The sequence below is a fragment of the Oceanobacter sp. 5_MG-2023 genome, from assembly GCF_030548165.1.
GTDB lineage: Bacteria > Pseudomonadota > Gammaproteobacteria > Pseudomonadales > Oceanobacteraceae > Oceanobacter.
Genome location: NZ_JAUORS010000009.1, coordinates 1 through 115,343, shown reverse-complemented (window position 1 = coordinate 115,343; position 115,343 = coordinate 1). Strand labels below are relative to the sequence as shown.

Here is a 115,343-nt window from a genome sequence, read left to right as displayed (position 1 = left end):
ATCAGGCTGTTTTCTGGACGGAGTGGGTAATTACAGCGGCCTGTTATCTGAGAACTTTTACCTCAAATCCGGCTTCGCTGAGAATATAGGCGGCGGCTTCGGCCCGGTTGTCTCCCTGTACCACGTAGATAAAATCGCGATTCAATGTGTCCAAATGGCTACGCAGGTGGGTCAGGGGGACGTTGCGAGCGCGGGAAGTGGTTTCTTTTATCAGCTCCTGGGTGGGGCGCACATCAAGCTGGATAATGCCGGTATCACTGTCTTCGATCAGTTCATTGAGTTGTTCGTTGTCGACATATTCCAGCACCGGTATTTTCAGTAAGGTATCAAAGTCAGTTTTACTGAGTACCATCACCGTGCCATTGCTGCTCATGGTAATGGTGGCACTGCGCGGCAGGTTACTGATCAGTGCATCTTCGCCGAAAAGTGTACCCGGGCCGAGTGCCGCCAGTGTTTCTTCTTGCTTGCCATTGCTTCTGGTGACAACGGCCTTGCCGTGTTTGATAACGTAACATTCATGGCCTTCATCTCCTTCCTGGATAAGTACATCCCCCAGTGTTACTGGACGTTCGTCGAAACGGGCTAATAATGTCTGGATATTGCCGGGTGGAATACGGCTGAACAGGTCGGACGTCAGCAAGGCCTCGAGCCAGTCGGTTTCTTCATCGGATGCTGCAGCCAGCGCGACGTCAATCCAGGTGTTGATTAATTGCAGGGAGCGCCTGGGCAAGCGGGCAATCAGGCAATCGTCAACAACGACCGCTGAGTATTTATGAATGGAATGGTCGGCGTCGATTGCGAGGACGTTACCTTCATCCTCGCTGTGCTGGCGGGTGACATCAAAATGATCGTCGATCAGGTCGATGGAGCCCTGTAGCAAATAATGACAGTAGTCGGCTTGCTGACCGCGTTTGAACAACAAGCTGCGTGACGTCAGCCGGATCAGCTCGAAATGGGGCAGCAACTCTTCCAATGCATGTTCGGAGAGATCACCAAAAGGGATAAACCGCTGTAATTGCTCTGCACTGATCATAACCTTCCGTCCTGGGTGGGAGAGTGCCGGGTGAGCGGAGTACAGAATGTCATGAATACAGGTGTGCCCGTCAAGATAAAAAACCGCCAGTAATAAAATACAAAGGTGTTCGAGGATACCTCAAGTACGTCAGCCCCTGATTTGCGCTGTATCACAGCTCCGGTGAAGTTTTGTCGTTCACTGGTTGTTTGGGGTGTGACTGGCTTTGGGATACTCCGGCAGTGATCGCAAAGCGCATGGCATCTTCAAAGGACCAGTCAACCTGGGTCAACTCTGACTTGGGCAGAAACAGGGTGTAGCCACCAACCATATAACTCATTGGCAGATAAACCGCGACGAGGGGCTGGTCAGGGCGTGTTTGTTGTACCACCGGGGGTACCTTTTGGTTGGTGATAAAACCGACGGCAATACCTGGCCCGGGCATATCAACCAGTACGACCGGCTGTGACTGTTTTTTCTGGCCGTCAAACATACCGGCAAAGTCCTTTACTGCACCGTACAGGGTCTTGACGACAGGGAAGCGTAACAGGGTGTCTTCGAGGTATGAGTGTAACCAGCTGATCGGGTTGAACTGGATCAGTAAACCCACCACAAACAGGCTGACCAGCATCACGATCAGGCCAAAGCCGGGAATATCTGAGTTGGCATCGCTCAATACCAGGCCGGTCAGGGATAACAGTTCAAGACCGATATTGTCGAGCCATAGCAGCGTTGACCACAGCAACCAGGCAGTGATCACCAGTGGTAATACGACGACAGATCCCTTTAATAGCACTCGAGCCAGGTATGGCATGGACGTTCCTTGATAATGGAGCCGGCTCAGAGGTCCGGTTTCCGGTGATTGAGTTTGTGTCGTAGCGCTTGGCGCTTGCGCCGGATTTTACGCTGTGTTGCCTGGGTATTGTTACTGCTCGGTACATTGACCACGAGACCAGCCACCACGTTCAACAATACGCAGCTGGCCAGAAAGATAAAGCGGGAGTCCAGGATTCACAACCGTGGACAGCCCGTAATGCGTGTACTCGTGATATGGCGTCAATCCTGCCGGTTATTTCCCCGCTGATGGGCCCCGGGAGTCCGGCGAACAGTGATCCCCCGTGCTTGTGTGAACAAAAGTCATGCTTTGGAGCAATGACTGGTTTGTGACTTCGAGAGTGGATATCAACAGGTGACAGGAGTGCCGGGTGATGACGTTTCTGGCTCTGCTTGGCCGATGATTATTCCTGCTGGCAAGCGTGCTGGATTGTATCTGAATGTAACAGAACGTGAGGAATCGCCTTGAGTCATGACGCCAGGCTTCAAAGCCGCTGGAATATTTTGTTTGTGAGTTTTTTTTGCATCGCCAGAAAGCTTGCTAACTGATTGTTCTTTAAAAGAAATTTCAAATTTCAGGTGGATTCATCAGCTTGCAATGAGAGTAGCCTATTCCTATAGTGTCACAAAGTGTCGAATTGTGGCGTATTTGAGACAAAAGTGGGAGATAGTGGGGAGTAACCGGATGGAATAAAGGCTAATATCCACTGCCCTGAATTGAGCTTTGACCAAGACATACACGAGGGTCTGTAATGACCAAAACGCCTGAAATCTGCACCGTGATGATCTGATTTTTTATGTTTCGCGGCATGCACCATATAAATCTGGATGCCAAAGGTCGTCTGGCAATCCCGGCAAAAGTACGGGAAGCCCTGGAGGAGCAGGAAGTGTCTGTTTTGGTGGTAACGGTGGACAGTCAGGATTCCTGTCTGCTGGTTTACCCGCTCGCGGAATGGGTCAAGATTGAAGCCAAGCTGGATCAACTGCCCACGTTAAACCCCGCGACCAAAAAGCTGAAACGCTTGCTGCAAGGCCACGCGACAGAATGCAGCGCCGACGGCAGCGGTCGGATCCTGATCAGCCCAGCCTGTCGTCAATACGCCGGGCTGATCAAGGAATGTGTATTGATGGGGCAAGGCAACAAGCTGGAACTCTGGGACAAGGCCCGTTGGGAGACTCAGCTGAACGATTATCTGGAACAACCCATGTCGCTGGACACCCTTCCCGACGAACTCAAGAGTCTGTCTATATGAATTTGCAAGAGCTGGCCCACGCTACCGTGTTGCTGGAACCAACCGTTGACGGTTGTTTGAACGATCCGTCCGGGGTTTATATCGATGGTACCTTTGGTCGTGGTGGGCACAGCCGGCTGTTGTTATCGAAACTGGCAGCCGATGGCCGACTGTTCGGGTTTGATAAAGACCCGCGGGCCATCGAAACCGGTGAGCAGCTGCATCAGGAAGACGAGCGTTTCAATATCGTACAAGCCTCGTTTGCGGATATGAAACAGGAGATGGCGGCTCGGGGAATCGAGCGTATCAACGGCATTTTGCTGGATTTGGGTGTTTCTTCCCCCCAGCTGGATGATCCGGAACGTGGCTTCAGCTTTATGCGTGATGGCCCGCTGGATATGCGTATGAATCCGGATGCGGGCATGTCTGCCGCGGAATGGGTGGCCACCACGGACGAAAATGAAATTATCCGGGTCTTGAGAGAATACGGTGAAGAGCGTTTTGCCCGGCGTATGGCACGCGCCATTCTGGCTGCCCGGGCGACGGCACCAATTACCCGTACCCTGCAACTGGCGGAACTGATCAAGGAAGCCAACCCGGCCTGGGAACGTCACAAGCATCCAGCCACCCGTGCCTTTCAGGCGATCCGTATTGCCGTGAATAATGAACTGGGAGATCTGGAGCGGGTACTGGACGAAAGCGTCGACTTCTTGTTACCCGGTGGCCGCCTGGCGGTAATCAGCTTTCATTCGCTGGAAGACCGCATGGTGAAACGCTTTATCCGGGCACAGGAAAAAGGACGCGATGTACCTCCCGGCTTCCCGATACTGGAAGCAGACCTGGGTAAAACCATGAAACGTATTGGGAAAGCCATCATGCCCGATGATGACGAAGTGCGCAGTAATGCCCGTGCCCGCAGTGCGGTATTACGCATTGCCGAACGGTTGTCATGAACCTGGCAGTGGTCCTGGTCTGGTTGGTGGTTGTGGCTTCTGCGCTGGTACAGATCGGCGTCAGCCATGGTCATCGCCAGCTGGTACAGCAATGGCAGACTCTGGATAGTCGCAGCGACGCCTTGCAGCAGGAACAGACCCGGTTGGTTCTGGAGCTGGCGGCATTGACCAGTTATGCCCGTATCGATCAGCGCGCACGACGTGAACTCAATATGATTGAACCGCAACAGGTCAGGATTCTTCCTCAATGACAGGCTTGGCGAATGATCATACTGCTCCGGGCATTATCCGCTGGCGCTTTGTATTAGTGCTGCTGGTGATGGCTGCGCTGCTGGTGATGATTCTGGTGCGGCTGATCTCGTTACATACGGTAGATCAGCCGTTTCTGTTTGAAGAAGGCGAAAAACGGATTGTCCGTGCCCAACTGCAACCTGCCCGGCGCGGCATGATTACCGACCGTTTTGGCAAGCCATTGGCGGTCAGTACTGCGGTGGTGGATATCAGCCTGAATCCACAGGTTTTTGATGTAAAACAGGCCGGTGCACTGGCTGACGTGCTGGATATGCCCGCCGCGACACTGGCAAAGGAAATTACCGAAGCCCGCCAGCGTGGGCGTGGCTTTTATTACGTTGACCGTCAGGTACAACCGGCCCAGGCCGATCGGGTTGCCGCTTTGGGGCTGGACGGGCTGCAATTTGACAGTCGGTTCCGGCGTTATTATCCCGCCGCAGAGGTGACATCGCATCTGGTGGGGATTGTTGATATCGATGGTAACGGCCAGGAAGGAATGGAGCTGGCTTATAACGATTACCTGACCGGTACTGGCGGGCGGCGTACCGTGATTCGTGACCGATACGGTCGGGTGGTAAAACAACTCGTGGTGGAGTCCGTGGCACAGCCGGGCCATGACCTGCGCTTGACCATCGACCTGCGGCTGCAATATCTGGCCTATCGTGAACTGATGGCTGCGGTGCGTCAGCACCAGGCGACGTCGGGCAGTGCGGTGTTACTGGATGCTCATAATGGCGAGGTACTGGCGCTGGTGAATCAGCCATCGTACAACCCCAATAACCGGGCCGGGCTAAAACCGGAGTTTATGCGTAACCGGGCACTGGCGGATGTGCTGGAGCCAGGTTCAACCATGAAGCCGTTTACGGTCGCGGCGGCGCTGGATTCCGGCCGCTATGCTCCGGATACCCCGATTGATACCAGTCCGGGTTATTTACGTATCAAAAACAAGACCATTCGGGATCATCGCAACTATGGCGTACTGGATGTCACCGGTGTGATTACCAAGTCCAGTAACGTTGGCGTGAGCCTGATTTCAGCCGATCTTGGGGCTGACGTGCTGTTCAATATCATGCGAGCGGCCGGTCTGGGTCAAGCCAGTGGTTTGGGCTTTCCGGGTGAAAGTGTGGGCATCTTGCCTTATCCCGAACAGATGGACGACTTGCGTCTGGCCACGGTGTCGTACGGTTACGGCATGGCGGTTTCGCCGTTACAGCTGGCGCAATCCTATACCAGTTTTACCCAGCATGGCTGTCGTTTCAACGCGACCTTGCTACTGGACAATGAAGCGCGGCCTGGTTGCAAGCAGGTAATGTCGGCGGATACCGCTCGCAAGGTACTGGATATTCTCGAAACCGTGACTTCCGATATCGGCACCGGTCGACGTGCTCGTGTTGCTGGCTATCGGGTCGGCGGCAAAACAGGCACAGCCCACAAGGTTGGTGATAGTGGTTACGAGGATTCGACCTATAACGCCGTGTTTGCCGGTATTGCACCGCTGACCGACCCTGACCTGGTGCTGGTTGTTGCGATTGATGAACCCCAGGGGCGTGAATATTACGGCGGCGAAGTGGCTGCTCCGGTTTTTTCTCGCATCATGGAACAAGCGTTACGTTTGCGCCAGATTGCACCGGACGATTCGAGTGCCGCCGCCCTGATTGTTGCCGGAGACCCGAGATGAAGCTTTCCCAATTATTGCAGGACGATCTGTTTATTCCACCGGAATGGGATCGTGAATTTGCCGATATGGTTACCGATAGCCGAGATGTTCAGGCCGGTGACTTGTTTGTTGCCCGCTCTGGAGCGGTGAGCCACGGGGCTGATTATATCAATGCTGCGATTCAGCAGGGTGCGGTTGCGGTTCTACAAGAGGCGGACGTCGGTTTTCGCTGTGATTTTGGCCAGACCGCGGTGCCGGTTTTTTCGACACCAGAAGTGTCTGCGCAACTGGCAAGCTGGTTGTATCGGCGGTATCCGGATGCGGGCCAGTTACCGGTTCTGGCGGTCACCGGCACCAACGGCAAAAGCTCATGCGTGGCGTATATGGCCCAGCTTTCCCGGGCGCAGGGCAAGCCTTGCGGGGTGCTGGGCACCCTGGGGAATGGTATCTGGCCGGCCTTGACTCCGACTCGTAATACCACGCCGGATTTGTCGGTGGTCTTACGGACCCTGGCCCAGACCACGGCCCAAGGCGCTGGCCGTGCGGCAATGGAAGTGTCGTCCCACGGTCTCGACCAGGGCCGTGTGGCCGGCATGCATTTCCAGGGCGCACTACTGACCAATCTGACCCAGGATCACCTGGATTATCATGGTGATATGGAGAGTTACTTCCAGTCCAAGCGCCGCTTGTTACTGGATTACAACGCCCGGTTTGTTGTGATTAATCGGGATTGCCCATATGGACAACGCTTGCTGGCGGACCCGGAGATTCCGGGGCAGCGTTTCAGTTATGGCGAGATGACGGATCAGGCGAGTACAGCACCAAGCGACGCTGGCTCTGCAGCGATTCAGTCTGTCAGTTATCGTCTGCTGACCCTGAACCGCAACGGGATGTGTGCTGAGCTAACCACCCCTTGGGGATGCCGCCAGCTGGAGTTGCCGTTATTGGGGGTGTTTAACCTCGCCAATGCAGTGGCTGCCATCACCATGTTGGCGGCGGCCGGTGACGATCTGGATGCGCTGACAGAGGCAGCCGCCGGACTGCAGTCTGTGGCTGGCCGTATGGATGTGTACGAGCCGGTCAGTGGTACTGGCCCGACGGTTATTATTGATTTTGCCCATACGCCAGATGCATTGAACAGCGTGCTGTCCTCCTTGCAGCCCTGGCAGCAACCGCTGACGCTGGTATTTGGCTGTGGTGGTGATCGAGACCGGAGCAAACGGCCCAAAATGATGGCGGTCGCCATGCAGTTTGCCGATGCCATCTGGCTGACCGATGACAACCCGCGTTTTGAAGATCCGCAGCGTATTTTTGCTGATGCACTGGCAGTTCCCGGCGCCAGTGAAGCCGGTTTGCACCTGGAGCATGACCGCACGCAGGCCATTACCCAGGCCCTGGCTGATGCGCCGGAACAGGGGCTGGTGGTGATCGCAGGGAAAGGTCACGAAACCTGGCAGGAAATTGCTGGTGTCAAACATCCTTTTTGCGACGCCGATGTACTGGCGGCATTGGGGTATGTGCCGCGTAGCCCGTCTCCCAGGGGAGGGCAGCATGCGGTTTGATTTTAACCTCAGTCAGGTGGCGGCTTTATTGGGCCTGGCAACACCAGCCGTGGATGTGCGTTGTACTGGTGTCTGTACGGATACACGTCAGATCCAGTCGGGCGACTTGTATGTCGCGCTGCGGGGCGAGCATTTTGATGGTAATCGGTTTGCATCCCAGGCGTTGGCCGCTGGCGCGGTGGCCGTCTTGCTGGATGAAGTACCGCCGGAGGCCCTGGATGGCCCGTGTCTGATCTGTGCTGACGGGCTGTTGGCGTATGGTCAGATTGCAGGCTGGCAACGGGGCGCCTTTTATGGCCCGATTGTGGCGATTACCGGCAGTGCAGGTAAAACCACGACGAAGCAGCTGATGGCGAAGGTGCTTGAGCAACAATTTATTACCTGGATGACACCGGGGAATCTGAATAACCACATTGGGGTACCCAAAACCCTGCTGGCTTTGCAACCGGAGCATGAAGCGGCGGTGGTGGAGCTGGGTGCCAGTGGCCCAGGGGAGATTGATTACACGGCCTGTCTGGTCAAACCAACCATCGGCATCATCACTAACGCGGGTGCTGCTCATCTGGAAGGGTTTGGCTCTCTGGCCGGGGTGGTGCAAACCAAAGGCGAGTTGATTGATAGCGTCGATGCTAACGGCATCGTGGTGTTGAACGCCGATGATCCGGCATTTGCACCGTGGCAAACACGGGCGGGCAATAAACAGGTTGTCTCGTTTGGTTTATCGGCCAGCGCTGATTTGTTTGCCAGCGAGGTGGCATGCCGTGTGGATGGCAGTGATTTTGTTGTGCATAGCCGTCATGAGGGTTGGTCGCAACATGTGTGTCTGGCTTTCCCGGGGCAGCACAATGTAAGCAATGCGCTGGCTGTTTTTGCGGCAGCCCGGGGATTGGGCATGACTCCGGCTATGATTGCCGCCGGATTGCAGGCTGCCGTGCCTGTGGCTGGTCGAATGAAGGCCGTGGCCGGGCAGAATCAATGGCAAATTATTGATGACAGTTATAACGCTAACCCGGCTTCCATTCGCGCAGCGATTGATGTAATAAGCCTCGCCTCCGGTGCCTGGTTGGTGCTGGGTGATATGGCAGAGCTGGGTGAAGAAGCGGAACAGGCGCACAGCGATATTGGTCGTTATGCACGCCAACAGGGAGTCTCGGCACTGGTTGCAACCGGGCCATTGAGCCGCTTCACTGTGGCCGCATTTGGTGATCAGGGATATTGGTTACCTGATCGGGATGGGGTGGTGGCGCTGATAAAACAAAAAATGCCCGACCAGACGACCGTTCTGGTCAAGGGTTCGCGCAGCGCTGGTATGGACTCTGTGGTCCGGGCGCTGCAACTGCATTCAGAGGAATAAGGTTTATGTTGTTGTGGCTGGGGGAATGGCTGACGCAGTGGCACTCGGGTTTTGGTGTCGTGGGTTATTTATCGTTAAGAAGTATCTTCTCCGTCATTACGGCACTGGTGGTGTCGATGGTGCTGGGGCCGGTTGTGATACGCAAACTGCACCAATATCAGATTGGTCAGGCGATTCGTGAAGTCGGGCCAAAATCGCATTTGAGCAAGGCTGGCACGCCGACGATGGGAGGCGTGCTGATTCTGCTATCGATCGCGGTCAGCACCCTGTTGTGGGGGAATCTGGAAAACCGGTTTGTCTGGGTGGTGCTGGTGTTGACGCTGATGTTTGGTGCCATTGGCTGGGTTGATGACTACCGCAAGGTAGTGGAGAAAAATTCACGAGGCTTGCCGGGGCGCTGGAAATATTTCTGGCAATCGGTGTTTGGTGTGATGGCTGCGGCGTATCTGTACTACAGCGCCCAGAGCCCGCAGGAAACCTTGTTTGTGATGCCGTTTTTCAAGGACATCATGCCGCAACTGGGACTGATGTTTGTGCTGCTGAGTTACTTCGTCATTGTTGGCTCCAGTAATGCTGTCAATCTGACCGATGGTCTGGATGGTCTGGCGATTATGCCAACGGTGATGGTCAGCGCGGCATTGGGCGTATGTGCTTACTTGGCGGGTCATGTGAACTACGCCAATTATCTGCATATTCCCTACATTGCCGGCGCTGGGGAACTGGTGGTTTTCTGTGGTGCCATGGTAGGGGCAGGGATTGGGTTCCTCTGGTTTAACACCTATCCAGCCCAGGTATTTATGGGAGACGTGGGCTCGCTGGCGCTGGGAGCTGCGTTGGGTATTGTGGCGGTGATCATTCGCATGGAAGTGGTGCTGTTTATCATGGGCGGTATTTTTGTTGCCGAAACCCTGTCGGTCATCCTGCAAGTGGGATCATTCAAAATGACGGGGAAACGCATCTTCCGTATGGCACCCCTGCATCATCACTTTGAGTTAAAGGGGTGGCCAGAACCGCGGGTGATTGTCCGCTTCTGGATTGTCACTATTATTTTGGTGCTAGCCGGACTGGCTACCTTGAAAATTCGATAACAGGTTGTATCTATGACGCTGGCAGAAGCAGATATCAAACGCTTGATCGTCGGACTGGGAATCTCAGGCCAGGCGACGGCGCGCTATTGCCAGCGAATGGGCTGGTCGTTTGATCTGTGTGACAGCCGTACCGATTGCCCGGCAGCGAGCAGTCTGAGCACTCTTTTTCCGGCCGCGAATCTGTATCTGGGGGCGCTGGATGGTCAGCGCCTGTCTGCTTATCAGCAGATTATTGTCAGCCCGGGGATGGCTTTGTCTGACCCTGCACTACAGCAGGCCTTGGCTGCGGGGGTGGACGTGATTGGGGATGTTGAGCTGTTTGCTCGCCAGAACCGGGTGCCGGTGATTGCGATCACTGGTTCCAACGGCAAGAGTACGGTCACTACCCTGGTCCGGGATATCTTGCGGGATGCCGGGGTTGCCGCGGAAATGGGCGGCAACATCGGGGTGCCGGTACTGGATTTATTGGCTGGGCCGCAACCGGATGTGTATGTGCTGGAACTATCGAGTTTCCAGCTGGAAACGACAGCGAGCCTGAAGGCACGAGTGGCGACCATTCTGAACCTGAGCGAAGACCATATGGATCGTTATCAGGGGATGGCGGCTTACCAACTGGCCAAGCAACGTATTTTTACTGGTTGTGAGTTGGCCGTTGTGAATCGTGATGATGCGGCCAGTAATCCGTGTGGCGAGATTATTGAAGCCGCCGGTTTCACCATCAAGGCCCCGACAGAGGATGATTTTGGCCTGCAAGCGGGCGACTGTGATGGTGTTGCTGGCGATTGGATTGTGCGTGCCGGTATGCAGCTGGTACACAGCTCGGAATTGAAAATACATGGCCGTCACAATCTGGCGAATGTGATGGCAGCGTTGGCGTTGGTCGAAACCGTTGGTGTCAGTCCGGCCCAGGCCCGTATGACGCTGAGCCGTTTTACCGGCTTGGCGCATCGCTGTGAGTGGGTTGGCGAGCATAACGGGGTGGTGTTTATCAATGACTCCAAGGGCACCAATGTTGGCTCTACACTGGCCGCGATCCAGGGCCTGACCGGTCAGGCTGGTGCGTTGTGGTTGCTGGCAGGGGGGGATGGCAAGCAACAGGACTTTCAGCCTCTGGCTCCGGCGTGTGCCACGGGGGTCGCCGGTGTGTGTTGTTTTGGTCAGGATGGTGAAGCATTGGCGGCGACGCTGTCCGACAGTTGTCCGACGTATAGCTGTCAATATCTGGCTGAGGCGTTTGCGCTGGCTGTTGCAAAGGCGCAGCCGGGCGACCGGGTACTGTTGTCGCCCGCCTGTGCCAGCCTGGATCAGTTTGCCAATTACGTGGAACGGGGCCGGCATTTTGGCGCCTTGGTCGGGAGTCTGATGGATGATTGACAGTCTGCGCTGGCAAGCCCGTGATCAACATTTTGTTCCCTGGTTGCTGCTGATGGTGCTGGGCTGGGTCATGGTGGCTTCGGCGTCTACCGGTATTGGCGAAAAACTGACCGGTAATGCGGCGTATTTTGCGATTCGTCATGGTGTGTATCTGATTCTGGGTGTGGTTGCCTTGTACGGCGCCAGCCAGATCAGTCTGGCACGCTGGCGCCAGTTTGAGTTGCCAATGCTGGCGGTGGGCTTTGCGGGCTTGTGTCTGGTGTTGGTGCCGGGGGTTGGTCATGAAGTTAACGGCAGTCGTCGTTGGCTGAATTTTGTCCTGTTCAAGTTGCAGGCGTCCGAGCTGGCCAAGCTGGCGGCCGTTTTTTATGTGGCTGGCTATCTGGTGCGGCGCTTGCCAGAAGTGCGTGAGCGTTTCTGGGGGTTTATCAAACCCTTGATTGTGCTGGTTATCATGGTGCTGTTGTTACTGATGGAACCGGATTTTGGTGCAGCGGTCGTGTTGCTGGGAGCCACCATGATCCAGCTGTTTCTCGGTGGTGTGAAAGCCGGGCAATATTTTTTATTGATGATTGGCACCGGTGCTCTGTCGGTTGTGGCATTAACGTCGGAAGAGTGGCGGGTTGCGCGCTTGATGGCGTATCTGGATCCTTGGGCACCTGAGCATGTATATGGCACCGGGTATCAGCTGACGCAGTCATTGATCGCTTTTGGTCGTGGTGAATGGTTTGGGGTCGGGTTGGGAGAAAGTGTGCAGAAACTGTTTTATTTGCCGGAAGCACACACCGACTTTGTGTTTGCCATCTGGGCTGAAGAGACAGGCTTGTTTGGTGGCCTGATGGCTATTGGCTTGCTGACTTTTCTGGTCGTACGGATTTGGCAAACCGTCTGGATTGCCCAACAGCGTGGACTGTTGTACGGCGCGTATATTGCCGCCGGTATTGGCTCGATGCTGGCACTACAGATTGTTATTAACCTGGGTGTGAATATCGGCTTGTTACCGACCAAGGGTCTGACCTTGCCATTTTTCAGTTATGGCGGCAGTAGCCTGATTCTGGCCTGTGCCATGGTTGGTATTGTTATGCGAATCAAGCACGAGGCCATGCTGATGCCTGAGCCGGAACCAAGAGATAACGGAGGTAGGGCATGAAGCCTTCAGGATCCAGTCGTAGCAAAGTGGCCCTGATTATGGCTGCTGGTACCGGGGGACATGTGTTCCCGGCATTGGCGGTTGCCCGTGCTCTGGTAGCACAAGGCTATGTGATTCACTGGCTTGGAACACCTTATGGCATGGAACAAAATCTGGTTCCTGCTGCAGGGTACCCGCTGCATGCAGTGAATATTCGAGGTTTGCGTGGCAAAGGCATCAAGGGTCTGATGATGGCCCCCTGGCGTATTGCCCTGGCAACCTGGCAGTCACGGGCGGTTATTCGTGCCATCAAGGCCGATATCGTGGTGGGGTTTGGTGGTTATATTGCCGGCCCCGGAGGGGTGGCAGCACGGCTTGCCGGAGTGCCTCTGGTGATCCATGAACAGAATGCAATTGCTGGAATGACCAACCGCTGGCTTAACCGCATCGCGCACTTGAGTTTGCAGGCCTTTCCCGGTGCTCTGGCTGGCGCGATGACAGTGGGCAATCCGGTACGTCGTGAACTGGTCGAGTTACCAGCCCGTGCCGTGCCCTTGTCTGGCCCTTTGAATATTCTGGTGGTGGGCGGCAGTCTTGGTGCGTCGGCCCTGAACGATGCCGTCCTGGCTTGTTGGCAAGCGATGCCAGCGGCTGGGCGGCCGAACTTGCGCCACCAGGTTGGCAAGCGGGATGCTGAGCGTATGCTGGCGGCGTATGCTGCCAGTGATGTGGTCGCAGACGTCTCTGCATTTATTGACGATATGGCGGCGGCTTATGGCTGGGCCGATCTGATGATTTGTCGCTCCGGTGCCTTGACGGTATCGGAAGTTGCGGCGGTCGGTAAAGCGGCGATTTTTGTGCCGTTCCCTTATGCGGTCGATGATCATCAAACCATCAATGCCGGTTATTTGGCAAACAATCAGGCCGCACTGATCTGTCAACAGAAGGATCTGACGCCAGAGTGGCTACAACAAACAATAGGCTTGCTGGATAAGGATCGTGCCCGTTTACAAGGCATGGCCGATCAAAGTCATGCACAGGCCCGGCCGGATGCAACCGCACTGGCTGTTGAACAGATTATGAGGAAAACCCGTGATTAATGCGTCTGCAGAAGCGACGCTGGCGAATGGTCCGCTGGCACATATGATTCCCGAAATGCGGCGTATTCGTTGCATTCACTTTGTGGGTATTGGTGGCACCGGGATGTGTGGTATTGCAGAAGTGCTGTTGAACCAGGGCTATACCATCACTGGTTCCGATATCCGGGCTTCCGCGGTGACCCGTCGCCTGCAAAATCTGGGGGTGACATTGTTTATTGGCCACGCCGCAGACAATGTGGCGCGCGCCGATGTGGTGGTGGTGTCGTCGGCGATTGATGTCAGCAACCCGGAAGTATCGACGGCCCTGGAACAACGCAAGCCGGTCGTGCGACGGGCAGAAATGCTGGCGGAACTGATGCGTTTTCGTCATGGGGTGGCGGTTGCCGGCACTCACGGTAAAACCACCACGACCAGCTTGTTGACCAGTATTTTTGCGGAGGCCGGGCTGGACCCGACCTTTGTTATTGGTGGCAAGTTGAACAGTGCCGGTGCCAATGCCCGCTTGGGGGCCAGTCGTTACCTGATTGCCGAGGCAGATGAAAGTGATGCCAGCTTCCTGCATCTGCAGCCGATGGTGTCGATCGTTACCAATATTGATGCGGACCATATGTCGACTTATGGCGGCGACTTTGAGCGATTAAAGCAGACCTTCGTTGATTTCCTGCAAAACCTGCCATTTTATGGGTTGGCAGTGATCTGTATTGACGACGAGACAGTACGCTCCATTCTGCCTGCCATTTCCCGTCAGACCGTGACCTACGGTTTTTCCGGAGATGCCGACTATCGGGCGATCAATGTGGTTCAGCAGGGGCTGTTTACCGAGTTCACTCTGGTGCGGCCAGGGGATCGTCAGCCACTGAATATTCGTATGCGGATGCCAGGTCGGCATAACGTTCTTAATGCGCTGGCAACGGTTGCGGTTGCCGATGAAGAAGGTGTGCCTGATGAAGCAATCCGTTCGGCACTGGAAAAATTTGCCGGTGTCGGGCGGCGTTTCCAGGTCTGTGGAGAATATCCACTGGCAGGTGGCAATGTGATGATGGTGGATGACTATGGTCATCACCCCCGTGAGCTGGAAGTGACGATTGAAGCCATTCGCAAGGGTTTTCCCGACCGCCGTCTGGTGATGCTGTTTCAACCGCATCGATTTAGCCGTACGCGTGACCTGTATGAAGATTTTGTCAAAGTATTATCGACCGTGGATATCCTGTTGTTGATGGATGTTTATCCCGCTGGAGAAAAAGCAATTGCCGGTGCGGATGGCCGCTCACTCTGTGGCAGTTTGCGTCAGCGCGGAGAGGTGGATCCGGTATTTATCGAACGTGGCGAATCCCTCGAAGGGCTGTTGACGGGGGTGCTCAGAGCCGGTGACTTGTTACTGACCCAGGGGGCTGGCGACATTGGTTCCTTGTCTGCCCGGCTGGCCGAGCAATTACCTGGCTGGTTGGAGTCCATTGATCGTGCCAAAGCAAAGGGAGCGAATGAATGACAGATCGTAGCGGATTTGGTCGTGTAGCCGTTTTGATGGGCGGTGTTTCTGCTGAACGTGCCGTATCGCTACGCAGCGGTGAGGCTGTGTTGAGCGCCCTGGTCGCTGCCGGGGTGGATGCTGTTGGCGTGGATGTACAAGAAGACATTGCGGCTTGCCTGGCGCGTGAGCATTTTGATATGGCATTTATCGCATTGCATGGGCGGGGCGGCGAAGATGGTACCATTCAGGGGTTACTGGAGTGGCTCCGGATTCCCTATACCGGTAGTGGTGTTATGGCATCGGCACTGGGAATGGACAAGTGGCGCACCAAGCTGATCTGGCAGGCTGCTGGCTTGCCAACACCCGCGGCGGTGCTACTGGGGCAGCAATCTGACTGGCAACACGTCATTCAGGAATTGGGGCATGACGTCATCGTCAAGCCTGCCCATGAGGGTTCCAGCATTGGCATGCGTAAAGTACATGATGCGCAAGCCCTGCAAGACAGTTATCAATTTGCCAGTCAATACGATGCGCTGGTGCTGGCAGAACGCTGGATTACCGGGAACGAGTACACCATTGCTCTGGTGGGGGGACAGGCACTGCCTGTGATTCAGTTGAAAACGTCACATGAGTTTTATGATTATGAGGCAAAATACGAATCATTAGACACAGAATATTTATTGCCATCGGACCTGAGTGCTGAGAAAGAAGCCGAGTTGCAGCAACTGGCCATGACGGCCTTCGATCTGATTGGTTGTCAGGGCTGGGGGCGAGTGGATGTGATGGCCGATGCCGATGGCCAATTCTGGCTACTGGAAGTGAATACCAGTCCGGGTATGACGGACCATAGCCTGGTGCCAATGGCGGCCCGGGCAGTGGGGATGTCATTTACGCAATTGGTTATCCGCTTGCTGGAAGAAGTGAAGAAGCACTGATATGTCGGACAAGCAACCAGCACGCGGTGCCACTCTGACACCAGTCAGACGTGAGCCAATTACCCGGCGACTGCATATTCCCGTTCAGGTCTGGATCGGACTGGTTATTGCGCTGCTCTTTGTCGGTGCCGGAGTGGTTGTACGTCAGGCCTATCACACCTGGCCGGTTCAAGCGGTGGTGGTGGTTGGCCGGCTGAATGTTTTGAATGCAGAAGATATTGCGCGCCAGTTATTGTGGGTGAGAGACAAGAGTTTCTTTACTCTGGATGTGAACCAGGTTCAGCAGCAGGTGGCGGCTATTCCACTGGTGAGCCGTGTTGCGGTCAGAAAGCACTGGCCGGACAGTGTGGAATTACTGTTGTATGAGGAGTTGCCGGTGGCGCTATGGAATGATGAACAGCTACTGACTGCCACGGGTCGTCTGTCGGCAATACCGCCTGGATTCGCCACAACCGGGCTGATGCGACTATACGGGGCTGATCCGGTGAAGAATGAATCAGTGAAATATTTTCGACGCCTGCAGCAGGCTTTGACTGGTCAGGGTTTGACCGTGAATAGCATGAGTGTTAATGCGGTGCAGGCAGTCGATGCAACATTGTCAAATGGCTGGATTGTTCGTTTTGGACGCCAGTATTTTGAAGAACGATTACAGCGTCTGATTGCTCTATTGGGAGCGCTGGATGCTAAAGAGGTACGCCAGGTGGATTTGAGATATGGCAAGGGTGCGGCTATTCGCTGGCAAACAACAGGGGTAACCGGGTAATGGCAAATGCACAGGCAGGTCAAATGCTGGTGGGACTGGATATAGGAACGTCCAAGATTGTTGCTATTGTCGGGGAAGTGACATCAGATGGCGGTATTGAAATTGTTGGTCTCGGCAGTCACCCCAGTCGGGGGATGAAAAAAGGCGTAGTGGTTAATATCGAGTCCACTGTGCAGTCAATTCGCCGTGCAGTTGAAGAAGCCGAACTGATGGCGGGCTGTACCATTCATTCGGTGTATGCCGGTATTGCTGGCAGCCATGTACAGTCACAAAACTCCAATGGCGTAGTCGCCGTCAGGGGAGCCGAGATCACGGAAGCCGACGTGGAGAGGGTCATCGACGCTGCTCAAGCTGTCGCTATTCCACAGGATCGACGTACGATCCATGTTCTGCCCCAGGAATATTCAGTCGACCATCAGGAAGGTATTCGTGAACCGGTAGGAATGGCCGGTGTCAGGCTGGAGGCCAAGGTACATCTGGTAACTGCAGCGGTGAATGCAGCGCAAAATATTGAACGTTGTGTACAACGTTGTGAACTGAGTACTGATGATATTATTCTGGAACAATTGGCATCCAGTTATGCCGTGTTAAGTGATGATGAGCGGGAATTGGGAGTCTGTATGGTAGATATCGGTGGTGGTACCACTGATATAGCTATTTTTACCGATGGCGCTATACGGCACACCGCTGTTATTCCAATTGCAGGGGATCAGGTGACCAATGATATCGCAATGGCATTATTAACACCGACCCAGCATGCCGAAGCGATAAAAATCAAGTACGCCTGCGCCTTGCGCCAGTTGGCGCACGAAGATGAGATGATCAATGTTCCGAGTGTTGGTGAACGCCCGCCACGTCAGCTGTCACGGCAATCTTTGGCAGAAGTGGTCGAGCCTCGATATGATGAATTATTTTCTCTTATTCAGGCAGAATTGCGTCGTAGCGGCTATGATGAATTAATCCCTGCTGGTGTTGTACTGACCGGCGGCACATCAAAAATGGAAGGTGTGGTTGAATTGGCAGAAGAGATATTTCATATGCCAGTCCGATTGGCCCGGCCTCATGGGGTTTCCGGGTTAACTGACGTAATTAATAACCCTATTTATAGTACCGCTGTAGGGTTACTTCTTTACGCTGTGAAACAGGCTAAAAATAAGCCAGTAGCTATAATTGAAGGTAAATCACATTCCGGCATCTTTACACAGTTATCGGAATGGATAAAAGGCAACTTTTAGTATTTAATGTAATGATGGGTAGTAGAGAGGGGGGGCATCATGTCATTTGGAAAAGAAGGCGATATGTTTGAGTTAGCAGATGATGTGCCGGAAGAGGCGATAATCAAGGTTATCGGCGTGGGTGGCGGTGGCGGTAATGCCGTCCAGCACATGGTAGAAAGCAACATTGATAGCGTTGATTTTATCTGTGCCAATACCGACGCTCAGGCGTTGCGTAATGTTGGTGCTCGTTCTGTAATTCAACTGGGTGTTGGCCTGACCAAAGGACTGGGTGCTGGCGCGAATCCCGATGTTGGTCGCCAGGCGGCGATGGAAGATCGTGATCGTATCGCAGAGGCCCTGAAAGGTGCTGACATGGTCTTTATTACAGCTGGCATGGGGGGAGGCACTGGTACAGGTGGCGCTCCTGTTGTTGCTGAAATTGCCCGTGAACTGGGCATCCTGACTGTTGCTGTTGTTACCCGGCCGTTTTCGTTTGAAGGTAAAAAACGTATGGCCATGGCAGAAGTTGGCCTGAAACAGTTAAGCGAGCATGTTGACTCACTGATTACTATCCCTAATGAAAAACTCCTGTCGGTCCTGGGTAAAGGCACCACATTGATGGATGCTTTCCGCACTGCCAATGACGTGCTGTATGGCGCGGTCAAAGGCATTGCCGATCTGATTACCCAGCAAGGCATGATCAACGTTGACTTTGCCGATGTGCGAACAGTTATGTCCGAAATGGGCCAGGCCATGATGGGTAGCGGTTCCGCCAGTGGCGAAGACCGTGCACGTCAGGCCGCAGAAGCAGCTGTTGGCAGTCCTCTGTTGGAAGACGTCAACCTGAAAGGAGCACGTGGCATCCTGGTGAATGTGACCGCAGGCTATGATTTGTCATTGGGCGAATTCTCGGAAGTAGGTGACATTATTGGTGAATACGCTGCTGAAGATGCAACGGTTGTTGTCGGTACTGTTATTGATCCGGAAATGACCGATGAGCTGCGGGTTACTGTTGTTGCCACTGGCCTGAATTTCCATGCCAGCAGTTCTTCAGCTCCTGCAACGGAACCCCGTCCCAAAAAAGTAGTCGATAATACACCGGCGCCAAAGCGTGCAGATGGTACTCCAGACTACAACAAGCTTGATCGTCCAGCCGTGACTCGTCAGGCTGGAGCGGGAGCTCAAGCTGCGACAAAAGCGGAACCACAAACACGGCAAGACATGGAGTATCTGGATATACCTGCTTTCTTGCGTCGTCAGGCAGATTGAGTAAAAAGAGCATGCCGCTAGCGTGTTCTTGCATTCCTGCTATAATTGCAGGATCTATCTATTTGTATAAGAAACGACCAGAAATGGCAGGATTGTCAGAATGATCCCTCAACGCACCTTAAAGAACACTATCCGCGCTTCAGGTGTAGGCCTTCACTCCGGTGAAAAGGTCTACCTGACTCTGAAGCCCGCCCCGGTTAATACAGGGATCGTATTCCGTCGTACCGATCTTGACCCTGTCGTTGATATTCCTGCGCATGCGTTGAATGTCGGCGAAACCACCTTGTCCACCACCCTTGTACGTGATCACGCCAAAGTCGATACGGTAGAACACCTGTTGTCGGCCATGGCCGGGCTGGGTATCGACAACGCGATTGTAGAAGTCAGTGCCCGCGAAGTGCCTATTATGGACGGCAGCTCTGGCCCATTTGTATTTTTGCTGCAATCGGCAGGTTTGATGGAGCAGGATGCTCCAAAGCGTTTTATCCGTATCAAACGTCGTATCGAAGTCAAAGAGCGTGACAAAACCGCTTCTTTTGCTCCTTATGATGGCTTCAAGGTATCGTTTGAAATTGATTTCGATCATCCAGTACTCAAACAGAGTGTTCAGAAGGCCAGCCTGGATTTTTCCTCGACGTCATACGTCAAGGAAGTAAGCCGTGCGCGTACCTTCGGCTTTACCAAGGATCTTGAGTATATGCGCTCCAAGAACCTGGCGCTGGGCGGTAGCGTTAAAAATGCGATCGTAGTGGATGATTATCGGGTTCTGAATGAAGACGGCTTGCGTTATGAAGATGAGTTCGTCAAACACAAGATACTGGACGCAGTCGGTGATCTGTATTTGCTTGGGCATAGCCTGATCGGTGAGTACATTGGCTACAAGTCTGGTCATGGGCTGAATAACTGTCTGTTACGAGAGTTGCTGGCGCATGAAGATGCATGGGAATTCGTTGAATTTACCGAAGAAACTGCACCGATTACTTATATGCGCCCAGCTGCTGCTGGCTGATTGCATCTGAAAAACTATAGCAATACCCGAAGGCCATACTATATGGCCTTGTTTTTGTCTGTTTGTTGGTGGATTCTGATGAGTTTTGCGGTTTGTAAGGCTTCGTTTGTGATGCGGTTGGTGTCAATAAGTAGCAAGCAAGTTGGTAATCGTCACTTACCTGGTTATTTATGAACATTATTGTTGTTGGTCAGCGTCACGGAGAGTCCCGTACTTACCGATTGACCACACCTGCCAAGACATTGTTATTTGGGTGCCTTGTGGCCCTGCCTTTTGCAATGGGGATGGCCGGGTTCTGGTTGGTTGACTGGTTGGCAGATGAAGGTTTTTCCCTGGAGCCACAGGCAGCAGAAGCCTGGGAAAATGATCTCAGCCTGCAGCGTCAGGAGCTGGAGCAGATTCGTGTCCAGACCAATCAGGAATTACAGGCACTAACGGTCAAACTGGCCGAGCTGCAGTCCCGTCTGATGCGTTTGGATGCTCTGGGTGAACGCCTGGTCAGTGTTGCCAATCTGGAAGCCGATGAATTCGATTTTTCCATGGCACCTGCTTTGGGCGGGCCAAAGACACTGGGTGAAGCCTACGAAGCGCCGGAAATCAGCGATGTGCTGAATGACCTGGCTAATCGTATTGGTCATCGTGAGCAGCAGCTGGAAGTGCTGGATGACCTGATGTCTGCCCAACGGCTGGATGCGGATACATTTGTAACTGGCCGACCGATCAAAAAAGGCTGGATGTCTTCCCGCTATGGTCGTCGTACCGATCCTTTTACCGGCCAGCTGGCATGGCATGGCGGTGTTGATTTTGCCGGTAAGCAGGGGTCGGATATTATTGCGGTTGCGTCTGGGGTTGTTACCTGGGCTGGTGATCGTTATGGCTATGGCAAACTGGTTGAGATCAATCACGGCAATGGCTATAAAACGCGTTATGCCCACTGCTTTGAGCTGAACGTCAAGGTCGGCGATATCGTTCGTAAAGACGATGTTATTGCCTTGATGGGAAGTAGTGGCCGTTCAACCGGCCCTCATGTGCATTTTGAAGTGTACAAAAACGGCCGGACAGTTGACCCATCTGCATATCTTCATCGTACCCTCCGATAGGCATTGATCAAATTACTTGTCACCATCTCGGACTTGTCATCTGAAGCGCGTATAATCGAGCGTTTCAGTCCGTCCGGGCCTCACTGTATTTGCAAATTGGATAGTTAGAATCTCATGATGGGTAATATTTTTCGCAAGCTTTTCGGCAGTAAAAATAGCCGGGAACTGAAGCGTATGGGTAAGCTGGTTACACAGATAAACAGCCATGAAGAAGCCCTGAAAGCGCTTGTTGATGCCGAGTTGCAGGCCAAAACTGCTGAATTCAAGCAGCGCCTGGAAGGTGGTGAAAAACTGGATGCCCTGCTGCCAGAAGCTTTCGCCGTCTGCCGGGAAGCCAGCCGGCGAGTGATGGGGATGCGTCACTTTGACGTCCAGCTGATTGGTGGTGTTACCCTGCATGAAGGCCGTATTGCCGAGATGCGTACCGGCGAAGGTAAAACCCTGGTGGGTACCTTGCCAACCTATCTGAATGCTTTGACAGGCAAATGCGTCAGTGTCGTTACCGTGAACGATTATCTCGCGCGTCGTGATGCCGAGTGGATGCGTCCACTGTATGAATACCTGGGGTTGAGTGTTGGTGTTGTTGTCCCCGGCCAGCAAACCGCAGAAAAGCGCGAGCAATACCAAGCGGACATCGTGTACGGCACCAACAACGAATTCGGTTTCGATTACCTGCGCGACAATATGGCGTTTTCTCTGGACGATAAGGTGCAGCGCGAATTGTATTTCGCCATCGTCGATGAGGTGGATTCTATTCTGATCGATGAAGCCCGAACTCCTTTGATTATTTCTGGCCCTGCTCAGGATAATTCCGAGCTGTACCGCAAGATTAATTTGCTGGCACCCAAGCTGGTCCAAGGTGAACTGGACGAAGACGATACCCCGGTTTCCGGGCACTTTATTATCGATGAAAAAACCCGTTCAGTTGAAATGACTGAGGAAGGGCACGAATTTGTTGAAGGCATGTTGGTTGACGAGGGAATTCTGGAAGCCGGTGAAAGCCTGTATGCCACCCAGAATCTCAACTTGCTGCACCATGTCCATTCCGCTTTGCGGGCCCATGCGATTTACCATAAAAACGTCGACTATATTGTCCAGAATAACCAGATAGTCATTGTCGACGAGCATACCGGACGTACCATGCCAGGGCGTCGCTGGAGCGAAGGCCTGCATCAGGCTATTGAAGCCAAAGAGGGTGTCCGTATCCAGGCCGAAAGTCAGACTCTGGCTTCCACGACTTTCCAGAACTACTTTCGGCTGTATGAAAAACTGGCTGGTATGACTGGTACTGCCGATACCGAAGCATTTGAATTTAACCAGATCTATGGCCTTGATGTGGTGGTGATTCCGACCAACAAACCCGTCCAGCGAATCGATTACAATGATGTGATTTACGCTACCCAGCCAGAAAAATACGCAGCGGTTGTCGAAGAAGTACGTGCGGTAATTGAGCTGAAACGTCCGGTACTGGTGGGTACCGCGTCGATTGAATCTTCCGAATATGTGGCTGGATTACTGACAAAAGCCAAGATTCCGCACAATGTGCTGAACGCCAAGGAAAATGCACGCGAAGCAGAAATTATCGCTGATGCCGGTCGTCCGGGAGCCGTGACCATCGCGACCAACATGGCAGGTCGTGGTACCGATATCATGCTGGGTGGTAACTGGGAGTCTGAAGTTGCCCGCCTGGATAATCCTACCGAGGAAGAAATCGCCGCAGTCAAGAAGGACTGGCAAGAACGGCATGATGCGGTATTGGAAGCCGGGGGGCTGCATATCGTCGGTACCGAACGTCATGAATCACGCCGTATCGATAATCAGCTGCGTGGTCGTGCGGGTCGTCAGGGGGATGCCGGTTCAACCCGGTTTTTCCTGTCGCTGGATGACAGTCTGATGCGTATGTTCATGTCCGACCGTATGCGTAACATGATGCAAGCGCTGGGCATGAAAGACGGCGAATCCATCGAGCACAAAATGGTCACCAATGCCGTTGAGAAAGCACAACGCAAGGTGGAAGGCCGTAACTTTGATATTCGTAAACAGCTGCTTGAATACGATGATGTTGCCAACGATCAACGTCGGGTGGTTTATGAGCAGCGTAATGACCTGATGGCGATGGAAGATATTGGTGACATTATCTCCACGATCCGGAAAGACGTGGTTGATGATGCGATTAATGACTATATCGCCCCACAAAGTCTGGAAGAGCAGTGGGATATCGCTGGGCTGGAAGCGCATCTGAAATCAGAATTTGATGTCGATTTACCAATTCAGCAATGGCTGGACTCGGAAGACAAACTGTACGAAGAGACGCTGCGTGAACGTATTCTGACGGCCATTGAGCAAGCCTACCAAGAGAAGGAAGCATCTGCCGGTCGGGAAACACTGCGTGGTTTTGAAAAGCAAGTCATGCTGCAGATCGTCGACAACCTCTGGAAAGAGCACTTGGCGACCATGGATCATCTGCGTCAGGGAATCCACTTGCGTGGTTATGGCCAGAAGAATCCGAAACAGGAATACAAGCGTGAATCATTTATCCTGTTCCAGGAATTGCTGAGCAATATCAAGCGCGAAACCATCCGTGTACTCTCTCATGTCAAAGTGCGTGAAGAGTCAGAAGTGCAGGCAATGGAAGAAAAACGCCGGGCGGAAGCTGAAGCCCAGGCCCAGTTGGCCAAGTACGAACACGAAGCAACGACCAGCATGGTGGCGGATGAGCCAATCGAGCAGGCCGAAGGTGATGATCAGGCGCAGCCATTTGTACGTGACGATCGCAAGGTAGGTCGTAATGAGCTCTGTCCGTGTGGTTCGGGTAAAAAATACAAGCATTGCCATGGCAAGCTGTCATAAGGCACAAGAGAAACAAGATGGCCGTTAATTTTTCTGTATTTGAAGATTTTGCAACTGTTGCCGGTGTGCGGCTGGGGGTTGCCCAGTCTGCCGTGCGTTATCCAAACCGGGACGACATGGTAATTTTTGAGCTGGCGGAAGGCACAGAAGTCGCCGGAGTATTTACCCGAAATGCCTTTTGTGCCGCCCCGGTCGTGGTTGCTCGTGAACATCTGGCGCTGCAGGCGCCACGTTACCTGCTGATCAATACCGGCAATGCCAACGCCGGGACAGGCAAGCAGGGATTTGCCAATGCTCGACGTAGTTGTGAGCTACTGGCGCAGGCAACCGGTGTGGCCAGCAGCCAGGTCTTGCCATTCTCGACCGGCGTGATTGGTGAGCCGCTGAATATGGATGCCTTTGAACGGGGTATTCCACTGGCTCTGGCTCACCTGGGCGACGATCAGTGGGCCCGTGCAGCCCGTGGCATCATGACAACCGACACCTTGCCCAAAGGTTACTCTCACTGTTTTGAGCTGGATGGCCACGAAGTAACGATCACAGGCATCTCCAAGGGTGCTGGTATGATCAAGCCGGATATGGCGACCATGCTGGGTTTTATCGCCACGGATGTTCGCATTGACAAAACCGTGCTGGAACAGTGGTGTGGACGCCTGGCGAATGCCTCGTTCAACCGTATTACCATTGACGGTGATACCTCCACTAACGACAGTTGCCTGTTAATTGCAACGGGTCAGTCGACCCTGACCATTGATGATGCCGATTCGGCAGTGGCTGAAGCCCTGTTTGCCGAACTGAAAATCGCATTCCAGTTGTTGGCTCAGGCCATTGTGCGTGACGGGGAAGGGGCAACCAAGTTTGTCACCGTCGAAGTGGTCGAGGCACAAGCCGCGCAAGAAGCGCTGGATGTGGCCTATACCGTGGCCCATTCACCTCTGGTCAAGACAGCGATGTTTGCCTCCGATGCCAACTGGGGTCGTATTCTGGCCGCTGTTGGTCGTGCCGGTGTAGCAGACATGGAACTGGAAAAAATCCAGATCTGGCTGGATGACGTACAAATCGTGGAAGATGGCGGTCGTTGTGATGGTTATAACGAAGATGCTGGTGCTGCGATTTTCAAACAGCCTGAGTTTACCGTACGTATTGCCCTTGGGCGTGGTGATGTAACCGAGACTATCTGGACGACCGATCTGTCGCATGAATATGTCAGCATCAATGCTGATTACCGTTCCTGATGGTAATTGGCGCTGATACCCAGCCACTTCAACTGGCTGTTGCCGTTGCGGTGATCTGTAATCCGCAACAGCAAATCCTGATCGCAAAACGTCCGGATAACAAACATCAGGGCGGCTATTGGGAATTTCCAGGTGGCAAAATTGAAGCTGGGGAAACAACGACGGCCGCGCTGATACGAGAGTTGGACGAAGAGCTGGGATTGCAGCTGGAGCCTGCCTGCCTGTCGGCACTGATTGAAGTCTGCTTCGATTATCCTGACAAGTCGGTGAGACTGGATGTGTATTGGGTTGCTGTTACGGCGGCTGAAGCGTTACAGGCTCATGGTGCCGAAGGCCAGCCGATTACCTGGGTAACCGCCAGGGAATTGCTTGATTACAATTTTCCGGCGGCGAATCAGCCGATTCTGGAAGCAACACTGCATCGTTTGGCCCAATCAAACCTGGCTGAATAACCGCAAGCCGGTTATTCAAACGCGGTTAAAAATGGCCATACGGTCAGCATGATAATAATAGCTATCGCCACTACTACCAGAAAAAAATCGACGGGACGTTCCTGAAAGCGCTGGCGTAGAGACGCTGGTAGCTGATCCGGATCGCCAGTCTGTTTTTGGGTTAACAGATTGTGCTGTACCTGGTCGATCAGGGACCTGGCTTCGGCATAATCGTCAGCACTCACTAACCAGATAGCCGCTACCGCTATCCCCCAACGACCGGCATGGGTTTCATAATACGGAATATCATGCTGTTCCAGTAAAGTCCGCACGGCATTGGCTTCTTCATCCGGTACGTTATTCAGCTTGAATAATAATCTGGCCATCAGGGTTTGCTCGTTGCAGATGTTGGTCGGACCGTGATGATCAGACCGGCAGCACATATCAGGGATATCAGGCAGAAAGCATATAGAGGAATCAGTCCCCAGTGGGTGTAGGGGGTTTCTCCTGTGCGTAATTCCGCCTTGGCGGTCAGACTGCCCAGGGTACTGGTCTGTAGCTGTTTTACGATACGGCCGTGATGGTTGACCAGCGCGGTGATACCGGTGTTGGTCGAGCGGAGCAAATAGCGTCCGGTTTCCAGTGCGCGCATTTGCGCCAGTCCCATATGCTGTTTTGGCCCGAGAGAGTCACCAAACCAGGCGTCATTACTCACTGTAACCAGCAGGTTGGCATTCTTGGCCATCTCGCCCACCAGTTGGGGGTAGGCGATTTCGTAGCAGATATAAGGGGCTATCAGATACAGCTGGTCATGTGCTTCAAAACGGATCAGCGGCTGCTCGGCAGCACCATGCAGAAAACTCGACATTTCCAGATCAAGAAAGGGAATTAATCCGCGTAGCTGACTTTCAAAAGGGATAAATTCGCCAAAAGGCACCAGTTGTTGCTTGTGATACAGGCCGTCAGCCATACCCGCCGCAACCACGCTATTGTGGTACTCCCCAGCCAGCGGATGATTGGGGGGATAACGGTAGGCAATGCCGGTAATCAAGCCGGAATTATGCAGTTGGGCGTTGTGACTGAGTTCGTCAAGATAGGGTAGAAACTGGTCATAAACCAGTGTCACGGCTGTTTCAGGCCAGACAATCAGGTCGCTGTCCCAGAGTTTTCTGGTTTCCTTGATATACAGGTTGATGGTCGGACTGACCATCTCCGGTTTCCATTTCAGGTTCTGGTTGATATTGCCCTGTACGCTGCTGACCGTTAGTGTGTCGATCGCCGTGGTCCACTGCTGCTGCTGTAACCAGTACCCCGTGGGCCAAAGCAGCAGTACTAACAAGTAACGTAGCCGGGTAGTGCGTAATGTCTGGATCAGGCTGCTGGCGGTCAGTACCAGAATAACGGAAATACCATAGCTGCCGATCACTGGTGCCCAGCCCGCCAGCCAGGTGAACAAGTGAGCATCACCGGCAAATAACCAGGGAAAGCCGGTAAACAGCCAGCTTCGTACCCACTCACTGATAAACCAGAATGTTGGTAATAGCAGCCAGGGTATTACCTGCCGTCCATTACGACGGAACAGGGCATACAGTGCGAAACAGCCAGCCGGTACCAGAGCCAGTACCGCAGCAAAGGCGGCAGCCAGCAAGATGGCCAGTGGCGCAGAGGTGCCTCCAAAGTCATGCATGCTGACATAGACCCAGGAAACACCGCTACCAAATTGGCCAAAGGCATACCACCAACTACGCCCAAAGGCCTGTCGGCAAGAATCCGGTTGCCACAGCATATGGGTAAACAACGCCAGGCTGACCAGGCCCAGCGGCCACCAGTACAGTGGCGCCAGTGCGAGAGGGAAAATGGCACCAGCGGCCAATAACAACAGCCTTGAAATCCAGCGGTGGGAGATCATAGAGACCCTGGTGGAAGTGGTTGGCATCACACAGGGGTGACCTCAAGCAAGTTGATTTGACGGCTGGTGCCGTTAATGACCTTGAAGTGCCAGTTTTCGATATTGATGCTTTCGTTACACTCAGGTACCCGGCCAAAATGATGGATCACGATGCCGCCAATGGTATCGAAGTCATCATCACTGAAGCTGGCTTCAAAATGGTCGTTAAAGTCATCAACCGGAGTCAGTGCCTTGACCATAAAGATCTGGCTTTCGACTTCCTTGATCAGGCTCTCTTCTTCATCGAAGTCGTGTTCATCTTCAATATCACCAACAATCTGTTCCAGCACATCTTCGATGGTGACCAGGCCGGCGACGCTGCCAAATTCATCAACCACGATGGCCATATGGTTACGGGTTGCACGGAATTCCCGCAGCAAAACATTCAGCCGCTTGCTCTCTGGCACAAAGGTGGTTGGACGCAGTATATCCCGCAGGCGAAAATGATCGTGATGATCCGCCAACAGCAGTGGCAACAAATCCTTGGCCAGCATAATGCCGAGGATTTCGTTTTGACCTTCACCGAGTACCGGGAAGCGCGAGTGAGCTGATTCAATAATGCGCGGAATGCAGCCCTTGAGTGACTCGTTGATTTGAATCGAGACCATTTGGGCGCGGGGAATCATGATATCCCTGACCTGCATTTCGGAAACCTGCAGGGCACCTTCAAGAATGTTCAGTGTATCGTTATCGACAATGCTGCGCTCGGCAGCCTCGCGTACAATCACTTTGATGTCCTGACGGCTTTGTGGATCGTCAGAGAACAGGTCAGTCAGCTTTTCCAACCAACTTCGGGGGTCTTCGCTCATGGGGCCTCGTCTTGATAAGGGTCTGGGAAGTTGAGCTGTGCCAGCAGGCAACGCTCCAGTGCTTCCATCTCTTCCGCTTCGTCGTCATTTATATGGTCGTATCCGAGTAAATGCAAGCAGCCATGAATGACCATATGCGCCCAATGGGCCTCGTCGGATTTACCCTGTTCATGAGCTTCTCTGGTGACAATCTGCACACAGATGACCAAATCTCCCAATAACGGGATCGGCACCTGGGGCGGAGCCTCAAAAGGAAAGGACAGGACATTGGTGGGCGAGTCCTTTCCGCGATACTCATGATTCAATTGTTGACTTTCTTCCGCTCCACAAAGACGAATGGTTAACTCTGGCTCGTCATAAGGTGAGCGGTCGGTGAGCGCGGCGGTTACCCATTGCAAAAACTGCGCTTCCGTTGGCAGTTCTGTTGCGCCCGGATCGATCTCATCGGCTAGCTGTAAGTCCAGCAGAGGTGTGGTCATTGTGTGTTGGCCTGCTGTCGTTCCTGGCGGCGGGCTAGTCTGGCCTGCTCCTCTTGTTCGTCGTGACGGTCGTAGGCATCCACAATTCGTTGTACCAGTGGGTGGCGGACGACATCACGATTGTCGAAGCGGGTAATGCCAATGCCTTCAACGCCGTCGAGAACTTCCAGACCATGGCGCAAGCCGGACTGCACGCCACGGGGCAGGTCGGTTTGGGTAAGGTCGCCGGTAATCACCGCTTTGGAGCCAAAGCCGACCCGGGTCAGGAACATTTTCATCTGTTCTCTGGTGGTATTCTGGCTTTCATCCAGAATCACAAAAGAGTGACTGAGGGTACGCCCCCGCATATAGGCCAGTGGCGCTACTTCGATGATATTACGCTCCATCAGTTTGCCGACATGTTCAAAGCCCAGCATCTCGTAGAGAGCGTCGTACAGTGGCCGCAGATACGGGTCAATTTTTTGGGCCAGGTCACCGGGAAGAAAACCCAGTTTTTCACCAGCTTCCACGGCCGGGCGTACCAGCAGGATGCGTTTTACTTCATCTTGTTGCAGGGCTTCTACTGCGGCGGCAACGGCGAGAAAGGTTTTACCGGTACCTGCGGGGCCAATGCCGAAGCTGATGTCGTAGCGGCGTATCTGGTGAATATATTCGCGTTGATGCTTGCCGCGGACTTTGACATAGGTTTGGGGGGTCTTGATAACCAGCGGGCCGTGGAGATCAGGCTGTTCTGGTGACTCTGCAATATCGCTGTCACTGTTACTGTTGTCACTGGCTTCATCATGCTGACTGATTTTATCTTCCGAGAGCAGTAAATGAATCAGGTCGGGTGTGATCGGCGTGCTATTGGCGGTCTCACGGTAAAGCCGTTCAATCAGCCGCGCTGCCCGCTGCCCGGCAATCTGGTCGCCTTCAAAGCGGAACTGACCGCCGCGATTATAGATCACCAGTTGGTAGTGGTCGGCAATCTGGCGAATATGGCTGTCCAGATGGCCACTGAGATTGGCGAGTCGGGAGGCATCTTCCGGCTGCAGCTCCAGAGTCTGGACGGCAGGATCCGCAGTAAGTGCTGGAGCGCTGGGCGTATCGGTCAAAAAAATCTCCTGAAAATAAGCAAAAGCGTACTGGTCTAGTACGCCTGATCAGCATCGATGATGACACCACGCAGACTGTTCGGGTAGGCATCTTCAATCTGCACCCGGACGAATTTACCAATCAGGCTATGGTCTTCATAGCGGAAGTTGACGACACGGTTGTTTTCAGTACGTCCCTGCAGTTCACCGGGGTCTTTGCGGGAGACGCCGGTGACCAGAATGGTCTCTTCCCGGCCAACCATACGACGACTGATCAGCTGGGCATTTTGCAAAATACGGTCCTGCAGAATATGCAGACGTTCTTTCTTGATGCTCTCTGGTGTCTCATCCGGTAACTCAGCCGCCGGTGTACCGGGGCGGGCGCTGTAAATAAAACTGAACGAAGTATCAAAACCAATGGTTTCGATCAGCTTCATGGTGTCTTCAAAGTCTGCCAGTGTTTCACCCGGGAAGCCGATAATAAAGTCGGAGGAAATGGAGATATCCGGACGCAGCTTGCGCAGTCGCTCAATCTTGTCGATGTAGAGGTCAATTTCATGGCCGCGTTTCATCGCCGCAAGAATCCGGTTGGAACCACTTTGTACGGGTAAATGCAGATGGCTGACCAGTTCGGGGACTTCGGCATACACCTGGATCAGGCTATCGCTGAATTCCAGTGGGTGGGACGTGGTGAAACGGATACGGTCAATACCCTCGATATCGGCAACCTGAGTGATCAGTTCGGCAAGGTCGGCTTCGTCGTTGTCGGTGGTTTGGCCACGGTAGGCGTTAACATTCTGACCGAGCAAGTTGACCTCACGTACCCCTTGCGCTGCCAACGATTCGACTTCCTTGAGGACGTCGGCCAGTGGTCGGCTGACTTCTTCGCCGCGGGTATAGGGCACAACACAGAAAGTACAGTACTTGGAGCAGCCTTCCATCACCGAGACAAACGCGCTGCAACCCTCTACCTTGGGAGCCGGCAAGTGATCAAATTTTTCGATCTCAGGGAAGGTAACATCCACGACCTGGATGGCATTGGCCGCCTTGTTGACCATGGATGGCAGGCGGTGCAACGTCTGGGGGCCAAACACCATATCGACAAAGGGAGCACGCTTGATAATGGCATCCCCTTCCTGGCTGGCAACACAACCGCCAACGCCGATTTTCAGGTCGGGATTTTTGGCTTTCAGTTTTTTCCAGCGGCCCAGCTCGTGGAAGACTTTCTCCTGGGCCTTTTCCCGGATGGAACAGGTATTCAGCAGAATAACATCGGCTTCTTCCGGGTTCTGGGTGATTTCCATTTTATGGCTGGACTCCAGCATGTCTGCCATTCGGGATGAATCGTATTCGTTCATTTGGCAACCGTGCGTTTTGATGTAAAGCTTTTTCGGTTGGTCCTGAGTGGCAGATGTCATGGGCAAAACAGCCTTCGGTATCGCGTAAAAAAAGGGGCGGTATTATACTTCGCTCCCTTCTGTTGATGCCAGTATGTATCAGCAGTCCTGATCGAGATTTTCTGTGTATTTGAGGTTGTCTGACGCCTGTATGAATTCGAAAGAAATAGCTGAACCCGTTTACCGTGTTGTTTTTTTACAGCAAGCGGAGGTATTTGAAATTTATGCGCGCTATATCTATCCCAGTGATTTATATGGTTTTGTTGAGATCGAACAATTGCTGTTTGGCGAGCGTTCCCAAGTGGTGGTTGATCCTGGCGAAGAGAGGCTGAAAAACACGTTTGCTGATGTCAAACGCACCTTTATTCCTATGCATGCTGTTATCCGTATTGATGAAGTCAGCAAAGAGGGTACGCCGACCGTGACCAAAACCGATGGTACGACCAATATCAGTGTCTTCCCCGGGCCAGGAGGAGGCCCGGCAGGACGGCGATAACGTCATTGATGACGGTTGGTGGTGATGATTCCGGCACGGCTTGTCAGCTTCGGCAGGCCCTGCTATGTTCAGATGAGATGTTCCTGATGAGTAGGGGAGTGAGTCTCATGAATACAGAAGTGATGCCGTTGTTCTGGCGGATTGCCGAACACGAAAAAAACGGACTGGAAGCCGTTAGTCTGTTAATGCCTGCTCCGGTTAGCGGAGAAGAGCCTGCAGAATTCCCCACTGATGTTTTTTTCTGCTCTTCCAGAGAGCAAAAACCACCGGTTGACTTGCGCTGGTCTGATGAAGATTCTGACCTGTTTATGAGTCTGTTGGATCGCGTGGTGGATGTTGAGGAAAACAACGAAGTCACACTGGATATCAATGACGGTATCGTTCAGGGCATCGTGCAACTGGTAGCCTTGGCACGATTCAAGAAACCAGCCAGTACGGATGATCTGGTCGGTGAGGATTTTAATACCGAGCGGGAAGAAACCGAAATTGGCGATCTTGTGGCGCTGAATACCCGTTACGGTTATATCCTGGCGATTGTGGTCGGATTGGATTCCATCGATACCACCTGCGTCTTGCTGGAGTCTGTGGAGGATGAATCCGGACTGACTCTGGCGGCAGAAAACACCCTGGTTGTGGCTAACCGACTGTCAATCTTATCGAGCCGCTTTGCCGACTCGGATATTGGCCAAGGTGAGGTGCGGCACTGACGTTGATTGGCAGCGACATGTCTCCATCTTATATGATTACTTATTTCGCCAGCGCCAGTCGCTGGCGTTTTTGTTTCAGTATCAAGTGAGTCAGGGTGGAATAAAAACCAGTCCCGGCTTGAGAGTGGTAGCGGAGCTGAGCGGTAACTTCACTGGCCACAGTATTTACAGTGGATTGCTTGTTCATGTGTGATCCTGTCCGAGTAGGTGAAAGAATATTCATTCCGTGTTCGTGTCGTATTAGCAGCGTATGGCATCCCAGCACAGGCAGAGAATCTCGTTTTCATCACAGTTGACACAACTGAACTTCTCAGGTGCCTGCTGTTGTTTTTTGGCCATCATGGAAAGGCTTCCGTACGTCACGGTATTCAGCAGTTCGTTAGGAAGTTCTTTGAATACTCCCTGATGTTTGCCGTCATTCAGTAACTGCCCAATCACCTGCTGGAGTGTTGCCAGGGATTTTTCCCGTTGTTCCGGGCAAATCGTCGGTGACGCCAGCAGTTGATCCATCAGTGCCCGCTGGCAAGGGTTGGCCAGCACGTAGCGATAATAATTTCCCCACAAGGTGAAAAAGCGTTCGCGTAGTGACAGCGAGGGGTCGTAGCCCTCGGTACAGGCGGCGGTCAGCTTTTCAATCAGGTCATCAAACAAGGCACAAACCAGATCCTGCTTGGTCTCGAAATATCGATAGATAGTTCCAGCCCCACACCCGGCAAGGGCGGATATTTTGGACATTGGGCATGCTTGAAGGCCATGTTCAACAATCATTTTTGCCGTTGCTTTAAGGATATCTTCGCGCCTGTCTATCATGATGCTCTATTGCTTGTGACTGAATGTTCATTCTGTTCTTTGAAGAGCCTGTTTGCAATCCAATATTAGGGGAATATTAGGTATTGTTTTGGTTCAATCTGTTGATTATCTGCAACAGTTGTCAGGAAAGGGCAGTGCAGCGGTGAGCAAGGAGGGGGAATCGGTCAAAAGTGATACGAATAGCAGGCAGTCAGGACTACCTGTGCCTGCTATATTGTTGATATATCGGTTGATATTTTGAAGCTGGCCTCGAAAATGGCGTGCTTATACGTTGAAACGGAAATGGATAATATCACCGTCCTTGACGATGTATTCTTTACCTTCCAGACGCCACTTACCGGCTTCTTTGGCACCGGATTCACCCCGATACTGGATAAAGTCGTTGTAACCAATCACTTCCGCCCGAATGAAGCCTCGTTCAAAATCGGTATGGATGGCAGCAGCAGCCCGTGGGGCGGTATCACCGACCTTGATGGTCCAGGCGCGAACTTCTTTTACACCCGCGGTGAAGTAGGTTTGTAATCCGAGTAATTCATAACCGGCGCGAATAACACGGTCCAGGCCTGGTTCTTCCATACCGATTTCGGAAAGGAATTCCATCTTGTCTTCATCATCCAGTTCAGCGATTTCAGACTCGATTTTGTTACATACCACGACCACCTGGGCACCTTCAGCAGCGGCGATATCGCGGACCACATCGAGGTGAGGGTTGTTGTCAAAACCGTCTTCCGCCACGTTGGCAATGTACATGGTGGGTTTGGTGGTCAGCAGGTGGAATGCGCGGGCGACCTTTTTCTCGTCATCACTCATATCCAGCATGCGGGCGGTATGGCCTTCTTCAAAATGAGGCAGCAAGCGTTCGAGCAAGGCTTTTTGTGCGATGGCGTCCTTGTCACCTCCTTTGGCGGTACGGGTGACACGTTGATACTGTTTCTCGCAGGAATCCATATCAGCCAGTACCAGCTCGGTATTGATAATATCGATGTCATCAGCCGGATTAACCTGGTTGGCAACGTGAATCACGTTGTCATCTTCAAAACAGCGGACAACGTGGGCAATGGCATCCGTTTCGCGGATATTGGCAAGAAACTGGTTGCCCAGGCCTTCACCCTTGGATGCACCGGCGACCAGCCCGGCAATATCAACAAATTCCATCGAAGTGGGAACAACGCGTTCCGGTTTGACGATTTCAGATAATTCATCCAGGCGTTTGTCGGGCATGGAAACCACTCCCGAGTTAGGCTCAATGGTGCAGAACGGAAAGTTCTCTGCGTCGATGCCGGCCTTGGTGAGTGCATTGAACAGCGTGGATTTTCCGACGTTGGGCAAGCCAACGATACCGCATTTAAAGCCCATAGATGGTTTCCTGTATCTGATAAAAACGGGGCGGGTATTTTACCCTTTAAACGAGTGAAGTCGATTCATGGCTTTGGCCATTTCGCCATTCAGGGCATCGGGTAGCACTTGAATGGCTTCATCGATTGCAGCCCGAATACTTTTTTCTTCGGCAATGGGGGCGCGACCCAGTACATGACCGGTAACGCGAGATTTATCGCCGGGGTGGCCAATACCAATGCGCAAACGGTGAAAGTCCTTGTTATTGCCAAGCTGACTGATAATGTCGCGCAAGCCATTCTGGCCACCATGGCCACCACCGGTTTTGAAGCGTGCAACACCGGGAGGAAGGTCCAGCTCATCGTGAATAACAAGGATGTTATCTGCTTTGAGTTTGTAAAAATTAGCCAGTGCGGCAGTGGCAAGTCCGCTGCGATTCATAAAGGTGGTGGGCTTGAGTAACCAGCATTCATGGCCATTGATTCGGCCCTTGCCTGCGAGCCCATGAAATTTTTTGTCCGCTGACAGAGTGATACCGTGGCTACGTGCAATAGCGTCCAGGCACCAGAAGCCAGCGTTGTGGCGGGTATGTTCGTATTCGCTGCCCGGATTGCCCAGACCGACGATCAATGAAATTGGTGCAGTCACTTACTTGCCTCATCAACATAATGATTCGAGAACCGCTTGTCAGCTTGCGGCATCATAAATGCTGGTCAATCTGAAAACAAAAAAAGCGAGGATAAACCTCGCTTTTTTTATTACGACCAGACGAAATTATTCAGCAGCGTCTGCTGCTTCGTCTTCGTCGCTTTCTGTGGTGCCTTTAGGTACCAGAACAGACAGTACTGCAGCGTCGTAATCTGCGCCATGGCTCAGAGCCAGAGATTCAACACCTTCTGGCATTACCAGATCGCTCAAGTGAACAACAGTACCGACTTCAACGTCAGCCAGATCTACCTGAATAAATTCTGGCAGGTTTTCAGCTGTTGTGATGATGTCGATGCTGGTGACCTGGTGAGTCACTTTACCACCGCCCATTTTAACGCCAACGCAGGTATCTTCGTTGATGAAGTGCAGAGGGACGTGGGCCTTGATCTTGCTGTCTTTGTTAACGCGCAGAAAATCAGCGTGCCACAGGATGTCTTTGGCAGGATGGCGTTGCAGGTCTTTCAGGACAACCTGTTCAGACTTGCCAGCAATCTCCAGAGTAATGATGCTGTTGTAAAACGCTTCATTCTCCAGTCGTTTGTTGAATTCATTCGACTTGATGGTAATGGTTACAGGCTCTTCTGAACCACCATAAACAATAGCAGGAACGCCATTTTCACGACGCAGGCGGCGGCTCGCACCTTTCCCTGAATCTTCGCGAACAACAGCAGACAATGTGAAGTCTGACATAATAAATACCTCGTTAGCAGATAGAAAAACCGCCAGAACTTGCGACCAGTGCTGGCGGTTTTATTTAACCGGTAACACTGAGTGCTACCGGGTTCAGTGCGTGTTCGTATGGTTAACGGAACATCGCGCTGATGGATTCTTCATTATTAACCCGGCGTACCGCTTCAGCCAGCAGACCAGCAATGGTCAGTTGGCGAATGGAACCGGTGGCGCGAGCGGCTTCAGACAGCGGGATGGTATCGGTAACCACCAACTCATCCAGTTCTGCATTGGCAAGCCGTTCAAGAGCGGGGCCGGATAGTACAGGATGTGTACAGTAGGCGACAACTTTTTCAGCACCAAATTCTTTTAATGCCTTGGCGGCATGGCAAAGAGTGCCGGCGGTATCGACCATATCATCAACCAGTACACAGGTACGGCCTTTGACATCACCGATGATATTCATGACTTCGGCAACGTTGGCTTTCGGGCGACGTTTGTCGATGATGGCGAGGTCGACATCCATCTGTTTGGCGATGGCACGAGCACGGACAACACCGCCGATATCCGGAGAGACAACAATCAGGTTATCGTAATTCTGGCGTTCCAGGTCATCCAGCAATACCGGAGAGGCGTAAACGTTATCGACGGGAACATCAAAGAACCCCTGAATCTGGTCAGCGTGCAGATCAACCGTCAGCATACGGTCAATCCCAGAACCTGCCATCATATCGGCAACGGCACGGGCACTGATTGGTACACGGGCACTGCGTGGGCGACGATCCTGACGGGCGTAACCAAAATAAGGTACAACGGCGGTGATACGTCCGGCAGAAGCACGACGCAAGCCATCGGCCAGCAGCAGGATTTCCATCAGATTATCGTTTGTGGGAGCGCAGGTAGGCTGGATTATAAAAACGTCTTTACCGCGTACGTTTTCATCGATCTCAATGGTGATTTCACCATCACTGAATTTTCCAACGCTGGCTTCACCGAGGGGAATGTCGAGACGTTCGACAACGAGTCGGGCCAGTTCCGGATTGGCATTACCGGTAAATACCATCAACTTAGACACAATAGTCCCCTTTGATGTCACTTTAATCTGAATTGGGAGAAAAAGAGTTGGCTGGGGTGGCAGGACTCGAACCTGCGGATGACGGGATCAAAACCCGTTGCCTTACCACTTGGCGACACCCCAATCTAGGACGGTCTGAATAATATCTTATGTGCTGGTGAGTAGTTAATACCCCGCGCAATAAAGCGTTCATATTCAGCCGGTAACTGCTCAGAAACCTTTGCGGCTTCTGCTTCCGAGTCGAAGCTTGAGAATATGCAAGCTCCGGTTCCCGTCATCTTAGCAAAGGAAAATTTATTTAGCAAATTCAATGCTTTACCAACTTCAGGATAAATCATTGAGACAACTTGCTGGCAATCGTTATTGCCCCCTTGCTCAAGTGCGAGGCGCATATTAATTACAGGAGTGTGTCTTGTCAAACACTTATGTGAAAAAACTTTTCCCGTGTTTACATGGACATCGGGCCGAACCACCAGAAACCACTTTTCTTCCAGCTCGGGTACCGGCGTTAGCTGTTCACCGACACCCTCAGCAAAGGCCGCCTGGCCCTGTACAAAAACCGGCACATCAGCTCCAAGGGTAAGACCCAGGGCAGCGAGCTGGTCGAGCGATTGATGGCACTGCCATAATTGATTCAGAGTGAGCAGTGTCGTGGCGGCATCGGAACTGCCACCACCAAGGCCACCTCCCATTGGCAAGCGCTTGGTCAAACGAATATCAGCCCCGGGCACAGTCCGGCCTTGTGTTTTGGCAAGATTCTGTAACAACCGCGCAGCACGAATAATCAGGTTGGATTCATGCTCAACACCATCAATGGCTGGTGTGAGTGTCAGCTGGTCATCCTCTCGGCACCGAAACTCCAGCCAGTCGCTGTAATCGAGAAACTGAAACAGGGTTTGCAGGTTATGGTAACCGTCGGGTCGCCGACCGGTAATATGCAGCATCAGATTGAGTTTGGCGGGTGCCGGTACTCTGACCCAGGGGTTGGCAGTATCAGTCATACAATGTCCATTCGTTAATCGCCAGAGTCAGAGAGTAATGGTAACCCTGGATCTTGATCAGTCCGGGCAGCCAGATGCCCTGTTGCTGTTGGTAGCGGCTAAAGCGCAAGGTCCAGCCGTTTTGCTGTAGATGACTGAGCAAACCATAATCATCAAACTGACTGGTGGCATCGCCATCCGGTGCCGGTTGCCCCTTGACCCAGTAACGAATACCACTCACCGGCAAGTACCAGCCAAGGTGATCCGCCATCAAGCTTTCTGCGTTGGCTGCGGTCAGGGGCTGGTCATGGTTTGGCAAGGTCAAGGTCGCGTTATGCTGATTACCCTCCAGGCGGGATGACCCCTGACCCATGGGGCCGGTAATAAACAGATCGTACTGCTGCTGGTCTTGTTGCCAGGTGAGGTAGCCGGTCACGCTGTCATTCTGTGTTGTGACCGATAATTTACCGCGCAGCTGCCAGTGTTGCAGTTGATCCAGCTGACGTTGTTGTAACTGCTGGTCACCGGGCAAGAGCGAACAGGAAGAGAGGGCGCTGACGAACAGCAGGAGCAGCGGCACTACCCATCGGGAGCGGACGTGTGGCGCAGCGTGCGCCATCGAGATCGGATTACTGATCATTCAGATCGACCTTCAGACGCTGCAGCGTGTTCTCGATAATGGTGCTGTCAGGCTGATCTTGCAGTCCGGACTGCCAGACGGCCTTGGCCTGTTGTTGCGCCCCGGTGATCCAGAGCAGTTCGCCGTAATGAGCGGCGATTTCATGATCGGCAATGATAGTAAAGGCTTGCTGTAGCAAGGGTTCGGCTTTCTGGTAGTCACCCAGTTTAAAGTAGGCCCAGCCCAGGCTGTCGATAATGGCTGGACTGTTGGGACGTAATGCCAGCGCCCGTTGCAGCAGCGGCAAGCCGTCCTCAATACGATGCAAGCGGTCGACCAGAGTATAGCCGAGGGCATTGAGGGCATCGGCGTTGTCGGGTTGCAGCTCAATAACCCGCCTCAGGTCCTGTTCCATGAGTGGCAGGTTATTCATGCGTTCGGCGACCAATGCCCGGTAGTAGATAACCTTGGCATCATTGGGGTTGTCATTAATAAGCCGGGTATAACGATCCATTGACTCCTGATACTGGCCATAGTCGGTCAGCAGGCTGGCTTCCAGTATGGTCAGTTCTGTGTGTCTTTTGGGGAAGCTCTGGCGCAAGGTTGTCAGGTAAGCAACGGCGCTCTGGATACCTTGTTGCTCGGCGATCAGTGCCGCGGCATTAAGGTGGGCGGGCATAAACTCTCGGCTGTCTTTAACCTGGATATAATACTCAAGCGCCTGATCCGGTTGATTAAGCCGCTCTGACAGTTGTCCGAGATAAAACAGTGCCTGATTCTGATGCGCGCCACTCTCCAGCAGACTGACCAGATGCAGGTAAGAGGACTGATCTTCTCCCATATCAAATTCAATCAGCCCCAGTGACAGCAACACGGTATGGTCGCCAGGGTATTGCTGGTGCAAGTCACTGAAAGCCTGTCGGGCGAGCAGGATCTGGTCGGTATTCAGCAAGAGCCGGGCACGCAGCACTTGCATACCTTTATGGTCAGGGTGTTGTTGCAGGACTTGCTCGACCCAGGCCAGAGCAGCAAGTTTGTCACTTCTTGCTGCCAGCATTCGCGCCTTGAAGACCGATGCCGGCAGATTTGCGCTATCCAGTACCAATGCCTGGTTGAAATGCTCAAGGGCGCTGGTATCGTTGCCGGTACCTTGTTCCAGAATTCCCACCGCAGTCCAGAGCGACGGATTATCAAGATCTTTCTGCAGTGCTTGTGACAGAGCATCAAGTAATGGCCTGCGATCACTTTCTGCACCGAGAGACGCAGTAGAAGCCAGTAATTCGTAATGACTGTCACCGGTGAGCGCCTGCAATTTTTGTAAATGTCCCAGCGCATCAACAAACTGCCGTTGTGCCATATACAACTGCGCCAGTTGCCAATGGACCTCGGCGTTGTCAGGATCGGCAGCAAGCCAGATATTGGCGGCCTGGATCGCTTGCGGATACGCTCCCATATATTGGGAGACCTGGGTAGCTCGGGCAGCAATTTGTGGATTGCCGGTGCGCTTGGCGGAAGCAAGATAACCGTCACGAGCACGTTCGAACTGCTGACGCTGTCCGGCAAACTCGGCGGTGAGCAGTTCGACCAGTTCTGTCTGGCTGAAATTGGCCACTCTTTCGTCTTCGACTTCGTCAGCAGCAACAGCGGTTTCTTCTGGCTCGATCGATTGTGTGACTGCCGGAGTACTGGCAAGAGGCTCATCAGGCTGCATTTGTTGGCTGGCACAGCCCGGCAACAGGATGCCGAATGCCAGGGTTGTGAGGAGCCAATGAGAGAGAGAGGCACCTTTACTACCGGCTGAATGCAGTAAAGATGTCGCGTTCGGAGCGGCTGTCAACGATGTTGTGAACACTCTGTTTCTTCCGGAACGAGGGCCTTCAGGAGTCGATAACACCTGAATTGCCAGAAAATTTTGTGTCTATTTAGGGTTAGATGACACACTAAGTCAAAGATTTAAGCGGTAAAGCCAAGCGCTGGCGTTTATAATCCGCGCTTTTCGATCAGGGGTAGCACACAGCGTAATGGGTATCTGGGTTCTGGGAATTAACCATAAGACCGCACCGGTGTCCGTGCGTGAACGCGTTGCATTTAATCCCGCTACCATGCCCGCCGCTCTGGTCGACATTTGCCAGGACAAGGCGGCTGCCGAGGTTGTCATTCTTTCAACCTGCAACCGTACTGAGATCTACGGATCGTCTGCAGAGTTCCGTTGGACACACGTTAGAGACTGGCTTGCCGGGCATCATGGGCTGGATGCACGAGAATTGGATAACGCACTTTACTGTCTCGAAGGCGAAGAAGCGGTACAACACACCATGCGAGTCGCCAGTGGGCTGGACTCATTGGTACTGGGTGAGCCACAAATCCTCGGGCAAATGAAGTCCGCTTTCGCCGTAGCGCAGGAAGCGAGCAGCGTCGGGTCCGAATTGGGACGGCTGTTTCGCCAGACATTCTCGATTGCCAAACGCGTCCGCACCGATACCGCCATTGGCGAGAACCCGGTCTCGGTGGCCTTTGCTGCCGTACGGATGGCACAGCATATTTTTGCCGACCTGGGTCGCAGCACCGCGCTGTTGATTGGTGCCGGGGAAACCATCGAACTGGTGGCCCGGCATTTACGCCAGGCGGGTATTGAAAAAATCATTGTCGCCAACCGTACCCTGGCACGGGCGCAACATCTGGCCGAAGAATTTCACGCCGAAGCGGTGCTGCTGGAAGATATTCCGGAAGTACTGACCGAAGCCGATATCGTGATCACCTCTACCGCCAGCCCGCTCCCGGTATTGGGTAAAGGCGCGGTTGAAAAAGCCCTTAAAAAACGCCGCCACAAGCCCATGTTCATGGTTGATATTGCCGTTCCCCGTGATATTGAGGCCGAAGTCGCCGACCTGAGCGATGTCTATTTGTACACCGTCGATGATCTGCGCAATATCATTGAAGAAAATGTCCGCTCGCGTGAAGACGCCGCGCAACAAGCCGAAGAGCTGATTCTGGCGGGCGTTGAACACTTTATGCGCGAGCTGAAAGTGCTCGATGCCGTTCATACCGTGACGGACCTGCGCTCTCATGTCGACACACTGCGTGAAGAACAGCTGATCAAAGCGATCAAACAACTGCAGAACGGTGCCGAACCCGAAAAAGTCCTGCGCCAGTTTGCCCATACTTTTAGCAATAAACTGCTTCATGCACCGACGATTGCCCTGCGTAAAGCAGCCGCCGACGGTCGCATGGATGTCTTCGACAGTACCCGTGAGCTGTTCCAGCTCAGTGATGCCGCCGATGCCGCCAGCAACAGCGATGATAGAACATGAAAGCCTCCCTTTTGCACAAACTGGAATCGCTCTCCGAGCGTTACGAAGAAATCGGACACTTGCTCTCCGACCCGGAAGTGATTAACGATCAGAACAAGTTCCGCCAACTATCACGAGAATACAGCGAGCTGGAAAGCCTGGCCCAGACCTTTGGCCGCTACCAGCAAGCACAAGCTGACCTGGATGAAGCTGATCTGCTGGCCAATGACAGCGACCCCGACATGCGCGCCATGGGCGAAGAAGAACAGCACGCCGCCAAGGCACAGCTGGAAGCCTTGAGCGGCGAGCTGGAAATCCTGCTATTACCAAAAGACCCGGACGATGGCCGCAACGTGATTGTCGAAATCCGGGCCGGCACAGGTGGCGACGAAGCGGCAATTTTTGCCGGTGACCTGTATCGCATGTACACCCGTTTTGCCGAAACCCAGGGCTGGCGCACCGAACTGATGAGCGCCAGCGAAGGTGAACACGGCGGCTTCAAGGAAGTGATCACGCGCATTGCCGGGACGGATGTTTACTCGCGGCTGAAATTTGAATCCGGTGCCCACCGGGTGCAGCGCGTACCAGAAACCGAAAGCCAGGGGCGTATTCATACCTCGGCCTGTACCGTTGCAGTGATGCCAGAAGTCGACAGTGAAGAAGAAATCGATATCAACAAGAATGATCTCCGTATCGATACCTTTCGTGCCTCCGGTGCCGGTGGTCAGCACATCAACAAAACCGACTCCGCTATTCGCGTAACGCATTTGCCGACAGGTCTGGTTGTCGAATGCCAGGACGAACGCTCGCAGCATAAAAACCGCGCCAAGGCACTGGCCGTTCTGGCGACTCGCTTGCGTGATGCCCAGCGGCAGGCAGCTCATGCCGAACTGGCTGCCACCCGCAAAAGCCTGGTGGGATCGGGGGACCGTTCTGAGCGAATCCGCACCTATAACTATCCGCAAGGGCGAGTCACCGACCACCGCATAAACCTCACCCTGTACAAGCTCGACGAGATTGTACAGGGAGACCTCAACCCGATTCTCGGGCCGTTGGCGCAGGAACATCAGGCTAACCTGCTGGCGGATATGTCCGGCCAATGAGTCAGACCATCGACGCCTGGCTGGCAGCTGCACGACAGCGGCTGGAAGCAAGCTGTCATGCCCATGACCCGCAAGACAGCAGCGCCCGGCTGGATGCCGAATTACTGGTTGGCCATGTACTGCAAAAGCCTCGTACCTGGCTTTATACCTGGGGTGACAAAACCCTGGCGGCGGCCGCGCGCGCGCAACTCGAACCGCTGTTAGTACGTCGCTGTGAAGGAGAACCGATAGCCCATATTCTGGGTCAGCGCGCGTTCTGGTCACTCGATCTGGAAGTGAATGCCAGCACTCTGATTCCCCGTCCCGATACCGAAACCCTGGTGGAATGGGCATTGGAATTACCCTTGCTGGCCACCGCGCGGGTGTTGGACCTTGGTACCGGCACCGGTGCTATTGCCCTGGCGCTAGCCAGCGAACAGCCGAGCTGGCAGGTATCCGGGGTCGATGTGTGTTTGCCCGCCGTTGAACTGGCACAGCGTAATGCCCGGCGTAACCAGATCAAGGCCACCTTCTTGCACAGCCACTGGTTTGACGCCCTGAGAGGGCAATTTGACCTTATCGTCTCCAATCCGCCTTATATCGACTCCGATGATCCGCATCTGGTGCAAGGAGATGTGGCCTTCGAGCCGCGCAGTGCCCTGGTTGCGGAACAACAAGGCATGGCAGACCTGAAATATATCATCAGCCAGGCACCGGCTTTTCTTAACGCCGACGGCTGGCTGTTGCTGGAACATGGCTATCAACAGGCAGAAGCAGTTGCCGCCTGTTTGGCGCAACAGGGCTTTGTCGATATCGATACCCGGCATGATCTGGGCGGCCAGCCACGCATTACTGGCGGACGCTGGCCTCAAATCCGGTTGGCCTGAGGTGTTGGCCTGATGCGTATGACCCAAGCCATCCTGTCGAAGGAATAGAAAATGGACACTCTCTCAGATCAACAACTACTGCGTTACAGCCGTCATCTTTTGCTGCCAGAGCTGGACCTCGATGGCCAACTGGCACTGTTACGCGCCCGGGTAATGATCATCGGATTGGGTGGATTGGGCTCTCCGGTTGCACTGTATCTGGCCGCCAGCGGTGTGGGCGAGTTGATCCTGGTCGATGACGATCAGGTGGAATTGTCCAACCTACAGCGCCAGATTATCCACGGCGATGCCGACCTCGGGCGCGCCAAAGTCGATTCCGCCGCGACCAACCTGCGAGCACTCAACCCGGACTGCCAGGTAACAGCCATTCAGCGTCGAGCCGATCAAACCTGGTTGCAACAGCAACTGGATAGCGTCGATGTGGTGCTGGATTGCACCGATAATGCCGATATTCGTTACCAGCTGAATCAGGCCTGCCTGACAACCTTGACGCCATGGTTATCGGCTGCCGCTACGGGCACACAAGGCCAATGGATCTGGTTTGACCCAAGAGACAGCAACAGCCCGTGTTACCGCTGTCTCTACCCGGACCTGAGCAGTGATGGACTCAGTTGCGCCGACAGTGGCGTGCTGGCCCCTCTGGTTGGGGTTATCGGTTCATTACAGGCATTGGAAGCGCTGAAATTTATTGCCCGGATCGGCGACACCCGCCCAGGTCGACTGAAGACATTCGATGCCCTGACAGGGGATCAGCGTTGTTGGGAATTACCCGGCAACCCGCATTGCCCGGATTGTGGTCAGCCAGAGTAGTTGTTTACTATTTGTGACCAGAGCAGCAAAGTGTGGCAGAAGACCGATTCGTTTCCACGTTAGCTCTCAAAAGGCGCTTCCATGATATTATATAAGTACATGTCCTTTGAAACTGCATGTAAGGTCATTGATACTCTATCATTAGGCTTTTCATGCCTCGAAGATTTGAATGATCCATTTGAATGTACCGCTTTTGGTTTTACGAATAATGGGACGGAGATAAATTCTTATTTAACTACAGTGGCAGCGGCGTGCAGGAACAGATTTTCCAGAAAATACGGAATCTTGTCTTTAACCAGGCAGCCGCTAAATAGTTTGATGTGGTCACACTATGGAGATGAACATCAAGGTGTTGTCATAGGAATTGATGTTGATATTGCTGGCTTTTCTTGTGTCGAAAAATGCGTTATTCCTAGTCAATATGGCGAAGTGATTTACTCTGCAACCAAACCACATAAAGACTTGCCAGTTATTAGTGCAGATACTCTCATGGAAATTGGGCAAGAATTGAGATTTGATCCAGATGCATTTAATCTTGTGAAAAGGGCATTCTTATACAAGTCAATCGAATGGGGTTACGAAGAGGAAGTAAGAGTGGTTAAAAAAATATCAGGAATTCCTTTGGGTTATCATATCGGACAAGGTCGTCACGATGAGTGGAATAAAATAACTATTTCTGGTAGGCCTCTATATTGTTTTGATATACCAGAAAACTCAATAAAAGAAATATATTTGGGGCACCATATTCGTAAGAATGTAACAAAGAAAAATTTATTGACTGGAGAAGAACTCAAGGGTTTATTAAATTCTTGGAGGGAAAAAGGTATCAAGGTCATGCGATGTAATCCTGATTTGCATTCATGGAATCTGATTGCTAAACCGTAATCCAGCTAAAAAGGGGAGCAACCTCCCCCTGTAATTATTAGGCTTCTAGCCGGGCACCAAATACATTCCGCCAATCTTTTAGTAACCGCTTACTTCGTGATCACCAGTACCCTAATATACCCCACCAAATCGCCCCAACCAACGTCCAGATAATCAGGTTTACCACGCTCATTACCAGGCCCATGATCCACCAGTCCTCCATGGAGACGTAGCCAGAGCCAAAGATAATTGGTGAGGTTCCGGTGGCATAATGGGTGAGGGACATCATCAGGGAAGAGGCGCCAGCCATCAGCAAGGCAAGGAACATGGGGGGTGCTCCCAGCGCCAGCCCAGCAGCATAAAATGCGGCAAACATGGCGGTAATATGCGCGGTGGTGCTGGCAAAAAAGTAGTGGGCGTAAAAATACACTGCCACCAGAATCAGCACCGATAATTGCCAGTTAAAACCAAAGTCGGCGATATGGCTCTCAACCTGGTGGGAAAACCAGCCAACCAGCCCCAGTTTATTCAGGAAGGTTGCCATCATAACCAGTGCTGAGAACCAGACGACGGTGTCCCAGGCGGATTTTTCTTTCAGTATATCGTCCCACTTCAATACGCCAGACACCAGCAAGACTGATAACCCGAGAAAAGCCACGGCGGTGGTATTAACGGCAAAGGCATCGCCAAACAGGATGGCAGGCAACCCGGCCCACAAAATCAATAACAGGGCAAAAACACCAACCATGATTTTTTCGTCAAAATGCATGGTCCCCATATCATCCAGCTGCTGATGGGCAAAACGGCGGGCGTCGGGTGTTTGGGTAATTTCTGGTGGGTAAATCCAATAGATAATCAGCGGCATCAGCAGAATACATACCAGCCCGGGCAATAATGCGGCCAGAGCCCAGGTTGCCCAGCTGATACTGATCGCCATGCCGGTAGCATCGGCGACGAGTTTGACAACCAGCGGGTTCGGAGCCGTGGCGGTAATAAACATGGCAGAGGTAATAGGGTTGCTGTGGTAATTCACCAGTGCCAGGTAATGGCCTATTTTCCGTTGTGTTCCTTGCTCCGGGCAAGAGCCAAAACTGCCGGCAATGGATTTCATAATGGGGTGAATAATGCCACCACCACGGGCGGTATTGCTGGGGGTGACGGGGGCCAGCACCAGTTCGGATAACGCCAGGGCATAACCGACTCCGAGGGTTTTACTGCCAAATAAAGCAATAAAATGATAGCCAATCCGATTGCCAAGACCGGTTTTAACCAAGCCTCGGGAAATCATGATGGCGATACCAATCAGCCAGATCAATGAGTTGGAAAAACCACTGAGAGCGTCTGCAATGGCTCCTTTGGGGCTGTCGTTGGTGACGCCGGTGATAGCAACCAGGGTGATGGCCAGCATGGCGATGGCACCAATGGGCATCACCTTACCGATAATGGCAGCAATGGTACCCACAAAAAGCGCCAATAAATGCCAGGCTGAAGGCGAAACGCCTTCAGGCACAGGAATAACAAACCAGATCAGTAAAATAATGATGAGGCTGACCGTGGCCGGAATGATTTTAATGCCTCCAGCTTGCATATTCAGATCCTTATTCAGTGGACAAAGGGGTGTGAGTTAATGCGTTATAAATAATGCTTCTGGATTGATGTTACCTATAATAACAGGCTGTGCTTCGATAATGTTTATAGCAGTTTATGCTTGCCTGCTATTGGTTGGCCTGAGTCATTATGGCTCAATGATGTTGTTATGGTCAGCCCGATTATTCACCCAAGTATCGATGAATAATCAGGCTGGGTAATCATCCATTATTGAGCTTAATGATTACCTCTGTTTTACATGGCTTCTTTAAAGATTTGCGCCACTTCTTCAAATGTTGGCTGGATCGGGTTGGTGATACCACAGGCATCTTTCATGGCATTTTCAACCAGCGTCGGGATATCTTCTTCCTTGGCTCCCAACTGGGCAACACCCGCTGGAATATTGACATCCGCAGACAGGGTGCGAATTGCGGCGATGCAGTCTTGGGCGGCATCTTCAGCGGATTTACCCAGTACATCACAACCCATTGCGGCGGCTATATCAGCCAGTCGTGGTGACGCGACCTTGGCGTTAAATGCCTGTACATGTGGCAACAGAATGGCATTACACACGCCATGAGGAAGGTCATAAAAACCGCCCAGTTGGTGAGCCATCGCGTGTACATAACCCAGAGAGGCGTTATTAAAAGCCATGCCTGCCAGAAACTCGGCGTAAGCCATTTGCTCGCGGGCTTCTGCGTTGCTGCCATCGGTGACAGCAGTGCGCAGGTTGTCGCTGATCAGGCGAATGGCCTGAAGGGCGCAGGCGTCGGTAATCGGAGTGGCTGCGGTTGATACATAGGCTTCGACGGCGTGAGTCAGTGCGTCCATACCGGTGGCGGCGGTCAGTGAAGGTGGCATACCCAACATCAGATCGGAATCATTGACGGAAAGCAGCGGCGTGGTGTGCTTGTCGACGATGGCCATTTTTACATGGCGAGTATCGTCAGTAATGATACAGAAGCGGGTCATTTCACTGGCGGTGCCTGCGGTGGTGTTAATGGCAACCAGCGGCAACTGCGGTTTAGCGGACTGATCCAGACCTTCGTAGTCGGCAATATCACCACCATTGGTGGCTACCAGAGCGATACCTTTGGCGCAGTCATGAGGTGAACCGCCACCCAGGGAAATCACAAAATCACAGTTGTTTTCTTTCAGGATGGCCAGGCCGTGCTCGACATTGGTGACGTTGGGGTTTGGTTTGACTTCGTCGTAAACCACCGAGGTGACATTGTGCGAGGCCAATAACTCAGCAACCTGACCCACAACACCGAGTTTGACCAGCGGTGCATCGGTAACAATCAGTGCTTTTTTCCAGCCGTAGGATTCAATGGCTGTCGCCGCTTCTTTCAGGCAACCGCTGCCCATCAGGTTGACACTAGGAATATAAAAAGTAGTAGCAGGCATAATGCAATCCTCAAAGAATTTTAATGGCAAGTAAACTGTAGACCTCTATTTGTTAGGAGTACTTGATATAACGCAAGTATCGATTGATCCGCAGGGCATGAATATGATTTTCAGAATATTTGAAAACAGAACAGTATGTCGCTGAATTATTCATTATAAATCATTGAAAAAATATATATTATATTGCTGACTGTATAAGTGATAAACATTTTCATGTTGGGCTTGGAATAGCCTGCTGGCGTCGAAGAGAACAGCACGGGGCACGTCACTGAGTACGGCACAGCACAGTCACGGCACAGTCACGAGAGTATGGCGAGCCCGGTGCTGGCTCGCAGCGGCTGTTTGAGTCATGACCCCATGCTTCGCCCTGGTCCACCGACAGGGCCAAAGGGAAGGCTGGCCGCTGTCATCCTGTCCCGGGTCGTGCTGTTACCCCTGCTGTGGTGTTCTACTATCGTCTGAAAATTGAGCAAATAATCATCAAATGAAAGCCTTACTCTGGCCAGAGATAACAAATCTCGCTAGAGTATGAGGCGTTGAATGAATATTTCTTTGTTTCTGCAAGGCTGGGAAATATCACATGGAATTGGATTTTGGTTTGTTGTTTTTATGACTAGGTATCGTTCACCTTGGTGGTGGACTCTAGCGGTATAGGAGTACCCTGGGATTGATTTCACAATTGCCCAAATGGGTTGAAACCGGCGCTTTTGTATTGGCATTGATCGCCGGTGTTGTTAACGCAGTCGGTTTATTAGGATTCGAACATCAGTCAGTTTCTCATTTGTCGGGTATTGCTACATTGCTGGGTACCAGCCTGATTACAGATTCTTTAAGAAATGTTCTTCATATTTCCGGTCTTATGCTGGCCTTTTTGATGGGATCGGCAATATCCGGCTTTATGCTGCATGGTGTTGCCCTGAAACTGGGGCGACATTACGATACCCTGCTGATACTGGAAGCGGTTTTATTGACAATGGCTTTTTTGCTATTATCCAAAGAGTTTTTTTATGGGCATTATCTGGCATCTGCTGCCTGTGGTTTACAAAATGCCATGGCTACTACCTATAGTGGGGCAATTATCCGAACAACACATGTTACCGGTATCTTTACCGATCTTGGAATCATGATCGGTGCGTTTCTTCGTGGCGAAGAGCTCGATATCAGGAAATTAAAACTGTTTACTCTTATTATTGCCGGGTTTATATCCGGTGGTGTTATCGGTGTTTTACTCTATAGTGAATACTATTTTATGACCCTGCTGTTTCCGGCGGCTGTCTGTATGGTTATGGCGTTGATCTATCGAATTTACACCAGAACCCATAAATAACCGGTATGTGTTTGTTTGGGCAGCTGTATATAGTCAACTGATGGATGCTGTGTATGAAATTACTGATTTTTCTGGGCACTGTGCGCGACAGTACCCCGCCACGACCAGCTCGATTGGGTGAGCGGGTGGCAAAAGCCTGCCTGACATGTCTTGAACAGCGTTATAAAGAGCACGACATCGAATTGATTGATGCTTTGGATTATCCGCTCGAAACGGTTTTCAAACCGCATTTTGCGTATGCTGAAGGCCGGGCACCTGCTGCGCTGAATCGGTTGGCAGAGAAAATTGCCTCCGCCGATGGCTTTATTATGGTCAGCCCGGAATATAACCATTCGATGAGTCCTGCACTGGCCAATTTGCTGAATCATTTTGGCAGTTCACTATTTTCCTACAAGCCCAGCGCTATCGTGACTTACTCGGCAGGTCAGTGGGGTGGTATGCGAGCTGCGGTAGGAATGCGTACGTTTTTGGCGGAATTGGGCTGCTTGTCTGTGTCTGCCATGATTCATGTACCCAAGGCCCAGGCTGTGTTTGCTGCTGATGGTTCGATGCAAGCCGGGGAAGAGCAGGGGGCCTGGTTTGGTTATTTTGATCGGGCTTTCAGTCAACTGGTCTGGTGGGCGCAAGCTACCGCTACTCACCGGAGTGAGGTGAATCCACACACCTTGCTGCAAGATTTCAAAACCGACCCGTCTGAGCGTAACGCACCTTAGCCGGTCACTCTCTGATCCAGAATTGATTGGGAAACAGACAACCCTTGCCAGCCGCTGGCAGGGGTTGTTTGGGTGATTTTTGTTGCCTGTCATTTTTGGCAGTCTACTGAAAATAATGGCAGCCAAATGGCCTGTTTCAACAAAATTTCCCGGCCACACTCCGTTGTTATGTTTATCGTGTGACAGTTGTTGCTTGGACTGGCTTGTCCAACACTTTGATTTTATTAGTGATTGCTTGTCATAATTTTTAAATATTCCTGTTGAGGAATATTGGCCTCTCTGTTGCTAATGTAATAGGGACATCTATTTAATCCTGCACGTCTCTGCGCGAGTGTTGCCGTTGTTCAGGGCAAGGCGATGAATGCAGCGAAATGACGAGTCCTTTTCAAATTCGTCAACACCGCACTGGACGACGGCAACCCGCGCTCTTCGGGGGCTGCCGGATGATCTCGACTCGGTGTCGCCGACTTTTGACTTGACCCGTCAGGCCTGCAAGTCGGCGGTGGCCCAGAGTGAGCACCGGATTAAATAGGTGTCCCCTAATGGTATCGACACACAAAAAAAAGAGAGGCTGAGCATGGCAAGAGTCATTGTATTGGGTGCAGGCACAGGCGGCATGGCCGGGGCATATGAAATCCGGGAGCTATTGGGCAAAGACCATCAGGTCACGGTAATTAATGAACGGGAAGACTTCCAGTTTGTGCCGTCTAACCCCTGGATTGCAGTACGCTGGCGTGAGCGACCGGAAATCAGCTTCCCGATTCGTCCCTACCTGGAAAAGAAAGGTATCGAATTTATTGCCTCTGCGGTAACGGCAATCGATCCGGACGAGAACTGCCTGACGCTACAAGATGGCTCTCTGCAACAGTACGATTATCTGGTTATTTGTACCGGCCCGAAACTGAATTTCGCCGCGGTGGAAGGAGCAGGCCCGCACGGTGGTTTTACCCAGTCGGTGTGTACGCTGGATCATGCTGAAGCTTGCCGTGACGATGTGGATAACCTGATTGATGAGCCAGGGCCAGTGATTGTTGGCGCATTTCCGGGGGCTTCGTGTTTTGGCCCTGGATATGAATACGCCTTTATTCTGGAAACGGAACTGCGCAAGAAAAAAGTCCGGGACCAGGTTCCCATGACCTATATCACCAGCGAACCCTATATTGGCCATTTGGGCCTGGGTGGCGTAGGCGATTCAAAATCGATGATCGAAAGCGAGCTGCGTAACCGTCATATCAAATGGATTACCAATGCCAACGTGACGCGGGTAGAAGCAGGCATGATGTATGTGGACGAGATGAACGACGACGGTTCATTAAAACAGCAGCACGAAGTGCCATTTAAACATTCCATGATGTTGCCAGCCTTTGCCGGGGTCGAACCGGTAGCGGCGGTGGAAGGGCTGGTAAACCCGAAAGGTTTTGTGATTATTGATGAATTCCAGCGTAACCCGACCTGGAAAAATATCTATGCCGCTGGTGTGTGTGTGGCGATTCCGCCGGTAGAAGAGACACCAGTGCCAACCGGAACACCCAAAACCGGCTATATGATTGAATCCATGATGACTGCCATTGCGCATAATCTGCAGGCCGATCTGGAAGGGGGTGTGGCGGATTCCAAAGGTACCTGGAGTGCGATCTGTTTGGCTGATATGGGAGATACCGGGGCAGCGTTTGTGGCGATTCCACAGATTCCACCGCGTAATGTCACCTGGTTCAAACAAGGCAAATGGGTGCATCTGGCCAAGGTGGGTTTTGAGAAGTACTTTATGCGCAAGATGAAAACCGGTTCCAGTGAACCGATATTTGAAAAGTACACCTTGAAGGCGTTAGGCATTCATCGCCTGAAAGATCATTGAAAGATCATTAAGGTAGCAAGGTAACAGGCAAGGCGAGCCAGTTGCTCGCCTTGCCCTGTCTTATTCCTCTTATTCCTCGCCGAACAGCGAACAGTCGATATAGTCGCAAAGACAATGGATCACCAGCAGGTGAACCTCTTGAATACGTGCAGTTACCGTCGAAGGCACGCGGATTTCCACATCGTCGGTGGTCAGCAGCGATGCCATGTCACCACCATCCTTACCCGACAGGGCAATCACGGTCATTTCCCGCTCATGGGCAGCCTGAATCGCTTGCACCACGTTGGCAGAGTTACCACTGGTGGAGATCGCCAGCAGAATATCCCCCTTGTTACCCAGTGCCCGAATCTGTTTGGAAAACACTTCATTGTAGCTGTAATCGTTGGCAATCGACGTCATGGTGGATGAGTCGGTGGTCAGGGCAAAAGCAGGCAGTCCTGGACGCTCGCGTTCAAAACGATTGAGCATTTCCGAGGAAAAATGCTGGGCATCGCCAGCCGAGCCACCGTTGCCACAACTGAGAATCTTGTTGCCACTGAGGATGGCGTTCACCATGGTTTGGCCGCCCCGTTCAATAAATGGCGGCAGCTGTTCGGCAGCGAGTGCCTTGGTTTCAATACTGTTGCCAAAATGGCTGATGATGCGATCTTGCACGGCGGTTCTCCGTCAACAGAAGCAGCCAATGGTAATGCATCGACCGGGCAAGACCAACATGCCAGAAGGAATTGCATATCAAATACAGTAAGAGTCAGAAGGCATTTTGTATCCAGTCAAAGATAACCGGTTTACCACTGCCGGATAACACATCAAAACGGCAGTCTGGCAAGGCGTGAGGATAGCGGTGTTGCAGATAGTGCTCGGCCGCCAGACGCAGCTTTTGTTGTTTCGCGGGGGTGACGGATTCTGCACCAGAACCATGGGCGTTACGCTTGCGATAACGGACTTCGATAAACACCAGCACCGTGTTATGGCGGCAGACCAGATCTATTTCACCCCGACGGGTGTAATAGTTACGGGCTTCAAGTGTGAGTCCCTGAGCCAACAAGAACTGCTCTGCAGCGTCTTCTATCTGTTGGCCCTGGGCACGACGGGATAGCCGTTGCGAGGTCATCGAACCACCCGGTTATTCCTGACTCAGCAGTACCGGACGGCCATCACGGAATATGGCACAAACGCTCTGGCGATGAACGCGGCGTTCGGCATCCAGCTGTATGACACCGGTTTCACCTTCCAGACGGCTGTTCGGGAAAGCCTGCAGCTGTGGCAGACGCGGTAACAGGCGATAGGCATCGACGCCCAGCGCGTACAAGCGCAGGTAAGGGCCCTGGCCATTGTCGCTGTTTTGCTCGACCTGATCATATAGCGGGCCACCTTCCAGCACCCAGGGTAAGTCGCAAAAACGGATACCATCGAGATCACGGTCGTGATCGGTATCGTTATGGCCACTGTATACGTGGGATGTGGCGTACACGGGTAAATCAACGGCAAAGTTAAAGGCCAGCGTTGGTTTGATCTGGCGCGCCTGTTGCGGTTGAGCTACCAGGAATACCCAGTCGATATCCTGACGACGGCGAGGTTCAAATTCAGTGGTCTGGCGTAACAGCTGTCGCATTTTCCGGTTACGGTTGACGCTGTCGTCCACGTTCAACAGGGCTTTGATATCCGGGTTGTAATCGTTCTGTTGCGTATAGAAACGGGTTTCTCCCAGTACGCCGCCCAAGGCTTCCCAGTGATCGCGGAAAGCCGTAAAGATACGCTCACCCCAAGAACCTTCGGGAATCATCACCAGCGCCCGGCGGTGGCCATCGGCCCAGGCCTGGTTTGCGGCCTGTATGGCATCATCTTCAGGGGCAAGGCCAAATTGGTACAGGTTGGCTGACGTGGTGGCTTCGTTGTCTGCGGCGGGATCACCGTAGTTCAGTGCCAGTGTCGGAATGGCCAAATCCTGGCGTTGCTCCAGCGCGACGACTTCCTGCTTGCTGACCGGCCCAACAACCCACTGGGCACCGCTCATTAATGCTTCCGCGTATCCCTGGCTGATGGAATCCACGCCCTGGCTGTCGATCAGAGTGACTTCCGGGGTCGGCTGTTCCGTTGCAATGGCCTGATAATAGGCTGCCAGAAAACCATCCCGAATGGCTTCTCCGGAAGCGGCCAGCGGGCCGGATAACGGTAACATCAGAGCCACTCGCTCTGGTCGTTGGTTGGCCAATTGGGTCAGGTAGGCCAGGCTGCCGGGTAACTGCAGGGCAGCAGGGTGGGTGGGGTTTTGACGACGCCACCGCGCCAGCGAGGCAAGTTGCTCGTCGACACTGAGGCTGGAATGACGGCTTAGCAGAGCCAGCTCAATCCATTGCCCCAGAACCGAGCCGGTATTTTCTGCGCGCTTGTCGGCCAGTTCTTCTTCCGACATGGCCATTAACTGACCCCAGATAGCCTCATGGTTACTGTTGGCCAACGAACCTTGCAGCAGAGGCGCAATAAACACTCGCTCTTGTACCGCGGCATAGTGCTCACCACGTTGGCCGTAAAGTGTGGCGCGTAACAAACTGATACGGGAATCCTGGGACGGAGTAGCCTGGTCTCGAAGGGACTGTAACTGCTGCAGAGACTGTTCGGCATCGTCAGGCTGGCCGGACTTTAACGCCAGCACCGTGGCGACTAACCACTGCTCGATACGCTCGCTGTTCGTCAGGTTCCGTTGCTGCAGTTGTTGCAAATACTGTCTGGCGTTGCCAAACTCGCCCCTTTCAATCGCAGTACCAGCGCGTTGCAGCAGCTCGGCATTACTCACCTGTACAGGCTGAATGGCCTTTACCGGAGTCGTGTCTTGAGGTGTCGTAGTGCATCCAGCAAGACCCAACAGCATAGCCGCTGTTGCGGTCGCCAAGAATTTCCATCCCCCAGGTGTATTTCCCCGCATGAGCTCTCTTCCCGATTCTGTTAGCGCCACGCTGTACGTCGTGGCAACGCCTATTGGCAACCTGGCTGACCTGACTGAGCGGGCCCGCCAAGTGCTGAGTGCCGTGAATATCATTGCCTGCGAGGATACCAGACATACCCAGAGATTGCTCCAGCACCTCGGCCTGCGCAAGCCGATGTTATCGGTACACGATCACAACGAACGTGAGCGTATCCAGCAGGTGAAAGATCACCTGGACCAGGGCCATGATATGGCTCTGGTATCCGACGCTGGCACGCCGCTGATTTCTGATCCTGGTTATCCTCTGGTGCAGGCATTACGCCAGGCTGGCCACAAGGTGGTGCCGATTCCAGGGGCCAGCGCCATTATTACCGCTCTGTCGGCTGCCGGTTTACCCACCGACCGCTTTACCTTTGAAGGTTTTTTGCCCCACAAAAGCAGTGGCCGCAAAGAGCGCTTGCGAGCCGTGTCGCAAGATACCTGTACTCTGGTTTTCTACGAAGCCAAACACCGGATTTTATATACCCTTGCGGATATGGCCGAAGTGCTCGGTGATCAGCGTGAGGCTGTGGTTGCGCGGGAATTAACCAAAACCTTCGAGAGTTTTTATCGCGGTACATTGATGGATATCCATGCCCAGCTATCGAGCCATGAAGATCATCAAAAAGGCGAATTTGTGGTGATGGTCAGCGGTAATCAATCACCATCACCAGCGTCTGAAATCGATACCGAACGGCTGTTCAAACTATTGCTGGCCGAGCTGCCACCAAAAAAAGCCGCCGCTATTATTGCTGAACTGACCGGCGAGAATAAAAAAGAGCTGTATCAAAAAGCATTGGGTTGGAAAGACGCCTGATGAAAAGACGCCTGATCTGGCTGACAGCCAGCACCAGCACCGCTGCGCTGCGGTTCTGCCGGTGTGCTGTATGACATTTTTATGATAGTCTCCGCGCCGGAGTCGGCCAGACAGTCGTCGCTTGTATGTTTCGGCATGCAGGGGGAGGAAAGTCCGGGCTTCAAAGGGCAGGGTGCCAGGTAACGCCTGGGAGGCGTGAGCCTACGACCAGTGCAGCAGAGAGCAAACCGCCGATGGCCTCTTTTTCTTGTAAAAAGCAGGATCAGGTAAGGGTGAAAGGGTGCGGTAAGAGCGCACCGCGCGTCTGGTAACAGTTCGTGGCACGGTAAACTCCACCCGAAGCAAGACCAAATAGGTTCCCTACAGGCGCGGCCCGCGCTGGGAACGGGTAGGTCGCTTGAGCCAGTGAGCAATTGCTGGCCTAGATGAATGATTGTCCAAGACAGAACCCGGCTTATCGGCCGACTCCGGTTATTTGAAAACCCTCACTGGCACAGCCAGTGAGGGTTTTTTTATGCCTCGTCTGCTATCGGCTGACAGACGTCACGGGTCAGCAGCGGCAAGCTGTCAAACAGTTCCTTGATGCCTTCCGACCAGGCCAGGCGCACCTGATGGAACATCTCATCGTTTTCCTGCAGCCGGATCAGACCCGGGTTTTTGACACTGCCAGCGTGATAACAGACCAGATCGAGCGGCATACCGACCGACAGATTACTGCGCAGGGTCGAATCCATCGAAATCAGGCTGCACAACATGGCGCGATCCAGCGGGGTGTTGAAGTCGATAATGCGGTCCAGTATCGGCTTGCCGTATTTGCTTTCGCCAACCTGAAAGTATGGAGTGTCTTCCCCGGCTTCAATAAAGTTGCCTTGTGAGTACACATGGAACAGGCGGTGGGGTTCGCCCTTGATTTGCCCACTGATCAACATGCTGCAACTGAAATCCACACCTTGTGATTGCCCTTGGTCGCGCTTGATCACTTCGCGGATGGTTTTGCCCACCAGTTCGGCAACGTCAAACATGGTCGGGACATTCAGTACATGGCGCTCAGCGTTACGGATGGTAGTTTGCAGTAGCGTAATCACACTTTGCGTGGTGGCCAGATTACCGGCACTTTGCAGGAAGATAACGCGCTCTCCCGGTACTTCGAGAACATGTAATTTGCGGAAGCTGGCGATATGGTCAACACCGGCATTGGTGCGGGAGTCGGATGTTAAAACCAGTCCGTTCTCGACTTTCAGTGCGACGCAGTAGGTCATGATGCATGCTTCCTGTAAAAAGGCGATCTTTGCTGTACGCATACCCTTTGTGAACAGCGAGCGCCTGGTAAGATTGGCAGCCATTGTAATCGGCGAATATGTCGGGTCAATCACACAAGTGAACAGATTTACGGAATGCTACTTACCGTCCTGAAACAGGTGAACTTCGACCCGATCCATATGACGGGCATCTGCCCGGCAGGGAACAAGATCAGTCATCGCAGTACACGAGACAATGAGCAAGGCCAACCCATCGCCTATTTTGAAGGCAGGCTGCTGCAAGGCCGGAACTGCAACAAAAAGCACCGCTGCATGAAGAATTCATCCGCAGCCAATCACCGTAAAGGCCGGAAACATAGAACAAACAAACGATGGCTGACAAAAACCGGCAATCGAAAATAAACAACAGAGAGCGAGCTGTTGGCGGGAAAAACGGGTTAGAAACAGGTTTTTCTACAGCCTCGTTAAAGCGTAAAAACGGAGTCGTGGCACCTGTTACCTATCCGTGTCAAAATCAAGCAATACGTGAACGAGAGGTTATTTTATGAATCTCCAGAAAATTGAAGACGAGGCGCTACACCTCCCGCAAGAAGAGCGAGCCCAGTTGATCCAGCGACTGGTGTTAAGCCTGGAGTCTCCGTCAGAAGACGAACTCAAATCCGATTGGTTGCTTGAGGCTCGACGCAGAGGCGAAGAGCTGGACACTGGTACAGTGCAGGCTGTGTCTGGTGAGGATGTTATGAGGAAGGCTAGAACACTGATCAAATGAACTATTCTTTTCACCCGGCAGCGGAAGCCGAGTTCCTGGAGACAGTTGGTTATTACGAATCAAAAGTTCCGGGATTGGGTGGTGCCGTCATAGAGGAATTTGAGGCCCTGGCCGCTTTAGTTGGCGAGCCACCAAAAGCTTGGCAAGTTGAATCGCAGCCAGATATTCGTTGAGCGCCCCTTCACAGATTCCCCCTTTCTATCGTTTACCGAGAAAGGCCTGACGGCTTTCAGGTTCTGGCTGTTTCACATGTCCGGCGGCGTCCTCAGTATTGGCTGGGCAGGCTTTAATAATCGGCTGCAAACCGGTGCGTGAGCACGGCGTTCAGGCTGTAGAAAAACCTCCCGACCTATGGTCTGATCGGGTTTTGAAACGCAGGAGGCGGTGATGGCTCGATTCAAGCACTACGACTACAATCAAACGTCGATGGTGGTGGATCAATTATCAGAATCAGCTGCAGTCGGGTACTTTTGAGCATGCCCTGCATTACCCCTGTTTTTTTATAAAGAGGCTGAAAAGCTGGATCTCTCTGCTTTTCACCAGCCCTACAAAAACGACACGGAAGGCCGTCCGGCTTATGATCCAACCATTTTGCTAAAAATCATCCTGTTTGCTTATTCCAAAGGCATCACCTCCAGCCGTGAGATTCAGTGGTGCTGTGAAACCAATATCCTCTTTAAAGCCCTGTCCTGCGATACCGTGCCGCACTTCACCACCCTTGCTCATTTTGTCAGTAGTTAGCCGAAAGCCATTGAAGACCTGTTTGAACAGGTGCTGTTAATCTGTGATCAGCAGGGGCTTTTAGGCCATGAACTCTTTGCCATTGATGGCTGTAAAATGCGCTCCAATGCCGCTAAGGAATGGTCAGGCACCTTTAAATAGTTGGAACAGAAACGCCAGAAACTCAAACACCTGATCCGTCATCACCTCAGTGAACATCAGGAAAAAGACCGTTGCATGAAGAACCCCTCCGCAGCCAATCACGGCAAAGGTGCAGGCCGCCAAGTCAGCTTCCCGTTAAATGACAAACGGCCACCGAGTTACACCGACTGGATGAAACATCGCGTCGACAGCCCCACGGCAAACAAATCTACAGCCACCGGATGTCCGTTGTCGAACCGGTCTTCGGCAACATCGGCACCAACAAAAGACTGAACCGCTTCAGCCTGAGAAGCAAAACCAAAGTGCAGGGGCAATGGCAACTTTATTGCCTCGTGCACAATGTAGAAAAACTGGCAAAATACGGGCATCTCAGCCAGTAAAACAGAGTGAATACAGCCTTAAACAGGCACTGAAAGCAGCACGATACTTGGCTTACAGACAACCAAAGCCTAAAAAGGCTGGAAACACAGAATAAACAAGCGATTACTGGCAAAACCGGCAATCAACAATTAACAACAGAGAGCGAGTTGTTGGTGGGAAAAACGGGTTAGAAACAGGTTTTTCTACAGCCTCGTTATGAAATATAGGAGAGTAAGTCGTGTACGTTACGCAGATTAATGAAAAAACCGTTAAAGGGATCAAAGTCCGCACCAAGAACGCTGATGAGATGAGCCCAGATACATCAAAAATATCGGGGCTTTGGCATCGTTTCTATCGTGATATTGCGCCAACACTATCAAAAGAAGCGAGTATTCTGGGCGTCTATTGTAACTACGAGTCGGACTTTACAGGTGAGTTTGAAGAGCTGGCAGGTTCTGACATGATCAAAGGCGATGGAGCTGTTGATTCTGTCACGATCAAGGGTGGCCGATACTTGGTCTTCGAGGGAAACGGCAGTATGCCTCAGACTGTTATAGACACTTGGTCTAAGATTTGGGAATACTTTGGCTCAGACAATCCAGAGTATACCCGCGCTTACACCACGGACTTTGAGTCGTATAAAAGTGATAGCGAAATTCAGATTTTTATCGCTATCGAGTAGATTTCATAACAAGGCCAGGCACGGCGACGGCTTTTTCGTGCGGCTTCGCCTTCACTACAAAGCCGCGCGTGCTAGCGGCGTTAATTGGTAAAGATATGGAAGTTGTCGTTCAAGAAGAAGTGACCGGTTGTGGCATTGCAGCATCTGCTGCACTGGCGGGTCTCAGCTATGCTGAGGCCAAAGAGAGAGCCAGCGTTCTTGGCATTCATGCGTCAGACACATCGCTCTGGTCCGACACGGAGTACGTCCGAACGCTTTTGCGAGATTTCGGTATCTCTGTGTCTCCCAAAGAAACACCATTCGAGTCTTGGGAGAAGTTGCCAGACAGGGCCCTTCTGGCCATTAAATGGCGAATAGAGCAGGGCAAGCCTTTTTGGCATTGGGTTTTGTTCGTCCGAGAAAATGGCGAGGCAAAGGTGCTCGACTCCAAAAAGGCACTGAAATCAAACGTTCGTCGGGATTTCGGGCGTATCAAGCCGAAGTGGTACATTGAGGTATCCAATTAACAAGGCGCAGCAGTTCGCGGCCGATGGCCGCCGGACGCCCTTTACGTGGCTCCTTCGTCGCCACTCCAAGGTCGCCGCTGTGCTTCGGCGTTAGATTCCGATACAAAGTTGCTCACAGATTCTAAAAAGGAAAATTATGGACAGAATTACTAAGAAGCTTCTACAAGACTTTCTTGAGGCTCAAGAGATGGAATCAGGTGACGAGCCCTCGGACTTTGAATTATTCTGTAACTACTCTGTGCTTGCCAATGAGTACAATAAAACCTTTGACGTGAAAAATATCACCGTCGGAGCAGGTGCAGATACAGGTATTGATGGTATTGCCATTATCGTCAATGGCCACCTAGTAGAAGATACTGACGAAATTGATAATTTATTGGAAGCAAATGGATATTTGGAAGTCACATATATTTTTGTTCAAGCAAAAACATCGTCTAATTTTGATACAAAAGAAATGCATGCCTTTTATTTCGGAGTTAGTGACTTCTTTGCGGAAGAACCAAAACTGGCTAGGAATGGCGATATTAAGAAGTTCTCCGAGATTTCTGAACACTTGCTTGATAATGCTTCAGATTTTAAAGATAACCCAAAATGTAAAACATTCTATCTGACAACTGGCGTTGTAAACGAGGATCAAAATATTTCCGCTGTAGTCGAATCCTCAGTTAAAGACCTAGAAAGCTATAACCTGTTTGAGTCTGTCGATGCAAAGGTCTTTGGTGCTAATGAACTCGGTAAACTTTATCGAAGGACAAAAAATCCGATTACGTCTAAGTTTACTTTTTCAAACAAAGTAGCTCTTCCTGAAATAGAAGGGATTGATCAAGCATATTACGGGGTTCTTCCTTTTTCTGAGTTTAGAAAACTGCTTATAGATGATAATGGAAACATACAAAGCATCTTCGATGACAATGTTCGAGATTTTCAAGGAATTGGAAACCTAGTGAATAACAATATTAATGAAACACTAAATAGTGGATCACCAGATCTCTTTAGTGTACTCAATAATGGAGTGACTATTGTTGCGGACTCGATTAAAACATCAGTAAATTCATTCACAATTACCGATTATCAAATTGTTAATGGATGTCAAACAAGTAACGTTCTATATGAAAATCGTAATAATGAAGGTATTAGTGATATCAGTATTCCATTGCGGCTAATAGTAACAATTGATGAAGATGTGAAGTCCGAGATTACTGTGTCTACAAACAATCAGACAGCTATTAAAAAGGAGCAGCTAGCGGCCATGTCTGATTTTCAAAAGAATCTACAGCATTATTACTCTTCGATAAATGGAGAGGGCAAGCTGTTTTACGAAAGAAGGGCAAAGGAATATAATTCAGATAGAAATGTTGTTAAAAGAAAAGTAATTACCATCGCAAACCAAATTAAGTCTTACTCAGCAATGTTTAATAAGAATCCTCACATGGTTACCACATATTTAGGTACGCTAGTGAAAACAATGGGTGATTCGGGTTCAAATTTGTTTGAAGAAGATCATCAATTTTCTCCTTACTATATGGCTGGCCTGGCTTTTTATAGACTAGACTCTCTTTTTCTTAATGGAACCATTGATAAAAAATACAGAAAGGTTCGCTTTTACATTCTAATGCTTGTCCCTATGATTGGCAGTGCAGAGCAGTTTCCGCCCTTAAATAGTCAGAAGAAATGTGAGCGCTTTTGCAATCCTATTATTGATAAGCTAAATGACGAAAACATTTTTCCTAGTATATTTTTGGAAGCGGTTAAAATTATTGAGGTTTCTGGCTCAGATGTTGAAGATAAACAAGCACTAAAATCACGAGCCATGACAGATCAAATTCTAGGTGCCTATAATGGCCAAAAAATCTAACAAACGCATGTTGTCGGACTGGTTTTCCGCTGCGCGCCAAACCAGCCGCAAATGCGGGCGTTCAGGCTGTAGAAAAACCTCCCGAACTATGATCTGATCGGGTTTTGAAGCGCAGGAGGCGGTGATGGCCCGATTCAAGCACTACGACTACAACCAAACGTCGATGGTGGTCATTAATTACCTGGATCAGTTACAGCCCGGTACTTTTGAGCACGCTCTGCATTACCCCTGTTTTTTATAAAGAGGCTGAAAAGCTGGATCTGTCAGTTTTTCATCAGCCCTACAAAAATGACCAAGAAGGCCGCCCAGCCTACGATCCAGCCATTTTGCTAAAAATCAGCCTGTTTGCTTATTCCAAAGGCATCACTTCCAGCCGTGAGATTCAGTGGTGCTGCGAAACTAATATCCTCTTTAAAGCCCTGTCCTGCGATACCGTGCCGCACTTCACTACCTTTGCTTATTTTGTCAGCAGCCAGCCCCAAGCCATGAACTCTTTGCCATTGATGGCTGTAAAATGCGTGGTAGTTTTCAACCCAGTTGCCCACATAGCTGCGTTTAAGCAGTCTGTTTATTGAACTCAATCTCCTGCAGTTTTCCAGGATTGAGCGAGACGGATCCGACGGCTTCCCAGTTTCGAATATCGCCAGATCAGTACTTGGGGTTCAGCCCCTTTGTTCGTTTATAAGCCACTTCATGTTTGGCTAACAGCTCTGTATCGAAAGTGAGCGATTGTCAGACTTTTAATGACCTTTAAAAGGGAGCTGGGTAAACTTACGCAAAACTTATACAAGCGGCTGCTAAGGAGCATTCATGTCATCCAATCAACCACCGTTCGGGGTGCTGTTGGTCAATCTTGGGACACCAGAGGCCCCAACCGCTGGGGCGGTGCGCAAGTATCTGGCGGAATTTCTGTGGGACCCTCGGGTGGTGGATGTTGCGCGGCCATTGTGGTGGCTGATTTTACATGGCGTGATTTTGCGTATTCGTCCTGCCCGGGTAGCCAGGGCCTATGCTTCGGTCTGGCGTGAAGACGGTTCACCATTGATGCACTTTTCCCTGTTACAGCAGCAGGCATTAAAAGAAGCACTGAGCCAGCACTATGGCTGCGATATTCCGGTTGCCCTCGCCATGACCTATGGCCAGCCGGATATGGAACAGGCTGGCAGAAGCCTGCGTCAGGATGGTGTCAGCAATATGCTGGTGCTGCCGCTTTATCCACAATATTCCTCATCCACAACGGCGGCGGTTCTTGATCGGTTGGCCAAAGGGTTAAAACGCTGCCCGCATCTGCCTGGCATGCGCTGGATCAATAGTTACTACAATCATCCTTTGTATATCCAGGCGCTGGCCCAGTCGGTGCGGGATTATTGGCAGGAACATGGGCGGGGCGACCGCTTGATGATGTCGTTTCACGGTATTCCGCAGCGTTATGAAGATAAGGGAGATCCTTATCCGGCACAGTGTCGGGAAACGGCTCACTTGCTGGCAGACGCATTAAAGCTGTCGCCAGAGCAATGGATCTGTTCTTTTCAGTCGCGCTTTGGTCGGGAAGAGTGGGTCAAGCCTTACACTGACCATACGCTCAAGGCGTGGGGCGCAGAAAAGGCCGGACGGGTGGATATTATCAGTCCAGCCTTTGCCGTTGATTGTCTGGAAACCCTGGAAGAACTGGATGTTGAAAACCGTGAGTTGTATCTGGCGTCGGGTGGCAGCGATTTTCATTACATCCCTTGTCTGAACGATCGTGACGATCATATTCAGATGATGGTGGAGCTGGTCAGCAGTAACACCCAGGGTTGGCGCTGATTCCGGGGAACCGGGCTATAAACGGCTGGTTGACAGGGCGGCAGGCGTTGATGTCGGGCCGGAGGATAGACAAGCAAAATCCATCCCGAGCGGGGTTGTGTGGTGGTGTTGACGGGTGCCAATTATGCCCATGATTGCCTCTTCGCATGGGTTGATCAATTGTCATAAAAACATCTTTGACTTTGCTATAACGGCTTAATAATCTGCCTGACTACAGAGACGAAGCAGGCTGGTATATCACCTGCAAATGATGATGTGGGCCGTGCCGTGAAACGATGCGGAATAAACCATGGACAACCCTGTTGACTGGAATGACGTATGAATATCTATGTTGGCAACTTGCCTTACTCCACAACCCAGGATGAACTGCACGAGCTGTTTTCCCGCTTTGGCGAGGTAGAGCGGGCAACGGTAGTCATCGACCGTGAAACCAATCGCTCCAAAGGATTCGGTTTTGTCGAAATGGCCAGCAGCAGTGACGCCAGCAGCGCTATTGAAGCCTTGAATAACACCGATTTGAATGGTCGGGTTTTACGGGTGAACGAAGCCAAGCCCAGAGAGAATCGACCTCGTACACCACGGGCACCGCGGCCGAGCTGAGTCTCTGGCCAGCAGTGGGCTGCTGGTATCTCCATAACGAGACATTGCTTCCGGTTTTGTACGATAGAGGACGGTTTTTGTCCTCTCTGGTCATAGCCGCCGTTACCCTCTTGTGGAAGCATGATGGCACTCTTTCTGCCGGAACTGCATGCCATGACTTCTTCCTCCCCATCGACTAGCTCACCCTCTGCGCCGCGTGTGACCTGGGAGGTGAGTCAGCACATCGCCGTGGTGTATCTGAACCGGCCGGATAAACTGAACGGGCTGGATCGGCCCATGTTCCAACAGTTGATTCAGTGTGCCCGTGATATTCGTCGGGATCGTTCGATCCGGGTGGTGATATTGGCCGCCAAAGGCGATTCGTTTTGCGCCGGGCTGGATTTTTCGGCGGTCAGCAAGGACCGCTGGATGATTCCCAATCTGCTGCTGAAATGGCCCTGGAGCAAAACCAATCTGGCCCAGCAAATTGCCATGTGTTGGCGAGACTTACCGGTGCCCGTGATTGCGGTGGTGCACGGCAACTGTTTTGGTGGTGGCTTGCAGATGGCGCTGGCGGCTGACTTTCGTTTTGCCGATGTGCAAACCCGTTTTTCCATTATGGAAATGAAATGGGGGTTGATACCGGATATGAGTATTCTGACCAGCCTGACCAATCTCACACGTCAGGATATTGCCAAAGAACTGACCATGACTGGACGGGTGTTCGATGCTGCGGAAGCGCAGTCATATGGACTGGTAACGCAAGTGAGTGAGACGCCGATGGATGCCGCCATGGCCCTGGCCCAGAAGTTGGCCCAGCGGTCTCCGGACGCGATTGTGGCGACCAAGCGGCTGTTTAATCAAGGCTGGAAGCGAGGTGAATGGTCGGCGTTACGACTGGAGCGTTGGCTGCAATACGGCTTGCTGGGGCGTAAAAACCAGCAAATAGCGATGAAGAATGGCCTGAATAAAGGCTCGAAAGAGCCACGACCCTTTGAGCCGCGGCGCTGAGATCAGTAGGACTGTGCTGCTTGATTACCGGCATGGCATGGCAGAGAGGCTCAGTCTTCGCCAATAAATCCACCGGTCTGATGGGCCCAGAGCTGGGCGTAAATTCCGCCCTGAGCCAGCAGTTGCTGATGAGACCCTTGTTCGACAATACGGCCTTGATCCATTACCAGCAGGCGATCCATGGCGGCAATGGTTGATAGCCGGTGGGCAATGGCGATCACTGTCTTGTTTTCCATCAGTTTGTAGAGGCTGGCCTGAATCGCCGCTTCGACTTCAGAATCCAGTGCCGAAGTTGCTTCGTCCATCATCAGGATCGGCGCATCTTTCAACAACACCCGGGCGATGGCGATCCGCTGGCGCTGGCCACCCGACAGTTTGACACCACGTTCACCGACCTGGGCATCAAACCCCTTGTTGCCATAAGGGTCGTGCAGGCCGTGAATAAAGTCGAGGGCTTCGGCTTTGCGGGCCGCTTCTATCATATCTGCTTCGCTGGCATCCGGGCGACCATACAGAATATTGTCACGCACGCTGCGGTGTAACAACGAGGTATCCTGAGTGATCATGCCGATATTGGCGCGCAGGCTGTCCTGGGTAACGTCGGCAATGTTCTGGCCGTCGATACGAATGGTGCCACTGTCGATATCGTAAAACCGTAACAACAGGTTGATCAGGGTGGACTTGCCCGCCCCTGAGCGGCCGACCAGACCAATTTTTTCACCTGGCTGGATGTGAATATCCAGATCACTGAAAATCTGCCGGTGGGTGTCGGAGTCGATGCCCTGATACCGGAAGTTGACCTTGTCCAGCGTGATTTCTCCACGTTGGACGGTCAGTGCCTGGGCGTCCGGTTTGTCCAGCACACTCAATGGTGTCGACAAGGTATTGATGCCATCGGAGACGGTGCCCAGGTTTTCAAACAGGGTGCCGACTTCCCACATAATCCACTGCGACATGCCGTTGATACGCAAGGCCAGGCTGACCGCAATGGCAATGGCGCCGACACTGATGGCGTGCTCCATCCAGAGCCAGATCGACAGGGCTGCTATGGTAAATACCAGCAAGTAGTTGATGGATTGCACGGCGACATTCAGACCGGTGCCGAGTCGCATTTGCTGGTGTACCGAGTCCATAAATCCAGTCATTGATTCACGGGCGTAGGCGGTTTCACGCTGGCTGTGGGAAAACAGTTTGACGGTCTGGATATTGGTGTAGCTGTCGACGATGCGGCCGGTCATTTGTGAGCGGGCATCGGCTTGTGCCGCCGAAACCCGTTTGAGTCGTGGTACAAAATAGATCTGGATCAGCACATAGGCCAGCAGCCAGCCCAGCATCGGCAGTATCAGCCGCCAGTCGGCTGCCGCGACCATCACAATAATGGCGGTGAAATACACCAGGATATAGACCAGTACATCCAGCAGTTTCATGACGGTTTCGCGCACGGCGAGGGCCGATTGCATCACCTTGGTGGCGACACGTCCGGCAAAGTCATCCTGATAAAAAGCCAGACTCTGGCGCAACAGATAACGGTGTGCCAGCCAGCGAATTTTCATCGGGTAGTTGCCCATCAGGGTCTGGTGCACCAGCGCCGAATGCAGAAAGCTGGTTAATGGCATCAGCACCAGAATCACCAGCGCCATGCCGATCAGGCTGGCGTATTCTTCCTGCAAAAAGGTATCGGGATTTTTTTCCGATAACCAGTCAACCAGATTACCCATAAAGCCAAACAGGGATACCTCCAGAATCGCTGCCAGCGCCGTTAGCAATGACATGCAGACCAGTGGAATCTCAACTCCATGACTGTAATGGCGACAAAAGGCATACAGGCCTTTGGGGGGCTGTTCCGGTTGCTCAGGTGGGAAAGGGTTAACCAATCGTTCGAAAAAATTCAGCATAGGATAAAAGCTCGGACACTCGTCAGGCAGAGTGAATCAGGAAGGCGGGTTTGGCCCAATGGCCTGATTCACGAAAGCCGCTACCTTAAACCAGAGACGTGACCTTGATAAGTCTGTTCGATGGATTGCCCTGTTCGAACAGACTGGCCATGCGTGTGGGCGCCGCACGGCGGACTGGGGTCAGTGACAGTATCCCAGCTGGATGGCTTGCTGTGTCAGCTCCTCACGGAACTTGGGATGGGCGATACCAATCAACGCTTTTACCCGTTGCGGGATCGACATGCCTTTCAGGCAGACATTGCCGTATTCGGTGACGATATAATGGGCATCCATCCGGGTATCGGTCACAGTGCCGCCGGTCAACTGCGGCACAATCCGGCTCAGGTTGTCGTGCTTGGCGGTGGAGTGCAGGGCGACAAACGAACGGCCACCTTTGGAACCGTAAGCCCCACGAACAAAGTCCAGCTGGCCGCCGGTGCCCGAGAACGGATGGCCAAGAATCTGCTCGGCGTTGATCTGGCCAGTGATATCCACCTCAATGGCGGAGTTGACCGAGACAATATTGGGGTTTTCCCGGATCACGCTGGGATTGTTTACCCAGGAAGCCGGGAAGCCCACGATCGACGGGTTATCGTCCATAAAATCAAACATCGCCCGATCGCCCAGTGCCAGAGTAAAGACGTGTTTGTGCTGCATGACACGCTTGAGGCGTCCATTCAGGGCACCACACTTGATCAGCTTGACCATGGCCGGAGAAAACAACTCCGAATGCAACCCCAGGTTCTGGTGGTGCTCCAGCATGGACAAGACCGCATTGGGTACACCACCAACGCCCATTTGCAGCGTGTCGCCGTTATCAATCCGCTCCGCGACCTGACGGGCAATGGCCCAGTCGACATCGGATGCGGCTGCGTCTGGCAGCTCGGTGAGTGGCACATCGGCTTCGATCAGCGCTTCAACTTCTGAAATATGCACCGAACATTCACCAAAGGTACGCGGCATATGGTGATTGACTTCGACAATCACCTTGCGGGCTTTGCGGATCACCGTGGCGCTGTAATCGGCGTTGGTGCCGAGGCTGAAATAGCCGTGTTTATCCATCGGCGACACTGTCACCATCAGACAATCCGGGCTGATGTTTTCGGTCAACATCCGGCCTACCTGGTGAAACGACGAAGGGACAAACTCGATCCAGGGGTGGTCGGCATTGTTCTTGACAGCCAGACGGTCATAACTGCTCAGAAACAGGCAACGAGGTGTAAATTTACCCCGCATGGCAGGGGTCAGCAGTTGTTCTTGCAACGTTGCGGAGCCGTGCATGTAATAAATGTTAAGTGCAGGCAGGGCATCGTTTTTATAGGCATCCGCAATCGCCGTAATCAGCGCTGGTGGCATGGCGACTCCCATACCGAGAATCAGGTTGTGGCAATCACTCAGTCGCTCCGCAGCCTGTGATGGCGTCAGGCGTTTTTCCATATACAAATCATTCCAGCTCATAAGGCGTCCTTTGGGTTAAGCGGGTCAGGAGGAAATAGTAATCGATGGGTTTTATAGCATCATCTGCCACTGATACGGCAGTATTGAGACGATCTGGATCAAGGTTTGGGTGATTGCTTGCGGCTGCCGATGTTGATCATATTCTGTGATCGTAAAGAGAAAAAAATAGCGCTTTTACTTCTCGTAAATAACCCTATCTTTGCGCCTCCCAATCAGCACCCACGCTGACGGATCTTATTCGAGGAGACAACGAGCCAGATGCTCACTCAACCAGAAGATTACTACGACGCCGATACCTTTGCGCGCATCAAAGCCTTTGCCGATCAACAGGAAACCCCTTGCCTGGTGATTGATACACAGCTGTTTGCCCGGCAACTGGATTCCTTGCTGGACTGTTTTCCGTACGCCAAAACCTACTATGCCGTGAAAGCCAACCCGGCCCCGGAATTGCTGGCGATATTGCAGCAACGTGGTTGTAATTTTGATGTGGCATCACGGTACGAGCTGGACAAGGTGTTGGCATTGGGTGTGTCTGGTGATCGGGTGAGTTTTGGTAATACCATCAAAAAAGCGGCTGATATCCGCTACTTTTTTGACAAGGGTGTCACTCTGTTTGCCTCCGACAGCGAAGCCGACCTGCGTAATATCGCCCGTGCGGCTCCCGGTGCCCGGGTGTTTATTCGTATTCTGACCGAGGGCGCCCAAACCGCCGATTGGCCGTTGTCGCGCAAATTTGGCTGTCAGACCGATATGGCGTTGGATCTGTGTATTCTGGCGCGTGATCTGGGGTTGGTGCCGTATGGTATTTCCTTCCATGTGGGGTCCCAGCAGCGTGAAATCGGTGTTTGGGACTCCGCCATCGCGAAAGTGAAATGGATCTTCGAACGACTGCAAGAAGAAGATGGCATCAAGCTGCAAATGATCAACCTGGGGGGCGGTTTTCCGGCCAACTATATTAGCCGCACCAACGATCTGGAAACCTACGCCGAAGAAATTACCCGCTATCTGCGAGAAGATTTTGGTGATGATTTTCCGGAAGTGATCCTGGAACCGGGTCGTTCGCTGGCAGCCAATGCGGGGGTGTTGGTCAGTGAAGTGGTGCTGATCAGCCGCAAGACCCGATTTGGGTTACACCGATGGGTGTACACCGACATTGGTAAATTTGGTGGGTTTATTGAAACCATGGATGAAGCGATCAAGTACCCCCTGTATGTTGAGAAAAAAGGCGAAGCAGAAGAGTGCGTGATTGCCGGGCCAACCTGCGATAGCGCTGATATCTTGTATGAAGATTACAAATATCAACTGCCGCTGAATCTGGCGATGGGGGATCGTATGTACTGGTTTTCTACCGGGGCTTACACCACCACCTACAGCGCGGTGGAATTTAACGGCTTCCCGCCGTTACAGGCGTATTGCATCTGAATCTGACGGACAGCCACGGAGGGCGTCTGTTCGGTCGGAGCGCGTCCGGAATAACGATGGTTTACTCCGAAACAGCGCTTTGTAAAACCAATCCATTCTTCGCATTTTTCCGCATGCCTGATCGTCTCTGCATCACAAGTCAGAAATTATATTAGAAAGCTTTCCTGCTCTTTTCGTTGGATCATCCTTTTTTCTGAGGTAATCTCAGAAGCTCAACAGCTTAAAATAAAGGACGCACTGATGGAAACGGACTCTAATTTGAATATTAACCTGGTCATTCTGGCTCTGGTTATCATCCCCCTTGTTATTGCTTTTGCCATAGCATATATCGCCCGTGTGCGACGACAGAAAATGCGGCAAGAGCGTGATAGCGCACTAGCCGAAGCCAATACACTGCGAGAAAAATATGGGTTGGTTATCGATGTGGAAGCAGAAGCCAAAGCTATTCTCGATGATGCGGCGTCTCAAAAACGTAAAGTTGATGAGCTGGAAAAAAGTGTTGAGTCAACTCGTGATGTTATTATCCAGCGAGCTAAAGATCAGGCAGATTCATTACTAGACAAAGCCAGAGTCGAAGCAGAGCGTATTGCCGGTAATGCATTGGAAGCCAAAGAAAAAGCCGATAGCTACAAATCTGCCATCAGAGCAATGCGTAATCAGATTGAGGGTTACAGCGACGATTACATCATTCCCAATCATAGTGTGCTGGATGATCTTGCCGAAGAGTTTGGGCATAAGGAAGCAGGCGAACAGCTCAAGGAGGCCCGTGCCAACATCAAAATGCTGATTAAAGAGCAGCAAGCGGCAACCTGTGATTACGCAGAAGCTAATCGTCGAACTACCGCTATATTGTTTGTACTGGATGCATTTAATGGCAAAGTCGATACAGTTCTTTCTAAAGTAAAACACGATAATTACGGTAAATTGGAGCAAGAAATCAAGGACTCTTATGCGTTGGTTAACCGGCATGGAGAAGCCTTTCGTAATGCCCGTATTCAGGGGGCCTATTTAAATAGCCGACTTGAAGAACTGCGGTGGGCTGTTTCCGTCCAGGAATTGAAATTAAAAGAACGGGAAGAGCAAAAGGTCATTCGAGAGCAGATCCGAGAAGAAGAAAAAGCACGTCGGGAAATGGAAAAGGCCATTAAAGAAGCGGAGAAAGAAGAAAAATTGTTGGCCAAGGCTCTCAAAACCGCACGGGAGCAGCTGGATGCGGCTAATGATGATCAAAAGGCCGAGTACGAAGCCAAACTGGCAGAACTGCAAGGTAAATTGAGTGAGGCCGAATCTCGAGGGCAGCGTGCTATCTCAATGGCTGAGCAAACCCGCCGTGGTCATGTGTATGTCATTTCCAATATCGGCAGTTTCGGTGAACACGTATATAAAATCGGGATGACTCGCCGATTGGAACCGTTGGATAGAGTGAAGGAACTTGGTGATGCGTCTGTGCCATTTAATTTTGATGTGCACGCGATGATCTTTAGTGAAGACGCACCATCATTGGAAAAACAATTACACCGTCAATTTCATCAGGATTCTGTGAATAAAGTAAATCCTAGGAAAGAATTTTTTGGAGTAAGCCTACCTGTTATTCGCCAGGCTGTAGAACAGCTTGGTGTAGCGGATATTCACTGGACTATGAAAGCTGAGGCAGCTGAATATCGAGAAAGTTTGGCAGTTGCGCGTGAGCAAGAAACTGTAGTGGCTTGATAATTTTTATTATAAATGGATTATTATTTATGTCTGTAAATATCGGCAGAATATGAAGTTTGAAGAGGATTTTCGCTGGATTGCCAAAGCTGTTTTGGGACTACGCCCTGGGGAGGGACTAGCCTCAATATTATGGAAGTGACCCTGTAGTCAATATAGGGGGGGTAATAAGCAGTCCTCTGTCCAGTTTAGGGGTTGTATTATAAATCGTATAAAAGGTGTTACTGACGAGTCCGCTCTCTTTATATTTATGTTTGGCGATTCTAATGAAATTGAAAATTTTGATGAACTATCAACTAATAGTACAGTCTTGAATTCTGATCTTGATACACGAATGAAAGCGCTTCTTACAATACTCCGAAAACTTTATCGTCAGGCTGGAGCTGGTAGGAAAATGTCAGCTTTGATGCAAGGGGTTACAAAACCTGAGGTAGCCTCATTTATCTCTCCTGTAATTGACGTTATGGAGAAAAATGGGTTTGTTCGAGTCTATAATCAGGTTGTACACCCTGTAAGAAAAAATGTATCTAGAGTTGACGCCATTCTAAGTGCACCATCGTTCTGTGATGATATGCTGATCACAGAAGTGATGAAAATATAGGCTTTATTGAATTAATGGAAATACCAAAGCCTGCGTTTGCGGGCTTTGGTATTTTTACAGTGTTGATTTCTGAATAGGCAGCAGCCAGTTAGCTCCTACCGGTGGTGGCTGCGTTTACTACGAATCAATCCTCATAGTGTTCAATCGCCGGACAAGAACAAATCAGGTTGCGATCACCATACACATCATCTATCCGGCCAACAGACGGCCAGAATTTATGCGCGCCGAGCTGGTGGGTAGGGTACACCGCCTGTTCACGGCTGTAGGGGCGATCCCAGTCTCCAATCGTGACGATTTCGGCGGTGTGCGGGGCGTTTTTCAGCGGGTTGTTGTCGGCGTCGAGTTCGCCCCGTTGAATGGCGTCGATTTCAGCTTTAATGGCGATCATGGCATCGGCGAAGCGGTCGATTTCGGCCTTGGACTCGGATTCCGTCGGTTCGATCATAAAGGTACCAGCCACCGGGAATGACATGGTGGGGGCGTGGAAGCCGTAGTCCATCAGGCGTTTGGCGATATCGACTTCGGTGATGCCGCTGGCGGCCTTGATCGGGCGCAGGTCAACGATGCATTCATGGGCGACGCGGCCGTTCTGGCCGGAGTACAGAATCGGGTAGTGGTCACTCAGGCGCTGGGCGAGGTAGTTGGCTTTCAGCAGGGCGTTCTGGGTCGCCAGACGCAGGCCGTCACCGCCCATCAGGGTGATATACATCCAGCTGATAGGCAGGATGCTGGAGGAGCCATAAGGAGCGGAAGAAACCGCGCCATTACCTTGAGCAGCGTTGTCTATCGGCCGTACGGTATGGTTGGCCACAAAGGGTGCCAGTGCCGCGGTCACGCCAATCGGGCCCATGCCAGGGCCACCGCCACCGTGTGGAATGGCGAAGGTTTTATGCAGGTTCATATGGGTGACGTCAGCGCCGATAAAGGCGGGCTGGGTGATGCCGACTTGGGCGTTGAGGTTGGCGCCGTCCATGTAGACCATGCCGCCGTTGGCGTGGATCAGTGCGCAAATTTCCTTGACGCCCTGCTCGTAAATTCCGTGGGTCGATGGATAGGTCAGCATCAGACAGGAGAGCTGGTCTTTTAGCTCTTCGGCTTTGGCTTTGAGATCGTCGAAGTCAACGTTGCCCTGGTCGTCGCAGTTGGTCACAACCACACGCATACCCGCCATTTGGGCGGAGGCGGGGTTGGTGCCGTGGGCCGAGCGTGGAATCAGGCAAACGTTACGATGCCCGTCGCCGCGGCTTTCGTGGTATTTGCGGATGGCCAGCAAGCCGGTGTATTCACCTTGGGCACCGGAGTTGGGCTGCATGCAGATGGCATCAAAGCCGGTAATGGCTTTGAGGTAGTCGTCCAGTTCGCCAATCATGGCTTCATAGCCCTGGGTTTGGGAAGCTGGCGCGAAGGGGTGGATATTGGCGAATTCTGGCCAGGTCACCGGGATCATTTCGGTGGTGGCGTTGAGCTTCATGGTGCAGGAGCCGAGGGTGATCATGCTGTGGTTCATGGCCAGATCCTTGGACTCCAGCCGCTTCAGGTAGCGCAGCATGTCGTGTTCGCTGTGGTACTGGTTGAAGGTCGGATGCGTCAGGAAGTCGCTGGTCCGGGTCAGCTCGGCCGGAATGGATGAGCGGCCTTGAGCGGCGCTGGCGACAATGTCGGCATCGAGGGCGTATACATCCAGGCCGTGATTTTGGCTGCCGAGAATAACGTCGAACAGCTGTTCGATGTCGGCAGCGCTGGTTTTTTCGCTGATGGTGACGCCCAGTGTATCGGCTGGCTGACCGGCACGGGTTAATCCCAGTGCTGCGTCGTCACGGAGGTTGAGTTGTGCGGCTTCGGCGCGGGCCAGTACGGCGGCGCGGTCGTTGACACGCAGGGTCAGAGTGTCGAACCAGCTGCTGCTGGCAAGTGTGACCCCAGCGGTTTGAGCGGCGTCTGAAGTCAGTCCGGCGGCAAGGATATCGGTTAGCCGGTGGATACGGGCAGCGATGGTTTTCAGGCCTTTGGGACCGTGATAAACCGCGTAGAACGACGACAGGTTAGCCAGTAAGACCTGGGCGGTACAGATATTGGAGTTGGCTTTTTCGCGGCGAATATGTTGCTCGCGGGTTTGCAAGGCCATACGTAATGCCGGTTTGCCCTGGGCATCGATAGAGACGCCAATAATCCGGCCAGGAATGGAGCGCTTGAAGGCATCACGGGTGGCAAAAAATGCTGCGTGTGGGCCACCAAAACCCATGGGTACACCAAAGTGCTGGGCGTTACCGAGGACAATGTCGGCTCCCATTTCGCCGGGAGCTTTCAGCGCCACCAATGCCATCAGGTCGGTTGCCACGGTGGCCATGGCGTGATTGGCATGCAGAGCATCGATGATGGTGGTGAAGTCACGCACGTCACCCTGTTTGCCGGGGTATTGGAACAGGGCACCAAAAACGTCGGCGCTGGCGGCATCGTCGGCGGGGCCAACCAGAATATCCCAGCCAAAGGCGGCGGCGCGGGTTTTGACTACGTCGATGGTCTGTGGCAGGCAGTTTTCATCAATAAAGAAGGTGTTGGATTTGTTTTTCTTGACCGAGCGTTTGGACATGGCCATGGCTTCGGCGGCGGCGGTGCCTTCATCCAGCAGGGAGGCGTTGGCCAGTTCCATGCCGGTCATATCGATGATCATTTGCTGGAAGTTCAGCAGCGCTTCGAGGCGACCCTGGGCTATTTCGGGCTGATAGGGGGTGTAGGCGGTGTACCAGCCTGGGTTTTCCAGCACGTTGCGCAGAATCACTGGCGGCATCAGGGTGTCGTGATAGCCCAGCCCGATGTAGCTTTTGAAGACCTTGTTCTGGGTGGCGAGACGGCGCAGGTAGTTCAGCGCTTCAAACTCTGTCTTGCTGGGGGCGATGTCCAGAAAGGGGGGGCGCAGAATGTCGGCCGGGACAATTTCAGCCGTAAGTGCATCAATGGAGTCGGCGTTTACAGCGGCAAGCATGGCGGCGGCTTCTGATTGATCCGGGCCGGTGCCGTTGGAGGCGATATGGCGACCGACAAAAGCGTCGTGTTGTTCCAGCTGTTGCAGTGACAGAGTTTGTGTCATTGAGAAGTTACCCTCAGTAAAAGCAAAGAACCCCTGAAGGGTCAGAGGTTCGTCTGGCGTGTCAGCCGGGTGTATAAGTCACGCTATGTGCTCATACATCCGATGCATACCTTGTATTTATGTGTCGATTGGCAGAGGCCGCAGGCGACCGATCGGTATGGATACAGCAAAACAGACTGTATCGATCGATCGTCATCTGGCGGTCTGAATCGGTATCCCGCAAGAGATGTTAATGGTGCAGCAGGGTCGCAAGCCCGCGTTACCCTGTTGCACCGGTTAATGCACTATCACAGCCACAGCTCAGCTTTCGCATGCGGCGGTGTAGGCCGCGGCGTCCATCAGGCCATCGAGGTCAGCGGCGTTGGCCAGTTCCATTTTGAAGAACCAGGCTTCACCGTATGGGTCTTCGTTGGCTTTTTCCGGCGCATCGACCAGGTCTTCGTTAACGGCGATGATTTTACCGGCCAGTGGTGCATAGATATCGGAGGCGGCCTTGACAGACTCGACCACTGCGCATTCGGCATCGGCATCGAATTCGGCATCCACTTCGGGTAATTCAACAAATACCACGTCACCCAGTGCTTCCTGGGCAAAGTCGGTAATGCCGATGGTCACCGTGCCGTCGGCTTCGATGCGCACCCATTCGTGAGAAGCGACGTATTTCAGATCTGAGGGTACATTGGCCATTGGTTTTCTCCAGGCTTCGGCATTGCCAGTGTGGCGCTAAAACGTGAGAGCCGATAACGGTTACTGGTGTAAACCGTGTCCGACTCGCCGTTTTGCCCGTCCATAAAAGGATAACGCGGGCGGTTGACCGTACTGTTGCAACGCCAGTGAGTGAGTTGTTAAAAAATCATCAGGTAGATAGTTTACTGCGTATTGTCGTCGGGAGAATTGCCTGGGGCAATGCTCCCGTCAGACGTTAGTCTTTATTCGCAGACTTTTTTGCCGTTACGTACAAAGGGCAGCTTAACGACTTTGGCGGGGACCTGCTTGCCTCGAATGTCTACCAGGCAATGATCGCCGGTGGCTTTCGGCACCCGGGCCATGGCGATGGAGCATTCCAGCGTTGGTGAGAAGGTACCGGAGGTGATTTCGCCTTCGCCCTGACCGTCTGCGCCAAGGTCGACAATCACTTTCTGGTGCGAACGCATAATGCCGCGACCTTCCAGAATCAGGCCAACCAGCTTGGTGGGTACGCCTGCGGCTTTTTCAGCTTCCAGCGCTGCCCGGCCAATAAAGTCGCGGCTGGCCGGTTCCCAGGCAACCGTCCAGGCCATATTGGCTTGCAGCGGGCTAACGGTTTCGCTCATGTCGTTGCCGTACAGGTTCATGCCGGCTTCCAGACGCAGGGTGTCACGGGCGCCCAGTCCACAAGGTTGGACATCGGCTTCCAGCAGCGATTGCCAGAAGGCGGCAATTTCGGCGTCGGGCACCATGATTTCGAGACCGTCTTCACCGGTATAACCGGTGCGGGCGTAAAACCATTCGGCCTGCCCCCGGCCCTGGAAGACTTTCAGGCCATCAATGGCGGTGGCTGCTTCCGGTTTGACCAGCTTGACCTTGGCGATGGCTTGTGGCCCCTGGATGGCGAGCATGGCCAGTTCCGGGCGTTCGGTAAGGCAGATATTGGAAAAACCATGCAGGTTTTTTTCCATCCACTCCAGATCCTTGGCGCGAGTAGCGGAGTTGACCACCAGACGATAACCGCTGTCGGCTTTATAGACGATCAGGTCATCGATCACGCCGCCATCCTGATTCAACATGCCACTGTAGAGTGCCTTGCCTTTTTCCTGCAGGCGCGAGACATCGTTGGCCAGCAGTTTTTGCAGGTAATCGGTGGCGTCGGAGCCAGACAGATCAACAATAGTCATATGCGATACATCAAACATACCAGCGTGTTCGCGAACGGCCTTGTGTTCGACGATCTGGGAACCATAGTGAATCGGCATTTCCCACCCGGCGAAGTCTACCATCTTGGCATTGGCTTCCAGGTGTTTTGCATACAATGCAGTACGTTTGGCCATGGAGCGTCCTGTTGTCACATGTTGTGGGATTTACCCGCCAGTTACAGGTAATAAAGTACTGATCTGGTCGGTAAAAAATGGCCGGACAGTATACAGCCTTGCCACTATACGCGCAGCAGTTGCACGGAGAATGTTGAGCGCCTGAAATCCGGTCGGGCAACAGAATTGGCTGGCGATTGGGGAAATACAGCTGCAGGAGCTGACTGAAAAGATCGAATAATGAGAAAAAAAATTCCTTTTTATGCAGAAAAGGCAGGAGTTTTTTGACCTATTTGAATATCGGTTTATTAAAAATATTATAAAAATCAATAGCTTATATTTTGGCCCGAATACTGCTTTGTCGGAGGATACAAATACAATAATGCCCGACATCGGAGAATACCGAATGAACACCTTCAAAAAGCTCACGCTTGTTTCCGCCCTGTCCCTGTCTTTTATTGCTCCTGAAGTAATGGCCGACACCACCTGGAATGTATCACTGTGGGGTAAACGACGCGCCTTTACTGAAAACGTAGAGAAACTGGCCGAACTGGTTGAGCAAAAAACCAATGGCGAGTTCAAAATGAATATTTCCTATGGCGGCTTGAGCAAGGCCAAGGAAAACCTTGATGGTATTTCATTCGGTGCATTCGAGATGGCGCAGTTCTGTGCATTTTATCATGCCGGTAAAAACCCGACCATCACGGTGAACGAATTGCCGTTCTCGCAGGATGTCTCGCTGGCCCGCGTGGCTGAAATCTACACCAAGGTGTATCAACATCCCATCGTCAAGAAAGACATGGCCCGCTGGAACGCTACCTTGCTGATGCCAACACCGCTGCCGCAGTACAACCTGGTGGCGAAAGGCGATGTGCTGACCAAGCTGGAAGATTTTGACGGTCAACGGACCCGTGGTCCGGGTGGCGTACTGGAAGTATTGACGCAATTTGGCGCGATCAAAACCGGTGTGCCGTTCAGTGAAGTGCGTCAGTCGATGGATTCCGGTGTGATTGATGCTGCCGCCTTTGCTCCCCACGCACACCTGGCGACCAATACCACCAATATCGGTACCTGGGCGACCACCAACCTGAACCTGGGTTCTGGTGATTGTCCGGTGGTTATGAATACCGAAGCCTTTGAAGACCTGAAACCTGCTTACCGCAAAGTCTTGTTGGAATCCGTGCCAGAAGCGATGGCGTATTACGTGGAAAACTACAACACCAATGCGGTTGCCGGTTACGAAAAAGCCTTGCAAGAGCACGAGGTAACCAAGGTGACCTTTACGCCAGCGCAAACGGCCATGCTGGATAAAGTCGCTGAGCTGGTACGTAAGGATTGGGTGCTGAAATACGAAAAACAATTCGATTCCCAAGCCTTGCTGGCATACACCACCGGTTTGTTCAAAGGCGAATAAGTACCTTTTGAAGGGCCGGGTTCCCGGCTCTTTTCCCCTGATGATTTTTTTGCAAAGAGAGTCTGACCATGTCTGCAAGCGCGACCGTTCTGGTCGATCAATCTGTATTAAGCCGGGCTGACCAGCTTTATTATCGGCTGGAGTCTCTGCTGTCGTTATTGGGCGGCTGCGTCATTTTGATGCTGGTGTTTATGGCGGTGGCCAATATTCTGGGGCGCTGGTTTTTCGACCTGCCTGTGAGTGGTTACATCGACTGGGTAGAGCAGGGAATGGCCTTTATGGCGTTTCTGGGGCTGTCGTATACCCAGCGTGATGGTGGTCATATCCGAATGGATATTCTGATTGGTCAATTGAAGGGTCGCTGGTTGTGGGCGGTGGAATTGTTCACCGTGCTGGTGATGCTGGTGTTAAGTGTATTGCTGATGTACGGCTCGTATAAACACTTTAACCGTGCATTTGTGAATGGTGATACCTCGTTTGATATTGGCCTGGTGACCTGGCCTTCCAAGCTGGTGGTGCCGATTGCTTTGGGGCTGTTGTGTTTGCGTCTGATTCTGCAAGCCTGGGGGTATAGCCGTGCGCTGATTTCCGGCTCTCCGAATCCGGTGGCCGTGCCTCTGGTTGAAAGCGCAGCGGTGGTTGCGGCTCGTGAAGCGGCAACAGTGGCTTCGGCTTCATTCGATATTGATGAAAATACAAACCCTGAACAAGGGAAGGACCGAGTATGAGTTTATGGGAAACCATGTCTGCCATGGACCCGATCTCGATCGGTCTTTGGGTAACTGGCGTTATGCTGTTGTGTGTCATCCTGGGGTTGCGGGTGGCATTTGCTGCTGCACTGGCTGGATTTCTGGGCTTGTTGTGGATTTTTTCGGCCCGTCTGGGGTTTGAAAAAGGTTTTGAAGTGGCCATTAAAATGGCCGGTACCATTCCGCATTCAAAGGTATCGTCACTGGCGCTGTCGTTGATTCCCACTTTTATTCTGATTGGTTTTCTGGCCTATCACGCCGGGCTGACCCGGGCGCTGTTTGATGCCGCGAAAAAATGGCTGGGCTGGTTGCCCGGCGGTATGGGGGTTGCCACGGTATTTTCGACCGCCGGTTTTGCGGCAGTGTCGGGTGCATCGGTAGCCACGTCGGCGGTATTTGCCCGTATCGCGGTACCGGAAATGCTCAAGCTGGGCTACGACAAACGCTTTGCGGCGGGTGTGGTTGCGGCGGGTGGAACGCTGGCATCGCTGATTCCACCGTCTTCTATCCTGGTGATTTACGCCATTATTGTGGAGCAGGATGTTGGTGCCTTGCTGATGGCCGGTTTTATTCCGGGCATGGTATCGGCGTTTATTTATGGCGGTCTGGTTATCTTGCTGGCGTTGACCAATAAAAAGCTGGGGCCACCGGTGACCGGCTTTACCTGGAAAGATCGTTTCGCCACGCTGCCGGGCGCATCACCGATTCTGTTTGTTGTCGGTATCATTGGTATCTGTGTTTACGGCGGTGTTGGTACACCGACTGAAGCCGGTGCTCTGGGTGCGTTTGTGATCTTGCTGATGGCCTTGCACAAGGGCATGAAGCTGAGCCAACTGAAAGATGCGCTGCTGGAATCTGCCAAGCTGACAGTCATGATCTTCACCATCATCTGGGGTGTCTTGCTGTACGTGCGCTTCCTCGGCTTTGCCGATTTGCCGTCGGCGTTCTCCGATTGGCTGGTCGGTCTTGACCAGAGCCCGATGCTGACCCTGGTGTTTATCCTGTGTGCTTATGCGGTGCTGGGGATGTTTATGGATGCTATCGGCATGCTGCTGCTGACCCTGCCGGTCGTGTATCCTGCGGTGATGGCGCTGAACGGTGGCCCTGATGTTGCGGCGGTGGATTCGGCCTTTGGTGTGTCCGGGGTAGGCTGCGCCATCTGGTTCGGTATCATTGTGGTGAAAATGGCGGAGCTGTGTCTGATTACGCCGCCGATTGGTCTTAACTGCTTTGTGGTGGCGGGGGTTCGTCCTGAGTGTTCGGTTCAGGATGTCTTCCGCGGCTGTACACCTTTCTTTGTGGCGGATGTCTTCACGATTATCGTGTTGATCGCTGCCCCCGGAATTGTGTTGTGGTTGCCGGGACTGATGGGCTACGCGTAAGCTGGCGGGCCTGCACTCCGGCAGCGGCAGCTGCCGGAGTTTGCTATCAACCGAGTACTGGCTACTGTGAACGTTTCTTCTGCTGCGGCTGCTGAAAACCCATTAACCTCGTCTGTTTTTGCACCGGTTGGACGGCGCTGGTTATGGATGGTGCTGGCGCTGATTACGCTGGTGACTCTGGTTTTCTATTTCCTGAAAATCGCTTCTGTTTCGGCCGACAATCGCCGTTCGGCCGCCGTCTTTGAGCAATCATTACGAGCCTCGATCGATCAGTTTGAATACCTGCCTGCCTTGCTGGCGCGCAATGAGAAAATAATTGCTCATTTGCGTTCAGCCTATTCCGAGTCCACGTTGGACGATCTCACGACCAACAATGAGCTGGCCTTTTCGGCCCGTCGTTCCGGTGCCGATATTGTGTATGTGTTGCGCCCGGATGGACGGGTGACAGCGGCCAGCAACTATCAGGATAAAATCGGTAGTTTTGTGGGCCATAATTATGGTTTTCGGCCGTATTTCGCCCGTGTCATGGCGACGGGAGAGCGGCAGTTTTATTTCGCCAAAGGCATGACCACCGGGATACCGGGCTTTTTTATATCCTCACCGGTGCGGGTTGATGATCGTATTATCGGTGTGGTGGTGGTCAAGCTGGAATTGGCCAGCTTGCTCGACAGTTGGGAGAGCAGTCATGACCGGGTGCTGGTGAGTGATGCCAATGGTGTCATTATCCTGGCGTCGGACAGCCAGTGGCTCTATCGGCTGTTAGCACCGTTGCCGATTCGAAAATTGAATCAGGTGTATCGCGAGCGCCAGTTTCCGGAAGAAAATCATGAACTGCTGTTTCAGCCTGACCCCTTCTTGTCGATGTTGCCAACGGGAGGAGCGGACTACTGGAAAGTGGATGGTAAAACCTGGCTGGTGGATCATTTTCCCGTGAATGGTACCGACTGGACGCTGCATCATGTGGTCAGTCACCGGCAAATACTGTTACCGACGCTGGCGTGTTTTTTTATTGTCAGTTTGCTGGGCTGTTTCTGGTATTTGCTGATGCGGGAGCGGCAGAAAAAGGCCGTTTACAGCGCCAAAGTACGCCAGACAGAAATTCGTCGCCGTGAAGACTTGCAGCGCTTGATCGATCATATTCACATCGGGGTGCTGGTATTCGACGGCGAAGGCTGCATTACCTCGATGAACGACTATGCCGAAAACCTGTTGCTGGCCGGTGCTTCCTTTAATGAAAACGGCGTTGCTAATGTGGTGGATTTACTGCGCTTGAAATCCCTCGACGGGCTCGACTCGTACCTGGTCGATTTGCAGCGCACGCCGCAGTATTTTGAAACCTGGACACGTATTGGCGAATCGCCGGTGCCGGTAATGTTTGCGTTGGCCCGGGTGGATTACGATAACAGCGAGCATTACCTGATGACGCTGATCAATATTGTGCGGCGCAAGCGGGCCGAAGAACAGCTGGTCAAGCTGAATGCGTCGCTGGCATCCACTGTTGACGAACGGACACGTGAACTCAAGGTGGCACAACAAGAGTTGTTGCAAAAGAGCAAGGCGGCAGCGCTGGGGAATATGGCGGCCACCATTGTGCACGAGCTGAGCCAGCCACTGGCGGCGATCAACAGTTCCGTGGCTGCCATTGAGGGCAAGGTCAAGCGTGAAAACTGGTCCGGGGCGATGGAATCCGCTGCCCGGTTAAAACCTCTGGGCAGCAAGATGCGGGACGTGATCCAGTTACTGAAGAGCTTCAGTTACGATGACAGCAATCATATTGGCTTGCTGGATGTGGCGACCCTGATTCAGCAAATGCTCGACTTGCATCACGATCAATGGCAAGAGCGCGGGATCCAGATTGAATTGATCGATCGGCTGGTGGCTCCGGCCAACCGGGTAAACATGAGCGCTATCAAGTTTGATCTGGCGGTTTCCAATCTGCTGAAAAATGCCATGGAGGCCTTGGAAAAAACCGCATCTCCCCGGATTCGGGTTGAGTTAAGTGCAACAGCCAGTCATATTCAGTTGGTGGTGGAAGATAATGGCGGTGGTTTGGATGATGCGGTTATGGAGCATCTGTTCAGCCCCTGGTTCACCACCAAGGAAGTGGGTAAAGGCGTTGGTCTCGGGTTGTCGATTGTGTATGAGATTGTGCAACAGCAACACGGGGATATTCATGCTGAAAACATCAGTCATGATGGGGCTGAAACCGGTGCCCGCTTTACCCTGCAATTGCCTTTGGCTGTTCCCTGACAATAACAAAGAAGCTGTTCAATGACCGATACTGAAGCGTCGCCACTGAGTGCGGCCGATATTGAAATTGTGATCATCGACGACGACGAAGATGTGCGGATCAATACGTCCGACCTGTTATCGGTCGAGTATCAACGTATCAGTACCTATGCCTCGCCGGCCGCTTTGCTGAAACGGCTGACGGTGAATCAGCCAATGGTCATTCTGACCGATTTGCGTATGCCCGATGCCGACGGCTTTGAGTTTGCCTGTCAGGCACTCAAAATTGACCCGGATTTGCCGGTTATTCTGATGACTGGGTATGGTGATATCTCCATTGCCGTCGATGCCATGAAGCAGGGCATTACGGATTTTGTCGAAAAACCCTTTGATACCGATTATCTGCTGGCAGCGGTACAAAAAGCCGTGGATAAGCGTCTTCATGCCCTTAACTTATTACAAGCCCATCAGTCATTGGAAAATGGTGCCGCCATCGAACAGGTGATCGTCGGGCAATGTCAGGCCATTCATCGCTTGCGCAGCGATGTCCTGCAGTTTGCGCCGATGGATATTCCCGTGATGATTTATGGGGATACCGGGGTTGGTAAAGAGCTGGTTGCGCGCTCGTTGCATCGCTTCAGTCGTCGCTCAAGCGGACGGTTTGTTGCTCTCAACTGCGCCGCCATTCCCGAGCAACTGGCAGAGGCCGAATTGTTTGGCCATGCCAAGGGCGCGTTTACCGACGCCGGCAGTGCCCGTACCGGCAAACTGCAACACGCCAATGGCGGCACCTTGTTTCTGGATGAAATCGAAAGTCTGCCATTGACGACTCAGGCAAAGTTGCTGCGGGCGTTATCCGATCAGTTGATTACCCCGCTTGGTTCCAATCAGGAAATTGCCATCGATTGCCGGGTGATCTCGGCGACCAAGGACGAGCTGCGTAATAACCCCGCTTTTCGTCAGGATCTGTTTTTTCGGCTGCAAGTGGCGGAGTTGCGTATTCCGGCATTAAAAGACCGGGAAGGGGATATCCAGCGGCTGTTTGAGTATTACGCGCATCAACAGTGCGACAATTTTGGTACCGATTATCGGCTGGCTGATTCTCACACCCGTCAGGTACTGCTGCAATATTCCTGGCCGGGTAACGTTCGGGAGCTGATCAACGTTGCTACCCGTTATGCCATCCGGGGTTGTCGACATATCGAAAACGCCATCGAACTGGATACCAACAATACCTTTGATGTAGGCGCAGGGGAGTCGTTAAAAGATATGGTGCAAGCCTACGAAGAAAAGCTGATACGTTCCAAGCTGGCGGAACATAACGGCAAGGTAGCGGCGGTGCTGGAAGACCTGTGTATTGAGCGCCGTACCTTCAACCAGAAACTCAACCGTTACGGCATTAACACCCAGGATTATCGCGATTGAGGGAGGCTGTCATGGGCGGCATCCAGATCGGGCTGACAGCCACCAAAACAGCCGGGATAGTCTGCTGCTATCAAAGGCATGGGAAAAAGTAATCGTTCGATCTTTTCATTCAAACACCGGTTTGACCGTGTCTTGGCGTGGCGTATGATCCCAGCATCATTTTGATACACGGCCGATCACGGCTGAGATGTTCAATACAAATGGAGTGAGAAATATGAGCGTACTGGTAGGTAAGCAAGCCCCTGATTTTACAGTTCCAGCCGTACTGGGTGATGGAACCATCGTTGATGAATACAACTTCGCCGAAGCTACCAAGGGCAAATACGCCCTGGTGTTCTTCTACCCACTGGACTTCACCTTTGTATGCCCATCCGAGCTGATCGCTCTGGACAAGCGTATGGCAACGTTCAGCGATCTGGGTGTTGAAGTGATTTCCGTATCCATCGATTCTCACTTCACTCACAACGCATGGCGTAACACAGCCATCGATAACGGTGGTATTGGCGAAGTCAAATACACCATGGCGGCTGACGTAAGCCACGCCATCTGTAAAGCATACGACGTTGAAACCGCTGGTGGTGTGGCGCTGCGTGGTGCTTTCCTGATCGACAAGGAAGGTATGGTACGTGCGGCTAACATCAATGACCTGCCACTGGGTCGTAACATTGATGAGCTGGTACGTCTGGTTGAAGCGCTGCAATTCCACGAAGAGCACGGCGAAGTTTGCCCTGCTGGCTGGAGCAAAGGCGATAAAGGCATGACGGCTTCTCCGGAAGGTGTTGCCAAGTATCTGTCTGAGTCTGCTGACGGTTTGTAATCTTGCGTTAAGCTGGACTACACCTGATTGAAAGTGCCGGGTTGCCGTGAGGTTACCCGGCATTTTTATGGGCGCTGGTTAAGCGAATCACGGTGATTTTGCAGCTTTGAATTTCCTGGGGCCGGCTCCGTCTGCGTCCGTTGTGCCAAATCCGTCTGTGTCCGTTGAACCGGTTTTGCCGTATTACCGATGTATCCCCACACCACTGCCAACTGGCTCCCAATAACGGACGAAGATTGTCATAATTGTTGATTCTATTGGCTGGCAGGTATTTTTTGGGCTTATCTTCTTTATCGGTCGTGTTTTGCAGTTGATTAAACTGAAAAAATAGCGAATTCGAAGCCATTTACCAAACCAATTCTTTTACTTTACTGCGCATCAATTGATGCTCAAATATCCACTGAAGGCTATTGATTTTTGACTGCTGGACAGTGAGGCAAGGGGCGTTGTTTGAATTTTAATAATGTAATCAAGGCGGAGCATAAGTATGGATGTATTAACCAGTTGGGTCGGTGCTATCAACGGTGTGGTCTGGGGGCCAATGATGTTGGTGCTGATTCTGGGAGTGGGGCTGTTTTTGCAAATAGGCTTGAAACTGGCACCCATTTTTAAAATTGGAGCCGGGTTCAGCTTGCTGTGGCAGGGGCGTCAGGCCAACGAAGAAGACAGTCAAGAAGGCGATATCTCTCCTTTCCAATCCTTGATGACGGCGATGTCCGCAACGGTTGGTACCGGGAATATTGCCGGCGTTGCCACGGCTGTTTTTCTGGGCGGGCCTGGTGCCTTGTTCTGGATGTGGTGTACCGCGCTGGTCGGGATGGCGACCAAGTTTTCCGAAGCGGTACTGGCAGTGAAGTATCGCGAAGTGGATGAACAGGGCAATCATGTTGGTGGCCCCATGTATTACATCAAGAACGGACTGGGAGCCAAATGGGCCTGGATGGGCACCGCTTTTGCGGTTTTTGGTATGGCCGCCGGTTTTGGTATTGGTAATACGGTGCAGTCCAACTCGGTCGCAGCGGTACTGGAGAGCAACTTTGCTCTGCCGAGCTGGATAACCGGCTTGATTCTGATGGTGTTGACAGGCGCTGTACTGTTGGGTGGCATCAAGCGTATTGGCTCGGTTGCCGGTGCTTTGGTGCCATTAATGGCGATCGGTTATTTGTGTGCAGGGTTGGCGGTATTGATCGTGAATGTCGAAGCCATTCCCGCCGCGCTGGGCCTGATTATGCAGTATGCCTTTACCGAATCAGCCGCTGAAGGGGGCTTTGCCGGTGCGGCGGTTTGGGCTGCGATCCAGTTTGGTGTGGCGCGAGGAGTGTTCTCTAACGAAGCGGGTCTGGGCTCTGCGCCGATTGCCCATGCAGCCTCACAAACGACCGACCCGGTTCGTCAGGGCCTGATTGCGATGCTGGGAACATTTCTGGATACCATTATTATTTGTTCGATTACCGGTTTGGCGATTGTGACCTCTGGCTTGTGGACTTCCGGTGAGTCCGGTGCGGCGTTGACATCGGCAGCCTTTGCTCAAGCATTGCCTGGTGTTGGTAATTATCTGGTGGCGATTGCGCTGGCGGTGTTTGCCTTTACCACAATTCTGGGCTGGAGCCTGTACGGCGAACGCTGTGCGGAATATTTGTTTGGGGTGAAAGCGATTATGCCATTCCGGATTGTCTGGATTCTCAGTGTGCCGGTTGGTGCCCTGATCAGCATGGATTTTGTCTGGTTGCTGGCGGACACTCTCAATGCCTTGATGGCGATTCCAAACCTGGTGGCTTTGGCATTGCTGAGCCCGGTGGTCTTCCGTCTGGCCCGTGAGTACTTTAACAGCACAGCAAAGTAACCTGGCTTGCTGGCTGGCCGTTGCCAGCCAGCTGCTGTGCTTAACCGGTTGATAAAAGCGATGCCTGACTTGTTCTGATTCAATCTGATGGCGTGAGTCAGGTTGATGCTCTGGTTTATTTGGATGCCAGGGTTGAGCCTCTGCCGCATTGGGTAACGCCTGTTTCCCGCGGGTGTAAATCCTGAATAAACCAAAATGTGTATTTTATTGATCTGTCTCACAGGAGCCCCGGGAACAGTACCGAAGTACAGGATGGCAAGCAAACACGACTGCATACACTGGATGGATTCCATCGTTTCCCGTCTCTATCAGGAGTGTTGTTATGAAAAAGTCATTGGGTTCTGTGCTGTTGTGTGCCGCTACTCTGGCTGCGTCGCTGGCGAATGCCGGGGATGACATGCGTGCCGCTCAAGGCCAGGTAGTCTTCGCGCAAAACTGCCATGCGTGTCATTCAGAAGATTCCAGCAAAAATACCTTTGGTCCAAGCCTGACTGGCGTTGTTGGACGTCAGGCTGGCTCCTTGCCGCGCTTTGCGTATTCGGATGCGCTGCGGGCTGCGGGGTTTAGCTGGACAGAAGAGAAGTTACGGCTCTGGGTGCAGGATAACGAAGCCTTGGTACCCGGTACCCGTATGCGTCATGTCGCGATTACCGACAAGGCCGAGCAGGATTACCTGATTGCTTATTTGAAAACGCTGTAAGGTTGTCTGAGCAAAATGCGCATCCCTGCCCCAGGTGGGAATGCGCTGTATCCGTGGGGCTGAGCTGGTGTATCCATCTGCTCTGGTTACTGTTTGTTTTGCCGGGGTCTCTCCGCCCTGATGTTTCACCCTGCCTTATCCCAAACTGAATTTATGGGAACCTCTGCCGAACCGGGGTATCGCATTCTATGTGTCATGAGTGCCGGTACTGACCTGTGTGAGGCCCGGATTATTTTTATTCTGAGTATTGTCGAGGTGGTTTTACCATGCTGTTAGGTACCCGCTTGTTTGAGTATAAAACTGCGGTCGCCCTGTTGTTTTCGGGCATTTTTCATTTGATCGCATTGCTGCTGGTGTTTCTTGCGGTCAGTGATTTTTTCTCGGGAGTCGGGAATCCGGAAATTGAGTTGATTACTCATGTTATCAAGTCGATCAATAACCTGGTGATTGCCCTCGCCATGTATGAACTCGGTGTTGGGGTCGGCAAGGAATACACTGCGGATGAGCAAGGGGAAAGTGTTTTTGTCAGTGTGCGCCGTACGATTTCGCGTTTTGTTGGTACCGTGTGTATTGCTCTGGTGCTGGAAGCGCTGATTATGATCATCAAATACAGCCAGCTGGAATTGGCCGGTAATCTGTATTACCCGGTTGCGATTCTGGTGGCCTGTTCCTTGTTGCTGGCATCGTTGGGGGCTTTTCTGGCCCTGACGCGGCGGGTATGTGAAGAAGACCAGTCAAGCTGCGACCAACAGCATGCCCTGGCCAATAAAAAAGCCGCGGCCAATGTGACAGCCAGTGCCACAGCCGATACTGCGGCTGTGGGCAACACCACGACTGGCGTTGCCCAGCCTGTCTGAGCCGGTGTGAGTAATCACTGGGTTTTAGCATAACGCCGCGGCCACACCGCAAGCGACCGGTCAATCGGACGATCGCTTGCCGCCTGCCTTGGGAAGGCAAGGCACAAGGTTTATTTACAGCTCGATCGGGAAATCCGGTGTTTTTTCGATCAGTTCGATCTTGTAGCCATCCGGATCTTCAACAAAGGCAATCACGGTTTTGCCTCCGGCAACCGGGCCGGCTTCGCGGACAATATTGCCACCACTGGCGCGGATTTTTTCACAGGCCTCTGCCGCGTCATCCACTTCCAGTGCAATATGGCCGTAGGCGGTGCCGAGATCGTATTCACTTTGGCCCCAGTTATAGGTCAGTTCCAGTACCGTGCCTTCACTCTCGGGTTGATAACCCACAAAGGCGAGGGTGTACTGATATTCCTGGTTATCGTTCTGACGCAGCAAGTCCATGCCCATCACTTGGGTATAAAAATCGATGGAACGTTGCAGATTTCCTACTCGCAACATGGTGTGCAGCATTCTCATGGGGGCCTCTCTGTAGTCGGTTGGGTCGGTATGGTGATGATGCGTCGCTTCTGCGGGACGCTGGGTAAGTTATCGTGGCGTAATCACCTCGGCAAGCATGAACCACTGCGTGGTGTGTAGGCAACCCGGGTGTCGCAGCGGCAGCAGATTACTGCGGCTGCCGTATTAATTTTACAGACTCAGTCGAGTTGCTAAAAAATCAATAAAAACTGAAATACGCTTCGACAGGGTGGTGTTGCGGTAAAACACGGCATGTACTTCCTGGCGTGGGCTGTGCCGATTGATGACTCCTGGCAGTACTTCAACCAGTGCGCCGTTCTTCAATGCCGCCGCTACCATAAAGTTAGAAATCAGCGCGATTCCCTGGTTGGCCAAGCAGAGTTGCAACAGCGTTTCTCCGCTGCTGGCGGCAATGGATGGGCGTATTTCAAACGAATCTGACAGTGGCCAATGATTCAGTGTACTGCCCCGAGTAAAACCGATAAGTCGGTGGTGATGCAGGTCTTGTATAGATTGGGGTGTGCCATGAACCTTGAGGTAATTGGGACTGGCGACCAGTCGCAGAGGGCTGCGGCCAAGCTTGATGGCATGCAGGTTAGAGTCGTCAAGCTGGCCAATCCGGATCGCGACATCGGTGCGTTTTTCGATCAGGTCGATAACACTCTCGTTAGAGACCAATTCCAGGGTAATCAGCGGATAGCGCTGCTGGAACTCAGTCACCAGAGGGACGATTTGATGCAGTATAAACGGACTGGCGGCATCCACCCGTAACCAGCCCGATGGTGCCTGTTTGCGTAATTGCAGCGTTTCTTCTGCGTGTTCCAGATACTCCAGACCTTTGCGCACTTGTTGCACAAAGTCTATACATTCTTCGGTCGGTTCGACTTTGCGTGTGGTGCGGTTGAACAGGTTGGTGTCGAGCCGTTGCTCCAGTCGTTGAATGGCACGGGTGACTTTGGCAACAGGGTGGTCAAGGCTGTTGGCTGCTGCCGAGAAGCCGCCGAGATCGAAAACTGCCAGTAGAATGACGAGATCATCCGTCTTGGATATATTTGTCATAAGTGCAAAAGTTTTTTGTTTATTGTGATGTTTTTTGCAATATTATCTTTGCCCATACTCCTCTGCAAATTAATTCAGGAGTTATTTCATGCCTCTCGCTTTGTGGGCACTCACGTTGAGTGCATTTGCTATTGGTACTACCGAGTTTGTGATTGTCGGATTGATTCCCACCATCGCTCAAGACCTGGGCGTATCGTTGCCATCATCGGGCTTGCTGATCAGCCTTTATGCGGTTGGGGTGGCTATCGGCGCCCCGGTGTTGACGGCCTTGACCGGGCGCTGGTCTCGTAAAAGCGTGTTATTGAGTTTGATGGGGTTGTTTGTGGTGGGTAACCTGGCTGCCTGGCAAGCGCCGGGTTACGAAAGCCTGATTACAGCGCGAATTCTTACCGGTTTGGCACACGGTGTTTTCTTTGCCATTGGCTCAACCATTGCCACCAGTCTGGTGAGCAAGGACAAGGAGGCCAGCGCTATTGCGATTATGTTTACCGGTCTGACGATAGCGTTGGTCACTGGCGTACCCCTGGGTACCTTGATTGGTCAGCATTTTGGTTGGCGTGCTACGTTTTTGACTGTCTCGTTATTGGGTGTTATTGCGTTGATAGGAAGTGCCGTTCTGGTACCAAAGAATCTTGTGCAATCTGCACCAGCAACGTTGCGTGAACAATTTCAGGTGTTGATGGAGCCTCGGTTATTACTGGTCTACCTCATTACGGCACTGGGGTATGGTGGTGCTTTTACGGCGTTTACTTATCTTGCGCCGATTCTGGAGCAGGTGAGCGGCTTTGGACCCAATGCGATTGCGTTGGTGCTGCTGGTGTATGGTGTGTCGGTTGCCGTCGGTAATATCTGGGGTGGCAAGCTGGCGGATTCTCATGGACCCATCAAGGCTCTGAGTATTATTTTTTGTGCTTTGACGCTGGTACTGCTGATTTTTACCTTTACCGCGAATACCCCGGCACTGGCGGTGTTGACGGTATTGTTCTGGGGCGCTTTTGCCTTTGGTAACGTACCTGTCTTGCAGGTGTACGTGGTGCAATTGGCGGAGCGTTATACACCGAATGCAGTGGATGTGGCATCGGGGCTGAATATTGCCGCATTTAATCTTGGGGTGGCAGCAGGTTCTATGTTGGGTGGTGTGATAGTCGAAGATTTGTCGTTAATGGATACTCCCTGGATTGGGGCTTTGATTGTGGCGCTGGCCATTATTCTGACGCGTATTTCGGGAGTATTAGACTCTCGTTCATTAGCGAAACTGGCAACGGATTAAACTCACTTTGTGAGGCCGGCTCCAAGGTCTGTTATGAAGCCTTCAAGATTGGAGACTACCTGCTGTCACAGGCTCTCCGACATTGAAACGGCTAAATGCAGGGCCGGATAATGAGAGCGGGAGGAGTACTTATATGCACCATCTCGTACTCCGACCCGCGAAGCCGGGCCGGGAGATGCAGCAAAACACAGACCGAACAGACCGATATGATGTGATGGCATGTCTGTCAGTCGGACGTTTTTTGTTTGTACTCACATAAATCTTCAATCAAGCATGAACCACAGCGGGGTTTACGGGCAACACAGGTATAACGCCCGTGCAAAATCAGCCAGTGGTGAGCATCCAGTTGAAATTCCTTGGGCACCAGCCGTATGAGCCGTTGTTCTACTTCGTTGACGTCTTTGCCGGGGGCAATACGGGTACGGTTGGATACCCGGAAAATATGGGTATCGACGGCAATCGTCGGCTGGCCGAAGGCGGTATTAAGCACGACGTTGGCTGTCTTTCTGCCAACGCCTGGCAGAGCTTCAAGGGCTTCTCGGTTTTCCGGTACCTGGCTCTGGTGTTTATTGATCAGAATGTCGCAGAGTTTGATGACGTTTTTGGCTTTGCTGTTAAACAGGCCAATGGTCTTGATGTATTGTTTTAGTCTCTCTTCACCCAGTGCCAGCAGTGTTTCTGGCGTATTGGCAACCGGATAGAGTTTACGGGTCGCCTTATTGACCGAGACATCCGTTGCCTGGGCCGATAGTAATACGGCAATCAACAATTCAAAAGGAGTGCGGTATTCCAGCTCGGTTTTGGGGTGTGGGTTGGCCGCCTGCAGACGACTGAAAATTTCGGTGCGTTTCGCTTTGTTCATGGTTCTGTTGTCGGGCTAGTATCAGGGAGCGGTTACTGTGCCATGAGCCTTGTGGACAGCCTAGCGGTAAATGTTACCAGCAGGTGTATCACGTGATATTTGTGTGAGTTGGCCGGTGTGTTAAGTAAGAGAATGAAAGGGTTGGAAACCGGTTAGTCGTGTATGGACTACCGTTACAGAGGGAAACAGTACCGTTAGGTGAACTCCAGCGGAACCATGTCACGCTTTCTTGGCTATGGAGTGGTTACACTTCGATACAAAATCTACACTGCCCGCTGTCACAGAAAGTAACAACCCACGGAAAAGGCAATGACCACCGATAATAAAATGCTCGTTGAGCAATTTATACATAATGCCTGGGGAAAAGGTCGATTCAATCTTGTGAAGCAAATGGTAAGTCGGGACTTTCTTTACCATGCCTCACAGTCTCTCGAAACCAATGATATTGATGGTTTTATCAAGGAGATCGACACCCTGCATAATGCGATCACTGATTTTGATCTGGCGATTGAAGACATTATGACCGATGGCGACCGTGCTATCAGTGTAATGACCATCTGCGGAAGCTTTGTCAAACCGGTATTCGGCTTTCAGCCCAATCAGAAACTGGTTGGTATTACCTGTGCAATTACCTGGACGTTGCAGCGCGGTAAGGTACGTAATATCAGTCTGATGATCGATATTGCTCACTTGCAACAGCAGCTCGCCGTTGCTTGACTGATGAAATAGCCGGCATTCAGTTTTGCCACTGGCTAAATAGCATCCGTCCTTTTATTACTTTTCCTGTCTGATTCCAGGCAGGTTCCTGTCCGTTGTTTTTATCAAGGTTTCTGCTTTAGGGGACATTTATTTAATCCGGTGCTCACTCTGGGCTATCTGGGCTACCGGATGGTTTCGAAGGGCGCGGGTTGCCGCCGTCCAGTGCGGTGTTGACGAATTTGAAAAGGACTCGTCATTTCGCTGCATTCGTCGCCTTGCCCTGAACAACGGCAACACTCGCGCAGAGTCGTGCAGGATTAAATAGATGTTCCCTTTACCTTTGATCTCTTTGGACTAACACTTCGCTCTGTTTTTTTATTGGCTTCTGCGAGGTAACACCCATGGCACACGAACAACCCAATAACCCCCTGCATGGACTGACGCTGGAAAACATACTCAAGCGTCTGGTTGAGCATTATGGCTGGAGTGGATTGGCGCAGGAGATCAATATCAATTGTTTCAAAAGTGATCCGTCGATCAAGTCATCGCTAAAATTCTTGCGTAAAACCGAATGGGCCAGAAGTAAGGTCGAAGCACTGTATCTGTCTACTTTCTGATGTATTTGGACAGCGTGGTGAGGGTTTGGTGTTGGCGCTTGAAACCGCGCTCAGATACAGCCGCTACGGTGCCCACCGGCAGGTATTGGTAGGTGTAGGTATTGTCGGTTTGTTTCCCCGGATTAATACAAGCCTGCCAGTACAGGCCGACACTGCAACTCGCAGGGGTTACTGGGCAAAGTATTCGAGAGCAACCTGATAACCCAGCGTTCCCATACCCGCAATCACAGCGTCGGCCCGCAAGGAGACGTAGGAGTGATGACGGAAGGCTTCACGCTTATGGACGTTGGAGATATGCACTTCGACCACTGCCGCTTCAAAGGTGTTCAGCGCATCGAGGATAGCAACCGAGGTGTGGGTATAGGCCGCTGGGTTGATAATAATCCCCTGAGCCTGATCGCGCGCTTCATGGATGCGATCGATGATCTCACCTTCGTGATTGCTCTGGAAAAACTTGATGGTCAGGCCCAACCCAGCACCCCGCTGACGCATCTTGTTTTCAACATCTTGCAGGGTTTCGTTGCCGTAGATCTCTGGTTCACGCTTGCCCAGCAGGTTCAGGTTTGGGCCGTTTAATACGTAAATAGTTTTGTTCATTGGTTGATTCCATCGTAGGCCACGGGCCGGGCCGTTATTGCTGATTGGTGGAGGTGGAGTTTAGCGGATATCCGGGCGGCGGCGCAGCCTGGTTGTGCCAGATACCTGCATCGGGTTGTTTTTCAAACCGCTGCCATAACACCGGGAACCGGCGATACCGGACAGGCGATGTGTAATAAACGGGAGCCGTGTTGCACAGGTTTTATGGTTTGTCGTTTATTTATAGCGTGTGCATCTTGTTACTCACTCTATATTTACTGCATTGACTGCTTGATTTAATGCACCAATATGATGCCATCTGGTATTGGTTGACCTAAAAGAAGGCGGCTATTGGGTGCGTTGAGCGGTAATCCGGTCGTTTTTGGGGTGAAATCCGGGTAGAAATATTTTTTTCCTCATAGGAATCATCAGTTTGGCAATCCATGGCCCGGAACTTGCCTTTCCTCTCAGGAATAATAATTCCCTTGCAGGGATTAAGTACTGTCTACACGAACGGAGAAACAAATGGCTAATTCATGGCGTATCGCCGCACTGGCGGAAAAACACCGAGCCCTGGGATCAAACCTGGAAGACTGGAACGGACTGCCTACAGCATGGACCTATAGTAACAGCGGTTACACTCTGGCCGACGAGCACGAAGCAATCCGTACCAAAGCGGGCTTGATGGATGTATCGGGTCTGAAGAAAGTGCACTATGTTGGTCCACATGCGGAAAGCCTGCTGGAGTGGGCGACCACTCGTGACATCTCCAAACTCTATCCTGGTAAAGCGGTTTACGCTTGTATGCTGAACGAAGCAGGCAAGTTTATCGATGACTGCGTTATTTATCGTATGGGCCCCAACTCCTTTATGGTGGTGCATGGTACTGGTACCGGTTACGAACGCCTGACCCAGGCTGCGCTCGGCAAACAGGTCGCAGTGTTGTTCGATGACGATATGCACGATTTGTCCTTGCAGGGCCCTGCTGCGGTGGATTTCCTCGCCGAGCATGTTCCTGGCATTCGTGATCTGCCTTATTTCCACCATACTCACGCCCGTCTGTTTGGTTGCCCGGTAACGATTTCACGTACTGGCTATACTGGTGAACGTGGTTACGAGATCTTCTGCAAAGCTGCTGACGCTGCCACGATCTGGGACAACGTGCTGGAACAGGGTAAGGAATTTGGCATTATCCCTTGCTCCTTTACCGCCCTCGACTGGCTGCGTACCGAAAGCTATCTGCTGTTTTTTCCGTTTGATAACTCCGAGATGTACCCGTTCGAAAACGAACCTGCGGGCGACACTCTGTGGGAACTGGGTCTGGACTTCACCGTATCCAAGGACAAAACTGCATTCTGTGGTGCCTACGAACACTTCCGCCTGAAGGGCAAAGAGCGTTTCAGCATCTTTGGCGTATTGCTGGAAGGCAAGGAAGCTGCTGCTGAAGGCGACGAACTTTGGGCTGACGGCAAAAAAGTCGGGGTTATCACCTGTGCCATGTACTCGCGCCTGACTGACCGCTCCATGGCCATTGCTCGTCTTGAAGTGCCTTACGCCAAACAGGGCGCACCGCTCCAGGTCAAAGGCAGCCTTGACGTATCGGCCATTGCCCATACTCTGCCGTTTGATGATCCAGAGAAGAAAAAGCGTGTAGCGAAGGGCTGATCAAGCCTTCCGGGCTGAAGCTATGACAGACGTGTGATCGACACCTGAAGAAAAGGGCTTGTTTCCTGGAAACAAGCCCTTTTTTATTGGTGTTATTGTGTTGCTGCGGTTTGCGGCAGCCACCCTAGAGCAGCAATAACAGCGCCGTTGTAAGGGTGAAAAATGACGCCACCGTTGCCACCAACAAGCCACTGGAACAGAAGTTGCGCATACCGTAATGACTGCCAACCATCGGAAACAGCGCCGCCATGGGCAAGGCAGCATAAACAATGGTGAGGGTTTGCAATGTCGGGTCAAAGTCGGGCCACAGCATCAATACCAACATCACCGCCAGTGGATGAACCAGCAGCTTGATGGTGCTGAGCAAGCTGATATCACGGAGGTTGCCGCGCAAGGTGTTGCCAACCAGTGAGCCACCAATCACCAGCAGGGCAATGGCGGCAGCGGCGTTACCTAACAGGGTCAAGGTGCGCAGGGCCGGATTCGGGAGAGACCAGCCTGCCACAGAAACCAGCAAACCCGCGGCGATGGCGATAATAATCGGATTTTTGATCAGCCGTTGAATAATACCCGCCAGTACCGTGATGATCGACAACGCCTGTTGCTGGTCTTCCTTGCTTCTGCCCAGCTCCACCATAATCAGTACCGCCGGCAGAATAACGATGTTTTCGACCATCACAGCGAAAGCAAAGGTATGGCCCCATTCCTCTCCAAAGGCCTGTACGACCACCGGGTAGCCGATAAAGATGCTGTTGGGCATGGAACAGCCCAGTGCCTTGATTGCGCTGGTGGACAGGTTGTTTCCGAGCATGCCGCGAAATACGATCAGTGCAACGATCTGGGCCAGCAAGGCCCCTGCTGCATACACACCGAGGAAATCCCAGGCCTGAATCTGGCTGAAGTCCAATTGCGATACGGTGGCAAAGGTCAACGCCGGAATCAGGCAATACAGTACCAGCCTGGATAATACCGGCAGCATGTCCTTGGGGATAAAACGACTGTGTACCAGGTAAAAGCCCAAGCCAATAACAGCAAAAATAGGAATAATAATCGAGACAGTAGACAACATGGGAAAGGCGTCCTGGGTAAGGGGCTGCGTAGTAGCGCTCGGCACTCAGATCAGATGACCGATGTTGTGGGTCAATGATCAACCGGGTAATAAGATTACCGGGCAAAACGCTATCACGTCAGGGCAGCAGGGTGATAATTCAATCTTGTGTGTGGTGATTCAATGATTGGTAAGGGCGTTGACTGCGACAAGGGCGGTCTGGTCACGATAGTATCTTGTCTCGCTCACTGACTGAGAGCTTATTCAAAGTAAGGAATATCGCATGTGGATGGGTTTTGAGCCTGGCTTTTGGCTGCTGGCGGTCATTGCAGTGTTGATTACCGGGATTTCCAAGTCCGGTTTTGCCGGTGGGGTTGGCGTGGTCGCCGTCCCCCTGATGACCATTTATATCGACCCTCGTCAGGCCGCGGCCATTATGTTGCCGCTGTTGTTACTGATGGATTTTTTCAGTGTGCGTTTCTGGTGGGGTAAACAGAACCTGCAGGAACTGCGGCGTTTGCTGGTACCGGCGGCCCTGGGGTTGATCGTGGGGTATCTGCTGTTTGATTGGCTGAATGCCGACATGATCAAGATGATGCTGGGGATATTGTCATTGGCGTTTGCACTGTGGGGGTTGAGTAAAAAGCAGGCGTTGGGTGAACCGCGGCAGGGCCATCCGTGGGTTGCCCGTGTGTGTGGCCTGATGACCGGTTTTACCAGTTTTGTTGCCCATGCCGGTGGGCCACCGCTGAATTTGTATCTGTTGCCGTTGCGGTTACCACGGCCTGAATATCTGGCCACCATGGTTGTGACCATTGCCTGCCTGAATGTGGTCAAGCTGATTCCTTATGGCCTGCTGGGGCAGCTCAGTTCTGCCAACCTGATGACCGCACTGATTCTGATGCCTTTTGCCTGGATGGGTGCTCGTTACGGTGTGAAATTACAGGCACTGATAGACGACAAAACCTTTTACCGGATTATTTATCTGGCGTTAGGCTTGATCGGTTTACGGCTGTTGTGGGATGCGATTTGAGTGTTCTGGAGGAGCGACGAGTAGCAACTCAACTGTCTGCGAACGACTGTCGACTGTTGTTCGTCAGGCTGTCATCGCGTGTCGTGTACTGCTGCGCTGTTATCAGCCAACATTGGCAAACTCACAAGCGGGCAGGGTGCTGACATGCTCGCGGATCAGTTGCTTGGCAGCGCGTCCACAGCAACCACAGTCGGTAGCCAGACCGAGCGACCGGCGCATTTCACCATAACTTTGACCTTGATCAACCGCATCTTTGACTTGTTGATTGGTAACGGCTTTACACAGACACACATACATATTGCTGATCTCCGCAATCGAGAATGACTATCAGTGGTAGACAGTGTATCTAAATGATAAGAGTTTGCAATACTTTTAGTGACTGTAATTCCGGTTGGTTACCGGGGCAGGAAAGCGGCTAGCAAACAGGGTGCAGGCAAGAGCCATCGCAGGCCGTAAAACGGTACTGCGATGGCTGACTGATCAATGCTGGAAACGCCTGGATCAGTTGTGTGCGTGCAGCTCTTCGTTCAGCTGAATGGCACTCTTGTTGGTCACGCACTGTACTGCGCCACTGATGGAGTCACGACGGAACAGCAGATCGGATTTGCCCGCCAGGTCACGGCCCTTGACGGTTTCAACCACATTTTTCTGGTCGTCCAGTACCAGAATCTTGGTACCGGCGGTGACGTATAAACCGGCTTCAACGGTACAGCGATCACCCAGTGGGATACCAATACCGGCGTTAGCGCCCAGCAGGCAGTTTTCGCCCACCGAAATAATAATGTTACCACCACCGGACAGTGTGCCCATGGTCGAACAACCGCCACCCAGGTCAGAACCGTTGCCGACCACAACACCTGCTGAGATACGGCCTTCAACCATCGAGACGCCTTCCGTACCGGCGTTAAAGTTGACAAACCCTTCGTGCATGATGGTTGTGCCTTCACCCACGTAAGCGCCCAGACGGACACGGGAAGTATCGGCAATGCGTACGCCTGCAGGTACTACGTAATCGGTCATGCGAGGGAATTTATCAACGCTGTTGACGCTCAGCAATGTACCGTTCAGGCGCGCATCCAGTTGGGCCGCCGGCAGTTCTGCCAGATCGATGGCACCCTGGTTGGTCCAGGCGACATTCGGCAGCAAGCCAAACATACCAGCCAGATTAACACCGTGTGGCTTGACCAGGCGATGGGACAGCAAATGCAGCTTGAGATATACCTCGGGCGTGCTGCTGGACTGGGCATCGGTTGCCAGTACTGTGATTACCACCGGCTGTTCGCTTTCAATGCAGGCACGGGCAAGGCCGGATTGAGTGGCATCCAGTTCTGCCAGCGCATCCGCAAATGCACTCAGGTCGCCACCGTCGGCTTCAATCGCCTGGTTGCCACCTTCGTAGCCCAGGGCGCTTTTGGCCGCTTCAATCAGGCTGTCGGCGGGGTTGAGCAAGGGCTTGGAGTAAAAGACTTCCAGCCATTCTCCTTTGCTGTTTTTGGTGCCGACACCGATGGCCAGTGCAAATGCATTACTCATGTCATATTCCTCAATTCAATTCCGCTGCGCCAGACAGGTACGGGCAGCCAGTCAGTCTGTGGATTGTTTAATCGGGTTTGATTAATCGGTTTGGGTTGCTGGTGGTTGGTTAAACAGGGCGGCGTAAGTATCTGGCTTGAAACCCAGTAACTTCTGGCTGCCGGTATCCAGCAAGGGTCGTTTGATGATCGACGGGTTCTCGAGCATGGCCTGGCGCGCACTGGCGTTATCCATCCGGGTTTTGAGGTCATCCGGCAGGGCGCGCCAGGTCGTGCCGCGTTTGTTGATCAAGGCTTCCCAGCCCAGCTCGTCCAGCCACTGGTCAACCAGCGCCGGGTCCAGCCCGTCTTTTTTGTAATCGTGAAAGGTAAACTCAATCGCTGCCTGATCGAGCCAGCTGCGGGCCTTTTTGATGGTGTCGCAGTTTTTGATGCCGTACATGGTGATCATGATGAAATCCGCTGCCGAAAATCGAAAGGCGCAAGGATACCAAAGCCAGCGGCGGAGTTCAGCGTGTGGTGGTGATTCATGGCTGGATATACAAAGATCAGGAAGCCTGGGTATGACTGAGGCAGCTGCTGAGAAAACGGCAGACATCGGCAATTTCAGGATGCGACACCTCGTGTTGCATCGGATAGCTGAACCACAGTGGTTGCAGGCCATGCTGACGCAGCTGTTCCAGCGCCGTTGTTGCCAGCGAGATAGGAACCACCGGGTCGACTGTGCCATGGGCAATCATGACTTGCAGCTGGCAGTTGGCCGGATGCAGCTTGAACGGATTTACCCAGCTGCCATCGGGCACGTAGGTGCTCAGGGCAATCAGGCCACCGAGTGTCTGGCCAAAGCTGGAGGCGGTCTGATACGCGACGGCCCCTCCCTGGGAGAAACCGGCAATAAAAATGTTCCAGGATGGAATACCGCTGTCGATCTGCTGCTGGATCAGGCGGTACATACGATTGACGGAATCGGCCAGCTGGTCGGGATCAATCGTGCGTTTGGGAGTCATGGCCAGAATATCGTACCAGGAGCGCATCGAGGTACCATTGGCCATGGTCACCGGGCGTTTGGGGGCATGGGGGAAAATACAGCGCAACTGAGAGGTGTCCATCAGGCTGCCCATATGCTGCACCACCGGGACAAAGTCGTAGCCATCGGCCCCCAGGCCATGTAACCAGATCAGGCAGGCACTGGCCTTGCCGCTGGACGGTTCGAGCACCACCTGCTCCGGGGTTTCGGTCATATTCATAGGCTGTATTTGTCTCCAGATGGGGCAGGGATCATGTCCCCCGGTTAGAAAAACAGACCGGCTTCGAGCTGCGCTTCTTCCGTCATCATGTCACGATGCCACTGGGGTTCAAACACCAGTTCAACGTTGACAGCACTGACATTGGGTACCTTGGCGACCCGGTATTTGACGTCAGAGATAAGCACTGGCCCCATACCGCAGGTGGGGGCGGTCAGGGTCATGCGAATATTGACCTGAGTGCCATCGATATCGATGCCATAAATCAGACCGAGATCAAGCAGGTTGATCGGGATTTCCGGATCAAAAATCGTCCGCAAGGCCTGTTCGACCTGATCTTTTCGAACAATGCCGTCATCGTGTGCGGCAAATTCGATTTGTTCTGCTTCCAGCCCCAGTGCGGCGGCATCCGTGCCGTCCACGCGCATCATATTGCCGTTCACGGTAACGGTGTAGTTGCCACCCAGCGCCTGGTTGATGGTGACAAACACACCTGGCGGAATGGTGGCAGGAATACCGGAAGGTACCTGTCGCGCTGGACATTCGGCCAGCGAAACAACCATACGTTTTTCCATAAAAGAATTACCTGTAGCGAAGGTTTTGCTCCGCGATGACGGTATGGCGACCGGTATCGCGGAGTGGCAGTGCTGGTGTGCCAAACATCAGTTGCCAGACAAGACGGGCAAGCTTACACCGACTCAGACCGAAAAGGATTCACCACAGCCACACAAATCACGGGCATTGGGGTTATTGAACTTGATGATGCTGTTCAAGCCTTCTTTGGTGAAGTCGATCTCGGTGCCACGGACATAGGACCTGGCATCGGCAGCAACATACAGGGTGACATCGCTGGCGACCTGTACAATCTGGTCGCCGTCACTGGGAGCGTCGACAAAATCGATATCATACTTGAAGCCGGAGCAGCCGCTCTTTTTGACCGCCAGGCGGACGCCGGTCTTGTCACTGTTTTTGGCCAGCATGTTGCGGATGTGCTGGATCGCTGCAGCAGTCATGCTGACATCGGCAGCGGCATTCGGGTCGTAGGTTTCAATACTCATCGGTGTGTCCTCAATCGGTCACGAATCATTACAGCAAAAACATCTTGGCTTTTTCCAACCCTTTGAACAAGGCATCAACCTCGTCCAGAGTATTGTAAAATGCCATCGAAGCCCGCACGGTGCCGGGAACACCCAGACGTTCCATCAAGGGCATGGCACAGTGGTGGCCGGTGCGTACGGCAATGCCTTGCTGGTCGAGCAGGGTACCAACATCCGCCGGGTGCACTCCCTCCAGCAAGAAGCTGAAGACCGAGGCTTTTTGGGCGGCTTCACCAATAATACGGATACCGCCCAGCTCCAGCGCCATGGCATGGGCTTTTTTGATCAGTGCTTCTTCCTGGGCCGCCAGTATCTTGCGGTCAAGCCCGTTGAGATAGTTGATCGCGGCGGCAAGGCCAATCGCCCCGGCAATGTTTGGCGTTCCGGCTTCAAACTTGTAAGGCAGCTGGTTGTAGGTTGTGCCCGCAAAGGAGCAGCGTTCGATCATTTCACCGCCACCCTGATAGGGCGGCATGTCATTGAGCAACTCTTCCTTGCCGTACAGCACGCCCATACCGGTCGGGCCGAATAATTTATGGCTGGAGAAAGCGTAGAAATCGACATCCAGTTGCAATACGTCGATATCGAAGTGGGACACGCCCTGGGCGCCATCCACCATGACGACGGATTCGTTGATGCGGGCCATACGGACAATGTCCGGAATGGGGTTCACGGTGCCGAGTGAGTTGGACACGTGGGCCACCGAAATCAGTTTGACACGGGGTTCCATCAATTCGGCCATGGCGTTGAGGTCGAGTTCGCCATTGTCTTTCACCGGAATCGGAATCAGCTCAGCACCAACCTGCTCACACAGCATTTGCCAGGGCACGATATTGGAGTGGTGCTCCATCTCGCTGACCAGAATACGATCACCCTTGCCAATGTGCTTGCGGCCCCAGGTGGCGGCAACCAGGTTTATGCCTTCGGTGGTGCCACGGGTCCAGACAATTTCTTCCGGTTTCAGAGCACCAATAAATTGCTGCACGGTGCGGCGGGCACCTTCAAACTGTTCGGTCGCCACGTCACTGAGATAGTGGGCACCACGGTGGACGTTGGAATTGACCGTACGGTAGAAGTTGGCTTCGGCTTCAATGACTGCATTGGGTTTGTGCGTTGTCGCGCCGTTGTCGAGATAGACCAGTGGCTTGCCATGGACCTGCTGTTGCAGTGCCGGGAAGTCCTGACGGATCTGTTCGATGTAGCGGCGGGTCTCGGTGGCATAGGCGTCGATCATGACAAGGCCTCCACTTGTTCGGTGGTAAACGCCGGGGCGCGGCCAAAACGTTGCGCCAGCAGCGGGCGTAACCAGTCCCCGATGGCAGGGTGCGGCAGGGCATCCAGCAGTTCGTTGATAAAACCAAAGCTCAGCATCACTTGGACATCCTGTTCACTGATGCCGCGGCTTTGCAGATAAAAACGGGCCTTGTCATCAAGCTGGGCGACGGTTGCACCGTGGGCGCATTTCACATCGTCGGCGTAGATTTCCAGTTCTGGCTTGGTGTCGATTTCAGCCTTGTTGGTCAGCAACAGGTTTTTGTTGCTCAGCTCGGCCAGGGTTTTTTGCGCATCCTTGTGAATATGAATGCGGCCGTTAAAGACGGCTTTGGCCTGGTCGTTGATAATGCCGCGGAATACTTCGTTGCTGGTGCAATGGGCGGCAGCGTGTTCGATACAGGTATGAAAGTCGACCAGCTGCGATCCTTGCGGCACATACACACCAGAAATCTCTGAGTGCGAACCACCTATATTGTGGTTAACCACCAGATCGTTGCGCGTCAGTGCTGACCCCAACCCTAAATGAAACGCCTGATAGTGAGCATCACGCTGCAAGTCGATGCGGCTGCTGCCGATAAAGGCGCTGGCGGACTGCATCCGGTTCAGGCGGTAATGGGTCAGGCGGGCATTGTCGCCGATCTGGATATCGGTCTGATTGTTGGTAAAGCTGTTATCGTCGTGTGCAGAGACGGAAGCAAATTGTTCAATCAGTGTCAGTTCCGCATTGGTTTCCAATACCACCAGAACCCGGCTATTGACGCTGTAGGCTGATTCGGCTCCGGTGTTGATGGAACAGATTTGCAGCGGTTTGTCGAGCTGGCTGTTACGGCCGATGGTGACCAGTACGCCGCTGTTGAGCACGGCGTCGTTAAGGTCGTTGAACAGGTGATGATTCGATTGCTGGCGGGCGTTGGCCAACTGTTCAGCGATGGCAGCTTGCTGGTCTGTATTGGCGTTCTCAAACAGTACCACTTGCTCCAGCGCCAATGCACTGGACAGCTCGGGATGGATCTGGCCGTTAACCAGCACCAGCTGATAGCTGTCCAACCCGGCGATGGTTGCCGCTGCTGCCAGATCCTTGTTATTGGCCGCGGTGATAGGGGGGATATCAGCATGGTAGCTGTCCCCGGCCAGGGTTTTCAGCGAGCAGTATTTCCACGCTTCGGTTTTGCGGGTCGGCCAGGGGGCAGCGGCAAATGCAGCACTGCCCTGGACGCGAATGGGCTGTAACCAGTCTGGCGCATGGGTGCCGTTGACTCGTTGCAGTTGTTGATCTTGAAAAACAGTAGCCACCTTAACTCTCCGGACTGTGGTGTTGTAACGCGTCAGAGTTCAGATTCTTGACGCCAGACAGATAAAAGCTCGCCATTTCAGGCTTCGCTTTCCAGCCAGCTGTAGCCTTTTTCTTCCAGTTCCAGTGCCAGCTCTTTACCACCGGACTTGACGATTTTGCCATCGGCCAGTACGTGTACGTAATCCGGCACAATGTAGTCGAGCAGACGCTGGTAGTGGGTCACGATAATAAAAGAGCGGTTTGGATCTCGCATGGCATTGACGCCATGGGCAACCACTTGCAGGGCATCGATATCCAGACCGGAGTCGGTTTCATCGAGAATGCACAATGACGGTTCCAGCATCATCATTTGCATCAGTTCGTTACGTTTTTTCTCGCCGCCAGAGAAGCCTTCGTTAACACCACGCTTGAGGAAGCTCTGGTCGAGGTTAACGGCCTTGATTTTTTCTCGGGCTTTTTTCAGAAAACTGACTGAATCCAGTGGCTCTTTGCCCTGGTGAGCGCGAATGGCATCGACTGACGCCTTGAGAAATTCGAGGTTGGAAACCCCGGGAATTTCAACCGGATACTGAAACGCCAGAAACAGACCTTCGCGAGCACGCTCTTCTGCTTCCAGAGCGAGAATGTCCTTGCCGTTCAGGGTGGCAGAGCCGGCGGTGACTTCATAACCATCGCGGCCTGCCAAGACGTTACCCAGAGTACTCTTGCCCGCACCGTTCGGCCCCATGATGGCGTGAATCTCACCGGGTTTGATGTCCAGGTTGAGGCCTTTGAGAATGGGTTTGTCTTCCACTTTGGCGTGCAGGTTGCTAATGCTGATCATGGTTGTTCCTGTCTTCGTCTGGCGTCAGACGCAGGACGTCGGACGCAGGATTTATTGCTCAGACGTCGGTTGACGGACGTCTGATGCTGTTGTTTTTCCTCGTTGTCATACTCAAGCTGGCAACGAGTTTGCCGATACACGTTGGTGATCCGGCTCTTGCGCGGGCGCAAAGGAACCGGGGTATCGGGTTGGGTGTGGGTCAGCCCACCGAGCCTTCCAATGACAGCTCCAGCAGTTTGCCCGCTTCGACGGCAAATTCCATCGGCAGCTCTTTAAACACCTCTTTGCAGAAACCGTTAACAATCATGGAGACGGCTTTCTCGGTATCAATGCCGCGCTGGCGACACAAGAACAGCTGATCGTCACTGACTGTGGAGGTGGTGGCTTCGTGCTCGATAACGGCCGAAGGGTGCTTGCTTTCGATGTAGGGGAAAGTATGGGCACCACACTGATCACCAATCAGCAGGGAATCACATTGGGTGTAGTTTCGGGCACCGGCTGCGTTCGGGTTCATACGCACCAGGCCGCGATAGGCGTTCTGGCTTTTACCGGCAGAAATCCCTTTGGAAATAATGGTGGAGCGGGTGTTTTTGCCCAGGTGAATCATCTTGGTGCCAGTGTCGGCCTGTTGATAATTGTTGGTCAATGCGACGGAGTAGAACTCACCGACGGCGTTGTCACCCTTGAGAATGCAGCTCGGGTACTTCCAGGTAACTGCAGACCCGGTCTCGACCTGGGTCCAGCTGACCTTGGCGTTGGTATGGGCGACAGCGCGTTTGGTCACAAAATTATAGATGCCGCCTTTGCCTTCTTCGTCGCCGGGATACCAGTTTTGCACCGTGCTGTATTTGATTTCTGCATCATCAAGGGCGATCAGTTCCACCACCGCAGCGTGTAACTGGTTTTCGTCGCGCATTGGCGCGGTACAGCCTTCGAGGTAGGAAACGTGGGAGCCTTCATCGGCGATGATCAGGGTACGTTCAAACTGACCGGTTTTGGCTTCGTTGATACGGAAGTAGGTCGACAATTCCATCGGGCAGCGGACGCCTTTGGGAATATAAACAAACGAGCCATCGGAGAACACGGCACTGTTAAGTGCGGCATAAAAGTTGTCACGCTGTGGCACCACGGTACCAAGGTATTTTTTCACCAGTTCCGGGTGTTTGTGTACCGCTTCGGAAATCGGCATAAAAATCACCCCGGCTTCCGCCAGTTTGTCGCGGAAGGTGGTGGCAACGGATACCGAGTCAAACACCGCATCGACGGCAACACCGGCCAGCATTAGCTGTTCGTGCAGCGGAATACCCAGTTTTTCATAGGTGCGCAGCAGTTCAGGGTCGACTTCGTCGAGGCTTTTGGGGCCATCGGCCATGCTTTTGGGGGCGGAATAATACGACAGTGCCTGAAAGTCCGGCTTGTCGTATTGCACGTGAGCCCAATCCGGTTCGACCATTTCCAGCCAGGAGCGGTAAGCTTTCAGACGCCATTCGGTCATCCACTCCGGCTCACCTTTCTTGGCAGAAATAAATCGCACCACGTCTTCATTCAAGCCGGGGAGCAGGGTGTCGGATTCGATATCACTGATAAATCCGGCAGCGTATTCTTTTTTGAAACGCTGGTGGATTTCCTGATTCGCTTCGGGGTCGGTCAGAACTGGGGTTGGGGCATCGGTCATGGCGCTATCTCTCGGTCGGATGACATCGTTCCGTTCCTGATTGCAAACCGTGAGGTGATGGCTTGCCAGCATTGCTGCTGAACTCAGCGGTCAACGCAGGCCACGATGGCTCAAGCTGTGCGGATATCATCATTTCGTTAGTCCCACCATTCTACTCAAGTAATCACGGTATTACCAGAATCAATACTAATTTGGTATGCTTTGGTGATAAACCGGTTTATGCCACTGTTGCGGTGGCTCCTGAAGCAGCGATCTAGCGCTGGCTAATGGACGATCAAGTGAGTAATTACTCTCCATGAAAATCAGCAAAATGACCGACTATGGTGTGCTGGTACTGAACCATTTGGCGCAAAGCGGCGGGGCTCAGCAGTCCACTGATGAAATTATCAGCAGTATTGGTGTGTCGTTGCCAACCGCTCGTAAAGTATTAAAAACCCTGGCTGATGCCGGACTGGTACAGGCGCGGCGCGGGTCTCGTGGTGGATATCGGCTGGCCCGTCGTCCGGAGCAAATTCCTTTGCTGACGATTGTGGAAGCCTTTGAAGGCAAGGTCAGCCTGACCGAATGCAGCACGGTTGAGTCGGGTTGTGATATTACCGATAGCTGCTCATTGGCCGAAAACTGGGGCGGAATCAACCAGGTGCTGACGCTGGTACTGTCGGGTATCAGCTTGCACGACATTCGCCATCCGCAAGCGCTGCAGCGTATTACCGCCTGTTTAACCTTGTCTACCGATCAGATTCCGCTGACCAATCTGGATTAGGTCATACCGTGGCTGCCGGTGTTCTGTCATGCAAATGTCACCGAAGCGTCATTTGAGCTGATATCGACAAGAATCTGTCATGTTTCGTATCTAGACTGGTTTGATGAATATTACGGACCGATCTGATATGCGCCTGGTTTCCCTGTGTCTTTTCTTACTGTTATCGATGGCGACGATTGAAGCGGCAGAGCTTGAATCCCATGTGCTGGAGTTACAAGGCGTTGCGGTTTATCAGCGGCTGGATAACGATGTGTATCTGGCTTCTGTCTACAGCGCCAGTGGCAGCAGCGATAGCTGGTTACACGCTAGTCAGCCACTACGGCTGGAAATGCATATCCTGGCTGAAGAACTCTCTCCCCGGCGTTTTTATCGGCTCTGGAATGAAGGGCTGGCAATTAATCTCAGCGAAGAGGAAATGAACCAGCGAGTTGCGGAAGTCACCCGTTTTATGCATTTGCTGAAGGATGACTTGCTGGCAGGGGATCATCTGGTGATTTCCAACGAAAGCAATCAAACGCTGGTGTCTGTTAACGGGGTTGAGCTGTTGCAGTTGGATGATCCTGGGTTTGTACGGGCGTTAGTGGCTGCCTGGGTAGGGCAGTACCCTCGCTCACAAAAATTCAAGGATGATCTGGTGCATATGTCTGCCGATCAGCGCCAGTTGCAAGAGGCCCGGTTGCTGTCTATACAACCTGCACCGGGGCGTCAGCAAGTGATCAAGGGGTGGCTGGCCGCAAGCAAACCACCGGCCCAACCGGTCCGCCGTCCATCACGTGAGCGATTGGATGCGGCAGCCGCGGTTGCAGCACCTGTATCGGCTCCAGTTCCGGTATCGGCTCCAGCTCCGGCTTCAGCTTCAACGGCAGCTGCTACAGAGCACGTGGTTGCCAGTACCGTCAGTAATCAGGCGGCTCCAGAGACGGCGATAGTGCTGGATAAAACGGCGGATACAGCCGTCGAATTACCCGACAGTACTAACGCCATGGCAGAGGATGGCGTGAGTCCTTTGGAGGCAGAATCAACAGCAGACGCAGCGGTGGATGTGTCAAGCACTGAACAATCAGAACAGCAGCAACAACTGGAAATACAGGCCGTCGCGGCACAAGCGGCGGCTGAACTGGCCGCGCAGCAGGCACAGCGTATGCGTCAGGAAGCCTTGCAGATTGAACAGCAACAAGCTGAAACCCGCTATTATCAGGAGCTGCTGACGAGCGCAAACGGGAAGGTGCTGTACCCCAAGCAGGCGGTGCGGCGCGGGCTGGAAGGCACCACTCAAGTAACCTTGAAATTGCAACGGGACGGACAGCTGGTATCGGCCGTTGTCAGTGATAGTTCCGGCCATGAAGTGCTGGATTCGGCTGCGGTGCGAGCGGCAGAACGGGCCGCGCCTTATCAGGCGTTGCCGGATGTGTTATCTGGCTCAGATTTTGAGTTCGATATTCCTTTTCGTTTTGTGATGAATGCCCGTTAACCAGGCTGCCAGTCCCCGGTGCGTCGTGCTAACGTTGGACAATCTGAAGGGATGCGGAAAGACGCGAAGGGCAAGATAAACGCCTGCGTTGTGTTAGTGTGATAAATATCATTAACACGTCGTGCAAGGGGGTTTTTCTGGTAATACCAGATCCAAGTCATTTCAATCCAGGCAGGGTTGTAGTAATGAAATGTATATCAGTGCTTGTCATGTTTCTGATACTGGCCACTCCCGCTTTTGCGGCAAGTGAGCGGACGTACGGTAATTTTGAGGTATTGGGCAAGTCCTGGTTTTTAGTGGCTTTGAACAATACCGCAGAGTCTGGCAAACAAGGTACTGTGACCGAAGGTACACGCCTGGAATTAAAAGTGGTTGAAGACGAAATTTCACCACGCCGCTTTCGACAGCTCTGGATGGAAGCCTTGGCATCCGCTGGCACCACACACAAGATGGCTGATTATCAGCAAGATCTTGATCGTTTCTTTTCTTCCGTCAAGGGCGCCTTGTTAAAAGACGACCGAATCTCTCTTGAATTACAGAGCGGTGATACCGTACTGGTGATCAATCACTATGACCATGCCCACCTGTCTGCAGAGTTTATGTCCTTGCTGGTTGATTCCCTGACTGCACGTATTGCACCGATCCCACAATTACGACAGGGCTTGCTCGGTTTGATTGAACCAGAGCAAATGATTGCACTGGAAAATGAATTTCATGCCGAAGAAATCCCCCTCCAACGTATCAGCCAGACATCCCGCTGGTTGCGTTTCCCCAGTAAAACCCGCGTTTCCCAGCTCTGATATACTCCGTCCTTCACCCGTGGTGATTGACGCGTAGCATTCAGAGGTAGTAGTGACTCCAACATATACAGACAGATTTGGCGGTATCGGCCGTCTTTATGGCGTTTCCGGACTTGAGCGTTTGTCCTGTGCCCGCGTTTGCGTGGTGGGTATTGGTGGTGTCGGTACCTGGGTTGCTGAAGCCTTGGCCCGCTCTGGTATTGGCGCCCTGACACTGGTGGATCTGGACGATATCTGTATCACCAATACCAACCGTCAGATTCATGCTCTGACCGATAACGTCGGACAGATGAAAGTGGCTACCATGCGCGAGCGAGTGCTGCAAATCAACCCTGAGTGTGATGTGCAGGTGGTAGAGGATTTTGTCACCGGTAACAACATGGCGGCGATACTGGCACCGGATGACCAGTACGATTATTTTGATTATGTGGTGGATTGTATTGATAGCGTCAAGAGCAAGGCGGCGTTATTGGCTTTCTGCAAGCGTCGTAAAATCCGCGTGGTAACAACCGGTGCAGCGGGTGGCCAGATTGATCCAACACAGATCCAGATTGCCGACCTCAATAAAACCACCAATGATCCTTTGGCGCGTAAGGTCCGTTCCCTGCTGCGACGTGAGTATGGGTTCTCTCGTAACCCCAGCCGTAACTATTCCATTCCTTGTGTTTTTTCTACCGAACAGCTGGTGTATCCACAGCCGGATGGCTCGGTCTGTCAGATGAAATCTGCTGACAGCGATAGTACCCGGCTGGACTGCGCTTCCGGTTTTGGCTCGGCGACCATGGTGACGGGCACCTTTGGCTTTGTCGCGGCTTCCCGTGTGGTCAAGCGCATTGCTACGGATGCGGGCAAAAAAGGCTGATGTTCGCGATCACCTTGCAGGAATAAACAAGGAGTTGTTGTGGGATTGAGCTGCGAGGAGTGAGCTGCGGAGAATATGGCTGCTACTGCAGCCATACCAAAAAACGCCATGCTGAACAGGGTTTGGAATCCATTCTACCTCTGCCCCGGTTGTTCTGATCCCAATGGTCAATGGTACTGACCGATTGGGGGTGGCGGCTTCTGGACTCCGGTTCTTATTGCACAATCGTCACAGGATATACCGCTGATTTTTGAGCCGTCGGATTCAGTTTGGCCATTTCCGGTGCCAACTTGCCCAGATCGCTGGCGCGGCTGCTGGATGACGGGTGAGTAGACATGAATTCCGGTACGGAACTGCCGCTGGCTTGCTGCATTTTTTCCCAGAGTGTTACTGCCGAGGTTGGAGAGTAACCGGCGCGGGTGGCCAGCTCGATACCAATACGGTCGGCTTCTGTTTCGGCTGTGCGGCTATTGGGCAATTGCAAGGCATATTGAGCTGCCAGAGCACCGCCAGACAACACCATGGCGTTATTGTCTGTTACCGCAGCAGTGGCCATTAATCCGGCGTTAATGACCATGGCGCGGGACATTTGTTCGGCGGTGTGGTTGGCCAGCGCGTGGGAAATTTCGTGCCCCATAATCTGGGCAATTTCATCATCCGTCAGATTGAGCTGATCAATAATACCGGTGTAAATGGCCATGCGACCACCGGCCATACACCAGGCATTCAGTGTGTCCGGGTCATTGATGATGGCAACGCTCCATTCCCAGCTGCTGGTATCCGGGTACTTGGCGACCGCTTCGGTGATCAGGCGGCCAGTAATGGTGCGGATACGGCTGATTTGTTGTGGGTCAGTGACCAGTTGGTCGCTGGCTTCCAGTTCGCTGACGGTACTCAAGTATGCCGTTTTGGATTCCGTAATGGCTGTTTCTGGTGAGATCACCATCAATTGCGAGCGGCCTGTCGGGCTGGTTGAGCAACCGGCCAGCAGCAGGGCTGCAGTAATGCCAGTCAGCAGCAAGGATTGGCAGGTGGAGGTGTTGGCAGTGTGCATGAGATCGTTTTCCGTTTTGAATATCCTGATGCGGTCAGTTTACGGTCAATTGCCTTTAGGGGACATCCATTTAATCCTGCACGGCTCTGCGCGAGTGTTGCCGTTGTTCAGGGTAAGGCGACGAATGCAGCGAAATGACGAGTCCTTTTCAAATTCGTCAACACCGCACTGGACGGCGGCAACCCGCGCCCTTCGGGGGCTGCCGGATGATCTCGACTCGGTGTCGCCGACTTTTGACTTGACCCGTCAGGCCTGCAAGTCGGCTTCGTGATTCGAAACCATCCGGTAGCCCAGAGTGAGCACCGGATTAAATAGATGCCCCCTTTAGTCTGAAGAAAATAGATGTACTGACAGCGCGTTTAATTCAGAGTGTCTCTGTCATCCGGCTGTTATAATTGCCGCAATATTATTGTGAGGCGTATACGTGTTTACTGATTATTCTCTGAATCCCCGCTTGGCGCTTGGCCTGGAAAAATTGTCATTGGCAACTCCAACGGAGGTACAACGGGCAGTCTTGCCGTTAGCATTGGCTGGCAAGGATATTCAGGTATGCGCTGAAACGGGCAGTGGTAAAACGCTGGCCTATCTGTTGCCGGTGATGCAGGGGTTACTGGAGCGGGATGCGCCCAATTCGGCCACTCGGGCACTGATTATGTGTCCGACCCGAGAGCTGGCCAATCAGGTGACCAAGGTCTGTCAGCACTTTTGTGATCTGACGACGCTGAGTGTTGGCCAGTTATGCGGCGGTGAAGAATTCCAGTATCAGGCCGCTTTGCTGCGTAAAAACCCGGAGTTGATTGTTGCAACGCCCGGGCGACTGGTTGATCACCTGAAACGCGGTACCTGTGAGTTGGACGATCTGGAATATCTGATTCTGGATGAAGCTGACCGTATGCTGGATATGGGTTTTGCCGAAGATATGGATATTATCCGGCGCGCCTGTAAGAACGAGCGTCAAACCCTGCTGTTGTCGGCAACTTTACGTCATGAAGGGGTTGGCCGCATTGCTGCTAACTTGCTGAAAGAACCGGAAGAAATCACCACCCATACGATTCAGGAACAACATGGCCTGATTACCCAGCAACGGATTCTGGCGGACGATAACGCCCATAAAGACCGTTTGATTGCCTGGCTGCTGGCCAATGAAACATACGAGAAAGCCCTGGTGTTTGTGAACAAGCGCACCGAGGTGGAACGGCTGTCAGAATTTGTTCGTCGTCATCGTAATGGTGTGGCCATGCTGCACGGTGAAATGACCCAGGATGAACGTAAATATGTCATGCAGATGTTGCGGGAAGGCAAACGTAATATTCTGGTGGCGACAGATGTTGCGGCGCGTGGTCTGGACGTTGAGGGTATGGATCTGGTGATCAACTACGATCTGGCCCGCAAGGGTGATGAATACGTACACCGTATCGGTCGTACCGGTCGGGCAGGTAAATCCGGCCTGGCGATCAGCCTGATTTCGCCCTATGAATGGAATCTCAAGGCGGCGATTGAAAGTTATATTCAGGTCGTGATGGAACCGCGCAAGATCGAAGGTCTGGTGGCGGTTTATAAAGGCCCGAAAAAACTCAAGGCATCCGGCAAGGCGGCGACGGCGGGCAAGCGCAAGCCGAAGAGCAAAGGCAAGGATGGAATCAAGGGGCGTGATGGCAAACCTGGCAGAACCGGGCCACGTCCATCGCGGCCTGCGGCTGCCGGAGCAAAGCGTCCGACGGGAGGTCGCCCGGCGACGCGCAAGAGTAACGTTACGGACGGCGAAGGTTTTGCTCCTTTGCACCGTAAAAAACCAACCGAATAGATTGGTTATTATCGTAACTGATGCCTGATGGCCTGTTTTTCGAGCCGGCGGTCAGGCAGGGTTGTTGACCCAAACGGTCGGCCTGGTCGTCGGCAATGGCTTGTTCAATTTCTTCCGGATTGTTCATTACAAAAGACCCGTAGTGAACAATTGACTCACGTAATGGACGTCCGCTTAGCAAGTGCAGATCGATATCCGTATTGGCGGTTACTGTGATGTAGTCTTCGTCTGAATCCGTGTGGGTTGTTGCTGGCAGTCCCAGCAACTGGCTATGCCTCATCCTCATCCCCGTTAGCATTCCCGGTAGACATAAGGGGGCATCTATTTAATCCGGTGCTCACTCTGGGCTACCGGATGGTTTCGAATCACGAAGCCGACTTGCAGG

General features: G+C 52.6%; 110 protein-coding genes, 1 tRNA gene and 1 other RNA gene. 66 read left to right on the top strand and 46 right to left on the bottom strand.

What is annotated here, in order from left to right; translation table 11 throughout:
• Positions 1–43 precede the first annotated feature (43 nt).
• Positions 44–1,033, bottom strand: a complete 990-nt coding sequence (locus tag Q4551_RS08230; RefSeq protein WP_303433059.1) for a cyclic nucleotide-binding domain-containing protein — start codon at positions 1,031–1,033, stop codon at positions 44–46.
• A 151-nt stretch (positions 1,034–1,184) separates the two neighbouring features.
• Positions 1,185–1,826, bottom strand: coding sequence for a DUF502 domain-containing protein (locus tag Q4551_RS08225; protein WP_303433057.1), 642 nt, complete (start codon positions 1,824–1,826; stop codon positions 1,185–1,187).
• Positions 1,827–2,655: 829 nt separating this feature from the next.
• Between Q4551_RS08225 and mraZ the strand changes: the two genes are divergently transcribed.
• The 20 genes from mraZ (at position 2,656) to mutT (ending at position 25,887) form a co-directional block, all read left to right on the top strand.
• A complete protein-coding gene (gene mraZ, locus Q4551_RS08220) occupies positions 2,656–3,099 on the top strand; it encodes a division/cell wall cluster transcriptional repressor MraZ (RefSeq protein ID WP_303433055.1) in 444 nt (147 codons plus the stop codon).
• Positions 3,096–4,031, top strand: a complete 936-nt coding sequence (gene rsmH / locus Q4551_RS08215) for a 16S rRNA (cytosine(1402)-N(4))-methyltransferase RsmH (RefSeq protein WP_303433053.1) — start codon at positions 3,096–3,098, stop codon at positions 4,029–4,031. The genes mraZ and rsmH overlap by 4 nt, the downstream gene beginning before the upstream one ends.
• On the top strand, positions 4,028–4,282 hold the full coding sequence (gene ftsL, locus Q4551_RS08210; RefSeq protein WP_303433052.1) for a cell division protein FtsL: 255 nt from the start codon (positions 4,028–4,030) through the stop codon (positions 4,280–4,282). Before rsmH ends, ftsL begins: the two co-directional genes overlap by 4 nt.
• Positions 4,279–6,000 carry a penicillin-binding protein 2 gene (locus Q4551_RS08205; RefSeq protein ID WP_303433051.1) on the top strand — a complete coding sequence of 574 codons (1,722 nt, stop codon included), beginning with the start codon at positions 4,279–4,281 and terminating at the stop codon, positions 5,998–6,000. Before ftsL ends, Q4551_RS08205 begins: the two co-directional genes overlap by 4 nt.
• The gene (locus Q4551_RS08200; RefSeq protein WP_303433050.1) at positions 5,997–7,541 is read left to right on the top strand and encodes a UDP-N-acetylmuramoyl-L-alanyl-D-glutamate--2,6-diaminopimelate ligase; all 1,545 of its coding nucleotides are present in this window, start codon (positions 5,997–5,999) and stop codon (positions 7,539–7,541) included. Before Q4551_RS08205 ends, Q4551_RS08200 begins: the two co-directional genes overlap by 4 nt.
• The gene (gene murF, locus Q4551_RS08195) at positions 7,531–8,895 is read left to right on the top strand and encodes a UDP-N-acetylmuramoyl-tripeptide--D-alanyl-D-alanine ligase (protein ID WP_303433048.1); all 1,365 of its coding nucleotides are present in this window, start codon (positions 7,531–7,533) and stop codon (positions 8,893–8,895) included. The genes Q4551_RS08200 and murF overlap by 11 nt, the downstream gene beginning before the upstream one ends.
• 5 nt (positions 8,896–8,900) lie before the next feature.
• Positions 8,901–9,983, top strand: coding sequence for a phospho-N-acetylmuramoyl-pentapeptide-transferase (mraY, locus tag Q4551_RS08190; RefSeq protein ID WP_303433047.1), 1,083 nt, complete (start codon positions 8,901–8,903; stop codon positions 9,981–9,983).
• 12 nt (positions 9,984–9,995) lie between these two features.
• Positions 9,996–11,357, top strand: coding sequence for a UDP-N-acetylmuramoyl-L-alanine--D-glutamate ligase (murD, locus tag Q4551_RS08185; RefSeq protein WP_303433046.1), 1,362 nt, complete (start codon positions 9,996–9,998; stop codon positions 11,355–11,357).
• On the top strand, positions 11,350–12,507 hold the full coding sequence (gene ftsW / locus Q4551_RS08180) for a putative lipid II flippase FtsW (RefSeq protein ID WP_303433045.1): 1,158 nt from the start codon (positions 11,350–11,352) through the stop codon (positions 12,505–12,507). Before murD ends, ftsW begins: the two co-directional genes overlap by 8 nt.
• Complete coding sequence (gene murG / locus Q4551_RS08175) at positions 12,504–13,586, top strand: undecaprenyldiphospho-muramoylpentapeptide beta-N-acetylglucosaminyltransferase (protein WP_303433044.1); 1,083 nt, start codon at positions 12,504–12,506, stop codon at positions 13,584–13,586. The genes ftsW and murG overlap by 4 nt, the downstream gene beginning before the upstream one ends.
• 43 nt (positions 13,587–13,629) lie before the next feature.
• Complete coding sequence (gene murC / locus Q4551_RS08170; RefSeq protein ID WP_303433088.1) at positions 13,630–15,075, top strand: UDP-N-acetylmuramate--L-alanine ligase; 1,446 nt, start codon at positions 13,630–13,632, stop codon at positions 15,073–15,075.
• Positions 15,072–15,992, top strand: a complete 921-nt coding sequence (locus Q4551_RS08165) for a D-alanine--D-alanine ligase (protein ID WP_303433042.1) — start codon at positions 15,072–15,074, stop codon at positions 15,990–15,992. The genes murC and Q4551_RS08165 overlap by 4 nt, the downstream gene beginning before the upstream one ends.
• 1 nt (position 15,993) lies before the next feature.
• Positions 15,994–16,755, top strand: coding sequence for a cell division protein FtsQ/DivIB (locus tag Q4551_RS08160; RefSeq protein WP_303433040.1), 762 nt, complete (start codon positions 15,994–15,996; stop codon positions 16,753–16,755).
• Entirely contained in the window at positions 16,755–17,990 is a 1,236-nt protein-coding gene (gene ftsA / locus Q4551_RS08155; RefSeq protein WP_303433037.1) for a cell division protein FtsA, read from the top strand. The genes Q4551_RS08160 and ftsA overlap by 1 nt, the downstream gene beginning before the upstream one ends.
• A 63-nt stretch (positions 17,991–18,053) precedes the next feature.
• Positions 18,054–19,241 (top strand): cell division protein FtsZ, encoded by a 1,188-nt coding sequence (gene ftsZ, locus Q4551_RS08150; protein ID WP_303433086.1) that lies wholly within the window; start codon positions 18,054–18,056, stop codon positions 19,239–19,241.
• A gap of 100 nt (positions 19,242–19,341) precedes the next feature.
• Positions 19,342–20,250, top strand: a complete 909-nt coding sequence (gene lpxC / locus Q4551_RS08145; protein WP_303433035.1) for a UDP-3-O-acyl-N-acetylglucosamine deacetylase — start codon at positions 19,342–19,344, stop codon at positions 20,248–20,250.
• A gap of 170 nt (positions 20,251–20,420) precedes the next feature.
• Positions 20,421–21,350 carry a M23 family metallopeptidase gene (locus Q4551_RS08140; protein WP_303433033.1) on the top strand — a complete coding sequence of 310 codons (930 nt, stop codon included), beginning with the start codon at positions 20,421–20,423 and terminating at the stop codon, positions 21,348–21,350.
• A gap of 114 nt (positions 21,351–21,464) precedes the next feature.
• Entirely contained in the window at positions 21,465–24,200 is a 2,736-nt protein-coding gene (gene secA, locus Q4551_RS08135) for a preprotein translocase subunit SecA (RefSeq protein WP_303433032.1), read from the top strand.
• A 17-nt stretch (positions 24,201–24,217) separates the two neighbouring features.
• Positions 24,218–25,435: a bifunctional glutamate N-acetyltransferase/amino-acid acetyltransferase ArgJ gene (gene argJ / locus Q4551_RS08130; protein WP_303433031.1), complete on the top strand. Its 1,218-nt coding sequence runs from the start codon at positions 24,218–24,220 to the stop codon at positions 25,433–25,435.
• Positions 25,435–25,887 carry an 8-oxo-dGTP diphosphatase MutT gene (gene mutT / locus Q4551_RS08125; RefSeq protein ID WP_303433030.1) on the top strand — a complete coding sequence of 151 codons (453 nt, stop codon included), beginning with the start codon at positions 25,435–25,437 and terminating at the stop codon, positions 25,885–25,887. Before argJ ends, mutT begins: the two co-directional genes overlap by 1 nt.
• An 11-nt stretch (positions 25,888–25,898) precedes the next feature.
• Here the strand turns inward: mutT and Q4551_RS08120 are convergent, their stop codons facing one another.
• The 6 genes from Q4551_RS08120 to miaB are packed head-to-tail and all read right to left on the bottom strand — an operon-like array spanning position 25,899 to position 31,593.
• A complete protein-coding gene (locus Q4551_RS08120; RefSeq protein WP_303433029.1) occupies positions 25,899–26,252 on the bottom strand; it encodes a DUF6164 family protein in 354 nt (117 codons plus the stop codon).
• Positions 26,252–27,775: an apolipoprotein N-acyltransferase gene (lnt, locus tag Q4551_RS08115; protein WP_303433028.1), complete on the bottom strand. Its 1,524-nt coding sequence runs from the start codon at positions 27,773–27,775 to the stop codon at positions 26,252–26,254. The genes Q4551_RS08120 and lnt overlap by 1 nt, the downstream gene beginning before the upstream one ends.
• A 26-nt stretch (positions 27,776–27,801) precedes the next feature.
• Positions 27,802–28,623 (bottom strand): HlyC/CorC family transporter, encoded by an 822-nt coding sequence (locus tag Q4551_RS08110; RefSeq protein WP_303433027.1) that lies wholly within the window; start codon positions 28,621–28,623, stop codon positions 27,802–27,804.
• Positions 28,620–29,102, bottom strand: a complete 483-nt coding sequence (gene ybeY / locus Q4551_RS08105) for an rRNA maturation RNase YbeY (protein ID WP_303433025.1) — start codon at positions 29,100–29,102, stop codon at positions 28,620–28,622. The genes Q4551_RS08110 and ybeY overlap by 4 nt, the downstream gene beginning before the upstream one ends.
• Positions 29,099–30,196 (bottom strand): PhoH family protein, encoded by a 1,098-nt coding sequence (locus Q4551_RS08100; RefSeq protein WP_303433024.1) that lies wholly within the window; start codon positions 30,194–30,196, stop codon positions 29,099–29,101. Before Q4551_RS08100 ends, ybeY begins: the two co-directional genes overlap by 4 nt.
• Positions 30,197–30,231: 35 nt before the next feature.
• Positions 30,232–31,593: a tRNA (N6-isopentenyl adenosine(37)-C2)-methylthiotransferase MiaB gene (gene miaB, locus Q4551_RS08095; RefSeq protein ID WP_303433023.1), complete on the bottom strand. Its 1,362-nt coding sequence runs from the start codon at positions 31,591–31,593 to the stop codon at positions 30,232–30,234.
• A 130-nt stretch (positions 31,594–31,723) separates the two neighbouring features.
• Here miaB and Q4551_RS08090 point away from each other — a divergent pair, with 130 nt between their 5' ends.
• Both Q4551_RS08090 and Q4551_RS08085 read left to right on the top strand, forming a co-directional pair.
• A complete protein-coding gene (locus Q4551_RS08090; protein WP_303433022.1) occupies positions 31,724–32,068 on the top strand; it encodes a DUF1820 family protein in 345 nt (114 codons plus the stop codon).
• Between the two features lie 107 nt (positions 32,069–32,175).
• On the top strand, positions 32,176–32,775 hold the full coding sequence (locus Q4551_RS08085; protein ID WP_303433021.1) for a hypothetical protein: 600 nt from the start codon (positions 32,176–32,178) through the stop codon (positions 32,773–32,775).
• A gap of 40 nt (positions 32,776–32,815) precedes the next feature.
• Here the strand turns inward: Q4551_RS08085 and Q4551_RS08080 are convergent, their stop codons facing one another.
• The 10 genes from Q4551_RS08080 to Q4551_RS08035 all read right to left on the bottom strand — a co-directional run bounded on the left by Q4551_RS08080 (position 32,816) and on the right by Q4551_RS08035 (position 40,823).
• Entirely contained in the window at positions 32,816–32,962 is a 147-nt protein-coding gene (locus Q4551_RS08080; RefSeq protein WP_303433020.1) for a hypothetical protein, read from the bottom strand.
• Between the two features lie 53 nt (positions 32,963–33,015).
• Complete coding sequence (locus Q4551_RS08075) at positions 33,016–33,585, bottom strand: TetR/AcrR family transcriptional regulator (RefSeq protein ID WP_303433019.1); 570 nt, start codon at positions 33,583–33,585, stop codon at positions 33,016–33,018.
• Positions 33,586–33,849: 264 nt separating this feature from the next.
• Positions 33,850–34,941, bottom strand: a complete 1,092-nt coding sequence (gene ychF, locus Q4551_RS08070) for a redox-regulated ATPase YchF (protein ID WP_303433018.1) — start codon at positions 34,939–34,941, stop codon at positions 33,850–33,852.
• 39 nt (positions 34,942–34,980) lie between these two features.
• Positions 34,981–35,568, bottom strand: a complete 588-nt coding sequence (gene pth, locus Q4551_RS08065) for an aminoacyl-tRNA hydrolase (protein WP_303433017.1) — start codon at positions 35,566–35,568, stop codon at positions 34,981–34,983.
• A 126-nt stretch (positions 35,569–35,694) separates the two neighbouring features.
• Positions 35,695–36,318, bottom strand: a complete 624-nt coding sequence (locus Q4551_RS08060) for a 50S ribosomal protein L25/general stress protein Ctc (RefSeq protein WP_303433016.1) — start codon at positions 36,316–36,318, stop codon at positions 35,695–35,697.
• A gap of 112 nt (positions 36,319–36,430) precedes the next feature.
• Positions 36,431–37,372 carry a ribose-phosphate pyrophosphokinase gene (locus Q4551_RS08055; RefSeq protein ID WP_303433015.1) on the bottom strand — a complete coding sequence of 314 codons (942 nt, stop codon included), beginning with the start codon at positions 37,370–37,372 and terminating at the stop codon, positions 36,431–36,433.
• 48 nt (positions 37,373–37,420) lie between these two features.
• Positions 37,421–37,495, bottom strand: a tRNA-Gln gene (locus Q4551_RS08050).
• A 2-nt stretch (positions 37,496–37,497) separates the two neighbouring features.
• Complete coding sequence (gene ispE / locus Q4551_RS08045; protein WP_303433014.1) at positions 37,498–38,373, bottom strand: 4-(cytidine 5'-diphospho)-2-C-methyl-D-erythritol kinase; 876 nt, start codon at positions 38,371–38,373, stop codon at positions 37,498–37,500.
• Positions 38,366–38,992, bottom strand: coding sequence for a lipoprotein insertase outer membrane protein LolB (gene lolB, locus Q4551_RS08040; protein ID WP_303433013.1), 627 nt, complete (start codon positions 38,990–38,992; stop codon positions 38,366–38,368). The genes ispE and lolB overlap by 8 nt, the downstream gene beginning before the upstream one ends.
• Entirely contained in the window at positions 38,982–40,823 is a 1,842-nt protein-coding gene (locus Q4551_RS08035) for a tetratricopeptide repeat protein (RefSeq protein ID WP_303433012.1), read from the bottom strand. Before Q4551_RS08035 ends, lolB begins: the two co-directional genes overlap by 11 nt.
• Before the next feature lie 169 nt (positions 40,824–40,992).
• On the opposite strand from Q4551_RS08035, the gene hemA reads away from it, so the two are divergent.
• The 5 genes from hemA to Q4551_RS08010 all read left to right on the top strand — a co-directional run bounded on the left by hemA (position 40,993) and on the right by Q4551_RS08010 (position 45,925).
• Complete coding sequence (gene hemA / locus Q4551_RS08030) at positions 40,993–42,282, top strand: glutamyl-tRNA reductase (protein WP_303433011.1); 1,290 nt, start codon at positions 40,993–40,995, stop codon at positions 42,280–42,282.
• Positions 42,279–43,364 carry a peptide chain release factor 1 gene (gene prfA, locus Q4551_RS08025; protein ID WP_303433010.1) on the top strand — a complete coding sequence of 362 codons (1,086 nt, stop codon included), beginning with the start codon at positions 42,279–42,281 and terminating at the stop codon, positions 43,362–43,364. Before hemA ends, prfA begins: the two co-directional genes overlap by 4 nt.
• The gene (gene prmC, locus Q4551_RS08020; RefSeq protein ID WP_303433009.1) at positions 43,361–44,230 is read left to right on the top strand and encodes a peptide chain release factor N(5)-glutamine methyltransferase; all 870 of its coding nucleotides are present in this window, start codon (positions 43,361–43,363) and stop codon (positions 44,228–44,230) included. The genes prfA and prmC overlap by 4 nt, the downstream gene beginning before the upstream one ends.
• 51 nt (positions 44,231–44,281) lie before the next feature.
• Entirely contained in the window at positions 44,282–45,040 is a 759-nt protein-coding gene (locus tag Q4551_RS08015) for a molybdopterin-synthase adenylyltransferase MoeB (RefSeq protein WP_303433008.1), read from the top strand.
• A gap of 99 nt (positions 45,041–45,139) precedes the next feature.
• Positions 45,140–45,925, top strand: coding sequence for a DUF2971 domain-containing protein (locus Q4551_RS08010; protein WP_303433007.1), 786 nt, complete (start codon positions 45,140–45,142; stop codon positions 45,923–45,925).
• Between the two features lie 100 nt (positions 45,926–46,025).
• On the opposite strand, the gene Q4551_RS08005 is transcribed toward Q4551_RS08010, so the two are convergent.
• Entirely contained in the window at positions 46,026–47,492 is a 1,467-nt protein-coding gene (locus tag Q4551_RS08005; protein WP_303433006.1) for an anion permease, read from the bottom strand.
• Positions 47,493–47,746: 254 nt separating this feature from the next.
• On the bottom strand, positions 47,747–48,898 hold the full coding sequence (yiaY, locus tag Q4551_RS08000) for an L-threonine dehydrogenase (protein WP_303433004.1): 1,152 nt from the start codon (positions 48,896–48,898) through the stop codon (positions 47,747–47,749).
• A gap of 667 nt (positions 48,899–49,565) precedes the next feature.
• On the opposite strand from yiaY, the gene Q4551_RS07995 reads away from it, so the two are divergent.
• The 3 genes from Q4551_RS07995 to Q4551_RS07985 all read left to right on the top strand — a co-directional run bounded on the left by Q4551_RS07995 (position 49,566) and on the right by Q4551_RS07985 (position 52,793).
• Positions 49,566–50,225: a YoaK family protein gene (locus Q4551_RS07995; protein WP_303433003.1), complete on the top strand. Its 660-nt coding sequence runs from the start codon at positions 49,566–49,568 to the stop codon at positions 50,223–50,225.
• Between the two features lie 53 nt (positions 50,226–50,278).
• On the top strand, positions 50,279–50,938 hold the full coding sequence (locus Q4551_RS07990; RefSeq protein ID WP_303433002.1) for an NADPH-dependent FMN reductase: 660 nt from the start codon (positions 50,279–50,281) through the stop codon (positions 50,936–50,938).
• 577 nt (positions 50,939–51,515) lie between these two features.
• A complete protein-coding gene (locus Q4551_RS07985) occupies positions 51,516–52,793 on the top strand; it encodes an NAD(P)/FAD-dependent oxidoreductase (RefSeq protein WP_303433001.1) in 1,278 nt (425 codons plus the stop codon).
• Between the two features lie 69 nt (positions 52,794–52,862).
• Here Q4551_RS07985 and Q4551_RS07980 read toward each other — a convergent pair whose 3' ends face one another.
• From Q4551_RS07980 to Q4551_RS07970, 3 genes are all read right to left on the bottom strand, one after another.
• Complete coding sequence (locus tag Q4551_RS07980) at positions 52,863–53,447, bottom strand: phosphoheptose isomerase (protein WP_303432999.1); 585 nt, start codon at positions 53,445–53,447, stop codon at positions 52,863–52,865.
• 94 nt (positions 53,448–53,541) lie between these two features.
• Positions 53,542–53,904 (bottom strand): YraN family protein, encoded by a 363-nt coding sequence (locus tag Q4551_RS07975; protein ID WP_303432998.1) that lies wholly within the window; start codon positions 53,902–53,904, stop codon positions 53,542–53,544.
• 12 nt (positions 53,905–53,916) lie between these two features.
• A complete protein-coding gene (locus Q4551_RS07970; RefSeq protein WP_303432997.1) occupies positions 53,917–55,683 on the bottom strand; it encodes a penicillin-binding protein activator in 1,767 nt (588 codons plus the stop codon).
• 31 nt (positions 55,684–55,714) lie between these two features.
• Between Q4551_RS07970 and rsmI the strand changes: the two genes are divergently transcribed.
• Positions 55,715–56,572: a 16S rRNA (cytidine(1402)-2'-O)-methyltransferase gene (rsmI, locus tag Q4551_RS07965; RefSeq protein ID WP_303432994.1), complete on the top strand. Its 858-nt coding sequence runs from the start codon at positions 55,715–55,717 to the stop codon at positions 56,570–56,572.
• A gap of 98 nt (positions 56,573–56,670) precedes the next feature.
• Positions 56,671–57,045: RNase P RNA component class A (gene rnpB, locus Q4551_RS07960), an RNA gene on the top strand.
• A gap of 39 nt (positions 57,046–57,084) precedes the next feature.
• On the opposite strand, the gene Q4551_RS07955 is transcribed toward rnpB, so the two are convergent.
• A complete protein-coding gene (locus Q4551_RS07955; RefSeq protein WP_303432992.1) occupies positions 57,085–57,831 on the bottom strand; it encodes a proteasome-type protease in 747 nt (248 codons plus the stop codon).
• 135 nt (positions 57,832–57,966) lie between these two features.
• On the opposite strand from Q4551_RS07955, the gene Q4551_RS07950 reads away from it, so the two are divergent.
• From Q4551_RS07950 to Q4551_RS07895, 12 genes are all read left to right on the top strand, one after another.
• Positions 57,967–58,233, top strand: coding sequence for a hypothetical protein (locus tag Q4551_RS07950; protein WP_303432990.1), 267 nt, complete (start codon positions 57,967–57,969; stop codon positions 58,231–58,233).
• A 142-nt stretch (positions 58,234–58,375) separates the two neighbouring features.
• A complete protein-coding gene (locus Q4551_RS07945) occupies positions 58,376–58,600 on the top strand; it encodes an addiction module protein (RefSeq protein ID WP_303432989.1) in 225 nt (74 codons plus the stop codon).
• Entirely contained in the window at positions 58,597–58,773 is a 177-nt protein-coding gene (locus tag Q4551_RS07940; protein WP_303432988.1) for a hypothetical protein, read from the top strand. Before Q4551_RS07945 ends, Q4551_RS07940 begins: the two co-directional genes overlap by 4 nt.
• Before the next feature lie 418 nt (positions 58,774–59,191).
• Complete coding sequence (locus tag Q4551_RS07935; protein ID WP_303432987.1) at positions 59,192–59,341, top strand: transposase; 150 nt, start codon at positions 59,192–59,194, stop codon at positions 59,339–59,341.
• A gap of 308 nt (positions 59,342–59,649) precedes the next feature.
• Entirely contained in the window at positions 59,650–59,862 is a 213-nt protein-coding gene (locus tag Q4551_RS07930) for a transposase (protein WP_368501379.1), read from the top strand.
• A 218-nt stretch (positions 59,863–60,080) separates the two neighbouring features.
• Positions 60,081–60,524: a GyrI-like domain-containing protein gene (locus Q4551_RS07925; protein ID WP_303432985.1), complete on the top strand. Its 444-nt coding sequence runs from the start codon at positions 60,081–60,083 to the stop codon at positions 60,522–60,524.
• A gap of 95 nt (positions 60,525–60,619) precedes the next feature.
• Positions 60,620–61,030, top strand: coding sequence for a hypothetical protein (locus Q4551_RS07920; RefSeq protein ID WP_303432983.1), 411 nt, complete (start codon positions 60,620–60,622; stop codon positions 61,028–61,030).
• A gap of 136 nt (positions 61,031–61,166) precedes the next feature.
• Positions 61,167–62,885 (top strand): AIPR family protein, encoded by a 1,719-nt coding sequence (locus Q4551_RS07915; protein WP_303432982.1) that lies wholly within the window; start codon positions 61,167–61,169, stop codon positions 62,883–62,885.
• Between the two features lie 206 nt (positions 62,886–63,091).
• Positions 63,092–63,460 carry a transposase gene (locus tag Q4551_RS07910; protein WP_303432980.1) on the top strand — a complete coding sequence of 123 codons (369 nt, stop codon included), beginning with the start codon at positions 63,092–63,094 and terminating at the stop codon, positions 63,458–63,460.
• Between the two features lie 235 nt (positions 63,461–63,695).
• Positions 63,696–64,691, top strand: coding sequence for a ferrochelatase (gene hemH, locus Q4551_RS07905; protein WP_303432979.1), 996 nt, complete (start codon positions 63,696–63,698; stop codon positions 64,689–64,691).
• A 318-nt stretch (positions 64,692–65,009) separates the two neighbouring features.
• On the top strand, positions 65,010–65,291 hold the full coding sequence (locus tag Q4551_RS07900; RefSeq protein WP_303432978.1) for an RNA-binding protein: 282 nt from the start codon (positions 65,010–65,012) through the stop codon (positions 65,289–65,291).
• 123 nt (positions 65,292–65,414) lie between these two features.
• Entirely contained in the window at positions 65,415–66,281 is an 867-nt protein-coding gene (locus Q4551_RS07895; RefSeq protein ID WP_303432977.1) for a crotonase/enoyl-CoA hydratase family protein, read from the top strand.
• A 50-nt stretch (positions 66,282–66,331) separates the two neighbouring features.
• On the opposite strand, the gene Q4551_RS07890 is transcribed toward Q4551_RS07895, so the two are convergent.
• Positions 66,332–68,176: an ABC transporter ATP-binding protein gene (locus Q4551_RS07890; protein ID WP_303432976.1), complete on the bottom strand. Its 1,845-nt coding sequence runs from the start codon at positions 68,174–68,176 to the stop codon at positions 66,332–66,334.
• 180 nt (positions 68,177–68,356) lie between these two features.
• Complete coding sequence (locus Q4551_RS07885; protein ID WP_303432975.1) at positions 68,357–69,673, bottom strand: acetyl-CoA hydrolase/transferase family protein; 1,317 nt, start codon at positions 69,671–69,673, stop codon at positions 68,357–68,359.
• A 258-nt stretch (positions 69,674–69,931) separates the two neighbouring features.
• On the opposite strand from Q4551_RS07885, the gene Q4551_RS07880 reads away from it, so the two are divergent.
• The 3 genes from Q4551_RS07880 to Q4551_RS07870 all read left to right on the top strand — a co-directional run bounded on the left by Q4551_RS07880 (position 69,932) and on the right by Q4551_RS07870 (position 73,406).
• Positions 69,932–71,095 (top strand): type III PLP-dependent enzyme, encoded by a 1,164-nt coding sequence (locus Q4551_RS07880; RefSeq protein WP_303432974.1) that lies wholly within the window; start codon positions 69,932–69,934, stop codon positions 71,093–71,095.
• A 240-nt stretch (positions 71,096–71,335) separates the two neighbouring features.
• Complete coding sequence (locus Q4551_RS07875; protein ID WP_303432973.1) at positions 71,336–72,805, top strand: DUF4041 domain-containing protein; 1,470 nt, start codon at positions 71,336–71,338, stop codon at positions 72,803–72,805.
• 250 nt (positions 72,806–73,055) lie between these two features.
• Positions 73,056–73,406, top strand: coding sequence for a hypothetical protein (locus tag Q4551_RS07870; protein WP_303432972.1), 351 nt, complete (start codon positions 73,056–73,058; stop codon positions 73,404–73,406).
• 124 nt (positions 73,407–73,530) lie between these two features.
• Here the strand turns inward: Q4551_RS07870 and gcvP are convergent, their stop codons facing one another.
• The 3 genes from gcvP to gcvT all read right to left on the bottom strand — a co-directional run bounded on the left by gcvP (position 73,531) and on the right by gcvT (position 78,521).
• Positions 73,531–76,494 (bottom strand): aminomethyl-transferring glycine dehydrogenase, encoded by a 2,964-nt coding sequence (gene gcvP / locus Q4551_RS07865; RefSeq protein WP_303432971.1) that lies wholly within the window; start codon positions 76,492–76,494, stop codon positions 73,531–73,533.
• A 300-nt stretch (positions 76,495–76,794) separates the two neighbouring features.
• A complete protein-coding gene (gcvH, locus tag Q4551_RS07860) occupies positions 76,795–77,181 on the bottom strand; it encodes a glycine cleavage system protein GcvH (protein WP_303432970.1) in 387 nt (128 codons plus the stop codon).
• A 242-nt stretch (positions 77,182–77,423) separates the two neighbouring features.
• The gene (gene gcvT / locus Q4551_RS07855) at positions 77,424–78,521 is read right to left on the bottom strand and encodes a glycine cleavage system aminomethyltransferase GcvT (RefSeq protein ID WP_303432968.1); all 1,098 of its coding nucleotides are present in this window, start codon (positions 78,519–78,521) and stop codon (positions 77,424–77,426) included.
• A gap of 385 nt (positions 78,522–78,906) precedes the next feature.
• On the opposite strand from gcvT, the gene dctP reads away from it, so the two are divergent.
• The 9 genes from dctP (at position 78,907) to Q4551_RS07810 (ending at position 89,916) form a co-directional block, all read left to right on the top strand.
• The gene (dctP, locus tag Q4551_RS07850; RefSeq protein ID WP_303432967.1) at positions 78,907–79,914 is read left to right on the top strand and encodes a TRAP transporter substrate-binding protein DctP; all 1,008 of its coding nucleotides are present in this window, start codon (positions 78,907–78,909) and stop codon (positions 79,912–79,914) included.
• A 68-nt stretch (positions 79,915–79,982) separates the two neighbouring features.
• Entirely contained in the window at positions 79,983–80,642 is a 660-nt protein-coding gene (locus Q4551_RS07845; protein ID WP_303432966.1) for a TRAP transporter small permease subunit, read from the top strand.
• Entirely contained in the window at positions 80,639–82,045 is a 1,407-nt protein-coding gene (locus Q4551_RS07840) for a TRAP transporter large permease (RefSeq protein ID WP_303432964.1), read from the top strand. Before Q4551_RS07845 ends, Q4551_RS07840 begins: the two co-directional genes overlap by 4 nt.
• A 66-nt stretch (positions 82,046–82,111) precedes the next feature.
• Complete coding sequence (locus Q4551_RS07835) at positions 82,112–84,295, top strand: ATP-binding protein (protein WP_303432963.1); 2,184 nt, start codon at positions 82,112–82,114, stop codon at positions 84,293–84,295.
• 21 nt (positions 84,296–84,316) lie between these two features.
• Positions 84,317–85,699: a sigma-54 dependent transcriptional regulator gene (locus Q4551_RS07830; protein ID WP_303432962.1), complete on the top strand. Its 1,383-nt coding sequence runs from the start codon at positions 84,317–84,319 to the stop codon at positions 85,697–85,699.
• Positions 85,700–85,913: 214 nt separating this feature from the next.
• The gene (locus Q4551_RS07825) at positions 85,914–86,516 is read left to right on the top strand and encodes a peroxiredoxin (protein ID WP_303432961.1); all 603 of its coding nucleotides are present in this window, start codon (positions 85,914–85,916) and stop codon (positions 86,514–86,516) included.
• Positions 86,517–87,003: 487 nt separating this feature from the next.
• Complete coding sequence (locus Q4551_RS07820) at positions 87,004–88,359, top strand: sodium:alanine symporter family protein (RefSeq protein ID WP_303432959.1); 1,356 nt, start codon at positions 87,004–87,006, stop codon at positions 88,357–88,359.
• Positions 88,360–88,681: 322 nt separating this feature from the next.
• Positions 88,682–89,059, top strand: a complete 378-nt coding sequence (locus Q4551_RS07815; RefSeq protein WP_303432958.1) for a c-type cytochrome — start codon at positions 88,682–88,684, stop codon at positions 89,057–89,059.
• 266 nt (positions 89,060–89,325) lie between these two features.
• Positions 89,326–89,916: a hypothetical protein gene (locus tag Q4551_RS07810; RefSeq protein WP_303432957.1), complete on the top strand. Its 591-nt coding sequence runs from the start codon at positions 89,326–89,328 to the stop codon at positions 89,914–89,916.
• A gap of 114 nt (positions 89,917–90,030) precedes the next feature.
• Here the strand turns inward: Q4551_RS07810 and gloA are convergent, their stop codons facing one another.
• Together gloA and Q4551_RS07800 are read right to left on the bottom strand one after the other, a co-directional pair.
• Positions 90,031–90,435: a lactoylglutathione lyase gene (gloA, locus tag Q4551_RS07805; protein ID WP_303432956.1), complete on the bottom strand. Its 405-nt coding sequence runs from the start codon at positions 90,433–90,435 to the stop codon at positions 90,031–90,033.
• A gap of 171 nt (positions 90,436–90,606) precedes the next feature.
• The gene (locus Q4551_RS07800; RefSeq protein WP_303432955.1) at positions 90,607–91,494 is read right to left on the bottom strand and encodes a LysR family transcriptional regulator; all 888 of its coding nucleotides are present in this window, start codon (positions 91,492–91,494) and stop codon (positions 90,607–90,609) included.
• Positions 91,495–91,582: 88 nt separating this feature from the next.
• Here Q4551_RS07800 and Q4551_RS07795 point away from each other — a divergent pair, with 88 nt between their 5' ends.
• Entirely contained in the window at positions 91,583–92,764 is a 1,182-nt protein-coding gene (locus Q4551_RS07795; protein ID WP_303432954.1) for an MFS transporter, read from the top strand.
• 226 nt (positions 92,765–92,990) lie between these two features.
• Here Q4551_RS07795 and nth read toward each other — a convergent pair whose 3' ends face one another.
• Complete coding sequence (nth, locus tag Q4551_RS07790) at positions 92,991–93,626, bottom strand: endonuclease III (RefSeq protein ID WP_303432953.1); 636 nt, start codon at positions 93,624–93,626, stop codon at positions 92,991–92,993.
• A gap of 309 nt (positions 93,627–93,935) precedes the next feature.
• Between nth and Q4551_RS07785 the strand changes: the two genes are divergently transcribed.
• The gene (locus Q4551_RS07785) at positions 93,936–94,343 is read left to right on the top strand and encodes an ester cyclase (protein WP_303432952.1); all 408 of its coding nucleotides are present in this window, start codon (positions 93,936–93,938) and stop codon (positions 94,341–94,343) included.
• A 383-nt stretch (positions 94,344–94,726) separates the two neighbouring features.
• Positions 94,727–94,942 (top strand): VF530 family protein, encoded by a 216-nt coding sequence (locus Q4551_RS07780; protein WP_303432951.1) that lies wholly within the window; start codon positions 94,727–94,729, stop codon positions 94,940–94,942.
• Between the two features lie 168 nt (positions 94,943–95,110).
• Here Q4551_RS07780 and aroQ read toward each other — a convergent pair whose 3' ends face one another.
• Positions 95,111–95,539, bottom strand: a complete 429-nt coding sequence (gene aroQ / locus Q4551_RS07775; RefSeq protein ID WP_303432950.1) for a type II 3-dehydroquinate dehydratase — start codon at positions 95,537–95,539, stop codon at positions 95,111–95,113.
• A gap of 504 nt (positions 95,540–96,043) precedes the next feature.
• Between aroQ and Q4551_RS07770 the strand changes: the two genes are divergently transcribed.
• Positions 96,044–97,183: an aminomethyltransferase family protein gene (locus tag Q4551_RS07770; protein ID WP_303432949.1), complete on the top strand. Its 1,140-nt coding sequence runs from the start codon at positions 96,044–96,046 to the stop codon at positions 97,181–97,183.
• A gap of 124 nt (positions 97,184–97,307) precedes the next feature.
• Here the strand turns inward: Q4551_RS07770 and Q4551_RS07765 are convergent, their stop codons facing one another.
• Positions 97,308–98,252, bottom strand: coding sequence for an AEC family transporter (locus Q4551_RS07765; RefSeq protein ID WP_303432947.1), 945 nt, complete (start codon positions 98,250–98,252; stop codon positions 97,308–97,310).
• A 262-nt stretch (positions 98,253–98,514) separates the two neighbouring features.
• Between Q4551_RS07765 and Q4551_RS07760 the strand changes: the two genes are divergently transcribed.
• Positions 98,515–99,264 (top strand): sulfite exporter TauE/SafE family protein, encoded by a 750-nt coding sequence (locus Q4551_RS07760; protein ID WP_303432945.1) that lies wholly within the window; start codon positions 98,515–98,517, stop codon positions 99,262–99,264.
• Positions 99,265–99,366: 102 nt separating this feature from the next.
• Here the strand turns inward: Q4551_RS07760 and Q4551_RS07755 are convergent, their stop codons facing one another.
• The 10 genes from Q4551_RS07755 to sufB all read right to left on the bottom strand — a co-directional run bounded on the left by Q4551_RS07755 (position 99,367) and on the right by sufB (position 108,204).
• Positions 99,367–99,561: a (2Fe-2S)-binding protein gene (locus Q4551_RS07755; RefSeq protein ID WP_303432943.1), complete on the bottom strand. Its 195-nt coding sequence runs from the start codon at positions 99,559–99,561 to the stop codon at positions 99,367–99,369.
• A gap of 204 nt (positions 99,562–99,765) precedes the next feature.
• Positions 99,766–100,797, bottom strand: coding sequence for a 2,3,4,5-tetrahydropyridine-2,6-dicarboxylate N-succinyltransferase (gene dapD, locus Q4551_RS07750; RefSeq protein ID WP_303432941.1), 1,032 nt, complete (start codon positions 100,795–100,797; stop codon positions 99,766–99,768).
• A gap of 81 nt (positions 100,798–100,878) precedes the next feature.
• Positions 100,879–101,247 carry an ArsC family reductase gene (locus Q4551_RS07745; protein WP_303432939.1) on the bottom strand — a complete coding sequence of 123 codons (369 nt, stop codon included), beginning with the start codon at positions 101,245–101,247 and terminating at the stop codon, positions 100,879–100,881.
• Positions 101,248–101,344: 97 nt separating this feature from the next.
• The gene (locus Q4551_RS07740) at positions 101,345–102,043 is read right to left on the bottom strand and encodes an alpha/beta hydrolase (protein ID WP_303432937.1); all 699 of its coding nucleotides are present in this window, start codon (positions 102,041–102,043) and stop codon (positions 101,345–101,347) included.
• A gap of 44 nt (positions 102,044–102,087) precedes the next feature.
• A complete protein-coding gene (gene sufT, locus Q4551_RS07735; RefSeq protein ID WP_303432935.1) occupies positions 102,088–102,615 on the bottom strand; it encodes a putative Fe-S cluster assembly protein SufT in 528 nt (175 codons plus the stop codon).
• Between the two features lie 123 nt (positions 102,616–102,738).
• Positions 102,739–103,098 (bottom strand): iron-sulfur cluster assembly accessory protein, encoded by a 360-nt coding sequence (locus Q4551_RS07730; protein WP_303432933.1) that lies wholly within the window; start codon positions 103,096–103,098, stop codon positions 102,739–102,741.
• Between the two features lie 28 nt (positions 103,099–103,126).
• Positions 103,127–104,371: an aminotransferase class V-fold PLP-dependent enzyme gene (locus Q4551_RS07725; protein ID WP_303432931.1), complete on the bottom strand. Its 1,245-nt coding sequence runs from the start codon at positions 104,369–104,371 to the stop codon at positions 103,127–103,129.
• Positions 104,368–105,705, bottom strand: a complete 1,338-nt coding sequence (sufD, locus tag Q4551_RS07720) for a Fe-S cluster assembly protein SufD (RefSeq protein ID WP_303432929.1) — start codon at positions 105,703–105,705, stop codon at positions 104,368–104,370. The genes Q4551_RS07725 and sufD overlap by 4 nt, the downstream gene beginning before the upstream one ends.
• A 77-nt stretch (positions 105,706–105,782) precedes the next feature.
• Entirely contained in the window at positions 105,783–106,529 is a 747-nt protein-coding gene (gene sufC / locus Q4551_RS07715) for a Fe-S cluster assembly ATPase SufC (RefSeq protein WP_303432927.1), read from the bottom strand.
• 199 nt (positions 106,530–106,728) lie between these two features.
• Complete coding sequence (sufB, locus tag Q4551_RS07710) at positions 106,729–108,204, bottom strand: Fe-S cluster assembly protein SufB (protein ID WP_303432926.1); 1,476 nt, start codon at positions 108,202–108,204, stop codon at positions 106,729–106,731.
• A gap of 295 nt (positions 108,205–108,499) precedes the next feature.
• Here sufB and Q4551_RS07705 point away from each other — a divergent pair, with 295 nt between their 5' ends.
• The 4 genes from Q4551_RS07705 (at position 108,500) to tcdA (ending at position 112,100) form a co-directional block, all read left to right on the top strand.
• Positions 108,500–108,967 (top strand): SUF system Fe-S cluster assembly regulator, encoded by a 468-nt coding sequence (locus tag Q4551_RS07705; protein ID WP_303432925.1) that lies wholly within the window; start codon positions 108,500–108,502, stop codon positions 108,965–108,967.
• 127 nt (positions 108,968–109,094) lie between these two features.
• Positions 109,095–110,438 carry a TonB family protein gene (locus Q4551_RS07700; RefSeq protein WP_303432924.1) on the top strand — a complete coding sequence of 448 codons (1,344 nt, stop codon included), beginning with the start codon at positions 109,095–109,097 and terminating at the stop codon, positions 110,436–110,438.
• A 209-nt stretch (positions 110,439–110,647) separates the two neighbouring features.
• Positions 110,648–111,238 (top strand): hypothetical protein, encoded by a 591-nt coding sequence (locus Q4551_RS07695; protein WP_303432923.1) that lies wholly within the window; start codon positions 110,648–110,650, stop codon positions 111,236–111,238.
• Between the two features lie 52 nt (positions 111,239–111,290).
• Entirely contained in the window at positions 111,291–112,100 is an 810-nt protein-coding gene (gene tcdA / locus Q4551_RS07690) for a tRNA cyclic N6-threonylcarbamoyladenosine(37) synthase TcdA (protein WP_303432922.1), read from the top strand.
• Positions 112,101–112,314: 214 nt separating this feature from the next.
• Here the strand turns inward: tcdA and Q4551_RS07685 are convergent, their stop codons facing one another.
• The gene (locus Q4551_RS07685) at positions 112,315–113,154 is read right to left on the bottom strand and encodes a M48 family metallopeptidase (RefSeq protein WP_303432921.1); all 840 of its coding nucleotides are present in this window, start codon (positions 113,152–113,154) and stop codon (positions 112,315–112,317) included.
• A 424-nt stretch (positions 113,155–113,578) separates the two neighbouring features.
• On the opposite strand from Q4551_RS07685, the gene Q4551_RS07680 reads away from it, so the two are divergent.
• The gene (locus tag Q4551_RS07680) at positions 113,579–114,958 is read left to right on the top strand and encodes a DEAD/DEAH box helicase (protein WP_303432920.1); all 1,380 of its coding nucleotides are present in this window, start codon (positions 113,579–113,581) and stop codon (positions 114,956–114,958) included.
• Here the strand turns inward: Q4551_RS07680 and Q4551_RS07675 are convergent.
• On the bottom strand, positions 114,906–115,238 hold the full coding sequence (locus Q4551_RS07675; protein ID WP_303432919.1) for a pirin-like C-terminal cupin domain-containing protein: 333 nt from the start codon (positions 115,236–115,238) through the stop codon (positions 114,906–114,908). The genes Q4551_RS07680 and Q4551_RS07675 overlap by 53 nt on opposite strands.
• Positions 115,239–115,343 lie beyond the last annotated feature (105 nt).

What these genes read in the sequence shown, in the direction of transcription:
- Q4551_RS08230 (WP_303433059.1), bottom strand. Translation starts at nt 1,033, where the DNA reads ATGATCAGTGCAGAGCAATTACAGCGGTTTATCCCTTTTGGTGATCTC.
- Q4551_RS08225 (WP_303433057.1), bottom strand. Translation starts at nt 1,826, where the DNA reads ATGCCATACCTGGCTCGAGTGCTATTAAAGGGATCTGTCGTCGTATTA.
- mraZ (WP_303433055.1), top strand. Translation starts at nt 2,656, where the DNA reads ATGCACCATATAAATCTGGATGCCAAAGGTCGTCTGGCAATCCCGGCA.
- rsmH (WP_303433053.1), top strand. Translation starts at nt 3,096, where the DNA reads ATGAATTTGCAAGAGCTGGCCCACGCTACCGTGTTGCTGGAACCAACC.
- ftsL (WP_303433052.1), top strand. Translation starts at nt 4,028, where the DNA reads ATGAACCTGGCAGTGGTCCTGGTCTGGTTGGTGGTTGTGGCTTCTGCG.
- Q4551_RS08205 (WP_303433051.1), top strand. Translation starts at nt 4,279, where the DNA reads ATGACAGGCTTGGCGAATGATCATACTGCTCCGGGCATTATCCGCTGG.
- Q4551_RS08200 (WP_303433050.1), top strand. Translation starts at nt 5,997, where the DNA reads ATGAAGCTTTCCCAATTATTGCAGGACGATCTGTTTATTCCACCGGAA.
- murF (WP_303433048.1), top strand. Translation starts at nt 7,531, where the DNA reads ATGCGGTTTGATTTTAACCTCAGTCAGGTGGCGGCTTTATTGGGCCTG.
- mraY (WP_303433047.1), top strand. Translation starts at nt 8,901, where the DNA reads ATGTTGTTGTGGCTGGGGGAATGGCTGACGCAGTGGCACTCGGGTTTT.
- murD (WP_303433046.1), top strand. Translation starts at nt 9,996, where the DNA reads ATGACGCTGGCAGAAGCAGATATCAAACGCTTGATCGTCGGACTGGGA.
- ftsW (WP_303433045.1), top strand. Translation starts at nt 11,350, where the DNA reads ATGATTGACAGTCTGCGCTGGCAAGCCCGTGATCAACATTTTGTTCCC.
- murG (WP_303433044.1), top strand. Translation starts at nt 12,504, where the DNA reads ATGAAGCCTTCAGGATCCAGTCGTAGCAAAGTGGCCCTGATTATGGCT.
- murC (WP_303433088.1), top strand. Translation starts at nt 13,630, where the DNA reads ATGATTCCCGAAATGCGGCGTATTCGTTGCATTCACTTTGTGGGTATT.
- Q4551_RS08165 (WP_303433042.1), top strand. Translation starts at nt 15,072, where the DNA reads ATGACAGATCGTAGCGGATTTGGTCGTGTAGCCGTTTTGATGGGCGGT.
- Q4551_RS08160 (WP_303433040.1), top strand. Translation starts at nt 15,994, where the DNA reads ATGTCGGACAAGCAACCAGCACGCGGTGCCACTCTGACACCAGTCAGA.
- ftsA (WP_303433037.1), top strand. Translation starts at nt 16,755, where the DNA reads ATGGCAAATGCACAGGCAGGTCAAATGCTGGTGGGACTGGATATAGGA.
- ftsZ (WP_303433086.1), top strand. Translation starts at nt 18,054, where the DNA reads ATGTTTGAGTTAGCAGATGATGTGCCGGAAGAGGCGATAATCAAGGTT.
- lpxC (WP_303433035.1), top strand. Translation starts at nt 19,342, where the DNA reads ATGATCCCTCAACGCACCTTAAAGAACACTATCCGCGCTTCAGGTGTA.
- Q4551_RS08140 (WP_303433033.1), top strand. Translation starts at nt 20,421, where the DNA reads ATGAACATTATTGTTGTTGGTCAGCGTCACGGAGAGTCCCGTACTTAC.
- secA (WP_303433032.1), top strand. Translation starts at nt 21,465, where the DNA reads ATGATGGGTAATATTTTTCGCAAGCTTTTCGGCAGTAAAAATAGCCGG.
- argJ (WP_303433031.1), top strand. Translation starts at nt 24,218, where the DNA reads ATGGCCGTTAATTTTTCTGTATTTGAAGATTTTGCAACTGTTGCCGGT.
- mutT (WP_303433030.1), top strand. Translation starts at nt 25,435, where the DNA reads ATGGTAATTGGCGCTGATACCCAGCCACTTCAACTGGCTGTTGCCGTT.
- Q4551_RS08120 (WP_303433029.1), bottom strand. Translation starts at nt 26,252, where the DNA reads ATGGCCAGATTATTATTCAAGCTGAATAACGTACCGGATGAAGAAGCC.
- lnt (WP_303433028.1), bottom strand. Translation starts at nt 27,775, where the DNA reads ATGATCTCCCACCGCTGGATTTCAAGGCTGTTGTTATTGGCCGCTGGT.
- Q4551_RS08110 (WP_303433027.1), bottom strand. Translation starts at nt 28,623, where the DNA reads ATGAGCGAAGACCCCCGAAGTTGGTTGGAAAAGCTGACTGACCTGTTC.
- ybeY (WP_303433025.1), bottom strand. Translation starts at nt 29,102, where the DNA reads ATGACCACACCTCTGCTGGACTTACAGCTAGCCGATGAGATCGATCCG.
- miaB (WP_303433023.1), bottom strand. Translation starts at nt 31,593, where the DNA reads ATGACATCTGCCACTCAGGACCAACCGAAAAAGCTTTACATCAAAACG.
- Q4551_RS08090 (WP_303433022.1), top strand. Translation starts at nt 31,724, where the DNA reads ATGAATTCGAAAGAAATAGCTGAACCCGTTTACCGTGTTGTTTTTTTA.
- Q4551_RS08085 (WP_303433021.1), top strand. Translation starts at nt 32,176, where the DNA reads ATGAATACAGAAGTGATGCCGTTGTTCTGGCGGATTGCCGAACACGAA.
- Q4551_RS08080 (WP_303433020.1), bottom strand. Translation starts at nt 32,962, where the DNA reads ATGAACAAGCAATCCACTGTAAATACTGTGGCCAGTGAAGTTACCGCT.
- Q4551_RS08075 (WP_303433019.1), bottom strand. Translation starts at nt 33,585, where the DNA reads ATGATAGACAGGCGCGAAGATATCCTTAAAGCAACGGCAAAAATGATT.
- ychF (WP_303433018.1), bottom strand. Translation starts at nt 34,941, where the DNA reads ATGGGCTTTAAATGCGGTATCGTTGGCTTGCCCAACGTCGGAAAATCC.
- Q4551_RS08060 (WP_303433016.1), bottom strand. Translation starts at nt 36,318, where the DNA reads ATGTCAGACTTCACATTGTCTGCTGTTGTTCGCGAAGATTCAGGGAAA.
- ispE (WP_303433014.1), bottom strand. Translation starts at nt 38,373, where the DNA reads ATGACTGATACTGCCAACCCCTGGGTCAGAGTACCGGCACCCGCCAAA.
- lolB (WP_303433013.1), bottom strand. Translation starts at nt 38,992, where the DNA reads ATGATCAGTAATCCGATCTCGATGGCGCACGCTGCGCCACACGTCCGC.
- hemA (WP_303433011.1), top strand. Translation starts at nt 40,993, where the DNA reads ATGGGTATCTGGGTTCTGGGAATTAACCATAAGACCGCACCGGTGTCC.
- prfA (WP_303433010.1), top strand. Translation starts at nt 42,279, where the DNA reads ATGAAAGCCTCCCTTTTGCACAAACTGGAATCGCTCTCCGAGCGTTAC.
- prmC (WP_303433009.1), top strand. Translation starts at nt 43,361, where the DNA reads ATGAGTCAGACCATCGACGCCTGGCTGGCAGCTGCACGACAGCGGCTG.
- Q4551_RS08015 (WP_303433008.1), top strand. Translation starts at nt 44,282, where the DNA reads ATGGACACTCTCTCAGATCAACAACTACTGCGTTACAGCCGTCATCTT.
- Q4551_RS08010 (WP_303433007.1), top strand. Translation starts at nt 45,140, where the DNA reads ATGTCCTTTGAAACTGCATGTAAGGTCATTGATACTCTATCATTAGGC.
- Q4551_RS08005 (WP_303433006.1), bottom strand. Translation starts at nt 47,492, where the DNA reads ATGCAAGCTGGAGGCATTAAAATCATTCCGGCCACGGTCAGCCTCATC.
- yiaY (WP_303433004.1), bottom strand. Translation starts at nt 48,898, where the DNA reads ATGCCTGCTACTACTTTTTATATTCCTAGTGTCAACCTGATGGGCAGC.
- Q4551_RS07990 (WP_303433002.1), top strand. Translation starts at nt 50,279, where the DNA reads ATGAAATTACTGATTTTTCTGGGCACTGTGCGCGACAGTACCCCGCCA.
- Q4551_RS07985 (WP_303433001.1), top strand. Translation starts at nt 51,516, where the DNA reads ATGGCAAGAGTCATTGTATTGGGTGCAGGCACAGGCGGCATGGCCGGG.
- Q4551_RS07975 (WP_303432998.1), bottom strand. Translation starts at nt 53,904, where the DNA reads ATGACCTCGCAACGGCTATCCCGTCGTGCCCAGGGCCAACAGATAGAA.
- rsmI (WP_303432994.1), top strand. Translation starts at nt 55,715, where the DNA reads ATGAGCTCTCTTCCCGATTCTGTTAGCGCCACGCTGTACGTCGTGGCA.
- Q4551_RS07955 (WP_303432992.1), bottom strand. Translation starts at nt 57,831, where the DNA reads ATGACCTACTGCGTCGCACTGAAAGTCGAGAACGGACTGGTTTTAACA.
- Q4551_RS07950 (WP_303432990.1), top strand. Translation starts at nt 57,967, where the DNA reads ATGCTACTTACCGTCCTGAAACAGGTGAACTTCGACCCGATCCATATG.
- Q4551_RS07945 (WP_303432989.1), top strand. Translation starts at nt 58,376, where the DNA reads ATGAATCTCCAGAAAATTGAAGACGAGGCGCTACACCTCCCGCAAGAA.
- Q4551_RS07940 (WP_303432988.1), top strand. Translation starts at nt 58,597, where the DNA reads ATGAACTATTCTTTTCACCCGGCAGCGGAAGCCGAGTTCCTGGAGACA.
- Q4551_RS07920 (WP_303432983.1), top strand. Translation starts at nt 60,620, where the DNA reads ATGGAAGTTGTCGTTCAAGAAGAAGTGACCGGTTGTGGCATTGCAGCA.
- Q4551_RS07915 (WP_303432982.1), top strand. Translation starts at nt 61,167, where the DNA reads ATGGACAGAATTACTAAGAAGCTTCTACAAGACTTTCTTGAGGCTCAA.
- hemH (WP_303432979.1), top strand. Translation starts at nt 63,696, where the DNA reads ATGTCATCCAATCAACCACCGTTCGGGGTGCTGTTGGTCAATCTTGGG.
- Q4551_RS07900 (WP_303432978.1), top strand. Translation starts at nt 65,010, where the DNA reads ATGAATATCTATGTTGGCAACTTGCCTTACTCCACAACCCAGGATGAA.
- Q4551_RS07895 (WP_303432977.1), top strand. Translation starts at nt 65,415, where the DNA reads ATGGCACTCTTTCTGCCGGAACTGCATGCCATGACTTCTTCCTCCCCA.
- Q4551_RS07890 (WP_303432976.1), bottom strand. Translation starts at nt 68,176, where the DNA reads ATGCTGAATTTTTTCGAACGATTGGTTAACCCTTTCCCACCTGAGCAA.
- Q4551_RS07885 (WP_303432975.1), bottom strand. Translation starts at nt 69,673, where the DNA reads ATGAGCTGGAATGATTTGTATATGGAAAAACGCCTGACGCCATCACAG.
- Q4551_RS07880 (WP_303432974.1), top strand. Translation starts at nt 69,932, where the DNA reads ATGCTCACTCAACCAGAAGATTACTACGACGCCGATACCTTTGCGCGC.
- Q4551_RS07875 (WP_303432973.1), top strand. Translation starts at nt 71,336, where the DNA reads ATGGAAACGGACTCTAATTTGAATATTAACCTGGTCATTCTGGCTCTG.
- Q4551_RS07870 (WP_303432972.1), top strand. Translation starts at nt 73,056, where the DNA reads ATGTTTGGCGATTCTAATGAAATTGAAAATTTTGATGAACTATCAACT.
- gcvP (WP_303432971.1), bottom strand. Translation starts at nt 76,494, where the DNA reads ATGACACAAACTCTGTCACTGCAACAGCTGGAACAACACGACGCTTTT.
- gcvH (WP_303432970.1), bottom strand. Translation starts at nt 77,181, where the DNA reads ATGGCCAATGTACCCTCAGATCTGAAATACGTCGCTTCTCACGAATGG.
- gcvT (WP_303432968.1), bottom strand. Translation starts at nt 78,521, where the DNA reads ATGGCCAAACGTACTGCATTGTATGCAAAACACCTGGAAGCCAATGCC.
- dctP (WP_303432967.1), top strand. Translation starts at nt 78,907, where the DNA reads ATGAACACCTTCAAAAAGCTCACGCTTGTTTCCGCCCTGTCCCTGTCT.
- Q4551_RS07845 (WP_303432966.1), top strand. Translation starts at nt 79,983, where the DNA reads ATGTCTGCAAGCGCGACCGTTCTGGTCGATCAATCTGTATTAAGCCGG.
- Q4551_RS07840 (WP_303432964.1), top strand. Translation starts at nt 80,639, where the DNA reads ATGAGTTTATGGGAAACCATGTCTGCCATGGACCCGATCTCGATCGGT.
- Q4551_RS07830 (WP_303432962.1), top strand. Translation starts at nt 84,317, where the DNA reads ATGACCGATACTGAAGCGTCGCCACTGAGTGCGGCCGATATTGAAATT.
- Q4551_RS07825 (WP_303432961.1), top strand. Translation starts at nt 85,914, where the DNA reads ATGAGCGTACTGGTAGGTAAGCAAGCCCCTGATTTTACAGTTCCAGCC.
- Q4551_RS07820 (WP_303432959.1), top strand. Translation starts at nt 87,004, where the DNA reads ATGGATGTATTAACCAGTTGGGTCGGTGCTATCAACGGTGTGGTCTGG.
- Q4551_RS07815 (WP_303432958.1), top strand. Translation starts at nt 88,682, where the DNA reads ATGAAAAAGTCATTGGGTTCTGTGCTGTTGTGTGCCGCTACTCTGGCT.
- Q4551_RS07810 (WP_303432957.1), top strand. Translation starts at nt 89,326, where the DNA reads ATGCTGTTAGGTACCCGCTTGTTTGAGTATAAAACTGCGGTCGCCCTG.
- gloA (WP_303432956.1), bottom strand. Translation starts at nt 90,435, where the DNA reads ATGAGAATGCTGCACACCATGTTGCGAGTAGGAAATCTGCAACGTTCC.
- Q4551_RS07800 (WP_303432955.1), bottom strand. Translation starts at nt 91,494, where the DNA reads ATGACAAATATATCCAAGACGGATGATCTCGTCATTCTACTGGCAGTT.
- Q4551_RS07795 (WP_303432954.1), top strand. Translation starts at nt 91,583, where the DNA reads ATGCCTCTCGCTTTGTGGGCACTCACGTTGAGTGCATTTGCTATTGGT.
- nth (WP_303432953.1), bottom strand. Translation starts at nt 93,626, where the DNA reads ATGAACAAAGCGAAACGCACCGAAATTTTCAGTCGTCTGCAGGCGGCC.
- Q4551_RS07785 (WP_303432952.1), top strand. Translation starts at nt 93,936, where the DNA reads ATGACCACCGATAATAAAATGCTCGTTGAGCAATTTATACATAATGCC.
- Q4551_RS07780 (WP_303432951.1), top strand. Translation starts at nt 94,727, where the DNA reads ATGGCACACGAACAACCCAATAACCCCCTGCATGGACTGACGCTGGAA.
- aroQ (WP_303432950.1), bottom strand. Translation starts at nt 95,539, where the DNA reads ATGAACAAAACTATTTACGTATTAAACGGCCCAAACCTGAACCTGCTG.
- Q4551_RS07770 (WP_303432949.1), top strand. Translation starts at nt 96,044, where the DNA reads ATGGCTAATTCATGGCGTATCGCCGCACTGGCGGAAAAACACCGAGCC.
- Q4551_RS07765 (WP_303432947.1), bottom strand. Translation starts at nt 98,252, where the DNA reads ATGTTGTCTACTGTCTCGATTATTATTCCTATTTTTGCTGTTATTGGC.
- Q4551_RS07760 (WP_303432945.1), top strand. Translation starts at nt 98,515, where the DNA reads ATGTGGATGGGTTTTGAGCCTGGCTTTTGGCTGCTGGCGGTCATTGCA.
- Q4551_RS07755 (WP_303432943.1), bottom strand. Translation starts at nt 99,561, where the DNA reads ATGTATGTGTGTCTGTGTAAAGCCGTTACCAATCAACAAGTCAAAGAT.
- dapD (WP_303432941.1), bottom strand. Translation starts at nt 100,797, where the DNA reads ATGAGTAATGCATTTGCACTGGCCATCGGTGTCGGCACCAAAAACAGC.
- Q4551_RS07745 (WP_303432939.1), bottom strand. Translation starts at nt 101,247, where the DNA reads ATGATCACCATGTACGGCATCAAAAACTGCGACACCATCAAAAAGGCC.
- Q4551_RS07740 (WP_303432937.1), bottom strand. Translation starts at nt 102,043, where the DNA reads ATGAATATGACCGAAACCCCGGAGCAGGTGGTGCTCGAACCGTCCAGC.
- sufT (WP_303432935.1), bottom strand. Translation starts at nt 102,615, where the DNA reads ATGGAAAAACGTATGGTTGTTTCGCTGGCCGAATGTCCAGCGCGACAG.
- Q4551_RS07730 (WP_303432933.1), bottom strand. Translation starts at nt 103,098, where the DNA reads ATGAGTATTGAAACCTACGACCCGAATGCCGCTGCCGATGTCAGCATG.
- Q4551_RS07725 (WP_303432931.1), bottom strand. Translation starts at nt 104,371, where the DNA reads ATGATCGACGCCTATGCCACCGAGACCCGCCGCTACATCGAACAGATC.
- sufC (WP_303432927.1), bottom strand. Translation starts at nt 106,529, where the DNA reads ATGATCAGCATTAGCAACCTGCACGCCAAAGTGGAAGACAAACCCATT.
- sufB (WP_303432926.1), bottom strand. Translation starts at nt 108,204, where the DNA reads ATGACCGATGCCCCAACCCCAGTTCTGACCGACCCCGAAGCGAATCAG.
- Q4551_RS07705 (WP_303432925.1), top strand. Translation starts at nt 108,500, where the DNA reads ATGAAAATCAGCAAAATGACCGACTATGGTGTGCTGGTACTGAACCAT.
- Q4551_RS07700 (WP_303432924.1), top strand. Translation starts at nt 109,095, where the DNA reads ATGCGCCTGGTTTCCCTGTGTCTTTTCTTACTGTTATCGATGGCGACG.
- Q4551_RS07695 (WP_303432923.1), top strand. Translation starts at nt 110,648, where the DNA reads ATGTTTCTGATACTGGCCACTCCCGCTTTTGCGGCAAGTGAGCGGACG.
- Q4551_RS07685 (WP_303432921.1), bottom strand. Translation starts at nt 113,154, where the DNA reads ATGCACACTGCCAACACCTCCACCTGCCAATCCTTGCTGCTGACTGGC.
- Q4551_RS07675 (WP_303432919.1), bottom strand. Translation starts at nt 115,238, where the DNA reads ATGAGGCATAGCCAGTTGCTGGGACTGCCAGCAACAACCCACACGGAT.